Origin of the sequence: Rugosimonospora acidiphila (assembly GCF_039543385.1) — a bacterium.
Classification (GTDB): domain Bacteria; phylum Actinomycetota; class Actinomycetes; order Mycobacteriales; family Micromonosporaceae; genus Rugosimonospora; species Rugosimonospora acidiphila.
The window spans coordinates 1-115,343 of sequence record NZ_BAABJQ010000027.1; the positions used below are offsets into that span (position 1 = coordinate 1).

Consider the following 115,343-nt stretch of genomic DNA (forward strand, 5'->3'; position numbering starts at 1 on the left):
CCTCACCCTCATGGATCAGGCCAAGCAGGATGTGCTCAGTGCCGATGTAGTTGTGGTTGAGCATCCGGGCCTCTTCCTGAGCCAGGACCACAACCCGCCGTGCTCGGTCGGTAAACCGCTCGAACATGATCATCACATCCTTCCGGGGGTCCACGCGTCCCGCCCAACACGGACGCAGAGCGCCACAGGCGGAGGTAATCGCGCTGAAATGGTTGCCGCGCTGAGTCGGAGCCTCTTGGCCCTCTACGGTCAGCGTGGGCGACCGGACAAGGCTCGGGCAGGCGCACTGCCCTACTCAATGCTACCCCGCCCCCGCGTCGCTTTTGATTCGCCAACGCGGCCGACCGGCCCGGGGTGACTGTCACGGGCGCGTCGCCACCCGGCGCGCCGGTCGATCATCACTCGACCAGTCCGGCTCGGCGCGTCTGACGCCGCGCCACGACCCAAACCAGTCGCCGACCATCCCGGCTCGGCGCGTCTGACGCCGCGCCGCGCCGCGACCCAGGCCGGTCGCGTGCCGGAAGACGACCGAGACCAGTCGTGCCGGGCACGGCGCGCAGCCCCGGCGGCGGTTATCATCGCGTCAGGGCAGCGCGCCTGCCCGAGCCCGGACGGCCCGCCCCACGCCGGCCGATACGGGCCAAGAGGCTCCGACTCAGCGCGGCGAGACGCAACGCGGGGATCCGACCGCTCCCGAATCCGAGCACCGGTTCCCGTCGTCGGCACTGTTCGCCTCGAACCGTCGGGAGCGTGGGCCCGTGGAGGACGGGATGGTCGACAACCAGCATCGCAAGCCGGCGCAGGGGCGGGCCCGCAAGCGCGCCATCCGCGCACAGGCCGCCCGCACCGGCGTGTCCTACCTGGTCGCCGCGCGCCAACTCGCCGGGGCGCTGCGCGCCGGCGGCGAGCCCGCCGGCGGGATGCCGGCCAGCCAGGGGCGCACCGTCTACCCGGCCGGCTCGGATAGCCACCGTCGGGGGTTGGTCGAGCACCGGCAGCGACGCAGCCTGGCCCAGCGGGTGCAGGACGCCCGGCTGGCCGCCGACCTGCCCGATGGGCGGGCCCGGCACCTGGCCGACCGGTTCCCGCCCAGCCGCGGCGAGGAGGGCACCGGCGCCGGGCCGCTCTATCACGGCGCCGGACGCTGTGCCGCACTCTCCTGCCTGTACCTGGTCCTCACCCACGAACGCCCCGATCTGGTGCCGTCGACCGGCGAACTGGCCTGGGAGGCCGAGCTGGGCGAGGAGACCGCCATCGACACGGCCTGCGCCGGGCTGGACCGCGCCGCCCGTCGGCTGCTGGACGGCGACCTGGCCGGCCTGTACCCGCGGATCAAGGCGGCCGCCTCGGCGCCGGTCGGCGCCCTCATCGGCCACTGCCCCGTCCGGGTACCGGGGCCGGACGCGTTCCGGGGCGCCCGGCAGATCCTGGACGCGGTGCTGGTCGTCGGCGAGGACGGGCACGCCCCCGGTACCCGGGTCCGGATCGTCGCCGGCCCGCACGCGGACGCGACCGGAACGATCATCGGGGCCCTGTGGGAGCCGACCGGCCCGCCCAGCCGCTACGAGGTCTGGCCGGACGGTTGGCCGTCGGCCGTGATCACGGCCCCGGACGAGCTGTGGGTGCTGTCCCGGGACGAGCCGCCCGCCCTGGCCTGACCGTCCGCCCCGGTTCCGCTGGGCCTCCCTTCGGCTAGGGGGTCAACACGATCTTGCCGATCCCCCGGCGCTCCTCCAGCCGCCGGTGCGCCGCCTCCGCCTCCGCCAGCGGCATCACCGAGTCCACCAGCGGGCGGAGCCGCCCGGCCGCCACCCGGTCGAGCACCTCCGCGTGCAGCGACCGGATCCGCTCCAGCTCGGTGCCCGCCCGCCCGCCGAAGCCGATCAGGCTCAGCCCGCGCGCAAGCAGATCGGTCGGCGCGATCTCCGGCGGCTTGGCGGCGAGCATGCCGTAGAACACGATCCGCCCGGAGGCCGGCGTCATCGCGCCGAGCAACTGGCCGGCCGTCGCGCCGCCGATCGACTCGAACACCACGTCGAGTTCGCCGCCGTCCAGCGCCTCCGGTACGCGGGCGGGCCAGTCCGGCACGCCGTGGTCGATCACCACGTCGGCGCCCAGCCGCCGGGCGTGCTCGCGCTTCTCCGGGGTACCGGCGGTGGCCACGATCCGACCAACGCCGTGCTCCCGGGCGAGCTGGAGCAGGTACCCGCCCACGGCACCAGCGGCCGCCTCGATCAGGATCGACTCCGACCCGTCCAGCCGGGCCGCGCGCAGCACCCCCAACGCCACGGCGGCCTGCAGCCCGACCGCCACCGCGTCGACGCTGCCGACTCCGTCGGGTACCGGCAGCGCGGCGGCGGCCGGCGCGGCCACGTACTCGGCGTAGGTGCCTGCGCCCGCGAGGAGCACCACCGCCCGCCGCCGCCCCAGCAGCGCCGGATCGACCCCGGCGCCGGTCTCGGTGACCACCCCGACCGCCTCGAATCCCACCCCGGCGGGCAACGACTCCGGGCGGGCCGGCAGGTATTTGCCGGCCCGCACCTCGGTGTCCGCGAAGTGGGTACCGATCGCCTCGGTACGCACCACCACCTCCCCCGGCCCCGCGGTCGGCACCGGTATCTCCTCCAGGACCAGGGCTTCCGGCCCACCCACCTCGTGCATGACGATCGCGCGCATGTCGCGCCCCCTCGCTAAGCTGACTGACGGTCCGGTTGACCGTACTATCCGGACCGTCAGTCCGTCTATCCCGATTCCTCGGCGCCTCGCGTGTGCGACGACCGGCGCCCCGCCCCGGGTACGGTGACCACGGTCGCGGCCCCACCGGTCCCGACCGGGAGCCCTCACCGGGAGGGACACCGCCCAGAGAGGGGACCGCCCAGGTGGTCGAGCGCGCCGACGCCGCCCGCAACCGCCGCGCCATCCTGCTCGCCGCCGAGCGACTGCTGGCCGAGCGCGGCGTGGAGCACGTGTCCCTGGACGAGGTGGCCGCCGCCGCGGGGGTGGGCAAGGGCACCGTGTTCCGCCGGTTCGGCAACCGCACGGGCCTCATGCGGGCCCTGGTCGAGCAGCGGACGATGGCGATGATCGAGGCGCTGTCCGACGGGCCGCCCCCGCTCGGGCCGGGCGCGCCCCCGCTCGAGCGGCTGATCGCCTTCCTGGACGCCGTGACGGAGCTGGCCACCGCGAACGTGGCGCTGATCGCCGCGTACGAACACGCGTTGACGAACGAGGAGCACGCCGAGCGCAGCCGGCAGTCCAGCCCCCTCTACCAGGCCTGGCACCGGCACGTCGCCGGCCTGATCGTCCAGGCCCGACCGGACCTGGACGGGGAGTTGCTCGCCCACATCCTGCTCGGCTCCCTGCACAGCGACCTGGTGCGCCACCTGCTCGCGCGCGGGGAGTCGGAGCGCCTGAACCGCACCCTCCGGTACCTGGCCAGCACCCTGCTGGCCGCTCCCGCGACCCGCACCGGCAGCGCCTGACCCTGCCGCTACCGACTCGCCGCCGCGACTCCGCCAGTCGCCCGGCGCGCCAGGTGTCCCGAACGGAAAATCGCGCAGCGTGCGGGCCACTTGGCCGTGCCAAAGTAAAGCGCGCCTTTCACGCGGTAATGTGAAAATCAGTCAGTTCGCTATGATTACGGCTGATTAGCCATTCGCGCCGCCCGGCGATGGGGCCCCCTCCCCCACGACCCGCGGGCTGCGCCGCAATCAGGCGCGAACCGGAGGGGGAGCCGTGCGGCGAGACGAGGCAGCGACCGTCGAGCCGCAGGACCCCGCCGCCAGCGAGACACCCTCCGAACACGGCCGACGCGGTGCGGTTGAGGCGCCGGGCGAACTCGGCCGGCGAGCCGCGGTCGAGGCGCCGGGCGAACTCGGCCGGCGCGGTGCGCTCAAGGCCGTCGCGCTCGTCCTCGCCGCGGTACCAGCCGTCGCCTGCCAGCCGGCCGGCCACGCCGGGGTCACGAACGCGGCCGGCCCGGACACCACGGCCGCCCCGCGCCGGCGCGCCCCGAGGACCACCGCCAGCCCCGCCGGTACGGGCCCGACGCCCCGACCGACCACCACGCCCGAGCCGAGCGGCCGGCCCGCCCCGCCGCCCGGGGGCGCGTCGCCAGGAGCCCTGTCGCCAGGGGCCCTGCCGCCCGAGGTGACCAACGGGCCGCGAGACCGGCCGAACGTCGCGCTGACATTCCACGGGCAGGGCGAGCCGGCACAGGTCACCGCCCTGCTGGACGAGCTGGAGCGGGGCGGTGCCCGGGTCACCGTGCTGGCCGTCGGCAGTTGGCTCGCGGACCAGCCGCAGTTGGCGAAGCGGATCCTCGACGGCGGGCACGAGCTGGGCAACCACACCCAGAATCACGAGGATCTGGCGAGCATGAGCGCCTCCGACGCGTTCGCCGAGATCAACGCCTGCGCCGCCGTGCTGCGGCGGCTGACCGGGTCCATCGGTACCTGGTTCCGCCCCTCGATGACCCAGTACTCCACCGCCACGATCCGAGCGCAGGCCACCCGCGTCGGGTACGCCACCTGCCTCTCCTACGACCTCGACTCCCTGGACAGCACGGACCCTCCGGCCCCGACCATCGTGGGCGCGGTGTCGGATTCGGTGCGCCAGGGCTCCATCGTCAGCATGCACTGCGGCCACGCCGGCACCGTTACCGCGATCCCGGCCATTCTCGACCGGCTCCACGGGCTGGGGCTGCGACCGGTCACCATGACGGAGTTGATGAGCGCATGAACCGCACCTCTCGCTATCTCAAGTTCGGGGCCGTCAGCATCGGCGTGAGCCTCGTCGTCGCGGCCGCCTGCACCAGCCACGACAAGGCCGCTGTTCGCGTGCCGGATCCCATGCCCAACATGCCGGCGATGCACTCCGTCCAGCCGGTGCAGACCGCCAACGCCGAGGCCGCCGGCGGCGCGCCGCTGCCCGGCATGCCGCCGGTACTGGACCCGGACGACCTGTACGCGGCGGATCGGCCGGGCGACCTGTCCGACGCCGTCAAGGGCGACCCGTACCGGATCTACGTACCCAACAACGGCAGCGACACGGTGTCGGTGATCGACCCGACCACGTACAAGGTGATCGACACCGTACCGGTGCCGCACAGCCCCGAACACGTGGTGCCGTCGTGGGACCTGCGCACCCTGTGGGTCAACAGCGACCAGGGCAACGCGGTGACCCCGATCGACCCGGCGACCGGCAGGTTCGCCGACCCGGTACCGGTCAACGACCCCTATAACCTCTATTTCACCCCGGACGGCAGGTACGCGGTGGTGATGGCCGAGGCGGCGCACCAGATCGTGTTCCGCGATCCGCACACCATGCAGACCATCAAGACCATCGACGTCACCTGCGACGGGGTCAACCACGCGGATTTCTCGGCGGACGGGCGCTACATGATCGCGAGCTGCGAGTTCTCCGGCGACCTGCTCAAGATAGACGTCGCGAACCAAAAGATCATCGCTCAGCAGCGGCTGCCCGGGCTCAACCCCATGCCGCAGGACGTGAAGGTCTCCCCCGACGGCAAGACCTGGTACATCGCGGACATGCAGTCCAGCGGGGTGTGGATCCTCGACGGGGACGCCTTCGGCAAGCCGACCTACCTGGCCACCGGGGACGGGGCGCACGGCCTGTACATCAGCCGGGACTCCAGCAGCATGTACGTCACCAATCGGGGCGAGGGCTCCATCTCGGTGCTGGATTTCGCGACCGGCAAGCTGACCGCCAAGTGGAAGATTCCCGGCGGCGGCAGCCCGGACATGGGCGGGCTGTCCCCCGACGGCAAGGTGCTGTGGCTGTCCGGCCGGTACAACTCGGAGGTATACGCGATCGACACCGGCGACGGACACCTCATCGCGAGGATCCCGGTCGGTACGCAACCGCACGGACTGTGCGTCTGGCCGCAGCCGGGCCGGTACTCGCTGGGCCACACCGGCATCCTGCGCTAGGCAGGACGCCGGCGCCGGATCAGCCGCCGAGCGCGGACTTGCCGAACAGCACCGAGTACCCGGACGGAAGCTGGCCGAGGACGTCCTTGACCTCGCCGCCGCTCACCCCGTCCGCCACCGTGGACAGCACGGCGCTGGCGTCCCACTGGGCGGTGCGCTCGGTGGCGCCGGTGACCTCGGCGATCCGGCGCAGGAACTCGTGCACGCTGAACGTCTCCGGGTCGCCCGCGTACGCGGTCAGAGTGTTGGCCGCCTGGTCTGGCAGCTGGGCCGCGAGATCCTCGGCCTCCTGCGCGGTGAGCCGGTCGGCGAGCACGCGCAGCACCACCTGGGTCGTCCACTCCGCCTCGTTCCGGTCGGCGTATTCACCGCGCTCCCGGACCTGGGCGAGAAACTGGTCGTATCGCATGTCTGCCCCCTGGGGTCGCGAGCGCCTAGATCGCGGGCCGCGGGTCGTCGGAGTCCGAATCCGGCTGCCCGCGCTCGCCACGGCTCATGCCGGACGCCGACGACTCCGGGACGAGTCCGCACGCTTCCAACAGCTCTTCCCTGGTCATCGGGTCGGTGTCCTCCATCGCCGCGGCCGCGCGGTTGCGGCTGGCGGTACCGTTCTTGCCCAGGCTCCTGTCCCTGCTCATGATTCCCCCTTGTCGGGATCGGCCGTGCCGCCGAGAACCGAGCGGCATCGCCGCACACCTCGGCCACCGCTCCTTATATCCATGTTCGACGCGGCGGGGTGAGGGCTCATCGCCTGTGCGAGGTGAACCGGAAGGGGCCGCCGGTTTCCGTGCCGGGGGATCAGTGCAGGGGATCAGTGCAGGCAGAACTCATTGCCCTCCGGGTCGGACATCACCACGCCGTACTGGTCCATGCCGGGCGGGGCGTTGACCCGGAGCCGGGTGGCGCCCGCCGCCACCAGGCGGTCCGCCTCAGCCTCCACCCGCGCCCGCCGGGTCGCCAGCGGCACCGACCGCCCGCCGCCGACGGCCAGGTCGAGGTGCAGACGGTTCTTCAGGGTCTTGCCCTCCGGCACCTGCTGGAAGTAGAGGCGCGGCCCGGCGCCGTCCGGGTCGACCACCGAGTCGCCGTCGTTCAGCTCCTCCTCGGGCACGCCGATGCTGCGCAGGAAGGCCGGCCAGTCGTCGAACCCGGCCGGCGGCGCTTCGGAGCGGTAATGCAGCGCCTCGGCCCAGAACCGGGCCAGTCGCGCGGGGTCGGCGCAGTCGAAGGTCACCTGTACCTGGATCGCCATGCGGGGATTCTGCCGGATCGCGGCGCACCCCGGCACCCCCTGCGACCGCCGCCGCGAGCCGGGTCGGCTCGCCGGTCGGAGAATCAGCGCTCGACGAGCAGCGAGGCGCCCTGACCCACGCCCACGCACAGGGTAGCCAGGCCGCGCCGGGCCTCGCCGCGCTCCATCCGGCCGAGCAGCGTGACCACCAGGCGCGCACCGGAGCAGCCCAGCGGGTGCCCGATCGCGATCGCGCCGCCGTCGGCGTTGACCCGGTCCTCGTCCAGCTTCAACCGCCGGATCACGGCCAGGCTCTGCGCGGCGAACGCCTCGTTCAGCTCCACCGCGTCCAGGTCCGCCGCCTGCCAGCCGGCGCGGGCCAGCGCCTTCTCGGTGGCGGGTACCGGGCCCAGGCCCATCAGGTTGGGTGCCACACCGGCGCTGGCCGAGGCGACCACCCGGGCCCGGGCGCGCAGCCCGTACCGTTGCACGGCCCGCTCGCTGGCCACCAGGATGGCGGCGGCGCCGTCGGACAGCGGCGAGGACGAGCCGGCCGTGACCACGCCGCCGGCCCGGAACACCGCCCGCAGCTTGGCCAGCTTCTCCAGGGTCGTGTCGCGCCGGGGCCCCTCGTCCACGGCGACCGCGCCGTCCTTAACCGGTACCGGCACGATCTCGGCCGCGAACCGGCCGGCGTCGATGGCCGCGACGGCCCGCTGGTGGCTGCGCAGCGCGAAGGCGTCCGAGTCGGCCCGGGTGATCCCGTCGAGCGCGGCCACCTCCTCGGCCGTCTCGCCCATGGACAGGGTCAGCTTCGTCGTCTCCGGGCCGGCGCCGGCCGGCACGGCGGCGTCGGCCGCGGCGAAGCGCGGGTTGGTGAAGCGCCAGCCCAACGACGTGTCGTGCACCTCGCCCGGGCGCGCCCACGGGGTACCCGGCTTGGCCATCACCCAGGGCGCCCGGGTCATCGACTCGACCCCGCCGGCGATCACCAGGTCGGCCTCGCCGGAGCGGACCATCTGCGCGGCGGTGGCGACCGCGGTCAACCCGCTGGCGCACAGCCGGTTCACGGTGAAGCCGGGCACGGTCTCGGGCAGCCCGGCCAGCAGCACGGACATCCGGGCCACGTTCCGGTTGTCCTCACCGGCCTGGTTCGCGGCGCCGAGGATCACCTCGTCGACCGCGTCCGCCGGCGCGCCGCTGCGGCGTAGCACCTCGCCGACGACGAGGGCGGCCAGGTCATCCGGCCGTACCGTGGACAGTGCACCGCCGTACCGGCCCTGCGGAGTGCGGACGCCGTCGACCAGGAACGCTTCGGACATGTCGGGACTCCAGGATGTGCGGTCTGCGGCCGGCACCGCCGGCTGTGAGACCGAGGCTACTGGAGGAAATCGCCGGTTTGAATGTGAGAAGTGCGTCGTTGACCAGCCGGAGGCGGGCTCGATAGGGTTGTTCGATATACGGATTAGTGTTCGTCTAGCGAACACTGTGCCGCCGTGCGGTAGCTCGACCGCCGCCACGCGGTAGCTCGACCGGAAGCGGAGGGACCATGGCCCGAATCACCTCGCTCCCCGAGGCGGTCTCCGAGGTTGTTCAGGACGGTGACACCGTCGCGTTCGAGGGCTTCACTCATCTGATCCCGTTCGCCGCCGGGCACGAAGTGATCCGCCAGGGCCGGCGGGGGCTGACCCTGGTGCGGATGACCCCCGACCTGATCTACGACCAGCTGATCGGCGCCGGCTGCGCTAGCCGCCTGGTCTTCTCCTGGGGCGGCAACCCCGGAGTCGGCTCGCTGCACCGCTTCCGCGACGCGGTCTCCCACGACTGGCCCGCCCCGCTCGAGCTGGAGGAGCACAGCCACGCGGGCATGGCCAACCGGTACGTGGCCGGGGCGTCCGGGCTGCCGTTCGCGGTGTTGCGCGGGTACGTCGGCACCGACCTGCCCGGCCAGACCTCCAATATCGCGCCGATCACCTGCCCGTTCACCGGAGAGGTGCTGACCGCCGTGCCGGCCCTGAAGCTCGACTCGGCGGTGATCCACGCTCAGCGCGCCGATCGCCACGGCAACGTGCAGCTCTGGGGGATCACCGGGGTGCAGAAGGAGGCCGTGCTGTGCGCCACGCGGTCGCTGGTGACCGTGGAAGAGATCGTCGACGAGCTGGACCCGCGACCGGGCGCCATGGTGCTGCCGAGCTGGGCGATCGGCTACGTCGCCGAGGCGCCCGGCGGCGCCCACCCGTCGTACGCGCAGGGATACTCGGTGCGGGACAACGACTATTACCGGGCCTGGGACGCGATCGGCCGGGACCGCGAGGAGTTCAACCGATGGCTCGACAGCACGATCTTCAACCGCTCACCGGGCGACCCGGGGCCGAACCCGGAACGGGGCGGGGCGGATCAGCAGAACGGGGCGGATCGGCCGAGCGGGGCAGATCAGCAGAACGGGGCGCGGGCATGACCGGGACGGAGGCCGGGGTGGACGCCCAGCCGTGGACGCCCGACGAGATGATGACCGTCGCGGCGTCCCGGGCGCTGCGCGACGGCGTCGTGTGCTTCGTCGGCATCGGCCTGCCCAGCACCGCGGCCAACCTGGCCCGCCGCACTCACGCCCCCGACCTGGTGCTCGTATACGAGTCGGGAACCCTCGGCGCCAAGCCGGATCGGCTGCCGCTGTCCATCGGGGACGGCATCCTCGCGGACACCGCGGACGCGGTGATCAGCGTTCCGGAGGTGTTCAACTACTGGCTCCAGCCCGGCCGCGTCGACGTCGGCTTCCTCGGCGCCGCGCAGCTGGACAAGTACGGCAACGTGAACACCACGATGATCGGCGACGACTACCGCCGGCCGAAGGTCCGGCTGCCCGGCGCCGGTGGGGCACCGGAGATCGCCGCGTCCTGCCGCGAGGTCATCGTCGTGGTACGGCAGTCCACCCGCGCCTTTGTCGAGCGGGTCGACTTCGTCACGTCGGTCGGCTTCGGGCGCGGCAAGGGCGACCGGGAGCGCCTCGGCCTGCGCGGCGCCGGCCCGCGCACGGTCATCACCGACCTCGGCGTGCTCGAGCCGGACCCCGAGACCTGCGAGCTGACCCTCACCGCCGTGCACCCCGGCGTCGGCCTCGACGAGGTGCGCGCGCGCACCGGCTGGCCGCTGCGGGTCGCCGAATCGTTGCGACAGACCGATCCGCCCACGCCGACCGAGCTGGCCGCGCTGCGCCGGCTGAGGCAGCAGACCGAACAGCAGGAGTAGAACCCGAGCAGCAGGAGTAGACATGCCAGACGTGACCGACCTGCGCCTACCCTTCTACCCGACGGACCACGGCTCCCATCCGGAGCCGGGCTTCGAGGGGTACGGATCGACCCGGCTGCGCACCCCGCACCGGCCGCTGCGGGTGCTGCCCCAGGGACTTACCGAGATCACCGGCCCGGTGTTCGGCCACGACCGGGTCGCCGAGGCCGACGCCGACCTGACCCGCCAGCACGCCGGAGCGCCGCTGGGCGAGCGCATGATCCTGCATGGCCGGATCCTGGACGGCACCGGCCGGCCGGTGCCCGACACGCTGGTGGAGCTGTGGCAGGCCAACGCGTCGGGCCGCTACCGCCACGACGGCGACCAGCACGACGCGCCGCTGGACCCGAACTTCGACGGCGGCGGCCGGTGCGTCACCGACAGCGAGGGCAACTACAAGTTCATCACCATCAAGCCGGGCGCGTACCCGTGGCGCAACCACAGCAACGCCTGGCGCCCGGCCCACATCCACTTCTCGCTGTTCGGCCGGGCGTTCACCCAGCGGCTGGTGACCCAGATGTACTTCCCCGGCGATCCCCTGTTCGGCCAGGACCCGATCTTCAACTCGGTCCGCGACGAGGCCGCCCGGCAGCGCATGATCTGCGACTTCGACCTGGACAGCACGGTACCCGAGTGGGCACTCGGCTACCGGTTCGACATCGTGCTGCGCGGCCCGAGGGCTAGCGTGTTCGAAGACGAGGAGCACTGATGGGTACGCCGCAACCGACCACCCCGTCCCAGACCGTCGGGCCGTTCTTCGCGCTGCCGGGCGCGCTGCCGTGGAGCGACGGCCCACTCGTGGTGCCCGAGGGCACGCCGGGCGCGATCCGGATCAGTGGCAGGGTGTTCGACGGTGCCGGCGAACCGGTGCCGGACGCCCTCATCGAGACCTGGCAGGCCGACCCCGACGGCCGGTTCGCCCACCCCGACGATCCGCGCGGCCAGTCCAGCGCGCCGGCCACCGGGCACAACGGCTCGGCCGCGAACGGCTCGCCCGCCAACGGATCGGCGCCCACCGGCTCGGCGGCCGGTCGCGACGCCGACGCGTCGACCGGCGGGCTGGGCGCGGCGGGCTGGGCGCTGGGGCACGGACTCGGCTTCCGTGGCCTGGGCCGGTGCCCCACCGACCCGCGGGGCCGGTACTCGATCCTGACCCTCAAGCCCGGCCCGGTACCCGCGCCCGGCGGCGGCACGCAGGCGCCACACCTCGACGTGACGGTGCTCGCCCGGGGCATGCTCCAGCGCCTGGTCACCAGGATCTACTTCCCGGACGAGGCGGCGGCCAACGACGCCGACCCGGTGCTGTCCTCGATCGAGGAGCCGGAGGTGCGGGCCGGCCTGGTGGCCGTCGCCGAGGACGGCGGGCTGCGCTTCGACATCCACCTCCAGGGCGCCGATGAGACCGCCTTTTTCGACCTCTGAGCCATCCGAGCCCACCGGGCCTTCCGGTCCCGCGCGTGAGGCCGGGACGGCCGGTCCCGCGCGTGAGGCCGGGACGGCCGGTCCCGCGCGTGAGGCCGGGACGGCCGGGCCCGCACAGCAGGCCGGTGCGCCCGGTCCCGCACAGCAGGCCGGGACGGCCGGACGGGGCGGGCGCCCCGAGCCGCCGACCGGGCGGTTCGAGCGGACCGGCGGCAGCGTGTTCGATCCGCTGTTCGGCACGCCCGAGGTCGACCGCGAGTTGGACGGCCGGGCGTGGGTGCGGGCGATGCTCGACTTCGAACGGGCGCTGGCCCGGGCACAGTCCCGGGCCGGCCTCGTACCGCCCGGTGCCGCCGACGCCATCGCCGAGGCGACCGCGGTGCTGCGCCCGGATCCGGCCGACCTCGGCCGGCGTGCGCGGGCCAGCGGCACCCCGGTCGTACCGCTGCTCGGCGACCTCGGTCGCGTGCTGCCCGCCGAGGCGGCGCCGTACCTGCACCTCGGCGCGACCAGCCAGGACGTGCTGGATACCGCCGCGGTACTGGTCACCAAGCGTTGCCTGGGGCAGATCCTGGCCGACCTGAACGGCGTGGCGGAGCACTGCGCCCGGCTGGCCGCCGAGCACCGGGACACCCTGATGGCCGGGCGCACCCTGGGGCAGCACGCGCTGCCCATCACGTTCGGGCTGACCTGCGCCGGTTGGCTGGTCGCGGTCGGCGAGGGCATCGCCGCGCTGGAGCGGGTGCGGGAGCACCGGCTGGCCGTCCAGTTCGGTGGCGCCGCCGGCACCCTGGCCGCGCTGGGCGCGGACGGGCCCCGGGTACTGGGGCTGCTGGCCGCCGAGCTGGGGCTGGCCGAGCCGGTGCTGCCCTGGCACACCGACCGCACCCGGATCGCCGAGCTGGCCGGCGCCCTCGGTGCCGCGTCCGGCGTGCTGGCCACCATCGCGCTGGACCTCACGCTGCTCGCGCAGACCGAGCTCGGCGAAATCGCCGAGGCCACCGGCGGGGCCTCGTCGGCCATGCCGCACAAGCAGAATCCGGTACGCAGCGTGCTGGTCACCGCCGCCACCCGGCGGGTACCGGGGCTGGTGGCCACGCTGCTGTCCGGGATGGCACAGGAGCACCAGCGCGCCGCCGGCGCTTGGCACGCCGAGTGGCAACCGCTGTCCGAACTGCTCGGCCTGGTCGGCGGCGCCACGGCCGGCACCGCCGACGTGCTGTCCGGGCTGCGGGTGGACGCGCGGCGGATGCGCCAGAACCTCGACGCGACCCGGGGGCTGCCAATGGCCGAGCGCGTGGCCGGGTTGCTGGCCCCGGCGCTGGGCCGCGACGCCGCGCACGAACTGGTGTCGCGGGTGTGCCGCGACGCGGTGGCCACCGACCGGTCGCTGGGCCAGGCGCTGCACGACGATCCTGAGGTGCGGGCGCACCTGAGCCCGGAGCAGATCGACGAGTCGGTGCGGCCCGGCGGGTATCTGGGCTCGACGTCGGCGTTCATCGACCGCGCGCTCGCCGCGCACGCGAATCGGGGAGGCGGACGGTGAGCGTGGCACTGCGCTACCGGTTGACCGGCCGGGCGCACGGTCCGGTGCTGGTACTGGGCAACTCGCTGGGCACCACCGGGATGCTGTGGCAGGCCCAGCTGCCGGCGTTCGAGGAGCACTTCCGGGTGCTGCGCTACGAGCACCGGGGGCACGGTGACTCACCCGCGCCGGCCGGACCGTACAGAATGGACGATCTGGGTGGCGACGTCCCTGCTGGACCGCCTGGGCCTGGACCGGTTCTCGTACTGCGGGGTGTCCCTGGGCGGCATGGTCGGCATGTGGCTGGCCGCCCAGGCACCGTCCAGAGTAGACAGACTGGCGCTGTGTTGCACCTCGGCCCGGTTCGACTCCCCCGACCCGTGGCGGCAGCGCGCCGACCGGGTCCGGCGCGAGGGCTCCGGCGCCATCGCCGCGCAGCTGGTCGCGCGCTGGTTCACCCCACCGTTCGTGGCCGGGAACCCGGACGCGGTGCGCGACTTCGAGGACACCCTCGCCGGCTGTACCGACGAGGGGTACGCGGCCTGCTGCGAGGCGATCGCGGCCATGGACCTGCGGCCGGTGCTGCCCACCGTGACCGCGCCGACCGCGGTCATCGCGGGCGCGATGGACCCGGCCACGCCACCGTCGCACGGAAAGGTCATCGCCGACGCCATCCCCGGCGCGCGGCTGCACGTGGTGCCCGACGCCGCGCACCTGGCCAACGTCGAACGCCCCGGGCCGGTCACCGCCATCCTGATCGAACACCTTGTCGCGAAAGGGATTCCGGACAATGTCCTATGAGGACGGTATGGCGGTGCGCCGCGAGGTGCTCGGCTCGGCGCACGTGGACCGGGCGGTGGCCGGGACCAACGAGTTCAACGCCGACTTCCAGGACTTCATCACCCGGTACGCCTGGGGCGAGATCTGGACTCGGCCGGGCCTGGACCGGCGGGCGCGCAGCTGCGTCACGCTGGCCATGCTGGCCACCCTGCACCACGACGAGGAGCTGGCCATGCACGTGCGGGCGGCGCTGAACAACGGGCTGACCCGCGACGAGATCAAGGAGGTGCTGCTGCAGGTCGCCGTGTACGCCGGAGTGCCGGCGGCGAACCGCGCGTTCGCCGTGGCCACGCGCACCTTCGCCGCCATCGACCAGCCGCTGGACCCGCCGTCCGGACCGACCCGGCCGCCGACGATTGTCGATCCCGGGGTGTAAGCATCGACAGCATTGGGTACCTCCCTGGTCATTGAGGCGGATCGACAGGGGAGGACCAGGTGCGGAACCTACTCGCCCGGCGGCATGACGACACCGAGTCGGCCGCCGAGGACGCCACGACTCGTGAATCAGTGATCAATCCTCGGGCGGCCGACGACCAGACGACCACCCACCGCATACCCACCAGGCACCGGGCGACCGCGACCGTGACCGAGCCCGCCAGCGACACCACCGTCGAGGTGGAACGGCCGCGCTGGGCGCACGTCAGCGCGATGGCCACGCTCAGCCTGATCATCGGCGTGGTGGCGGTGGCCGCCGCGCTCACCGGGCTGATGGCCGCCGAGGCCATCGTGCTCGGCGTGATCGGTGGCGCGATCGCCGCGGGCGGCCTGGTCGGCGCGAGCCGTCGCGGCGTTACGGGACACAGCCTGGCGCTGCTCGGCCTCATCGCGAGCCTCGGCGCCATCCTGCTCGGCGTGCTGGCGATCGGCAGCGACCTGTCCTGGTTGGACAGCAAGACCGACGAGGTCGGCCGGCTGCACAGCTGGCTGCTCACCCAGCTGCCCTGGCTCAAGCACTGGTAGCCCAGCGAGTGGTCCAGATCGGAGGGGTCGGCCCGCGCCGGCCCCTCCGGTCGTTCGCAGGCCCTCCGGTCGTTCGCAGGCCCTCCGGTCGTTCGCAGGCTATGAAACCCCGAAGGTGATCAGCACAGCGCTCGCGTCGTCGTGGCGCTTGACCCGCACGTGCCCGCTCTCGGCCCGCTCGGCCTCCCGCACCCGTTCGATCACGTGTACCGGACCGTGCCCGGCCAGCGCGTCGAGCAGCTCCGGCCAGCCGTACAGGTCGTAGGTGTCCACGGCCCGGGACGCGCCGTCGGTCAACAGGCAGGCCCGGCGCACCGCGTCCCGGCCGGTCAGCGGCAGGACCCCGGTCACCGCGTGCCCCGCCGCGGCCGGGTCGGTGGAGGCGATCCAGTACCCGCCGGGCCGATTGGTGTACCGCAGCTTCGCGGCGGTGCGCTCCCGTACCGCCCGGGCGTACTCCGAGCTGTCCTTCGGCATGTCCTCCGGGATGGGGTCGGGCAGCAGCCGGCCGACCTCCTGCACCCGCTGGTCGTCGACCACCTCGACCCGCCCGGCGTCGCCGTGCACCTGGTAGACCAGCGGGCTGTCGCCCAGCACCAGGTACTCCAGCCGGTCGGCGCCGTACTTGGCCAGGCACACCGTGCTGGCCGGGGTACCCGGATGGGTGAGGTCGCACCGGTCCCCGTGCGCCTGGCGCACCCCGTCGATCGCGGTGGCCAGCAGCCGGTCCAGGGGCGCCGCCGGATCGGCGGCGTGCGCCCGGATCAGCCGGCCGGACAGCATCCGGGCATACCACGCTGGGCCGTGCACGCAGCCGGTCTCCATCCCGTCCAGCACGGTCACTCCGTCGAGCACGCCGACCAGCCCCGGTACGGCGAACGCGCAGTCCTCGTTCGCCGTGGCACCCGGTACCGGCTCGGACGCCAGCCGTACCTCTATCACGAAGCGACCCCTCCCGGGCAGTCGTCGCGGCCCGGATCGGACCGCGTGTGCGTCACCGCGGCGACGATGGCTTGTTTCCTGAAAGCCATTCAATAAGCTGCGGGAATGCAGCGTACCGATTTCCACGCAATGCCCTGCTCCATCGCCCGTACCCTTGCGGTCGTCGGCGAAGCGTGGACCCCCTTGATCCTGCGTGATGTCGTGTTCGGGCTGACCAAGTTCGACGAGATCCAGCGTGACCTTGGGGTCGCCACGAACGTGCTGACCGACCGGCTCACCACCCTGGTCGAGCACGAACTGCTGTCCCGCGAGCCGTACCAGCACCGGCCGTTGCGCTACCGGTACGAGTTGACGCCCAAGGGCGCCGACCTGCTGCCCGTGTTGCTGTCCCTGATGCGGTGGGGTGACCGCTGGACGGCCGAGGCGGACGGCCCACCGGTGACCATCGTGCACCGCCGCTGCGGCCAGCCGACCGAGCCGCTGATGGTGTGCTCGGCCTGCAAGGGCCCGGTGCACGCGGGCGAGGTGGCGGCCCGCGGCGGACCCGGCGGGCGCCGGGGGCCGGGGGCCTACCTGCTGCCGGGCTGGCTGGCCGCGCCGGGCCGGCCGGACGCCCGGGACTCCGCGCCACCGCCCCGGGTGACCTCGGTCGGCCGCTACCCGAGCGAGCAGGGCGCGACCGCCGGCAGCTCCGCCGGCCACTAGTGCCAGCTCCGGGCCGGGTCCGCAGCCGCGGGCCCGGCCCGTCGAGACTGCGGCCGATTGGGACTACGGCCGACCGGACCAGGGCTTGAACTGCGGCCCCGGAGAGAACTACGGCCGCCGGCAGGGCGGGTCGGGGTCGGGCCGGTCGGGTCTCAGACCCAGGCGGCGGGGTCGGCGGCCAGGTCGCGGACCCGGTCGGGCAGGTCGGCGTTGGCCACGTCGGCGATCTTGACCAGGTCCAGGATCTCCCGCTCGCTGGCCCGCAGCGCGATCCAGACCTCCTGCAGGGCCTGGGCCGCACCCTGGTAGCCCAGCGACTCGGGCCGGTGTCCGCGTACGTTGGCCAGCGGCCCGTCGATCACCCGGATCACGTCCGCCAGCGAGATCTCGGTGGCCGGGCGGGCCAGCCAGTATCCGCCCTCGGGGCCGCGCTGGGCATTGACCACGCCACCGCGGCGCAGTTGCAGCAGGATGCTCTCCAGGAACTTGGGCGGAATGGCCTGCGCGTGGGCCAGTTGCTCGGCGGTCACCGGCCGAGCGTCGTCGCCCGACGACGAGGCCAGCTCGACGACGGCACGAAGGGCATAATCCACCCGGGCGGAGAGTCGCACTCGACAATTATGTAACCGGCCTCGCGACGCCCCCCACCCGGCCGCTGGGGGCCCGCCCCGGGAACGGCCAAAACCGGGCAAACCCGGCCGGTTCAGCCGACCCGCCGGAGCAGCCCCTCCTGCACCGCGCTGGCGATGTGCCGGCCGTCCACCGTGAACAGCTGCCCGGTGGCCAGGCCCCGGCCGCCCGACGCCGACGGGCTGGAGCAGTCGTACAGGAACCACTCGTCCGCGCGGAACGAGCGGTGGAACCACAGCGCGTGGTCGAGGCTGGCGCCGACCAGGCCGCCCGGGCCCCAGACCTCGCCGTGCTGGTTGAGTACCGCGTCCAGCAGGGTCAGGTCCGAGGCATAGGTCAGCGCGCAGGCGTGCAGCAGGGGATCGTCCGGCAGCTTGCCATCGATGCGCATCCAGACCTGCTGGCGGGCGGCGACCGGCCGATCCCCCGGCCGTACCCAGCCCGGCTCGCCCACGTACCGGACGTCGATCGGGCGCGGGATCATCGACCAGATGCCGAGCCGCTCCGGGTACCGCGCCAGCCGCTCCGCCATCGTCGGCACCTCGTCCGGCGGCGGCACGTCCGGCGGCGCCGACACGTGGTGATCCAGCCCGGCCTCGGTCACCTGGAACGAGGCGGACATGAAGAAGATCGTCTTGCCGTGCTGCCGGGCGACCGACCGCCGTACCGAGAAGGAACGCCCGTCGCGGATGTTCTCCACTTGAAAGGTGATGGGGACCGCCGGGTCGCCGGGCCGCACGAAGTACCCGTGGAGCGAGTGCACCCGCCGGGTCGGTTCGACCGTACGCCCGGCCGCGACCAGCGCCTGGCCGGCAACCTGACCGCCGAAGACCCGCTGCAGCGCGGAGCCCACCTCGGGGCTGTTGCCGAGGAACTCGTCCTCGCCCAGTTTCTCCAGATCCAGGATCCGCAGCAGCCCGTCGACTGCGACCTGGCCGGTCTGGGCCATCGGGTGTGCCCCGAGGCCCGACCCGGCCAGGTCGCGATCGTCAGTCACCGCGATCGTCCGTCACGAACCGTGCCGGCCGGACGCCTGCGACGGGCCGTCGGTCAGCGAGCCGAGCTGGTGCACCCGCAGCGTGTTGGTGGTGCCCGGGGTGCCGGCCGGAGTACCGGCGACGATCACCACGTAGTCGCCCGGCTGAGCGGTCTTGATCTCCAGCAGGGTCCGGTCGACCTGCCGGAACATGTCGTCGGTGTGGTGCACGTACGGCACGAGCACGCTCTCCACGCCCCACGACATGGCCAGCTGGCTGCGCACCTCCGGCTCCGGAGTCAGCGCCACCAGCGGGAGCTGGCAGTGCAGCCGGGCCAGCCGCCGGACCGTGTCACCGGTCTGCGAGAAGGCCACCAGCGCCTTGGCGCCGATCGAGGTGGCGATGGTCGAGGCGCCGTTGGTCAGCGCGCCGCCCCGGGTACGCGGGTCGTGCTGCAGGCGGGGTACGGCGATGGAGCCGGCCTCGGTGGTCTCGATGATGCGGGCCATGGTGGAGACCGTCAGCACCGGATACCTGCCGACGCTGGTCTCGCCGGAGAGCATCACCGCGTCCGCGCCGTCGAGCACCGCGTTGGCGACGTCGGAGGCCTCGGCGCGGGTCGGGCGGGAGTTTTCGATCATGGAGTCGAGCATCTGCGTCGCCACGATCACCGGCTTGGCCAGCTCGCGCCCGAGCTGGACGCAGCGCTTCTGCACCAGCGGCACCTGGTCCAGCGCCATCTCCACGCCGAGGTCGCCGCGCGCCACCATGATCGCGTCGAACGCGTCGACGATCTGCTCCAGCGCGGAGACCGCCTCCGGCTTTTCGATCTTGGCGATCACCGGCCGGCGAATCCCGACCTCGTCCATGATCTCGTGAACCTGCTTGATGTCGTCGGGCGAGCGCACGAACGACAGCGCGATCAGGTCGGCGCCCAGCCGCAGCGCGAAGCGCAGGTCCTCGGCGTCCTTGTCCGACAGCGCAGGAACGCTGACCGCCACGTTGGGCAGGGAGACGCCCTTGTGGTTGGAGACCATCCCGCCCTCGATCACCAGGCACTGGATGTCCGTGCCGCCGGTGACGGTCTTGACCTCGATCGCCACCTTGCCGTCGTCGATCAGCAGGCGGTCGCCCGGCTTCACCTCGGTGGGCAGCTTGCGGTACGTGCAGGAGACCCGATCCCGGGTGCCGATGATGTCCTCGCTGGTGATCACCACCGTGTCACCGGTGCGCCACTCGACCGGGCCGTCCTCGAACAGCCCGAGGCGAATCTTCGGACCCTGCAGGTCGGCCAGCACGCCCACCGCCCGACCGGTCGCCTCGGCGGCCTCGCGGACTCGCTGGTACACCTGCGCGTGGTCATCGTGTGTGCCGTGGCTGAAGTTCAGCCGGGCCACGTCCATGCCTGCGTCGACCAGGCCACGAATGCGTTCGGGGCTGGTGGTCGCGGGGCCGAGGGTACATACGATCTTCGCGCGGCGTGTCACGCCCATGAGGCTAATGCCTTCCGTTCACGGCCCGGTCCACCGACCCAGTGTTACCGGGAAATCCAAAATGAACAATTGATGGTGCTTACGCAACGGCATCGGTTGCAACGTCAGCGGCGTTGGTGGCGGCATCCTGCATGGTACGACCCGTTCCTGGCCGCCGTCGGCGCACCCGGCCGTGCCAGCGCGCCCCCGGCAACACCCGAGCGCCCGGCACCCCGCTGACGTGGGGGCCGGGCGCTGCGGCTGTCTCGAATGCGGTGCCGGCTAGCTCGCCGCGAGCGCGAGCGCGCCGGGGTCGACCGGTGCGGGCAGGCTGCCCGCCCCGCCCAGGTAGGTGTGGATCGCCGACGCGGCGGCCCGGCCCTCCGCGATCGCCCAGACGATCAGCGAGGCACCCCGATGCATGTCGCCGGCCACGAACACCCCCGGCACGCCGGTCTGCCAGTCATCGGCGCAGTCCAGCCCGCCGCGCCGGTTGCGGGCGAGCCCGAGCTGGTCCAGCAGCGGGCCCTCCTCGGTGCCGTCGAACCCGATCGCGAGCAGCACCAGATCCGCCGGCAGGTCGCGCTCGGTGCCGGGCACGGGCGTGACCACCCGCCGGCCGTCGACCCGCTCCACGGTCACCTCGGCGATTCGTACCGCCTCGACCCGGCCCGCGTCGCCGGCGTCGGGCGAGCCCGCGAACTCCTGGACGGCTACCGCGAACACCCGCTCGCCGCCCTCCTCGTGCGCCGGATACTCGCGCAGGATCCACGGCCAGGTCGGCCACGGGTCGCGCGAGGCGTCCCGGTCGGCGGGCGGCAGCGGGTACAGGTCGAGCTGGGTGATGCTCGCCGCGCCCTGCCGGTGCGCCACGCCCAGGCAGTCGGCCGCCGTGTCGCCGCCACCGATGATGATGACGTGCTTACCGGCCGCATCGATTGAACGCTCACCCGTCGCCGCTTCGACAAGCTGCGCGTCGATTGGGGTCCGCTCGGCCCGGCCGGAGACGACCCGGTTCGACGCCACCAGGTGCTCCATGGCCAGGTGGACGCCCGGCCGCTGCCGGCCCGGCGTGTCCGGCATGTCCCGGCCGGACAGCGCACCGGCCGCCAACAGCACCGCGTCGTACTCGTCGCGCAGCCGTGCCAGCGGGAGGTCCGTACCGATCTCACGCCCGGTCTCGAACCGCACGCCCTCGGCGGTCAGCTGCTCCAGCCGCCGGTCGATGTGCGACTTTTCCAGCTTGAAGTCCGGGATGCCGTAGCGCAGCAGGCCGCCCGGGGCGTCGTCGCGCTCGTACACGGTGACCTCGTGCCCGGCCCGCGCGAGTTGCTGCGCGGCGGCCAGCCCGGCCGGGCCGGAGCCGACCACGGCCACCCGGCGGCCCGACCGCTCCGGCGCCGGTTGGGGCGCGACGTCGCCGTTGTCGAACGCCCGGTTGATGATTTCGACCTCGACCTGCTTGATGGTCACCGACGCGCCGCCGTTGATGGACAGCACGCAGGCCGCCTCGCAGGGCGCGGGGCACAGCCGCCCGGTGAACTCCGGGAAGTTGTTGGTGGCGTGCAGCGACTCGATGGCGAACTGCCACTGCCCGGTGCGGACCAGGTCGTTCCAGTCCGGGATCCGGTTGCCCAGTGGGCAGCCGTGGTGGCAGAACGGGATGCCGCAGTCCATGCACCGGGTCGCCTGCTCGCGTACGAGCGCGTCGTCGGCGGACGGGTACACCTCCCGCCAGTCCTGGATGCGTACCGGCACCGGCCGCCGCGCGGGCAGCTTCCGCTCGTACCGCAGGAACCCCTGTGGATCAGGCATTGACGCCTCCCGATGCCATCACGGCCTCATCGATGTCCAGGCCGGCAGCTTCGGCGGCACGCATGGCTTCCAGTACCCGGCGGTATTCCCGGGGTATGACGGCGGTGAACTCCTCCACGCTGGCCGCCCAGTTGTCCAGCAACCGCCGCGCGACCACCGATCCGGTCTCGGTGAGGTGGCGCTCCACCAGGTCGCGCAGCGCCCGCTTGTCGTCGGCCGCGACTGGCTCCAGCTCGACCAGCTCACGGTTGACCCGGCCCGGGTCCAGCCGCCACACGTACGCGGTGCCGCCGGACATCCCGGCCGCGAAGTTGCGCCCGGTCGGGCCGAGCACCACCACCCTGCCCCCGGTCATGTATTCGCAGCCGTGGTCGCCGACACCCTCGACCACCGCGAGGGCGCCCGAGTTGCGCACCGCGAACCTCTCGCCCACCCGGCCGCGCAGGAACAGTTCGCCGCCGGTCGCGCCGTAGAGGATGGTGTTCCCGGCGATGATCTGCTCCTCGGCGGTGAACGGCGCCGAGGTGTCCGGCCGGATCACCAGCCGGCCGCCGGACAGGCCCTTGCCGACGTAGTCGTTGGCGTCGCCGGAAAGGCGCAGGGTCACCCCGTTCGGGACGAAGGCACCGAAGGACTGCCCCGCGGTACCGCGCAGGTACACCTCGATGGTGTCGTCGGGCAGCCCCTTGCCGCCGAAGCGGCGGGTCACCTCCCCGCCGAGCATCGCGCCGACGCTGCGGTGCTCGTTGCGTACGTCGATCTCGATCCGGGTCGGCGTACCGTCCGACAGCGCCGGGGCGGCGCCCGCCACTATCTGGTTGTCCAGCGCCTTGCCCAGCCCGTGGTCCTGGCTGCTCATCCGGCGCAGCGGCGCGTCGTCAGGCAGGTCCGGCACGTGCAGCACCGGGGTCAGGTCGAGGCCCTGGCCCTTCCAGTGCTCGATCGCCGGCACCAGGTCGAGCACCTCGGCGTGCCCGATCGCCTCGTCCAGACTGCGGAAGCCCAGCGCGGCGAGGTACTCGCGGACCTCCTCGGCGAGGAAGAGGAAGAAGTTCTCCACGAACTCCGGCCTGCCGGTGAACCGGGCGCGCAGCGTCGGGTTCTGCGTGGCGATGCCGACCGGGCAGGTGTCGAGGTGGCAGACCCGCATCATCACGCAGCCCTCGACGATCAGCGGGGCGGTGGCGAAGCCGAACTCCTCGGCGCCGAGCAGCGCCGCGACCACCACGTCCCGGCCGGTCTTGAGCTGGCCGTCCACCTGCACCGTGACCCGGTCGCGCAGGCCGTTGGCCAGCAGCGTCTGCTGCGCCTCGGCCAGCCCCAGCTCCCACGGCGCCCCGGCGTGCTTGAGCGAATTGAGCGGCGACGCGCCCGTACCGCCGTCGTGACCGGAGATCAGGATGACGTCCGCCTTGGTCTTGGCCACCCCGGCCGCGACCGTGCCCACGCCGACCTCAGCCACCAGCTTGACGTGGATGCGCGCCCGCGGGTTGACGTTCTTCAGGTCGTAGACCAGCTGGGCCAGGTCCTCAATCGAGTAGATGTCGTGGTGCGGCGGCGGCGAGATGAGCCCGACGCCCGGCGTGGCGTGCCGGGTCTTGGCGATCCACGGCCACACCTTGTTGCCGGGCAGCTGGCCGCCCTCGCCGGGCTTGGCGCCCTGCGCCATCTTGATCTGCAGGTCGTCCGCGTTGACCAGGTACTCGGAGGTGACCCCGAAGCGGCCGGAGGCGATCTGCTTGACCGACGAGCGACGGGCCGGGTCGTAGAGCCGGTCGATGTCCTCGCCGCCCTCGCCGGTGTTCGACCGGCCGCCGAGCCGGTTCATCGCGATGGCCAGAGTCTCGTGGGCCTCGGCCGAGATCGAGCCGTAGCTCATCGCCCCGGTGGCGAACCGCTTCACGATCTCGCTGGCCGGCTCGACCTCGTCGAGCGGGACCGGATCCCGGTCGCCCTCCCGCAGCTCGAACAGCCCGCGCAGGCTGCCCGCCCGGGCCGCCAGGTCATCCACCGCCGTCGTGTACCTCTTGAACACGTCGTACTGGCCGCTGCGGGTCGAGTGCTGGAGCAGGAACACCGTCTCCGGGTTGAACAGGTGCAGCTCGCCCTCGCGGCGGTACTGGTACTCGCCGCCCACCTCCAGCCGGCGGTGCAGCCGCTCGGCGCGGTTGGGCGGGTACGCGCGGGCGTGCCGGGCCGCGACCTCGGTCGCGATCTCGGTGAGCCCGATGCCCCCGATCCGGCTGCTGGTGCCGGTGAAGTACCGGTCGATCAGCTCGTCGTCCAGCCCGATCGCCTCGAAGACCTGGGCGCCGCAGTACGACGAGACGGTCGAGATGCCCATCTTCGACATGATTTTCAGTACGCCCTTGGCCAGCGCCTTGACGTAGTTCCGAATGGCCTTGGCGGACTCGACGCCGGGCAGCGCACTGGTCAGGATCAGGTCGTCGACGGACTCGAACGCCAGGTACGGGTTGACCGCGGCGGCACCGTACCCGATCAGCAGGGCGGCGTGGTGCACCTCGCGACAGTCGCCCGACTCGACGAGCAGCGCCACCTGGGTACGGGTCTGCTCCCGGATCAGATGCTGGTGCACCGCGGCGGTGAGCAGCAGCGACGGGATCGGCGCGAGGTCGGCCGTGGAGTCCCGGTCGGAGAGCACCAGGATGCGCGCTCCGTCCTCGATGGCCTCGGAGATGTGCCGGCAGATCTCGGTGAGCCGGGCCTTGAGCCCCTGCCCGCCGTCCCGGACCCGGTAGAGCCCGGAGACCCGGATCGCCCGGAAGCCCGGCATGTCGCCGTCCTCGTCGATGGACAGCAGCTTGGCCAGTTCGTCGTTGTCGATGACCGGCCCGGGCAGCCGGATCTGCCGGCAGCTGGCCGGGCTCGGGTCGAGCAGGTTGCCCTCCGGCCCGATGGTGGCGCCGAGGCTGGTCACCAACTCTTCCCGGATCGCGTCCAGCGGCGGGTTGGTGACCTGGGCGAACAGCTGACCGAAGTAGTCGTAGAGCAGCCGCGGGCGCTCGGACAGCACGGCGATCGGCGTGTCCGTGCCCATTGAGCCCAGCGGCTCGGCCCCGGTCCTGGCCATCGGGCCGAGCAGGATCTTCAGCTCCTCCTCGGTGTACCCGAAGGTCTGCTGGCGCCGCTGCACCGAGTCGTGGGTGTAGATGACGTGCTCGCGCTCGGGCAGGTCCTCGAGCCGCATGAGGCCGGCCATCAGCCAGTCGTCGTACGGCTGCTCGGCCGCCAGCCGCGCCTTGATCTCGTCGTCCTCGATGATCTCACCGGCCGCGGTGTCGACCAGGAACATCTTGCCCGGCTGCAGCCGGCCCTTGGCCACCACGGTGGCCGGGTCGAGGTCCAGTACGCCGGCCTCGCTGGCGAGCACCACCAGCCCGTCGGAGGTACGCCACCACCGGCCGGGGCGCAGCCCGTTGCGGTCCAGCACCGCGCCGACGACCGTACCGTCGGTGAACGCCACCGCCGCCGGACCGTCCCACGGCTCCATCAGGCTCGCGTGGAACTCGTAGAACGCCCGGCGCGCCGGGTCCATCGAGGGGTCGTTCTCCCACGCCTCCGGGATCATCATCAGCACCGCGTGCGGCAGGCTGCGCCCGGCCAGGTGGAGCAGTTCGAGGACCTCGTCGAAGTTGGCCGAGTCGGAGGCGCCCGGGGCGCAGATCGGGAACAGCCGCTTGATGTTGCCGGGAATCAGCGGGGAGGCCAGCAGCGCCTCGCGGGCGGCCATCCAGTTCCGGTTGCCCCGTACGGTGTTGATCTCGCCGTTGTGCGCGATGTACCGGTACGGGTGCGCCAGCGGCCAGGACGGGAACGTGTTGGTGGAGAACCGGGAGTGCACCAGCGCGATGGCGCTGTCCACCCGCGGGTCCGACAGTTCGGGGAAGAAGCTGACCAGCTGGTCGGGGGTGAGCATGCCCTTGTAGACCATGGTGCGCCCGGACAGCGACGGGAAGTGTACGGGGATGCCGCGCTCCCGGGTCTCCCGCTCGGCCTGCTTGCGCACGCAGAACGCGACCCGCTCCAGCTCCACACCGGACAGCGCGACCCCGGCCGGCCCGGCGGCCGTGGCGGTCAGCCGCCGCGCGGACAGGAAGACCTGACGGATGTGCGGGCGGGCGGCCAGCGCCGTGGCGCCCAGCCCGGCCGCGTCGACCGGCACCTCCCGCCAGCCCAGCACCTCGACGCCCTCGACCAGCGCGTACTTCTCCACCACCGTCACCGCGCGGGCCGCGTCCGCCGGGGCGACCGGCAGGAACACCAGCCCCGTCACGTACTGGCCGGCCGGCGGCAGCGCGAAGTCGACCTCGGCGCGGTAGAACGCGTCCGGGATCTGCAGCAGGATCCCCGCGCCGTCCCCGGTATTGGGTTCCGCTCCCCGCGCCCCGCGGTGGTCGAGGCGGCACAGCGCGGCCAGCCCCTTCTCCACCACGCCATGGGTGCGATGACCCTCGATATCGGCCACGAAGGCGACGCCGCACGCGTCGTGCTCGTACGCGGGGTCATACAGCCCCCGGGAATGGGTGGCCGAGGCCGGACCGAGGCGCAAAGCAGCGCCCCCCGTGGCGTCCTGAGGGTACGGGTATGCCATCGGGCCTCCTGACGTCATTCGCGAAGCGGGGAACGGGACGACGTCGGCCCTGTAAAGCTTCTCGAGTCTACGGTAACCGGCCCGGCCGGCCCCGTGTACGGCCGGCTGGCACTATATTGATCACATATTGTTAATTGTCGATGCCGACGCTTTGCGGCGATTAACTCCCTTCATGGGGATGGAAACCAGGATGGAGCGGGCAAACAGGTCAGACTGGCGACGCGGCACGCCGGTGGCGGCGCGTCACGCCGGCGGCCGCCACTGCCGGACCGTGTCCGAGGCCCGACCCAGCAACCGGTTCGGGGTGAGCCCGAGGGCGGCGTCGCGGGCGCGCACCGCCAGCGTGCCGTTGGCCGAGTAGACGGCCCCCACCCGGCGGGACTGGCGCAGGATGCGGGCCAGCCGCGGCCGCCGGGCCCGGCTGTACGCGTCCAGGGCACCCTGCAGGGTGCGCCCGGGAATCGCGTCCTTCAGCAGCACCCGGAGCGTCGCCGCGTCCTCCAGCGCGAGGCAGGCGCCCTGGCTGAGGTGAGGGCTCATGGCGTGGGCCGCGTCGCCGAGCAGCACGAAGCCGCCCGGCCCGGCGGGGAAGGAGAACGCGCGGGGCAGCGGGCGCAGCTCCGCGACCGGGTGCTGGATGAGGTCGTCCGGCTCGGTGGCGGCCAGCAGGTCGCCGATGGGCGCGTGCCAGCCGGCGAACCACCGCCGCAGCAGGCTCAGCTGGGTGGCCGGCGGTTCGGGCCGGCTCGCACCCGGGACCGTCGCCGCCCAGTACACCCCGCCCCGGCCGGAGACGCCGGCCGAACCCGGCTCGCCCAGCAGCGCGTACCGGAAACGGTGCCCGGCACCGAGCGTCTCGCCACCGGTACCGGCGCCGTCGGCGGGCAGCTTCGGCGCCCTGTACCACGGGATCACCGCGCGCCACGCCGCACAGCCGGCGGCCACCACACTGGACTCCGGGACCAGCCTGCGGCGCACCACGCTGTCCAGCCCGTCCGCCGCCACGACGAAATCCGCCTGCCAAGTGCTGCGGCCGTCGCTGACCGACGGCTGCTCGCCCGGCTCGCAGCGCACGGCGCGCACCTGCACGCCGGTACGGATGTCGATCTTGTCGCCCAGCCCCGCTACCAGCGTGTCGTGCAGATCCTCGCGGTGCACCACGACCGAGGCGTCCGCGTCGCGCTCGACGGCGTCGTCGGGCTGCACCATCCACTGCCCGCTCGGGCGGCGGATCCCGCGCGACGGCGCCGGGCTGGCTATCGCGTTCAGGCCGCCGGAGAGGTCCATCGCGCGCAGCGCGCGCACCCCGTTGGGCCAGATCAGCAGGGCCGCGCTGTCCCCGCGCAGCCGGTCGCCGCGCTCCAGGAGGGTGACCTCCCAGCCGGTGCGGGCCAGCGCACCGGCGGCGGCCAACCCGCCGATCCCGGCCCCGACCACGACCGCCGAGCGCATCGCTCCTCCTACTTCTCGGTCGTACCGTGGGTCGCGTCGCCGGGCGGCGCGTCATCCCCGGACGGGTCCGCCCGCCACACCGAGTCCTCCGGCTCGCCGCCGACCGCGCCGCCCCCGGCCCCGCCGGTCCCGGCCGCGCCGGTCCCGGCCGCACCGCCACCGACCACACCGGCCTCGCCGACCGAGCCGTCCGCCACTCCGGCGCTCGGGCCGGCCCCGACCACGACCACCTCGCCGGGATCGTCATCATCCGAGCCGGAACCGCCGCCCCCGGACCCGCCGCCCCCGGACCCGCCGCCGGTGGCGTCGACCAGCTCGACGTCGTCGCCCGTGGCGTCGCCGGCCGGGGCAGCGACACCGGCGACTCCGCCGGCCGCGCCGCCGTCGACCACCGGCTCGGCGATCAGCTGGCCGTCCTCGCCGGGGACCAGGCGCAGCTGCGGCCCGCGTACCCGAACGAAGTAGATCAGCGCCGCCAGGAACACCACGATCGAGGTCCAGTCGTTGAGCCGCAGGCCGAGGAAGTGGTGCGCGGTGTCCACCCGCAGCGCCTCGACCCAGGCCCGGCCGGCCGTGTACGCCATCGCGTAGAGCGCGAACGCCCGGCCCCGGCCGAACCGGTACCGCTTGTCCAGCTGCCAGACCAGGATCGCCACGCCGACGTCCCACAGCGACTCGTACAGGAAGGTCGGCTGGTAGAGCCCCTGCTGGACGACCGGCTTGCCGTCCATGACCAGCGCGTGGCCCGGGTTCTGGTCGTCCATGACGTGCACCCGCAGGCCCCAGGGCAGCGACGTCGAGCGGCCGTACAGCTCGTTGTTGAACCAGTTGCCCCACCGGCCCAGCGCCTGCGCCAGCGGCAGCCCCGGCGCCGCCGCGTCGGCGACGAAGAATAGCGGGACGCCGCGCTGCCGGCAGGCGATCCAGGCGCCCAGCACCCCGCCGGCGATGGCACCCCAGATGCCGAGGCCGCCGTGCCAGACCTTGAGGGCGTCCACCGGATGGCCGCCCTCGCCGAAGTATGCGTCCGGCGAGGTGATCACGTGATAGACGCGGGCGCCGACGATGCCCAGCGGCACCGCCCAGACCGCGATGTCCAGGATCAAATACGGTGGGGCGCCCAGCCGGCGCATCCGCACCTCGGCCACCACGCAGGCGGCAACGATGCCGAGCACGATGAACAGCGCGTATGCCCGGATCGGGATCGGTCCCAGGTCCCAGACCGCGGTCGTGGGGCTCGGAATTGCGGCGAGGTTCACGAATGCACACGCTACCGCTGTCGGGAAGCGCGAGGCGCCCCTGGTCTGGAGTTAATGACCGGCCTAGGCTCTCCATTCATGAATTCCGTTGAATCCGCGGTCGCGGCGGTGATCCAGGATCCCGCCGGCCGCGTTCTGCTGTGTCAGCAGAGCCAGGGGCATCGACTCTGGGGCCTGCCGGGCGGCACGATCCGCCTCGGCGAGAGCCCGGTCCACGCGGCCGCGCGGGACATCTGCGAGGAAATTGGCACCGATGTCGAGGTGTCCGACCTCGTCGGGCTGTACCAGTTGACCGGCGACGGGTGCGGCGACGACCTGCCGGACGTCGTGGTCTACGTCTTCCGGGCAAAGATCGAGGGCGAGGTCACCCTCAACGCGCCGGGCCGCATCCGCCGGCTGACCTGGGAGGACGCCGGCGACCTGCCGGAGCCGACGACGGCCACAGCGGCGATCGCGCTGGCCGACGCGGCGGCCGGCCGCTCCGGCGTGTTGCGGGTGGTCCAGCGCAAGTCGGAGCCCGAGGTTTCGGAGGCGGTCGACCCGTCCTCCGAAGAGGTGCTCTCCTCCATCTGAACCCGCCCGCCGCGAGCCGGGCAGTTGATCAGCAGGACTGGACCTAAGCGCTCGGGGCCCGGTCGGCGTCGCGCACGCCCTGTGCCAGGTCGGCGCTCAACGCGCGCAGCGCGTCCAGGCCCGAGTTCAGGTCGGGCGCGTCGAGCAGGCAGCGGATCAGCGCGCTGCCGACGATCACCCCGTCCGCGTACCCGGCCACGGCCGCCGCCTGGGCACCGTCGCGCACCCCCAGCCCCACTCCGATCGGCAGTTCGGTGAACCGGCGCAGCCGCTCGACCAGCGCGGGCGCCGCCATCGAGGTCTGTGCCCTGGCGCCGGTCACCCCCATCACGCTGGTCGCGTAGACAAAGCCCCGGCAGTGTGCGGCCGTCATCTCCAGCCGCTCGTCCGTGGACGCCGGCGCGACCAGGAAGACCCGGTCCAGTCCGTGCCGGTCGGACGCGGCCAGCCACTCCTGCGCCTCGTCCGGGATCAGGTCGGGCGTGATCAACCCTGCCCCGCCGGCCGACGCGAAGTCACGGGCGAACCGGTCGACGCCGTACCGCTCGATCGGGTTCCAGTAGGTCATCATCACCACCGGCGCGCCGGCCTGCGCGACCGCCTCGATCGTGCGCAGCACGTCGGCGGTGCGTACCCGGCCGGCCAGCGCGATCTCGCTGGCCCGCTGGATCACCGGCCCGTCCATCACCGGATCGGAGTACGGCAGCTCGACCTCGATCACGTCCACGCCGGCGGCCACCATGGCGCGCATCGCCTCGATGCCGCCCTCCACCGTCGGGAAGCCCGCCGGCATGCAGCCCACCAGCACGCCGCGCCCCTCGGCGCGCGCCTTGTCAAAAATGGGGGCCAGGCTCACCGGGCCACCGCCGTACGGCGACCCGCGCCGGATGCGTCCACTACTGCTCCCCGAGGATGCCGAAGAACTTTCCTGCCGTCTCCACGTCCTTGTCCCCGCGGCCGGACAGGTTGACCACGATCGTCGCGTCCGGGCCCAGCGACCGCGCGACCCGGCGGGCACCGGCCAGCGCGTGCGCGCTCTCGATGGCCGGGATGATCCCCTCGGTGCGGCACAGCAGCGCGAACGCGTCCATCGCCTCGGCGTCGGTGACCGGCTCGTAGGTCGCCCGGCCGGTGTCGTGCAGCCAGGCGTGCTCCGGACCGACCCCGGGGTAGTCCAACCCGGCCGAGATCGAGTGCGACTCGATCGTCTGGCCGTCCTCGTCCTGCAGGATGTAGGTCCGGGCGCCGTGCAGCACCCCGGGGTCGCCGCCGGTGATGCTGGCGGCGTGCCGACCGGTAGAGATGCCCTCGCCGCCGGCCTCGAAGCCGTACAGCCGCACGGAGGCGTCCGGAACGAACGCGTGGAAGATCCCGATCGCGTTCGAGCCGCCGCCCACGCAGGCACAGACCGCGTCGGGCAGCCGGCCGGTCAGCTCCAGGCACTGGGCCCGGGCCTCGACGCCGATGCCCCGGGCGAAGTCACGCACCATCGCGGGGAACGGGTGCGGCCCGGCCGCGGTACCGATCAGGTAGTGGGTGCTCTCGACGTTGGTCACCCAGTCGCGCAGCGCCTCGTTCATCGCGTCCTTGAGCGTGCGCGAGCCGTTGGTCACCGGCACCACCGTGGCGCCCAGCATCCGCATGCGGGCCACGTTGAGCGCCTGGCGGCGGGTGTCCTCCTCGCCCATGTACACCACGCACTCCAGGCCGAACAGCGTGGCCGCGGTCGCGCTGGCCACCCCGTGCTGTCCGGCACCGGTCTCCGCGATGATCCGCTTCTTGCCCATCCGCTGGGTCAGCAGTGCCTGGCCCAGGACGTTGCGCACCTTGTGCGCGCCGGTGTGGTTGAGGTCTTCGCGCTTGAGCAGGATTCGGGCACCGACCGCCTCGGACAGCCGGGTGGCGTCGTAGAGCATCGACGGCACCCCGGCGTACTCGCGCAGCAGCCTGGCGAACTCGTTCTGGAAGTCCGGGTCCGACTGGATCGCCCGGTACTGGGCCTCCAGTTCGTCCAGGGCCGGGATCAGCGCCTCCGGCATGAACCGGCCGCCGAAGCGCCCGAAGTGCCCGGCCGAGTCCGGCAGCGCCCCGGTGGCCCCGCCGCCCGGCGTGTCCGCGCCCGGCGTGTCCGCGCTCATCGCGTCGGCCTCGGCGTGGCCGGGTGGCTGCCGGCCGTGACCAGTTCCGCCACCGCCTCGCGGGGACTCTTCTGGGTCACCAGGCCCTCCCCCACCAGCACCGCGTCGGCGCCGGCCGAGGCGTACCGGATCAGGTCGTGCGGCCCCCGCACCCCGGATTCGGCGACCTTGACGATGTTGTTCGGCAGCCCGGGGGCGATCCGCTCGAAGACCTCCCGATCCACCTCAAGCGTGCGCAGGTCGCGGGCGTTCACCCCGATCACCCGGGCGCCCGCGGCGATGGCCCGGTCCGCCTCGTCCTCGGTGTGCACCTCGACCAGCGCGGTCATGCCGAGTGACTCGACCCGCTCCAGCAGGCCCATCAACGCGTTCTGCTCGAGCGCCGCCACGATCAGGAGCACCAGGTCGGCGCCGTGCGCGCGGGCCTCGTGCACCTGGTAACTGGAGACGACGAAGTCTTTCCGCAGCAGCGGCACGTCGACCACCGCCCGGACCGCGTCGAAGTCCTCCAGGCTGCCGCCGAACCACCGGTTCTCGGTGAGCACCGAGATGCACCGCGCTCCGCCGGCCGCGTACTCCCCGGCGAGTTCGGCCGGGTCGGGAATCTCGGCGAGCCGGCCCTTGGACGGCGAGGAGCGCTTGACCTCAGCGATCACGCCGACACCCGGCGCGCGTAGCAGGCCAAAGGCGTCCTTGGGTGGCGGAGCCGCAGCGGCTAGCTCGCGGACGAGCTCCAATGGGGTGCGCTGCTGTCGGGCCGCGACATCTTCCCGCACGCCGGCCAGGATCTCGTCGAGCACGCTCGGGCTGCCCGCGGCGGTTGACATCGGACTCCCCTCGTCGGGTGTCATGGGCCCGATGCTAGGGGGCGCCATCCGGCCCCTAGTGGTGGGGGTATGGCATGCCTCACGAGGTGGACTGCTGCATAATGCCCATTCCTCGTGGTTGGGTCCATGATCGGTCATAGCTACCTCGTCGGGTCCTCGCCCCGATCCAGCGCGTCCCACATCGCCACGTCAGAGCGCGATGGGCCGGTGTGTTGAGGCTCGTCCTCCGCGGGGGTGCGCGGGGCCTGCGGGCGCTCGTACCGCCCGCCCATCGCCGGCCAGGAGCGGCTGTGGAAGGTGGCCTCGAAGCCGCCGTACCCGATCCCCAGCGCGCCTATCATCGCCAGTACCGGCCAGACGACGGTGACGTGCGCGACGGTGGCCAGCCCGTAGACTCCGCCGCCCAGCACGCCCGCCCCGGCGAGCAGCAGCAGTACGCCGACCACCGACCTCGACCGGCCGCGGGTGGCCAGCAACGCGCCGGCACCGGCGAGCGCGACCAGGGCCAGCGCGGTCAGCCAGGGCACCAACGCGGAGCCGGTGTGCGGCGTGCGCACCACCGCGGCCGGCGCGGTGTGCCGGGTGATCACGACCGCCCAGGTCCGGGACGCGGCCAGCAGAGCCAGGGCCGCGCCGGCCGCACAGCCGAGTACCGCCTTGGTCAGGCCGCGCCGCTCCCCGCTCATCGCGCCGGGCGTAGCGTCTCGGCGGCCGCGATGGCGGCGAGCACGGCGGCGGCCTTGTTCCGGGTTTCCCGCTCCTCGGCGACCGGGTCCGAGTCGGCGACCACTCCCCCGCCGGCCTGGACGTACGCGACGCCGTCCCGCATCATCGCCGTCCGGATCGCGATGGCGGTGTCCAGGTCGCCACCGAAGCCGAAGTAGCCGACGATCCCGCCGTACACGCCGCGCCGGGTCGGCTCGAGTTCCTCGATGATCTCCATGGCGCGGACCTTCGGAGCCCCGGAGAGGGTACCGGCCGGGAACGTCGCCACCAGCGCGTCGAACGCCGTACGGTCATCGGACAGCTCACCGGTCACGGTAGACACGATGTGCATCACGTGGCTGTACCGCTCGATGGTGGCGAACTCCTGCACCTGCACGCTGCCCGGCCGGCACACCCGGCCCAGGTCGTTGCGGCCGAGATCGACCAGCATCACGTGCTCGGCCCGCTCCTTGGGGTCGTTCAGCAACTCCTCGGCCAGCCGGGCGTCCTCCGCCTGGGTCTGCCCCCGCCAGCGGGTACCGGCGATCGGGTGCAGCATCGCCTGCCGGTCGGTCACCTTGAGGTGCGCCTCCGGCGACGAGCCGACCACGTCGAAGCCGTCAAACCGGACGAGGTACATGTATGGGCTCGGATTGCTCGCGCGCAGCACCCGGTAGACGTCCAGCGGGTCGGCCTCGGTGGGCCGTTCGAACCGTTGAGATACAACGATTTGGAAACACTCGCCGTCGCGGATGGCGTCCTTGGCCATCTCGACCGACTTGGGGTGCTGCCCCTCCGGCGTACGCGAGACCACCCGACCCACCCCAGGAAAGTCCACAGTGGACACGAGTGGCGGGGTCGGCCGGGACAGTGCCGTGGTCATCGCGTCCAGCCGGCCGATCGCGTGATGATAGGCCGCGCTGGCCCGCTCGTCGTCTACCTCGATCGGAAGCACCGCGTTGGCCACCAGCAGCGCGGAGCCGGTGAAATGGTCCAGTACCACCAGATCGGTGGCCAGCAGCATGCCCAGTTCGGGGACGCGCAGGTCGTCGGTGCCCAATTCGGGCAGCCGCTCGAACCGGCGCACGATGTCGTAGGCGAGGTACCCGACCAGCCCACCGGTCAGCGGAGGCAGGTCCTCGCCCGTCTGCGGGGTACCCGACCCGGCCAGCGCCGCCAGCGTGCCGCGCAGCGCCTTGACCGGGTCGCCGTCGACCGGCACGCCCTCGGGCGGGGTGCCGAGCCAGTGCGCCTGGCCGTCGCGCTCGGTCAGCGTGGCGGCGCTACGGACCCCGATGAACGAGTACCGCGACCACGCGGTGCTGCCGGACGAGCCCTGCTCGGCAGACTCCAGCAGGAAGGTGCCGGGCCCGCCGGCCAGCTTCCGGTAGACACCGACCGGGGTCTCCCCGTCGGCGAGCAGCCGGCGGGTAACCGGGATCACCCGGTGCGCCCTGGCCAGCGCTCGAAATGTCCCCTCATCGGGGGTCACGACGCCGGTGGTCACTCGTCCTTCTCCTCATAGATCACATCGGTGAAGCAGGTGCGCGTGCCGGTGTGACAGGCCGCACCGACCTGCTCCACCTTTACCAGCAACGCGTCGCCGTCACAGTCCAGCGCCACCGAGCGCACATACTGATGGTGCCCGGACGTCGAGCCCTTCACCCAGTACTCCCGGCGGCTGCGCGACCAGTACGTGGCGCGGCCCGTCGCCACGGTGCGACGCAACGCCTCCTCGTCCATCCAGGCGAGCATCAACACCTCACCGGTGTCGTGCTGCTGAACGACGGCGGCGACCAGGCCGGCCGGATCACGGCGCAGCCGGGCGGCGACTTCGGGGGCGAGTACGGGGGCCACAGTGCCCGATTGTTCCCTACTCTCCGGTCCCTCTGCCACGCAGTCCCGCATCCGTCGCCCAGCACACGATTTCGGCGGTGAGCTCAGTCGATTTCGGGGGCTGTGCTGCTGGACTTGCGGGGGTACCGTATGCACTGCGCCGCCACTGATTCCCGGCGATCGCACACTCCCCTGCACTTTTCGGTCTTCCTTCACCAGAGCGGACATCTGGGGCGACTCTACCCGTCGTCGTGTGCTCCGCCGCGGCGTGATTCGGCGTACCCAAATGCGCCTTTTCGCGGGAGAGTGCGTGGCCATGCCGCGAGTCCGCGCGGAGCGAGCGGACCAGCGTCTGGCGTTCGTACCGCCAGACAGAGCGGACGGAGAACTGCCAATGCAGGCAAACATCGAACGTGCCGACGACGTGCCGCCAACATCCGGTTCCGAGCCGACGGCGGCGATCCCGGCCCCCCGATCGCCAGCCGACGAGATCGCCGCGGAGCAACCGATGATCGGATTGCCGACCGGCGAACCAGCGGCTGACTCCGCGCAAGACGATCAGGCGGCCCCCGCCGCCGAGACCGAACCGACAGCCGAGACTTTCACGGCCGAGAATTTCCACGCCGAGAGTTCCGGGGCCGAGAGTTCCGGGGCCGAGAATTTCGCGACCGAGGCCGATACCGAGCCACCGGCCGACGCCGAACCACTGGCCGACGCCGAACCACAGCGCGACGCGACCGCCGAGGCCGGGAGTGCCTCCGATACGGCACCCGATGCGGTGGCCGATGCTCCCGTAGAGCCCGAGGCATCCGGCGAACCCGAGGCGCCCGGCGAGGCCGCCGCCGAACCCGCAGCCGAGTCTCCGGAAGAGCCCGAGGCGCCCGCGACCGACGACGAGCCGGCCGCGGAATCGTCCGACGTGTTGGAGGCCGAGGCCAACCCCGACGACATGACGGCTGGGCCCGAGGCGCTCCCTGAAGCGGAAGCGCCCGCCGAGCCTGAGGCGGAAGCGCCCGCCGAGCCTGAGGCCGCCGAAGAGCCCGTCGTAGAGCCGGACGCGGAGCCCGAGGCCGCCGCCGAACCAGCCGAGGCCGCCGAGCCGGACCCCGATCCGGCCGACGACGCGCAGCCCGACGGTCCACAGGCCGAGGGCGACGCCTCCGCCGACGAGCCGCAAACCGACCCGGAGCCGGTCGACGCCGCAGAGCCGGTCGACGCCGCAGAGCCGGTCGACGCCGCAGAGCCGGTCGACGCCGCAGAGCCCACCGACGCCACGGAGCCCTCCGAGCCCCAGGCCGCCGACGCCGCCGAGTCCGCCGACGCCGCCGAGTCCGCCGACGCCGCCGAGCCCGACGCCGAGCAGGAGTCCGCCGCCGAGCAGGACGCCTCCGAGACCGCACCGGCCGCCGAGGTCGATGACGGAGCCTCGGAGCCGGCAACCGACGCCGAACCTGCCGATGCCGAACCGACCGCCGCAACGGCCGACGTGGACGCGGAGATCACCGCCGAGCCGGGGGCCGCCACGGAACCCACCGAGGAACCAGCGGCCGAGGCCGACCCGCAGTCCGAACCCGAAGCGACCGCTGACGTTGACGCCACCGCCGAACCGGACGCCGAGGCCCAGCCCGACGAACCCCAGGCGGACGCCGACCCCGAGCCGGCCGAGGAAGCGGCCGACGATGCGGACGCCGCCACCGAACCGGAGGCCGCCACGGAACCCACCGAGGAACCAGCGGCCGAGGCCGACCCGCGGACGGAACCGGAAGCGACCGCCGAAACCACCGAGGAACCAGAGGCCACCGCAGAGCCATCGGCCGCCGAGGAGCCGGAAGCCGCGGAACCGGAGGCCGCAGAGGAGCCGGAAGCCGAGGCCGAAACCGAGGCCGACGCGACCGACGAGACGCAGCCCGACGAGCCCGAGGCAGAGGCCGCCCCCGCCACGGCCGCCGCGGACGAGAACGAAGGCAGCGACCCAATCGACGAATCGGACGTAGAGTCCAGTCCGGCCGAGGACCCGGCGGCCGAAGAACCGCCCACCGAAGAACCGGCGGCCGAAGCCGAGTCCGCTGAGGTCGAGACCGCCGAAGCCGAGTCCGCTGAGGTCGAGACCGCCGAAGCCGAGTCCGCCGACGAGCAGTCGGCCGGGGTCGGAGTCGAGGTCGCAGGCGAGCCGGAACTCGATGCCGGCGCGGCCACCGAGACCGAGGTTGTCGCCGAGGCCGAAGCGGGATCGAGCGACGACGCGACGGTGGCGGAGCCGGTTGCGGTGGAGCCCGAAGCCGCCGAGGAGACCGAGGGCGACCACGACACCGACGACGAGCCGGAGCCGGTCACCGCTGGTACCGACGAGATCTCGACCGAGGACGACTCGGCCGAGGACCAACTCGCGGGCGTCGACCCGCAGGAGGTGGTCGCCGAGGCCGAAGAGATCATCGCGTCCGCCGCCGAGCCCGCTGAGCCCGCCGAGCCCGCCGAGCCGATCGCGCCCGCCACGCCGCTGCCCGCCGGGGTGGGAACCGTCGGTGACGGCCTCACCGACCAGTCCGACCCGGCGGCCGACGAGGCACCGAGCGAGGCGTTTTCGACCTTCGTGGCGGTGGAGGACGCCGGGTACGGCATCGAGGCCGAGGATGCCTCCCTCCCCGGTACCGTCCGGGAGGCCGTCGTCTACGGCGAGGTGACCCAGTTGCGCCCCGGCGACGTGGGGCAGACGACCATCGCGGTCTGGACGCCCGACGCCGCGGCCGGGTTCCGCGACCACCTCAAGGAGGTCCAGGCCCGGTTCGTCGACGAGCCCGCCGAGGCGGTGGCCGAGGCGCAGGCGCTCGTGACCGAGGCGGTACGGGCACTGGCCGAGGCGCTCCTCGCCGAGCAGTTGGATCTCGACCCTCGCCAGCACTCCGACAACCCGGACACCGAGTCCCTGCGGATCGCGCTGCGCAGGTACCGGGACTTCCTGGAGCGGGTACTGGCGTTGTAAGCGGAGGGTACGAGCGCGGCCGGGGAGTTCACGTCCCCGGCCGCGTTGGTCGTTTCAGCCGTCAGGCCGCCCTGCTGTGGCTGGCCAGCGCCGCCAGTGCCCGCCGGACGTCGGCCAGTGGCACGGTCGCGGTGTCATCCAACTCCGCCAGGCCCGCCTCGATGAAATCCCGCATCAGCGTGGTGATCGGCACGTGGCGGGTCGCCGCCGCCACCTGCAATCGCTCGTACGTCTCCAGCGGCAGGCGGAGCGATCGGCTGACCATTGGCGTGGCGGTGTCCGGTGTGGACAGTGACGCGTCGGCACCATTGGCGAGCACGTCGCTGAGGCTGCCACCGATCGCCTCATTGATTTCTTTGTCTCGCTTCATGACTGACTACCCCCTGCGGCCAACTTCTCGAACATGGCCACCTCGTCCGGCCACATGTGCCGCGCCGCGATGATGTCCCAATCGTTGTCGTCGCGGTCGGACTCCGCGAGGAACACCACCACATACCCGCCGTCGGTCTGCGCGAACACGAGCTTGACGTCGGTCTCGTCCAACTCGTCGCCGAGATGGCGGATGACCCGGCGCAGCGCGGTCAACGCGGACCACGCGTGCGTCGGGCTCACCCCGTAGACCGCGAGGTTGTGCAGGCCGTCGGTCGTGAAGCTGTAGCGCTCCTCCACCTCACCAACGTACCACGCGCGTGGTGCGTTACCGGTCGGCTACTGGTTGACGAACTGCAGGGAGGCGTCGGAGTACCGCGCCCCGGCGACCCCGGTGGCCGCCGATTCGATCGACTCGAACTGCTCCGGGGTGAGCGTGATCTCGGAGGCAGCCGTGTTCTCCTCGAGGTATTTCACCCGCTTGGTGCCCGGGATCGGGATCACCAGTTCGTCCCGGGCCAGCAGCCAGGCGAGCGCCGCCTGAGCCGGCGTGGCGCTCAGCGTCGCGGCCACTCGGCGCACCGCCTCGACGAGCTTGAGGTTTTTGTCCAAATTTTCGCCCTGGAAGCGCGGCACCCCGCCACGGAAGTCACCCTGCCGGCCCACCTGGTCGGCGGTGACGGTACCGGTGAGCAGCCCCCGCCCGACCGGCGAGTACGCCACCACGGCGATCCCCAGCTCGCGGCAGGTGTCCAGCAGCTCGTCCTCGATCTCCCGGCTGAACAGGGAGTACTCGACCTGGAGCGCGGCGATCGGGTGCACCGCGTGAGCGGCGCGCAGGGTCTGCGCGTTCACCTCCGACAAGCCCAGGTGCCGCACCTTGCCGGCCGCCACCAGTCCGGCCATCGCCCCGACGGTGTCCTCGATCGGCACGTCCGGGTTGCGCCGGTGGGCGTAGTACAGGTCGATCGTGTCGAAGCCGAGCCGGCTCAGGGACGCGTCGCAGGCCTCCCGCACGTACTCCGGCGAGGTGTCGATGAAGGTGTCGGGTGCGTCGGAACGCGGCCCACCGGTGGGCGAGCGGAAACCGAACTTGGTGGCCAGGAAGAACTCGTCGCGCCGCCCGCCCAGGGTCCGGCCGATCAGCTGCTCGTTGTGGCCGGCGCCGTACATGTCGGCGGTGTCGAGGAACGTGACGCCGAGGTCGAGGGCCCGGTGCAAGGTCCGGGCGGACTCCTCGTCGTCGCGCTCGCCGTAGGCGAAGCTCATGCCCATGCAGCCGAGACCGATCTCGGATACCTCCGGGCCGCCCCTGCCCAAACGCCGTTGCTTCATAGTTGCTCTTGCTCCATCTGCCGGTAAATCTCGATCTTGACGTTGATCGCTTCCAGGTCGCGTTGCAGGTCGACGATGCGCTCCAGTACGTGCGCCTTGTGCTCCTCGAACAGGCGCAGCCGCTCGCTCACCGTCTGCGGCCCGAGCCGGGCCAACTCCGCGTACCTGCGCATGTCCCGCACGGACATCCCCGTGGTGCGCAGCCTGGTCAGCAACATTAACCAGTCCAGGTCATCGCTCTCGTAGCGGCGCCGGCCGGCCCCGTCCCGGCTCACCGGCTCGACCAGGCCCTCCTGCTCGTACCAGCGCAGGGTGTGCGCGGAGAGTCCCACTTTGGCCGCCGCCTCACCCACCGTCAGCCCGCGATCCATGTCAACCAGCCTCCCCCTTCGAGTGGACTCAAAGTCAAGCCAACCACGATTGCCCCAACCCAAGATTTCATCTAGCGTTGATTTCAACGGCTGATGAAATCTTGGAGGGACCATGGCGCACGCGGTGGAGGTCCGGGACCTCGTCGTGATCCGGGGGAAAAGGACCGTGCTGCACGGCATCAGCACGGCGGTGCGAGAGGGTTGCGTGACGGGCCTGCTCGGCCCCAGCGGCAGCGGCAAGACCACCCTGATGCGCGCGATCGTGGGCGTGCAGCGAGTACGGTCGGGCCGGATCGAGGTGCTGGGACGGCCGGCGGGCAGCCCGACGCTGCGCCGAGAGATCGGTTACGTCACACAGGCGCCCAGCGTCTATCCGGACCTGACCGTGCGGGAGAACGCTCGCTACTTCGCCAGCCTCTACCCGGGCGTCACCGGCCGAGACGCCGATCGGGCCATCCGTGACGTGGGGCTGGAGCGCGCGGCCGGGCAGCTGGTCCGCACGCTGTCCGGCGGGCAGCACAGCCGCGCCTCCCTGGCCTGCGCGCTGCTCGGCGACCCGAGGCTGCTGATCCTGGACGAGCCCACCGTCGGGCAGGACCCGGTGCTGCGCGACGAGCTGTGGCAGCGGTTCCACGCTCTGGCCGCGGCCGGCACCACGCTGGTCGTGTCCAGCCACGTCATGGACGAGGCGGGCCGCTGCGACCGGCTGGTGCTGATCAGGGAGGGCCGGGTGATCGCCGACGACACCCCAGCGGCGGTGAGGGCCGGCGCCGGCACGGACGACCTGGAGACGGCGTTCCTGCGGTTGATCCGGCAGCGCGAGGAGGTGTCGGCGTGATGTCCGCGACGATCATGCTCCGCACCACCGCACGCGTGCTGCGACAACTCGCCCACGACCGGCGGACCATAGTGATGATCATCGGGTTGCCGCTGGTCCTGCTGACGCTGGTCTACTACCTGTTCGAGAACCAGCCGGGCACGTTCGACCGCGTCGGCCTGGTGATGCTGTGTGTGTTCCCGTTCGTGCTGATGTTCCTGATCACCAGCATCGCGATGCTGCGCGAGCGGACCGGCGGCACCCTGGAGCGGCTGCTGACCACCCCGCTGCACAAGCTGGACCTGCTCTTCGGGTACGGGATCGCCTTCGGCCTGCTCGCCGCGATCCAGGCGGCCGCGGGCACCGGCCTGGCCTACTGGGCGTTCGGCCTGCACACGGCCGGCAGTCCCGCGCTGGTGATCGTGATCGCGGTGGCCGACGCGGTCCTGGGCATGGCCCTCGGCCTGTTCTTTAGCGCCTTCGCGTCCAGCGAGTTCCAGGCGGTGCAGTTCATGCCGCTGGTCGCCTTTCCTCAGATCTTCCTGTGCGGGCTGTTCGTGGCACGCGACCGGATGGCGGGCTGGCTGCACGCGCTGTCCACGGCGATGCCGCTGACCTATGCGGTGCAGGGGCTACAGGAGGTCGGCCGGCACGCCGATCCGAGCGGCCTGATATGGCGGGACCTCTGCGTCGTGGTGGGCGCGGCGATCCTGGCGCTCGGCCTGGCCGCCGGTACCCTGCGTCGCCGGACGGGGTGAGCGGACGCCACCGTCAGCGGCGGACGAGGAGAGGCGAGCAATTGGCACGCACCGGCCGAAGGCCCGGTAACCAGGACACCCGGGAGGCCATCCTGCGCTCGGCGCGGGATGCCTTCGCCGACCGCGGATTCGACAATGCCTCGATCCGCCAGATCGCGACCGGCGCCGGAGTCGATCCGGCGCTGGTCCACCACTATTTCGGCACGAAGGAGCAACTGTTCCTGGCCACGGTCGAGGCGCCGTTCGACCCGGTGAGCCTGCTCCCCCAGGTGCTCGACGGCGACCTCGAGGAACTGCCCAACCGGCTGGTGAGCACCTTCGTGCGCATCTGGGACGACCCGGTGACGGGGGCGGCCGCGGTGGCGCTGCTCCGCAGCGGCCTGCAGCACGACTGGTCGGCCCGCATGCTGCGGGAGTTCCTGACCACCCAGATCCTGCGCCGGGTGCTCGGCCAACTCGACCTGGATCCGGCCGAGGCGCCGATGCGCGGCTCGCTGGTCGCCGCGCAGATGATCGGCATGGCGATGATCCGGTACGTGCTGAAGCTGGAGCCGCTTGCCGGCGCCGCCCCGGAGGTGGTGGTCGCGTCGCTGGCCCCGACCATCCGCCGGTACCTGCTGGACCCACTCCCCGTGCCCTGATCCTCACGCCGCGCGAGATTCTGGCGACCCCATGGGCTTCACATTAGTGTGTGCCACACAGTATCGTGTGACACGTGACGACGGAGGACATCGTTCTCGGCCAGGCGCAGGAGTTGCGCCGGGGCACCGTCGTGCTGGCCTGCCTGGCCCTCCTCGAACAGCCGCAGTACGGCTACGCGCTGCTGGAGACGCTCGAGGAAGCCGGAGTCACCGTCGACGGCAACACGCTCTACCCGCTGCTGCGGCGGTTGGAGAAGCAGGGCCTGCTCACGAGCGAGTGGAACACCGACGAGTCCCGACCGCGCAAGTTCTACCGCACGAGTCCGGAGGGCTCCCAAGTGCGCACCGGCCTGATCCGCGAGTGGCAGGGCCTGGTCCTTGCCATCTCACAACTCACCAAGGAGAACGGATGAGCACCCGGTCGCTGACCGAGCGCTACGTGCACGAGGTCGTTCGACGCGTCCCGCCCCAACAGCGCGGAGACATCGCCGACGAGCTGCGCAGCACGATCACCGACACGGTCGAGGCCCGCGCCGTGGCCGATCGGGACACCGCGGAGCGCGAGGTGCTCACCGAGATGGGTGACCCGGTCCGGCTGGCCGCCCGCTACGCGGACCGACCCCTGACGCTGATCGGACCGGAGCTCTACCCGCGGTACGTGCGGCTGCTAGTGATCCTGCTGACGACCGTGCTGCCGGTGATCGTCATCGTGTTCGTGGTTCTCGATGTCGTGGACAACAAGGATCTCGGCTCGGCGGTCGTCACCGCCCTCACCACGGTGTTCACCGTCGCCCCCCAGATGATCGCTTGGCCCACCGTGGTATTCGCCCTGGTCGAAAGGTCCAGGCAGCGCCGCGGCGTGGCCGCCCGCACCGACTCCTGGTCCCCGGACGACCTCCCCGACGACCAGCCGGAGCAGGACAAGCGCGGCGTCGCGGCCTGCGTCTGGGCGCTGGTCGACGCGCTGCTGATCGGCTTTACCGTGTGGCAGCAGGTCGCGAAGCCCTACCGGCTCGATGACGCCGACGGGCACACCAGGCAACTCCAGATACTCAACCCGGAGCTGTGGTCGGGTTGGATCTGGCCGGTCCTCGCCGGCCTCGGCGGCATCGTGGTGCTCAATCTGGTTCGGTTCGCCGCCCGCAGGTGGACGTTCACCCTCGCCGCCGCCAGCGGCATCGCCCAGGCGGTGTTCGCGCTGCCACTGGCCTGGATCCTCGACCAGCACACCCTCTTCGACCAGGTTTTCCTGACGGACTTCAACGGGCCGGACTGGAAGACCCCCGACGAGGCGTACACCGTCGTCGCGTTGGTCGTGCTCGCCATCAGCGCGCGCCGAGTGATCAAGAACTTCCGCGACGCGCGCCCGCCGCTCTCGCCGACGCCCACCAAGGGACAGTGATCCACCGCCGTGCCACTTCCGCCATACCGGCCGGTTGACGACGCTCCACGATCGCATTGTTTGACGTGAATGATCACTGGTGGCGGGCGGTGGTGCGGTTACCCTGAACGCGTGCCCGTACCGTTCGACCGGGTCGCCAGCCGGTACGACGCCACCCGCGGCGGGACGGCCCGCGGCCGGCAGATCGGCATGGACATGCATCGCTGGCTGGGGCCGGGCCCGGTCCTGGAAATCGGCGTCGGCACCGGGCTGATCGCGGCCGAACTGTTCGCCCGGGGGCACCCGGTGGCCGGCGTCGACCTGTCCGCCCCGATGCTGGCCGTGGCCCGGGAACGGCTGCCCGGTCGGGTGGTGCGCGCCGACGCGTTGGCGCTTCCGGTCGCCACCGGCGCGGTGGGCAACGTCGTCATCGCCTCGGTACTGCACCTGCTGGACGACATCCGGCTGGCCGTCAGCGAGGCGGCCCGGGTACTGATGCCGGAGGGCCGGCTGGTCATTGTGCACGGCCGATCGGTACACGACCCGGACGACATCGAGGAGGCGATGCGCCCGCTGGCGCGGCTGCGCGGCCGGCGGCCCGACTCGGAGTTGGCGATCCTCGACGCGGCCAGGACGGCCGGGCTGGGCTCGGTGGCCGACACGATGACCGGCAAGGTGCCCTTCACCGAGTCCCCGGACGATGTCGCCGACCGGCTGGAGGAGCGGGTCTACTCGTACCTGTGGGACGTGGACGACGAGACCTGGCAGCGGCAGGTGGTGCCCGCCGTCGATCTGCTGCGCGACTTGCCCCGGCCGACCACCGACCGGTACCGGGCGGCGAGGTTCGCGCTGAGCGTGTACGCCAAGCCCTGACCACGGGAACCGGCTGGAGGCTCCCGCGGCCAGGGTGCTGGGATCCACGCTCCCCAACGGGGCGTCGGGGTGCCCGCCCGCGCTCCCCCGATGGGATGGTCAGCGTAGCCGCCCCGGGCCCGTCCGTTCCACGGTCGACGGCGCCACCGCGCGGATTGCCGGCGAAGATACGGCGCTGGTATGAGATCCGGACGGCCGGGTACCGCAGGGGTTTCGGCCCGGAGCGACCGGACTCACCCTCCGGAGGCGGCCACCCCGTCGGCCCGGGTCTGCTCCAGCCACGACGCGTAGAGCTTGGCGTACACGGATCCGGGCTCGCGCAGCAGCGTCGCGTGCGGCCCGCGCTGCACGATCCGGCCGGCGTCGACCACTATCACCTCGTCCGCGCCCTCCGCCGTGGACAGCCGGTGCGCGATGGCCACGGTGGTACGGCCCCGGGTCACCGCGTCCAGGGTGCGTTGCAGCCGTACCTCGGTGGCCGGGTCGACCGCGCTGGTCGCCTCGTCGAGTACCAGCAGGTCGGGATCGGCCAGGTACGCGCGGGCCAGCGCCACCAGTTGCCGCTCACCCACCGACAGCGCCTCGCCGCGCTCGCCGACCTGGGTGGCCAGGCCGTCCGGCAGCCCGGCCAGCCAGTCCGCGAGGCCCAGGTCGGTGAAGGCCGCACCGACCTGCTCGTCGGTCAGCTCCGGCCGACCGAACCGCGCGTTGTCGGCGACGGTCGCGTCGAACAGGAAGCCGTCCTGCGGCACCATCACCACCCGCTGGCGAAGACTGTCGAAGCGGACGTCGGTCAACGGCCGGCCGCCCACCAGCACCTCGCCCCGGGTCGGGTCCATGAGCCTGGTCAGCAGCTTGGCCAGCGTCGTCTTGCCGCTGCCGGTCTCGCCGACCACCGCCACCCGGCGCCGGGCCGGGATCCGCAGCTCCACCCGGGACAGCACGTCCGGGCCGCCCGGGTACGCGAACGACACGTCCCGGAAATCCACATCCAATGGGCCGTCGGGCAGAGGTACGCCGTCGCCGCCCGGGTCGGCGACGTCCGGCTCGATGTCCTGGATCTCCAGTACCCGTCGCCAGCCCGCGATCGCGTTCTGCGCCTGGGTGATCACCTCTGTCATCGTCTGAACCGGCTGGATGAACAGCACCACGAGGAACAGGAACGCGGTCAGCATGCCGACCGTGATCCCGTGCCCGCCGATGCCGAGCACCACGCCGACCACCACGGCGGCGGCCGTGGCCACGGCGGCGGACAGCTCACCGAACTGGCTGCCGAGCACGGCCATCCGCTGGGCCCGGTACTCGGCCCGCCGGTTCGCCTCAATGGTCGCGTCCAGCCGCCGCGCGGTGCGGTCACGGATCCCGTACGCCCGGATGACGCTGGCGCCGACCACGCTCTCCGCGATCGCCGCGAGCATCGCGCCGACCGCCACCCGCACGCCCCCGTACAGGGCGGACAGCCGGCGCTGGAACCATCGGGTGGCCAGGATCATCGGGGCGAAGGCCAGGTAGACCACTATCGTCAGCTGCCAGGAGTACACGATCATCACTATCGTGGTGACCACCAACTGGCCCGCCGACAGCAGCAGGTTGACGCCGCTGTACTGGAGGAACTGGCTGATCTGGTCGATGTCGGTGGTCACCCGGGACACCATCGAACCGCGCCGCTCCGACTGCTGGTGCAGCATCGACAGGTCGTGGATGTGCCGGAACGTGCGGGTACGGATGTCGGCCAGGGCGCTCTCGCTGGCAATGTAGAGCCGCACGTTCATCGCGTACCCGCTGAGCGTGGTGATGACCAGGATGGCGAGGGTGACCGCCACGATGAGCACCACACGCCCCAGGTCGGGCCCGCCGGGCGCCTCCAGCCCGCCGTCGATGCCCTGCTGAACGGCGACCGGCACGACGACCTTGCCGATGGTGCCGATCACGCCGAGCAGCACGGTGCCGCCGAGCCGGCGACGGAACTGCGGCGCCAGGGTCAACCCCCGGCGCAGCGCGGACAGCCGCCCGGCGGCCTGACCACTCACGCTGCCACCTGCTCGTATGCGCGGACCAAAGCGGCGTAGCCGGGCACCGTCTCGAGTAGCTCGGGGTGGGTGCCGCGGGCCACCACCCGCCCCCGCTCCAGGTAGATCACTTCGTCGGCCAGCGCGATGGTGGCCCGCCGGTACGCGACGACCAGCACCGAGGCTCCCGCGTCGGCCCCGCGCAGCGCGGCCAGGATCGCGGCCTCGACCCGTGGGTCCACCGCGCTGGTGGCATCGTCCAGGATCAGCAGCCCGGGGCGCCCGGCCAGGGCTCGGGCCAGGGTCAGCCGCTGGCGCTGACCGCCGGACAGCGAGGTGCCGCGCTCGCCGACCGCGGTGGCCATGCTGTCGGGCAGGGCGGCCACGAAGCCGTCCGCCTGGGCGAGCCGCAACGCCTGCCAGACCTGCGCGTCGTCGATGCCTTCCCGGTCCAGGGTCACGTTCCCGCGTACCGAGTCGTCGAACACGAACGGCACCTGCGGTACCAGCGCCACCGCGCCGGCCAGGGCGGCGGCGGACAGCTCGGGCAGCGGCCGGTCGTCCAGCGACACGGTGCCCGATCCCGGATCGACCAGCCGGGCGGCCAGGGACGCGACCGTGGACTTGCCGGAGCCGGTCGGCCCGACCAGCGCGACGGTCCGCCCCGCCGGTACCTCGAAGCTGATGTCGTGCAGCACCAGCGGCCCGCCGCCGTACCCGAAACTGACCCGGTCGAACGTCAGCGTCGCGGGACCGCGCTCGGCTTGCGGCACCTCGCCGTAGACCATGTCGCCGGACGCGACCAGCACCCGTTGCACCCGCTCCCAGCCGACCACGGACCGGGGCAGCTCGGCCAGCAGGTACCCGATCGCCTGCACCGGGAAGCCCAGCACGGTGAACAGGAACGACACGCTCACCACGTCGCCGAGGTCGATCGCGCCGGAGCGCAGCCGCAGCGCGCCGACCAGCAGGACGGCCAGGGTACCCAGGCTGGGCAGCGCGTCGAGTACCGGATCGAACAGCCCGCGCACCCGACCTACCGAGATCATCGCGTCGCGCAGTTCCCCGGCCCGCCCCGCGAACCGAAGCGTCTCGGCCTGCTCGCGGCCCATCGCCTTGACCACCAAGGCGCCGTCGAAGCTCTCGTGCGCGACGGTGCTGACCTCGGCGCGCAGCTGCTGGGCCCGGGTCACCCGGCCGCTGACCGCCCGGGAGTAGAGCACGTTGACGCCGAACAGCAGCGGGAACAGTCCTACCCCGACCAGGGCCAGCACCCAGTCCACCACGAACAGCGACACCACCGCGGCGACCAGCATGACGATGGTGCCGACCGCGAACGGGAACGGCGCGATCGGGTACCAGGCCGCCTCGATGTCCGCGTTGGCGTTGGACAGCAGCTCACCGGTGGCGTGCCGCTGGTGCCACGCGATCGGCAGGTCAAGGTACCGGCGGGTGACCTGTCGCCGGTACCGCGCCTCCAGGTTGAACTGCATCCGCCCGGCGCCCAGCCGGCGGCCGAAGATGCCGACCACCTTCAGCACGGCGACGGCGACGATCACGGCGGCGCCCAGCGTGAGGCCGCCGGTGGCCACCCGGTGCGCCTGGAACGCCGGCACCGCTACCCGTCCGACCACGGCGCCGACCACGTACGCGCTGGCCACCGTCATGAGGGCGAACAGGCTGCTGCCCAGCACCCCGTAGGTGAACATGCCCGGTTCGTCGTGGATTGCCCGCCCCAACAGTCGCAGCCCGCGACCGAGCATGTCAGTACCTCCCCCGCTTCTGCCCGTTACAGTCTTACGGCATGCCCCGACCGTGGCGCAATCGGGTTCGCCGCTGGCTAAGCTCGATGGCGTGGCGCCGCCCAACTATGCCCGGATCGAGCGGGAAAGCCTCTGTGACCTGCTGGCCGACCTCGGTCCGGACCAGCCCACCCTCTGCACCGGCTGGCAGACCAAAGATCTGGCCGCCCATCTGATCGTCCGGGAACGCCGGCCGGACGCCGCCGCCGGGATCATGCTGCGACCGCTGGCCGGGCACCTCGCCCGGGTCCAGGCCGCGGTGGCGGCCCGCCCGTTCGATCAGCTGGTCGACGAGGTGCGGCGCCCGCCGCGCTGGTCGCCGCTGTCCAGCATCGACGCGCTCGACCGGGCCGCCAACACCCTGGAGTTCTTCATCCACCAGGAGGACGTGCGCCGCGCCCAGCCGGACTGGCAGCCCCGTGCCCTGCCCAGGCCGCTGAGCCAGGCGCTGTGGAAGGCGATCCCCGGCCTCGGCCGCCGAGCGGTGCGCGGGTTTCCCGCCTCCGTACTGGTGGTGGCGGCCGGGTACGGGCAGGTCCAGACCGGCGCCGGGCAGCAGCTGTGGCTGACCGGGGACCCGGGCGAGTTGGTGATGTTCCTCAGCGGCCGGCAGGCGGCGTCGCGGGCCGAGGTGACCGGACCGGAGGAGCTCGCCGCCCGGCTGCGTGAGGCCAAACTCGGCATCTGACCCGCTGACCCGCTGACCCGCTCGGCCGGTCAGTGGGCTCAGGGGCGGGGCGGCAGCGCGATGGCCACCCGCAGCCCCGGGCCGGCGTCGCCCAGGATGATCGTGCCGTTGTGCAGCCGGACCAGCTCCCGCACGATGGCCAGGCCCAGACCCGCGCCGCCCGAGTCGCGGGCGCGGGCGTCATCCAGCCGGGTGAACCGGTCGAACACCCGGTCCCGGTCCGCCGCCGGGATGCCCGGCCCGTCGTCAGTGACCGTGACCACCACCCGGTCCGCCGACCGGCCCGCAGCCAGCGTGACCCGGGAGGTCGCGTGGCGTACCGCGTTGGTCACCAGGTTGTCGAACACCTGGCGTAGCGCGCCCGGATCCCCGATCGTCCACTGCGGCTCACCCGGCGTCACGTGCACCGGAACCCGGGCACCGGACGGGGCCACGTCGCGCAGCAGGGCGGTCAGCTCCACCGGTTCCCGCCTGCGCAGCCGGGGGTCGCCCTCCTCCGCCCTGGCCAGCAGCAGCAGGTCGTCGACCAGGCGGCCGAGCCGGTCCACCTCCACCGCCAGATCCGGAATGGAGGCCGGCTCGCCGATGTGGGCGGCGACGTCCAGCTGGGTACGCAGCGACGCGATCGGGCTGCGCAGTTCGTGGGCGGCGTCGGCGACGAAGTCGCGCTGGCGCTGCCGGGCCGCGTCCAGCCGGCCGAGCATCCGGTTGAGGGTCATGCCGAGCCGGTGCACCTCGTCGTCGCCCTCGGGCACGGGCAGCCGGCCTGCCTGCCCCCCGCTGATCTCCTCGGCGCCCTGGCGCAGCGCCTCCACCGGGGCCAGCGCCCAGCCGACCACGTGCCAGGCCAGCCCGGCCAACGCGCCGACCAGCAGCGGGTACGCGATCAACAGAACGTCACGCACAGTGAGCACGCTCTCCTGCACGTCCCGGTCGGGCGCGGCCACCAGCACCGTACGGTCGGTGGACCTGGCGGCCACCACCCGCAGCTGGCCGGTCAGGCCGATCCGGTTCGCCGCGACCACCACCACGTGCCCGGACCGGGCCCTGGCCAGCTCGTCGTCGTGCAGCAACGGGCGCAGCCGGTCGGCGCCGACCGAGGCGGCCCGGATCCGGTCCTGAGCGTCGAGGACCTGGATGTACTGCGTGCCGGCGGTCGGGATCGGGTCGGCCAAGGCGTCGGCCGAGATCAGCGACGCGATGTCGTCCGCGGTGCCACGTGCCCCGTTGTCGACCGCCCTGATCAGCACGTAGTGCAGCACCGCGACCAGCAGCAGGCCGCCGAGCAGCAGGCCCACGGCCAGGCCCACGCTGCCGATGAGGATGAGCCGCCCGCGCAGGGTCAGCCGCCGGAACCAGGTCACCGATCCGCCCCCCGGCGACGCGCAACCGCTGGCGAGAGCGCCGCCCGGTGCGTGCGACGACGGCCCGGCCGCTCCGGCAGCCGGACGCTCACTCGACCCCGGCCAACCGGTACCCGGCGCCCCGGATGGTCTGCAGCGAGCGCTGCCCGTACGGCTGGTCGATCTTGCGACGCAGGTACCCGACGTACACCTCGACCACGTTCGGGTCGGTGTCGGCACCGGCGTCCCACACGTGGTCGAGCAGCTCGGTCTTGGTGACCACCTGATCGCAGCGGCGCATCAGGTACTCCAGCAGCGCGTACTCCCGGGCCGTCAGGTTGATCTCGTCGCCGTCCCGGAGCACCCGCCGGGTGGCAGGGTCGAGGCTCAGCGAGCCGGCGACCAGTACCGATGGCCGCTGCGGTGCACCCCGGCGCAGCAACGCCCGGATCTTGGCCAGCAGCACCACGAACGAGAACGGCTTGGTCAGGTAGTCGTCGGCGCCGGCGTCCAACCCGTCCGCCTGGTCGTACTCCCCGTCCTTGGCGGAGAGCATCAGCACCGGCACCCAGTTGCCCTCGTTCCGGAGGGTCTGGATGACCCGGTACCCGTTGAGCTGGGGCAGCATGATGTCGAGCACCACCACGTCGTACGCCTCGTGACGCGCCGCCTCCAGGCCGGTCACCCCGTCACCGGCGAGGTCGACCACGTACCCCTCGGCGCACAGCCCGCGTTGCAACGCCCGGGCCAGCCGGGGCTCGTCCTCCACTACCAACAGTCGCACGAGAACCAGAATGACACTTTTTTTGTTTGACCGAATTCTGCTGGTCTCAGGACCCGCACAGCAAGCTTCAGACAGGATGGAAGGTGACAACCAGTAACCAAGGTGCCGACCAGCAACAGGGCGCCGACAGGTATCCGAGGAGGTCGAAACCCCATGTCCGTAATGGCGACAAGGCCTTTAGTCCGGTGGGCACTGCCCGCCGGCGTGCTGGTGGCCGTCCTTGGCGGCGGAATGCTCAGCACCCAGCTCCGCGCCGCGGCCAACGTGTCACTGCCCGCGCGCAGTCCGGCCCAGCTCATGGTGGATGTACAGAGCGCCGACGTCACCGGAGTGTCCGGGACCGTGGTCGAGAAGGCCGACCTCGGCCTGCCGGCACTGCCCGACAGCACCGGCGGCGACGGCAGTTCCCAGCTCAACTCCCTGGTCAGCGGCTCGCACACGCTGCGCGTCTGGTACGCCGGACCCGACAAGACCCGCGTCGCGCTGCTCGGCGCCGTGGGCGAGTCGGACATCATCCGCAACGGCGACGACGCCTGGATCTGGTCCAGCTCAGAAGACACCGCCACCCATCTCGACCTGGCCAACGCCGTGCCGAGCGGCCCGGGCGCGAGCGGGGGCGTGCGACCGGGCGCGAGCCGTAACGTGCGGCCGGCCACCGACCTGCCCAGCATGGCCGGCGCGGCCACCACTCCACAGCAGGCCGCCGAGCAGGCACTCCTGCTGATGGGCGCGACCACCACCGTCAGCTCGGCCGGACCCACCCAGGTCGCTGGGCGTCCCGCGTACGTGCTTTCCCTCGCGCCCAAGAACTCCGACTCACTCATCGCCAAGGTGCAGGTCGCGATCGACGCGGTAAGGCACGTGCCGACCCAGGTCGAGGTGTTCGCCAAGGGCCACGCGGCGGCTCCCTCGTTCTCCATCGGGTTCAGTCAGGTCGACTTCAGCCGGCCCGACGACGACCGGTTCGCCTTCACGCCGCCGCCGAACACGAAGGTCGAGGAGGGCACAGACCAGGCGCTGCACCAGGCCGCCAGCCAGCCGGAGACCGCGGTCATCGGCAGCGGCTGGACCTCGATCCTCGCGGCGCGACTGCCGATGGGCGGCGGCTCGATGCTCTCCAGTACCGGCGCGGCGGGCCAGGGGTCCGGCGCCACCGAGCCCGGGCTGATGAGCTTCCTCGGCTCCCTGCCGTCGGTCAGCGGCGACTGGGGCACCGGGCACCTGCTGCAGTCCCGGCTGTTCTCGGTGCTGCTCACCGACGACGGGCGGGTGCTGATCGGCGCGGTCGGCGGCGACCAGTTGCAGAAGGCCGCGGCGGACCCGGCGGCGGCGCTGCGGTGAACTCCACGGCGGTAACCGACCGTCACCCGATCTCCGTGATCGACGACCCGGCCGGGCTGGCTATCAGCTCGGCCGGGTTGACCAAGCGCTTCCATTCCGGTCAGGTCGCGGTGAACGCCGTCGACCTGGCCGTTCCCGCCGGTTCGGTGTACGGGTTCCTCGGCCCGAACGGGTCCGGCAAGACCACGACCATCCGGCTGCTGCTCGGGCTGATCGCGCCGACCTCGGGCCGCCACGAACTGCTCGGCGAGCCGATGCCGGCCCGCGCCGCGAGGGTGCTGCCCCGGGTCGGCGCGCTGGTCGAGGGGCCGGCGTTCCACCCGTACCTGTCCGGCCGCGCCAACCTGCGCCGGCTGGACGCGGCCGATCGCACCGTCGACCCGGCCACCGCCCGGGCTCGGATCGGCGCCGCCCTGGACCGGGTCGGGCTGAGCGCCGCGGCCGACAAGCGGTACCGGCACTACTCGCTGGGCATGCGCCAGCGGCTGGCCATCGCCGGTGCCCTACTGCGCCCGCGCGACCTGCTGATCCTCGACGAACCCACGAACGGGCTGGACCCGCAGGGCACCCGCGAGGTGCGCACGCTGCTCGGCGCGCTGGCCGCCACCGGCACCACCGTCGTGCTCTCCACCCACCTGCTGTCCGAGGTGGAGCAGATCTGCACCCACGTCGGGGTGATGCACCTGGGCAGCCTCGTCGCGCAGGGCACCCTCGCCGAGTTGCGGGCGCGCAGCGCGCCCCGGGCGCAGGTCGTCACCTCCGCGCCCGACCGGGCCGCGACGGTGCTGCGCGAGCTGGGCCTGGCCGGTGTCGAGACCGCGCCCGACGAGGCGTCCGGGCTGCTTGGCGACGTACCACCGGAACGGGTGGTGGCCGCGCTGGTGCACGCGGACGTGCCGGTGAGCGGCTTCGCCGCGCGCCGGGCCGGACTGGAGGAGTTGTTCGTGCAGCTGACGGGGGAAGGTTTCGATGTCAGTGGCTGACCGGCGGCACCCCACGGATCGGGAGAACGCGACCCAACTCGACGAGCCGGCCGGCACCGGCGGCGACCAGCCGGCGAGGCCGGCGCGGGTACCGGTCCAGCTGCCGGCGCCCGGCCCGGCCGCGACCGGGGCGCCGTACCGCCCCCGCGCGCTGTCCGGCCGGTTCTTCCGCTCCGAACTGACGCTGATCTTCGGCCGCCGGCGCAACTGGGTGGGCTTCCTGATCCTGGCCGCCGTACCGGTCATCATCGGCATCGCGGTCAAGGTGTCGCCGCCGTCGGCGGGCGGCGGCGAGTTCCTCAACCAGATCACCGGCAACGGGATCTTCGTGGCGCTGACCGCGCTGATGGTGGAGATGCCGCTGTTCCTGCCGCTGGCCATCGCCGCGATCGCCGGGGACGCCGTGGCCGGCGAGGCGCACCAGGGCACGCTGCGGTACCTGCTGGTGGTACCGGTGGATCGCACCCGGCTGCTGGTCGTGAAGTTCGCCGCGGTGGCGGTGTTCGCGCTGTGCGCGACGCTGCTGGTGGCGGTCGTCGGCGCCGGGCTGGGGCTGGCCCTGTTCGGTGGCGGCCCGGTGGTCACCCTGTCCGGCAGCACCCTGCCGTTCTGGACCGGGGTGGGGCGCCTGCTGCTGGTCATCCTGTACCTCGCGGCGTGCCTCACCGCGCTGGGCGCCATCGGACTGTTCGTCTCCACGCTGACCGAGCAGCCGATCGGTGCCACCATCGCCATCCTGGTGCTCACCCTGGCCAGCGAGATCATGGACGCCATCCCGCAGCTCGCGGTCATCCACCGGTACCTGCCGACGCACTACTGGACCGCCTTCGGCGACCTGATGCGCGACCCGATCGAACTCGCGACGCTGCGGCCGGGGCTGCTCTCGGCGCTGGCCTACACGGCCATCTTCGGGACGGCGGCGTGGGCGCGCTTCGGCGGCCGGGACGTTACCGCCTGACGATGAGGTCGGCCGGGTAGCGGTCGACGGAGAACGCGCGTTCGGGCTCAGCCAGCTCTCGCGACGGAACTGCATCCACCGCACCGGGCGACGGCGCCAGCCGTCGCCCGGTGCGGTGGATCGGCGCGTGCCCGGCGCCTCCCCACCGCCAACCGCCGAGCAGGCCGCCCCGCCTTCGAATTGATACATCCGGGACCCTGGATTACCGGTCTGTTAAGTCCTACTGTGCGGTAACAAAACCGAAGAGCAGCGGAGGGCTCGCGACCATGGCGCTGGATGTCCCGTACCGTTCCATTCCCGACATGCTCCGCAGCCGGGTCACCGCCACCCCCGACCGACGCGCGCTGGGTTATCCGACTCCCGACGAACAGGTGGCGTGGCTGACCTGGGCCGAGGTGGGCAGGCGGGCGAACGCCATCGGCGCCGGGCTCATCGGGCTGGGCGTGCGGCCCGAGGATCGGGTGGCGATCCTCTCCAGCACCCGCCTCGAGTGGGTGCTCGCCGACTTCGGCGTGATGTGTGCGGGCGCGGCGACCACCACCGTGTACCCGACCACCGAGCCCGACGAGGCGACCTACATCGTGCGCGACTCGGGCTCGACCGTGCTGATCGCGGAGGACGCGGCGCAGGCTGCCAAGGTCGCCGACGCCGGGCTGCGCGAGGTGATCGTCATCGACGGCGACGCCCCGGGCGCGATCAGCCTCGCCGAGCTGGAGCGCCGGGGCACCGAGGCGCTCGCCGGGGACCCCGGCCTGGTCGATCGCGTCGTCGACGCCATCCAGCCCGACCAGCTGGCCACGCTGATCTACACCTCCGGCACCACCGGGCGGCCCAAGGGCGTCGAGTTGCTGCACCGCGGCTGGTGCTGGCAGGGCATCGTGCAGGCGGACACCGGCGTGATGCACGACGACGACCTGCAGTACCTGTGGCTGCCGCTGTCCCATTCGTTCGGCAAGGCGCTGATCTGCGGGCTCACGCACGCCGGGCTACCCACCTATGTGGACGGTCGGGTGGACCGGCTGGTCGAGAAGCTGGGCCAGGTGCGCCCGACGCTCATGTGCTCCGCGCCCCGCGTGTACGAGAAGGTCTACAACGCCGCGGTCAGCACCGCGATGAGCGGTGGCGGGGCCAAGGCGAAGATCTTCACCTGGGCGGTACGGGTCGGCCGCGAGGCGCTGCGGCACGAGCAGGCCGGTACGCCGATTCCGGCCGGCCTGGCGCTGCGCCGGCGGATCGCGGACCGGCTGGTCTTCGCCAAGCTGCGCGCCCGGCTGGGCGGCCACATCCGGGTGCTCGTGTCCGGGTCCGCCCCGCTGGCCGATCAGATCGCCGAGTTCTTCGCCATCGCCGGCCTGCCGATCCTGGAGGGGTACGGGCTCACCGAGTCCAGTGCGGCGAACTTCGTCAACCGGCTGGGCCAGGTGCGCATCGGCACGGTCGGCAACGCCGTGGGCGACCTGGAATGCCGGCTGGACTCCGACGGCGAGATCCTGCTGCGCGGTGCGCCGATCATGCGCGGGTACCACAACCTGCCCGAGCAGACGGCGGCCGTGTTCACCGAGGACGGGTTCCTGCGCACCGGCGACATCGGTGAGCTGGACTCCGCCGGGTACCTGCGGGTGACCGACCGCAAGAAGGACCTCATCAAGACCTCCGGCGGCAAGTACGTCGCGCCCTCGCACCTGGAGGGGCTGTTCAAGTCGCTGTGCCCGTACGCGTCGCAGGCGCTGGTCATCGGCCAGTCGCGCAACTTCTGCACGATGCTGGTCACGCTGGACCCGGACGCGATCGCCGGGTGGGCGCGGGGCGGCCCGCTGGCCGGCCGGCCGTACCAGGAGATCGCCGCTTCACCCGCGGCCCGCGAGCTGATCGCCGGCTACGTCGAGCGGCTCAACGGCGAGCTGAACCGCTGGGAGACGGTCAAGAAGTTCGCCATCCTGCCGCGCGACCTGTCGATCGAGGACGGCGAGCTGACCCCGTCGATGAAGGTCAAGCGTCGGGTGGTGGAGCAGGCGTTCGCGGCCGACATCGAGTCGATGTACGCCGGCACCCTCGCCGAGATCTAGAACCGGCTCGGACCGGCCCAGCTCCGCTCAGGCGACCAGCCGGGCTGTGCTCGCCTCACCAAAGACCGGCTCAGGCGACTAGGGCGGGGGATTCGTAGCTGCGCCGGTACGGGCGGTCCAGCTCGCCCCGGGCCCGCACGATGCGGTCCACCGCGGCGAGCAGGTCGGCCTCCGGCAGTGTGAACGGCATGCGCAGGAAGCGCTCCATGGTGCCGTCCATGCCGAAGCGCGGACCGGGCGCCAGCCGCACCCCGTCCTGCTCCACGGTCCGACACAGCGGGCTGGAGATCGGCGCGTCCAGCTCGAGCCAGAGCGTCACGCCGCCGGCCGGCACCCGGAAGCGCCACTCGGGCAGCCGTTCGCGTAGCGCCGCCACCAGCACGTCCCGCTGCCGGCGCAGCCGGGCCCGCCGGGCCTCGACCACGGTCTGCGCGTGCGCCAGCAGCCGGGCCGCGACCAGCTGCTCGATCACCGGCCCGGACATGTCCACGCCGACCCGCACGGCGGCCAGGCGCTGCACGATCGGTGCCGCCGCACGGATCCAGCCGATACGCAGGCCACCCCAGTAGGTCTTGCTCATCCCGCCGATCGACAGCACGCGGGCGTGCCGGTCGAATGCGGCCACCGGCGGCGGCATCTCGTCGATGTCCAGCGCGAGGTCCACAAAGGACTCGTCGACGATCAGGTCGGTACCGGCGGCGTGCGCGGCGGCGGGCAGCCGCTCGCGCAGGTCCACCGGCATCAGGTGGCCGGTCGGGTTCTGGAACTCCGGGATCAGGTACGCCGCCCGGGGCCGGTTCTGGCGCAGGATGTCGAGCAGCAGTTCGCGGTCCCAGCCTGCCTCGCCGATCCCGTACGTGACCATCCGGGACCGCCTCGCCGCGAAGCCGACCAGCGCGTTGGGGTAGGTCGGGGACTCCACCAGCACCGGCTGGCCGACCGGCACCAGGAGCCGGATCGCGAGGTCCAGCGCGTTCTGCACGCCACTAGTGATCATGATCTGATCCGGCCCGGTGGGCAGGCCGCGGTCGGTGTAGCCGCGGGCGATCGCCTCGCGCAGCTCGATCAGCCCGACCGGGTGGTATCCCACGTCGCCGAGGTAGCGCGGCAGGTCGGTCAGCGCCTCGGCGGCCGCCGAGGCCAACTCGGGCGGCGCGTCCAGGGCGGCACGGCCAAGGTCGATCATGTCCGGCGCGGGGCTGGCGGTCCAGATGCCGGCGGCACCGACCCGGGCACCGCCGGGCATCGTGGTCCAGCTTCCGGCGCCACGCCGGCTGGTCACGTGGCCGGTCTCCCGCAGCAGCCGGTACCCGGCGGTGACCGTGGTGCGGCTGATGCCCAGGGCGGCGGCCAGCTGCCGCTCGGCGGGCAGCCGCACCCCGAGCGGCAGCCGACCGTCGCTGAGCAGCCCACGCACCGCCGTGGCGAGCGCCGCGTAATCCGGCACTCCCCGGCCGGCGTCCCATCTGCCCAGCAGGCGGGCCAGTTGGCTGCCGTGCAGCACGCTTGTCACGTCCAAACCCCCGAAATTGGCTCTTTGCCTCACCCCGATTGGCCCTCAGAGTGGCATCCATGACCAAGATTGGCAACTCACGGCACCCGAGGCGGCTGGCCCAGCTCTACACCGGTCTCATCCTGTACGGCGTGAGCACCGGCCTGATGATCCAGAGCCATCTCGGCAGCATGCCCTGGGACGTCCTGCACCAGGGCATCGCGCGCCACACCGGGCTGGCGTTCGGCTGGGTGTCCATCGGCGTCGGCGCGATCGTGTTGCTGTTCTGGATCCCGTTGCGCCAGCGCCCCGGCCTCGGCACGATCAGCAACGTAGTGATCATCGGCCCGGTGGCCAACGCCACCCTGGACCTTCTCCCGGCACCGCACCCGATCGCGGCGCGGGCGGCGCTGCTGGTCTCCGGCATCGTGCTCAACGGAGTGGCCGGCGGCCTCTACATCGGAGCGTCGTACGGGCCCGGACCGCGAGACGGCCTGATGACCGGGGTGGCGGCCCGGACCGGGCGGTCGATCCGCCTGGTCCGGACCGGGATCGAGGTGGTCGTGGTCATCGCCGGCGCCGTGCTGGGCGGCGTGTTCAACGTGGGTACGGTGCTCTACGCGCTGGCCATCGGCCCGCTGGTGCAGCTGTTCCTGCCGCTGTTCACGACGCGCCGGCCGGCGACTGCGACTGACCGGCCGGATCCAGCCGCCGGTACCGCACCCCGAGCACATCCAACCGGCTCAGATGCCCTGACAGCCGACCGGTGAACTCGGCCAGGTCGCGCGGCTCCGGTGCCGCCCAGCCGATCTCGGCGAACGCCGCGAGCCGGGGGAACGCACGGTACTCGACCAGGTCCGGGGTCGGCAGGTATTCGCTCCACACCTGGCCCTGCACGCCGAGGACGTCGCCGGGGCGGTACCCGTACATGGTGGACAGCGGCAGGGTGCCCCGGATCGCCAACGGCTCATCGGGCGAGTTGGACTCCGCCCAGTCCAGGTACGCGTACTCCTGCGGCACCGCGACCACCCGGAAACCGGCCTCCTGGGCGGCGGCCACCCGCGACGCGTCCTGCCAGGCGAAGACGAGCGACCCGGGCGGCGGGTTGCGGTCCAGCAGTTCGTCCCAGACCGCTATCCGCCGTCCGTGGCCGGCCAGGTGCTCGGCGAGCCGGCCCGCCCACCAGCCCACCAAGCCGTCCACTCTGGACAGACCGGCGGCCTCGGCCCGGCGCCGGGCCGACTCCGACGCCAGCCACTCGTCCGGTGGCACCTCGTCGCCGCCCAGGTGGATGTACTCGAACGGGAACACGTCGACAACCTCGTCGAGCACGTCGGTGACGAACCGCACCGTGGCGTCGTCGACGTTGAGGATGTGCTGCGAGATCCCCCACGAGGTGCGCACCTCCAGCTGCCGGCTCGGATAGTTGCCCAGCCACGGGTAGGCGGAGATGGCGGCCTCCATGTGGCCGGGCACGTCGATCTCCGGCATGATCGACACCCCGCGCCGGGCCGCGTACCCGACCAGATCGCGCAGCTCCTGCTGGGAGTACCAGCCGCCGTGCGGGGTGCCGTCGAACCGCCCCTCCCGGGCGTGCCCGGCCGCGGACTCCCGTCGCCAGCCGCCGACCTCGGTCAGCTTCGGGTATTTCCGGACCTCGAAGCGCCAGCCCTGGTCGTCGGTCAGGTGCAGGTGCATCCGGTTGAGCTTGTGCATGGCGAGCAGGTCGACGTACCGGTACAGGAACTTCAGCGGGTGGCACCACCGGGCCACGTCCAGCAGGCCGCCCCGCCACTCGTACCGGGGCACGTCCACGATCTCGACGCACGACACCTCCCAGCGCATGCCGGGCACCAGCTTGTCGGCGTAGACCTCCACCGGCAGCAGCTGGCGCAGCGTCTGCACCGCCCAGCGCAGGCCGGCCTCGGTACCGGCCGCCCTGATCCCGTCCGGCGACACCGCCAGCCGGTACCCCTCGGCGCCGAGCGCGCCGTCATCGACGACCTCCAGCTCGATGCCCCCCGAGCCGGGCGCGAACCGCAGCCCGGTGGCCGGACCGATCAGCTCACGGACCAGGTCGGCGAGCGGTTCGGGGGCGAGCAGCGGGGTGCTGTCGTCGAGAGTGAACACGCCGTCCCGTGCGGACAGCGTGATGGGCTTCGGCACTATCGGTCGGGCATACATTGAGTTAGCGTACGTCACCGTGTGCCACCGACGCACGCTATGGTGGAACGCATGACGGTACGAGTTCCCATCCGCCGGTTGCAGCGTCACGCCAGCGAGGTCATCGCGCAGGTCGAGGCCGGGCAGCGGGTGGAGATCACTCGTAACGGCGTGCTGGTGGCCGTGCTCAGCGCGCCCGATCCCGAGGTGGCCGCCTGGGAGAAGCTGATCGCGTCCGGGGCAGTCGACCCCGACGAGGACCGGATCGGCGGCCTGGCCGGCTGGCGCACCCCGCGCGGCACCTCGTCCAACCGGCTGACCGACGCGCTGCACGAACTGCGCGACGACGAGTCTGAGCGGTGATCTACCTCGACTCCTGCGCCCTGGTGAAGCTCGTCAGCCCCGCGCCGGAGACCGACGCCCTGGAGAACTACCTACGCGCCCACGCCGACCAGCGACACGTGGCCAGCGCGCTGGTGCGCACCGAGGTCCGCCGCGCGCTGCGGCGCATCGACGCCCCGGCCAAGCTGCTGCACACCGGTGACCGGCTGCTCGCGGCGGTCATCACCATCGCGCTGAGCGAACAACTGCTGGACGCGGCCGGCCGGCTGGCCGATCCCGGGCTGCGCAGCCTGGACGCGATCCACCTGGCCACCGCGCAGAGCCTGGGCGCGGCGCTGACCGCGTTCGTCACGTACGACCGGCGGCTGCTCGGCGCCGCCAACCACGCCGGGCTGCCCACGGCCGCCCCGCGCTGACCTCGCCCCGGGAAATAGCGCGGCCGTGCCTCGACCCCGGCTCAGCGGACCGGGTAGCCCCCGCCGCGCAGCTCGTCCTTGACCGCGCCGATGGACACCTCGCCGAAGTGGAACACGCTCGCCGCCAGCACCGCGTCCGCGCCGGCGTCCACCGCCGGCGGGAAGTCGGCCGCCCGCCCCGCGCCACCCGAGGCGATCACCGGGATGGACACCGCCGCCCGCACCGCCCGGATCAGCTCCAGGTCGAAGCCGTCCTTGGTGCCGTCCGCGTCCATCGAGTTGAGCAGGATCTCGCCGGCGCCCAGGTCGGCGCCGCGCGCCGCCCACTCGACCGCGTCCAGTCCGGTACCGCGCCGCCCGCCGTGCGTCGTCACCTCGAACCCGCTCGCCGCCGACGGCGAGCGACGCACGTCCAGCGATAGCACCAGCACCTGCCGCCCGAACCGCTCGGCGATCTCGGACAGCAGCTCGGGCCGGGCGATGGCCGCGGTGTTCACGCCGATCTTGTCCGCGCCGGCGCGCAGCAGTGTGTCCACATCGGACACCGCGCGCACCCCACCGCCGACGGTCAGCGGGATGAACACCGACTCGGCGGTGCGCCGCACCACGTCCAGCATGGTGGAGCGGCCATCGGCCGAGGCGGTGACGTCCAGGAAGGTCAGCTCGTCCGCACCGGCCGCGTCGTACGCGGCGGCCAACTCGACCGGGTCGCCGGCGTCGCGCAGGTTGAGGAAGTTGACGCCCTTGACCACCCGGCCCGCGTCCACGTCCAGGCAGGGGATGACCCGTACAGCAACGCTCATGCCGGATCCTCGCTTCGCTGCGGTCCGACACGAGGCACCAACGCGCTGCAACTCCGATTCACTCGCTGACGCTCGCTCATGCCGGATCCTCGCTTCGCTGCGGTCCGACACGAGGCACCAACGCGCCGCAACCCCGACTCACTCGCTGACGCTCACTCATGCCGGATCCTCGCTTCGCTGCGGTCACGCTCATGAACTCAGCACCGCGAGGGCCTCGGCGACCGTGAACGCTCCGGCGTAGAGCGATTTGCCGGCGATGACGCCCTCCACGCCGTCGGCCTCCAGGCCGGCCAGCGCGCGCAGATCGTCCAATGTGGACACACCGCCGGACGCGATCACCGGTGCGTCCGTGTGCGCACACACCTCGCGCAGCAGGTCCAGGTTCGGGCCGGTCATCGTGCCGTCCCGGCGGATGTCGGTCACCACGTACCGCGCGCAGCCGGCCTTGTTCAGCCGCTCCAGCACCTCGAACAGGTCACCGCCGTCGCGCGTCCAGCCCCGGGCCGCGAGCGTGTGCCCGCGCACGTCCAGCCCGATGGCCACCCGGTCGCCGTACTCCCCCACGACCCGGTCGCACCACTCGGGGTTCTCCAGCGCCGCGGTGCCAATGTTGACCCGTGCGGCGCCGGTGCCCAGCGCCGCGCGCAGGGACTCGTCGTCGCGGATGCCGCCGGACAGCTCCACCTTGACGTCCAGCCGGCGCACCACGTCGGTCAGCAGGGCGGCGTTCGAGCCCCGGCCGAAGGCCGCGTCCAGGTCCACCAGGTGCACCCAGGAGGCACCGTCGCGCTGCCAGGTCAGCGCCGCCTCCAGCGGATCGCCGTAGTTCGTCTCGGTGCCGGCCGCGCCGTTCACCATGCGTACCGCCTGGCCATCGGCGACATCAACGGCGGGGAGCAGGGTCAGCATCGGGTGTTCCTCTCTAGCGGCGATCGAAGGTCAGCACAATGATCGCCGGCAAAGCCACGATCACGAGGGCGGTCAGCGCGATGCGGGCCCCCAGATCCTCGACGTACATCCAGACCAGCGCTATCGCGACCAGGGCGGCGAGCCCGATCGCGGCCCGCTGGGCCCGGGTGCGTCGCGGGTAGAGCCGGCCGGTGCGCCGGTCGGGCAGGCGCGGCGTCACCCGGCGCACCAGCGCGCGCCGCCGCGCCCGACGGGTCGCCGCACGCTCCCGGGCGGCCTGCTCGCGCTGGGCCTCGGCCAGCCGTACCGCCCGACGCGCCGCGCGTTCCTTGCTCATCGCGCCACCTCCTCGCCACCGTCATGGCGGTCACAGGGTAGCGATCCAGTTGCGCAACAGGGTGGCCCCGGCGTCCCCGGACTTCTCCGGGTGGAACTGGGTGGCGCACAGGGCACCCCGCTCGATCGCCGCGACGAAGGGCGTACCGTGCTCGGTCACCGTCACCACTCCCTGCCCCTCGGCCGGGCGGGCCGCGTACGAGTGCACGAAGTAGAACCGGGTACCCGCGGCCACCCCGTCGAACAGCGCGGAGCCGGCCGGTACGGCGACGGTGTTCCAGCCCATGTGCGGCACCCGGGGCGCCTCCAGTCGGGACACCACGCCCGGCACCAGATCGAGGCCCTTGGTCACCAGTCCATGCTCCTCACCGGAGGAGAACAGCACCTGCATACCCACGCAGATGCCCAGCACCGGCGCGCCGGCCGCGACCCGCTCGGCGATCACCGGCCCGGCGCCCAGCGCCTCGATGCCGGCCATGCACGCCGCGTACGCGCCCACGCCCGGCACCACCAGTCCGTCCGCCGCCGCCGCGGCGGCCAGGTCGGCGGTCACCGTCACCTGGGCACCCACCCGAGCCAGAGCCCGCTGCGCCGAGCGCAGGTTGCCCGAGCCGTAGTCCAGGACGACGACCGACGGGCCCGGTCCGGCGCTCACGACGACGCGCCGTGAGGGAACAGCCAGAGCACCCCCGCGGCCAGCGCGATCACCCCGAGCACGGCGACCACCACGATCGCCGGCCGGCGCGCGCCCTGGCTGCGCAGGGACCAGGCACCGCCGAGCAGCACCCCGCCGACCGCGCACAGCACCACCGCGAGCATCTCTACAGCACGCCCTTCGTACTCGGTACCCCGGCCGCCCGTGGATCCGGCGCGACCGCGTCGCGCAACGCCCGCGCGAACGCCTTGAACTGCGCCTCCACCACGTGATGCGCGTCCGGCTGGCTGCCCGGGCGCCCGGCGCGCAGCACCGACACGTGCAGCGTCATCCGCGCGCTGTGCCCCAGCGACTCCCACACATGCCGGGTCAACGAGGTCGGGTAGATGGGCCCGATCCGCGGGGCGATGGCGGCGGGCTCGTCGTGCACGACGTAGGGCCGGCCGGACAGGTCCACCGCCGCCTGCACCAGCACCTCGTCCAGGGGGATCAGGGCGGCACCGTAGCGGCGGATGCCGCGCTTGTCACCCAGCGCCTCGGCCAGCGCGGCGCCCAGCGCGAGCGAGGTGTCCTCCACCGTGTGGTGGGCGTCCACCTCCAGGTCGCCCTCGGTGGCCACCCGCAGGTCGATCGATCCGTGCTTGGCGATCTGGCCGAGCATGTGATCGAAGAAGCCGATGCCGGTGGCGATGTCGGCGACGCCGGTGCCGTCGAGGTCCAGCTCCACCAGCACCTTGGTCTCGGCGGTCGAACGCTCGATCCGGGCGCTGCGGTTGGCGCGGCCACCCCGCCACACGCTCATCGGGCTGTCACGCTCGCTCACACCAGCTCCTTCATCGCGGCCAGGAAGACGTCGGTCTCCGCCGGAGTGCCGGCCGAGACCCGCAGCCAGCCCGGCAGGCCCACGTCGCGGACCAGCACGTCGCGCGTGAGCAGCGCCTGCCACACCGCCTTCTGGTCCCGGAACTGTCCGAACAGCACGAAGTTCGCGTCGCTGTCGGCCACGGTCAGACCGTAGTCGCGCAGCGTCGCGACGATCCGGTCGCGCTGGTGCTTGACCGCCTCGACGGTGTCGAGCAGGACGTCCGCGTGCGCCAGCGCCGCCGAGGCGGCCGCCTGGGTCAGCGCCGACAGGTGGTACGGCAGCCGGACCAGCTGGACCGCCTCCACCACCGCCGGATCCGCCGCCAGGTAGCCGAGCCGGACCCCGGCGAGCGCGAACGCCTTGCTCATCGTGCGGGTCACCACGAGCCGCTGGTGCCCGGGCAGCAGCTCCAGCGCGCTGGGCGTGCCGGGCCGGCGGAACTCCGCGTACGCCTCGTCCACCACCACCATGCCGGGCGCCTCGTCGAGCACCGCGGACACCACGTCCAGCGGCAGCGAGGTGCCGGTCGGGTTGTTCGGGGAGCAGAGGAACACCACGTCCGGCCGGTGCTCCCGGACCTGCGCCACCACGTCGCTCACGGTCAGTCCGAAGTCGGCCGAGCGCCGGCCGTCGATCCAGCCGGTACCGGTGGCCGTGGAGATCAGGGGGTGCATCGAGTACGCCGGGGTGAACCCGAGCGCGGTGCGCCCCGGCCCGCCGAATGCCTGCAGCAACTGCTGCTGGACCTCGTTGGAGCCGTTGGCCGCCCAGACCCGGGAGGCGTCCAGCCCGTGGCCCAGGTACGCGGCCAGCCCGGCGCGCAGCGCCACGGCCTCCCGCTCCGGGTACCGGTTGAGGTCGCGCAGGGTGGCCGCCAGCGCCCGTTCCATGGCGGCGACCACCTCGTCGGGCAGCGAGTACGCGTTCTCGTTGGTGTTGAGCCGCACGCTGACCTGCAACTGCGGCGCCCCGTACGGAGTGTGCCCGCGCAGCTCATCCCGGATCGGCAGCCCGGCCAGGCCCGCGGTCACGCCGCACCGCCCCGGGCGTCGCCGGCCACCCCGTCGGCGTCCGGGAACCGGGCGGTCACCGCCTGGCCGTGTGCCGGAAGATCCTCGGCGTTGGCCAGGGTCACCACGTGACCGGCCACCTCCCGCAGGGCCCGCTCGTCGTACTCGATGAGCTGCACCCCCCGCAGGAACGTCTGCACCGACAGGCCGGAGGAGTGCCGCGCGCAGCCGCCGGTGGGCAGCACGTGGTTGGAGCCGGCGCAGTAGTCGCCCAGTGAGACCGGCGACCACGCGCCCACGAAGATGGCGCCGGCGCTGCGCACCCGCTCGGCCACGGCCCGCGGCTGCCTGGTCTGGATCTCCAGGTGCTCGGCGGCGTACGCGTCCACCACCCGCAGCCCGGCGTCGATGTCCTCGACGAGGACCGCGGCCGACTGCGACCCGGACAGTGCCTGGCCGATCCGCTCGGTGTGCTTGGTCGCCGTCACCTGCGCCGCCAGCTCCCGCTCGACCTCCGCCAGCAGCTCGGGCGACGTGGTCACCAGCACGCTCGCCGCCAGCGGGTCGTGCTCGGCCTGGCTGATCAGGTCGGCCGCGACGTGCCGGGGATCGGCGGTGTCGTCGGCCAGGATCGCGATTTCGGTCGGGCCGGCCTCGGCGTCGATGCCGACCACGCCGCGCACCAGCCGCTTGGCCGCGGTGACCCAGACGTTCCCCGGTCCGGTGATCAGGTCGACCGGCTCGGACTCCTCGGTGCCGTACGCCAGCATCGCGATCGCCTGCGCGCCACCGACCGCGTATACCTCGTCGACGCCCAGCAGGGCGCAGGCGGCCAGGATGTGTGGGTGGGGCAGGCCGGTGTCGCGCTGCGGCGGGCTGGTCACGGCTATCGACTCGACCCCGGCCACCTGGGCCGGCACCACGTTCATCACCACGCTGGACGGGTACACCGCCAGGCCGCCGGGGACGTAGAGGCCCACCCGGCGCACCGGCCGCCAGCGCTGCGTCACCGTGCCGCCGGCCGCCAGTGTCGTGGTGACCTCCTGCCGGCGCTGGTCGGAGTGCACCGTGCGGGCGCGCTCGATGGCGGTGCCCAGCGCCTCGCGCAGTGCCGGATCCAGTGCCTGGGCTGCGGCCTCCAGCTCCCCGGCCGGCACCCGCAGGGCGGCCAGGGTGACCTTGTCGATCCGATGGGTAGCCTCGATCACCGCTCGCGCACCATGCTCGCGAACCGCCTCAACGATCGGGCGCACCTGCTCGGTGGCCACCGTCACGTCCAGTCCGGCACGCGGCAACAGCCGCTGCAGGTCCGCCCCGCTGGGCAGGGCCCCGGGTATGCGCAGGTCGATGCGGTTCAACACGGTGGCAAGTGTAGGCGGCCAGGATCCGGACCAACCGCCCACGCCCACGCGTTGAGACAAGGCGGACACCCCGCGCCTTCGATGTGAACAGCCATCAATAGAAGCAGTAACTTATAGAAATCCTCGGTACCCGACTCGGATACGCTCGGCAGGTGACCGACGAGCTACCCCTCTTCCCCCTGGGAACGGTGCTCTTTCCCGGGCTCGTACTGCCGCTGCACGTGTTCGAGGAGCGCTACCGCGCGCTGGTGCGCCGGCTGACCGACCGGCCCGAGGGTGAGCCCCGCGAATTTGGCGTGGTGGCCATCGAGCGCGGCTGGGAGGTAGACCACCACGCCGGGTCCAGCACCTCGCTGACCCTGCACCAGATCGGCTGCACGGCCCAGATCCGGCAGGTGACCGAGCACCCCGACGGCCAGTTCGACCTGGTGACCGTCGGGCACCGCCGGTTCCGCATCGAACAGGTCGACGCCGACGCCGAGCCGTACCTGGTCGCCAAGGTCACCTGGCTGGACGAGCCGGAGGATTCCGCCAAGGCCGCGGACCGGCTGGTCCCGGGCGTGCTCGAGCTGTTCCAGCGCTATCTGCGGCTGATGCGGCCGGATCGGGAGGGCGAGCAGCTGCCCGAGGACGCCACGGTGCTGTCCCACCTGGTCGCCGCCACCACCGCCCTGCCGCTGGCCGACCGGCAGGCGCTGCTGGCCAGCCCGGACACCACCAGCAGGCTGCGGGCCGAGCGCGCCATGCTGCACCGGGAGGTCGCGCTGCTGCAGCGGGTACGGGCGGTGCCGGTGCCGATGTCCGAGCTCGCGGTGTCCACCAGCCCCAACTGAGCGGACCCGACCGGGCCCGGACGCGACGACCGGGGTTCAGGAGTCCGAGGCCGGCGCGGTCGGGCCGCTGGCGGGTGGCTCGGGGTGATCCGGGCCGGGGCGATTCGGCTCGGCGGGCGGCTGTGCGGCGGGCGGCTGTGCGGCGGGCGGCGCCGCGGCGGGCGGGGCCGGCGGGTAGCCGCCGTTGGGCGGGGTCAGCGGGTAACCACCGGCGGCCGGCGCCGGGTAGTAGTCCCCGGCCGGCAGGTAGGCCGGCGCGCCCGGCTGCTGCGCCTGAGCCGGGTCCGGGCCGCGCAGTGACGGATGGGCGGAGAACCCCGCCAGCAGCAGGTAGAGCGCGCTCGCGGCAATGGCCAGCGCCAACACGTCGCCCCGGGCGTACGGCAGCCAGTGGTGCCACAGCCCGGTCTCCTGCACCCGCAGGTTGACCGGGGCCAGGAACTGCGTCCCGTTCGGCGCGTCGCGCACCAGGTTCACGAAGTGGGCGTACCCGATGTGGTGGCCGAACTTCAGGGTCAGCACCCCGCCGAACACACCGCCGACGGCCAGCCCGAGCAGCATCAACCCGCCCCGGTACCGGCGCAGGAGGACCCAGGCCAGCACGGCCAGCAGCAGCCCGGCCACCACCGTGATCAGCAGGTACCAGCCCTCCTCGGCGATCATCTGCTCCTGCTCGGGCTGGGCGAGCACCGCCGCGCCCGGGATCTTCTCGGCCGGTACCCACGGCGCGGCGGCCGACCAGAGCCAGCCCAGCGGGAAGCCCAGAGCGGTGATCAAGGCGGCGACCCCGACAGCGAGCAGCACCTCACGGATCCGGGACGGCGGCGGCGGCGTGGGCGCGGTCTCCGCGGCGAACGGCCCGGCGGGCGCGGCGAGCCCGGGGGGCCCGAACTCACCCGATGGCGGGTCGCCGAACTCCGAAGCCGGTGACGCCGCGTGCGCCGGGGCTACCTGCGCCGGGTTGACCGGCGACGGGGCTGCCTGCGACGGAGTCACCGGCGCGGGGGAGCCGAACTCAGGAGCACCCGGCTGCGGGACGGTCGGCTGCGGGGTGGTCGGCTGCGCGGCGCCCGGCCGCGGTGCGGCGGCCGGCGGTGTGGTCGGGGCCGTGTCGGACGGCTGCCGTTCTCCCGCCTGGTCCGACCCGTCGCCCGAGGGGCGCGCGCCGTTCCCCGAGGAGTCCGGGGTTGGGGTTGGGGTGCTCACCGAAAAATCCTTGCACGGTAGGTGGGGTTCGTCCGACCATCCCCACGCGGCGCGGCGGATCCCACCGATCGTCGGGTTCGTCGCCGGACGCGCCGAAGCGGATGCCTTACGAGCGGGCCGACAGCGGGTCCTCGGTGTCCGAATCGAGGATGTCCTTGACCGTCTTGGGCGCCTCAACGTCCGGCACCGGCCACGGGTCGCCCAGCAACTCGGCGGCCGCGAGGTCGACCGAGTCGAACTCCTCCGCGTGCCGCGCGTCGATCGGCTGCGCCAGTTGCCGATCGCCGGGCCTCGGCCGGGCGTTGGCGTGCGGGAAGACGAAGCGGCGGAACGCCCAGAACCGGAAGATCATTGCCACCAGCGTGCCGACGATCTGCGCGCTGACAAAGTCGGAAATCTCCTGGGTGAACCGGCTGACGTTCGGGGTGTTCAGGTGCAGGACGTAGCGGCTGAGCCCCAGCGGCATCACGGTGAGCGCCACACCGATAGCGCTGATCAGGAAGAACAGCATCGCCTCGTGATGATTCGCCCGCCCGCCCCTGGTCCGGAACGACCACTGCCGGCTCAGGACGTACGAGACGACGGTGGCGACCGTGGTGCTGACCACCTTGGCGCTGAGGGGCTTCGCTTCCAACAGCGTCGACTTCAGCCCGAGGAAGATGGCCGTGTCGATGAGGAAGGTGGTTCCGCCCACCACCACGAACTTGACCAACTCGTGATGGCGGTGCAGCTGCTCCCGGATGGGCCGCGGCAGCTTGCTCATTATGGCGTCGGTTACCGGCACCATCGCAGTGTAGGAACGCATCCTGGAAATTACCTGGCAAACCTCTCCACGATCACTGCGGCGGCCTGTAGCCAGGCCTGGCGCGTCGACGCTCGCAGCATGGGATATTCGATCGAAGATCCGCTCTCCAACGACGGGTCGTAGGGTACCACCGCGACCGCCCGGGTACGCGTGGCGAAGTGCGCGGCGAGGTCGTTGAGGAGCGGCGACGGGTTGGGCGTTGGGCAGGACAGCAGGGTGACCGCCTGCTCGGCGAGCTGGCCCATCCCCCATTCGTGTAACAGGTCGAGCATCCAGTCCGCGGTGAACGCGGCGTCCTCCCTGGGCACCGATGTGATCACCAACTGGTCGGCCGCCTGTAGAACCGTCTGCCAGTTCGGGCTCTCCACGTTGTTGCCGGTGTCCACGCAGATCACGTCGTGGGTGCGGCGCACGAGCTCGATGACCCGACGCACGGTGTGCGGATCGAGCCGTTGGGCGAATCGTGGGCTCTCCTCGCCGGCCAGCACGTCGTAGGACCCGTCCGAGGCGTGTCGCAGGTAGTCGTCGAGCCGCTCGTTCAGCTCCTGCCCCTGAGACACCTCGATCATCGTCAGGTCGGCGATGAGGTGCCGGATGGTGCGGGCGTGTCGCGCGGAGCCGGCCCGCAGCCCCAGGGTGCCGCGCAGCTCGTTGTCGTCCCAGGCCAGCACCCCGCGACCGCGTACGCTGCCGATCGTCGCCGCGCACAGCACCGTGGCGGTGGTCTTGTGCACGCCGCCCTTGGGGTTGGCGAAGGCGACCACGCGCGAGCCGCCCAGATCCCGACGCAGGGTGGCGATCAGCTGGTCGGAGACGCTCTGCCGGGCGGGCTGCCACTCGATCTGACCGCCGAACCCGCTCGGCGCGCTCTCCACCTGTGGGGGCCGGCGCTGCTCGACGACCTGACCGGGAAGCGGGACAGACGGGACGGACCGGTACGCCTCGACCTGATCCTCCTCTGGACGGTTTCCCAGCAGCGCCCGGTCGAGTATCGAGCGCCACCGCGGAGTCGGCGTCGATGCGCTCCAACCGGTCTCCGCGCGATCCACGCTGGCCCTCCTTACCGCCGGCTCGTTCGCCTCACCGCAGCGCGCCCGCCGGAGGTCAGTCCACGCGAGCGCGCTACGTCTACTCTCCCATGTTCCCGGCCGCCGCGCGCCGGTGCATCCGGCTAGGTCCGGCCGGGGCTCTCACCGTCCAGAGAATCGGACAGCGGGCACCTTACAGCGCGACAACGGTCAATCGCCTCCGGGCGTCACCGACGGCGGTGGTGCGTCATCGGCCGGCGGGGCCGCGATGTCCTTCTGCTCGGGCAGCGGTGGCAGGAAGACGGCGTCGTCGAGCTGGGTCACCGCCGGTGCCGGGTCGACCACCCGCACCGACTCCCGGGAGGCCAGTTGCCGCAGCGTGCCGGCCGGCGCGCGGACCACGGCGGCGTACACGCAGGCGCAGTGCTGCCGGTAGCTGGCCGCCTCGGCCGCGGCCACCCGGTCACCGGTACGGGCGGCCTGCGCGGCACGCTCGCCGGCCACGGTGTTCATGCCGGCTATGACGTCGTCGGGGATCCGGTCCACCGGGATCTTCTCGATCGCGGTCTGCGTGTTCGGCAGCGGTACCCGGGCATACACCTGGAACGACTCGACCCCGGCCAGCACCGGCACCAGCTGCCCGGGTGCCAGGTAGCCGGTGAGCGACACCAGCGCGTACCCGGACTGCCCGGCCGGCATGGCGGACAGCCGGGACTGGCTCGACCGCACGTAGGCGGGGATCGACGCACCCTGTGCCACGCCTACCCGAACCACGTCGCCGGTGTCCGGATCGGCGGTGGCGCCGTGCCTATGGACCAGCACCACCGCGACGGCGATCAGCGCGGCCACCACGGCGACGAGTTGGAACCCGGCCCGCCGGGCACCGCGCGCCAACCGGGACAGCCCCGGGCTCACCAACCCTCGCCGAGCACGGCCAGCGCGTGGCGCAGGTCGTCCGGGTACTCGCTGACGAACCTCACCCGCTCGCCCGTGCTCGGGTGCTCGAACGACAGCTCCCGAGCATGCAGCCACTGCCGCGTCAGGTCCAGCCGGGCGGCCAGGGTCGGGTCGGCACCGTAGGTCAGGTCACCCACGCACGGATGGCGCAGCGCCGAGAAGTGCACCCGGATCTGGTGGGTACGGCCGGTCTCCAGGCGCACGTCGACCAGGCTGGCCGACGCGAACGCCTCGACCGTGTCGTAGTGGGTCACGCTGGGCTTGCCGCCCGACACCACCGCGAACTTGTAGTCATGGCTCGGGTGCCGGTCGATCGGCGCGTCGATGGTGCCGCGCAACGGGTCGAGGTGGCCCTGGACCAGTGCGTGGTACCGCTTGTCCACCTCACGCACCTTGAACGCGCGCTTCAGGACGCTGTAGGCCACCTCACTCTTGGCCACCACCATCAACCCGGTGGTGCCAACGTCCAGGCGGTGCACCACGCCCTGCCGCTCGGCCGCGCCGCTCGTGGCGACCCGCTGACCCATCGCCGCGAGGCCGGCCACGACGGTCGGCCCGGTCCAGCCTGGGCTGGGATGGGCAGCCACGCCGACCGGCTTGTCCACCACGACGATGTCGTCGTCGGCGTACACGATGCGCAGCCCGTCCACCGGCTCCGGCACGACGGCCACCGCCGCGCCCGGCGCCGGCGGCAGGGTTATCTCCAGCCAGGAACCGGCGCTCACCTTGTCCGACTTGGGGCGCGACTGCCCGTCGAGAACGGCGTCGCCTGCCTCGACCAGCGCCGCGGCGGCGGTACGGGACAGCCCGAACATGCGGGACACCGCCTGGTCGAGCCGCATCCCGTCCAGCCCGTCCGGCACCGGCATCAGCCGGCGATCTCCGTCAGTGTTCGCCACGCTGCTCCGTACCGCGTACGCGGCCGCCGTCCCGGCGCCGTCCGAACAACTCCAGCAGCACGGCGAGCACCACGCCGCAGCACAGCGAGGCGTCGGCCAGGTTGAAGATCGGCCAGTGTGCACCGTTGGGGCCGAAGAGGCTGACGAAGTCGACCACGTGCCCCTCGAGGAAGCCCGGCGCCCGGAACACCCGGTCACCGAGGTTGCCCAGCGCGCCACCGAGCACCAGGCCGAGCCCGATCCCCCAGGGGATCGACCGCAGCCGCCGGGCGAGCCAGCCGATCCAGCACACCACGACGACCGTGACCAGCGGGAACACCCAGGTATGACTGGTGCCCATGCTGAACGCCGCGCCGCTGTTGCGGATTTCGTCGAGATAGAAGAAGCCGCCCAACACCTTGACCGGCGGGTGGCCGGTCAGGTTCGCCGTGACCAGATACTTGGTCAGCAGGTCGATGGCCACGACGAACACCATCGTCGCGCCGAGGACGCCTATCGCTGCTACGCGCAGGCGCGACGGCGCCACGGCGGCCGGTGCCGCCTCGTCCGCCACCGGTGCCCCCTCGCCCGGCACGGAGGCACCGTCGATCACGCCGTCGGTACTCAGCGCCGCTCCTCCAGCTGCTTGCAGGTCACGCAGAGGGTAGCCGACGGGAATGCGGCCAGCCGCTCGACCGGGATCGGATTGCCGCACCGCTCACACCAGCCGTAATTGCCCTCACCGAGCCGGTCCAGCGCCCGCTCGACCTGGGTGACCCGCTCCCGGAAGGTGTTGGCGAGAGAGATCTCCTGCTCACGCTCGAACGTCTTGGTGCCGGTGTCCGCCTGGTCGTCGCCGGCCGAGTCGGTCAGCCGGTCGCGCTGGAGCTCGGTGATCTCCGAGACCGTGGAGTCGTACTCCTCCTTCAGCTCGTCCAGGCGGGCGAGCAGTGCGACGCGAATGCTCTCGGTCTCGGCCGCGCTCCGCGCGGTCCTCGGCGCGGCCTTGCCGGCCTTGGCCTCGGTGGCCGCGGCGGTCGATTTGGTAGCGGTGGTCTTGGTGTCCGCTGGCTTGCCCATCGTCGCTCCCTCGGCCGCGTTCTCCGCAGCGATCGGCGGTGCCGGATCGGTTGTCGTAACCGCCTCGCCGGTCGGCGAGGCGATGTGCGTTCGGGGCTGCGCCGCGGTCGGCGGCTGCGCCGGGAGAAGACGGGCACGATCCCCGGCCGTCGACTTTCCGACAGTTGAGGGCTCCCCCACCCTCGCTGAACCTTCTGCGCCAATTGTCCCTGCCGCTGCCGCTGTCGCGACCGCGCCCGATACGGCCTTCCGCGCGGCAGATGCCCGCTCGGCCATGGCATTCCCCCACATGCAAAAACGGGCGCGCAGCGGGGCGCCGCGCACTCCAGAGGTTGGCAAGGATACGGAACGTACGCGCCACCGACAAACATGCCACACGATTTACAGGGATCGACCCGACATATGGGCTTTCCTAACTCGACTCCTCGCGCCCGTCCTCGTGGAACCAGCGCGCCAGCCGTCCCCGCCGGCTCACCGCGCGCAGCCTGCGCTCGGCGGCGTCCCGTACCTCGGCGGTGGCCACGATCAGCAGGCTGTCCCCGGTACGCAGCCGGGTGCGCCGCTCCGGGACGAAGCCCGCGCCGGCGCGCAGCACCAGCGTCACCACCGCACCGACCGGCAGCCGCAGCTCGTCCAGGTACACCCCGGCCAGCCGGGAACCCTCCGGCACGTCCAGTTGCAGCAGGTCGGCCCGCATCCGCTCCAGGGGGGCCGTCTCCACCAGGAGCTCGGTCGCCTCGCTCGGAGCGCCGACGCGCAGCCACCGCGACACCGCCGGCAGCGTGCTGCCCTGCACCAGGGTGAAGACCACCACCAGGACGAACACCACGTCGAAGAGCGCCCGGGCGCCCGGTACCCGCTCCGACAGCGGGATCGTGGCCAGCACGATGGGCACCGCGCCGCGCAGCCCGGCCCAGGACAGGAATGCCTGTTCACGCCAGCCGATCCGGAACGGCGTGACGCTGGCCAGCACCGACAGCGGCCGGGCCACCAGGACCAGCACCGCCCCCACGATCAGGGCCGGTATCACGGCGTGGCCCAGCCGGCCGGGCGAGGCCAGCAGCCCGAGCAGCACGAACAGCCCGATCTGCGCCAGCCAGGCCAGCCCCTCGGCGAAGCCGAGGATCGCCGGCCGGTGCGGCAGCCGGGCGTTGCCCATCGCCACCCCGGCCGCGTACACGGCGAGGAAGCCGGACGCGTGCGCGATCGTGCCGGTACCGTACGCGAGCACGGCCAGCCCGATCGCCGCCAGCGGGTACAGGCCGGCGGCGGGCAGGGCGGCGCGGTGCAGCGCCCACCGCCCCAGCAGCCCGACCGCCAGGCCGATCGCGGCGCCGACCACCAGCTCGTAGCCGACCAGCAGCGCCTGCTGCCACCACGGGTGCGCGCCCAGCGCCCCGGTGGACAGCAGGGTCACCAGCAGCACGACGGGGGCATCGTTGATGCCCGACTCGGCCTCCAGGACCGCGACCGGGCGGCGACGCAGGCGCAGCCGGCGCAGGGTGGAGAAGACGGCCGCCGCGTCGGTCGACGAGAGCACCGCGCCGTAGAGCAGCGCCACGTGCCAACCGACGCCCAGCACCAGCCGGGCCACCACGCCGACGGCGGCGATGCTGACCGCCACGCCCAGTGTCGAGAGCACCACGGAGGGCCCCAGCACCGGGCGCAGCGACGACCACCGGGCGGTCAGGCCGCCCTCGGCGATGATGACGATCAGGGCGCAGGTGCCGAGGGTACGGGTCAGCTGCGCGTCATCGAACCGGATGCCCAGGCCGGCCTCGCCGATCGCGATACCGAGGGCGAGGTACACGAGCAGGCTGGGCAGCCCGAGCCGGGTGGAGACCCGGACGGCGCCGACGGCCACCAGCAACACGGCGGAGGCCAGCAGCAGCGCACTGGTCAGGTCGTGGCCCACTTCGACACCCCCCACCCGGCCCTGGGGGAGGGCCCGGCCGGAGCCGGGCCCCGGCGCAGGCGAGCGCTCCTCACGCGATTGCGGGGAGCGCGGCCGGAGGTCAGGCCCTGCGCGCCTCGGCGAGCATCACCATGTCCGGCTCGCACAGGCCGCACGGGGTGAAGCCGAGTTCGACGGCCTCGCTGACCGGCAGCGGCTCGTTCTCCCGGCCCAGCAGATGGACGCAGGTCGGGTGGTGGTAGCGGGGACGCCCGTCGATGACCAGCACCTCGGTGCTCAGCTGCGCCACCCGGGCCGCGTCCTGCGGCGAGACCAGCTCGGCCGCCGGCTCGTCGGCCGGGTCCTCGTCGGCGAACTCCTCGCCGTCCGGCGCCTCGGGCTCATCGTCTGGTGCGGCACCCGCCCGGGACTGGGTGGGGATGAACACCTGCGTGGGAGCCTCGTCCACCATGGTCGCACCGGCGCCGGTGGGGCTACCCAGTGCTCCGTCCCGCTCACCGGCCGGGCCACCCGGCCGGGAACTCCTGGGTGCCGCCTGGCTGCGCGGTTCGCGCGTCTCCGGGCTCGTCCGGGGGGTGCTCACCGCGGACTGGCTGGTGATGGTGTCGGCCGAGCCGGGGTCACCGCTGCCGCCCGGCGAACCGGTGGCGACGGCGGAACGGTTCGCGGCGGAGCGGCGCGCCCCGACGATCAGCAGGATCGCCGCGAGCAGGCTCGCGGCGATCGAGCCGATCAGGAACGCGTTGGTTCCGCGCACCAACCCGAGGCCAAGCAGACCTACAGCCACGAGAATGAGCAGGAGGCTTCCGACGATCACTACTCATCCTCCCGGACGCGTGGTGATTACCGACTGTTAGCGCTGTCGATTCCTTGACGTCCACCATATGCTGCCCCGGCGGCGGCCAGTCCACCGCCCGTCACCCTGGCAGCCTCAACCTGGTTGAGCTCGGCGTCCAGGCCCTTGCCGTGGTCGCCAAGGTCGCGCAGCTGGCTCTCGAGGTACGCCCGCAGCCGGGTGCGGTACTCCCGCTCGAACTGCTTGAGCTCCTCGATGTGCTTCTGCAGCGCGGAGCGCTTGGCGTCCAGGCCGCCCATGGCCTCCTGGTGGCGCTGGCGGGCGTCGCGCTCCAGCGCGTCGGCCTTCGCCCGCGCCTCGCGGGTGACCTCTTCGGACTTGGAGCGCGCGTCGGACAGCAGCTTGTCCGCCTCCCGGCGGGCGTCGGCGACGTGGTCGTCGGCGGTGCGCTGGGCCATCATCAGCACGCGCAGTGCCTGCTGCTCACCGTCGCCGCCGCCGGCGACCACCGAGGCACCGCCCTGGCTGCGCACCTGCTCCAGCTCGGCCTGCATCGAGCGGGCGGCCTGCTCGGCCGCGGCCTTGTCCCGGTTGATCCGGTCAAGCTGGGCCTTCAGCTCGGCGTTTTCCTGGGCGAGTCGGGGGTCACCGCCGGGGCCGGCGGGGGCGCTCGGGCGTCCACCACCGCGCTCGGCCTGCGCGCGAAGCTCGTTGTTCTCTTCGATCAGACGGGCAAGTTCGCGCTCGACCTCATCCAGGAAGGCGTCGACCTCCTCCTCGTCATACCCCCGCTTACCAATAGGGGGCTTTTTGAAGGCGACGTTGTGCACGTCGGCCGGGGTCAGCGGCATCGAAACTCCTCGGGTCAGTTGCGGCCGCAGGTGGCTGTCAGTCAAGGCAGGGTTCGCCTAGGAGATCAACAGCCGTCTCACGACGTTCATCAGCACGTACAGAATAAGCAGCAGCACAAGGGCCGATAGGTCAACGCTCACGGTACCAACTCGAAGCGGAGGGATCACACGCCTCAACGGTTTGAGGGCCGGATCAGTGACGCTCCACACCGCCTCAAGTGCTGCTGCGGCACCCCGCCGAGGGTGCCAACGCCGTCCGTAGGCGAGGACGGCACTCATCACGAACCTGCCGAGCAAGGTCAAAAGGAAGAAATACAGCACCAGATACACGATCTGGCCAATGATCGATTTCACGTCTCCGCGGGGTCCCTTGGCTCAGCTCTGGTTGAAGAACCCGCCCTCAGCGATCCTGGCCTTGTCCGCCTCTGTGACCTGGACGTTGGCCGGTGAGAGCAGGAACACCCGATTGGTCACGCGCTCCATCGTACCGCGCAGCCCGAACGCCAGACCTGCCGCGAAATCAACCAGACGTTTGGCGTCTGCCTCCGCCATTTCGGTGAGGTTCATGATCACCGGCACGCCGTCCCTGAAGTGCTCGCCTATTGTGCGTGCCTCGTTGTACGTGGTCGGATGCAGCGTGGTGATCTGGTACCGGCGCTCCTCCTCATCGTTCACCACCGCACGCTCCCGCAACTGAACCTGTGGCGCAAGTGCCAGATTGTCCCGGGTCGGGTAGGCCGACATGGTCTGCGACCCGGGTCGCCCGAGTGGGCGCACGGCGGTCCGCTCGGCGCGGCCGGCCTCGCGGGCCTCCGCCAGCCGATCGACGGCCGCCCGGGGACGGACGGGAGCCGGCGCCTCTTCGACCTCGTCCTCGAAGTCGTCGTCGTCGTAGCCGCGGTCCTCATCGTCCTCGATGAGGCCGAGCCATACGCCCGCCTTGCGCATCGCGCCCATCGTCGTCCCTCTCCGCCCTTCAGCACCGCCCCCGGTCGGTGCCGCGCGTGGCCCCGCCTGGACACCAACCCGCTATCGGCCCGTCGCCCGCGTATCGCACGCCATGTGCGGCGACCGATCCCTCGCTCTAGCGGCGAAATCACAACCGTGTAGTTTGGTGTCCGAGCTTGAGGTTACCGCAGCGACGCCCGGTTTCCGAGCAATGCGCTTCCGATGCGTACATGTGTCGCGCCGTATTCGACCGCGGACTCCACGTCAGCGCTCATACCGGCTGAGACGACGGTGGCTGTCGGGTAGTTGACCCTCATCCGATCGGCTATCCCGGCCAGTCGCTCGAACGCCGCGCCCGGATCCCAGTCCACCGGAGCCACGGTCATCACCCCACGCAGCCGCAGCGATTGCGTCACCGCGATCGCCTCGGCCACCTGGTCCAGGTCGGTGTCCGGCGGCCCGCCCAGCCGGGCTCCCCCGCGCGCCGGGTCGCCGTCGATGCTGACCTGCACCAGCACGTCGAGCGGGGACTCGCGGTGCCTGGCCGCCGCCTCGGCCAGGGCGCCGGCCAGGCGCACACTGTCCACGGAGTGAACCAGGTCGGCATACGTGGCCACCGAGCGGGCCTTGTTGCGCTGCAACTGACCGACGAAGTGCCAACGCACTTCCGTCCCGGCGGCCCTGACCTGCGCCGCCTTCGGCGCCGCCTCCTGGTCGCGGTTCTCCCCGACGTCGCCGACGCCCAGGCCGGCCAGGTGCAGCACGTCGGTCGCCGGGTACGTCTTGGTCACCGCCACCAGGGTGACCTCGTCGCGAGGCCGCCCCACGGCGGCGCAGGCGTCGGCGATCCGGCGGCGGACCCGAGCCAGGCTCGCGGCCAGCTCGGCTCGCCGCTCGTCCTGGTCAGGCACCGTTCTTGAGGAAGTCCGGGACGTCGACGTCGTCGAACAGCACGCGCCGTGGCGTCGGGGGCGGCGTCGACGGGGGACGCGTGGGCGCGGAGTTGGTGGTCTCCGGCGTCGGCTGCTTGCGTACCGGCTCGACCGGCTTGTACGCCGGGGTGCCGCCGTCGAAGCCGGCCGCGATCACGGTGACCCGTACCTCGTCGCCGAGCGCGTCGTCGATCACCGCACCGAAGATGATGTTGGCGTCCGGGTGGGCCGCGTCGGTGACCAGCTGGGCGGCGTCATTGATCTCGAACAGGCCGAGGTCGGAGCCGCCGGCGATGGACAGCAGCACGCCACGCGCGCCGTCCATGCTCTGCTCCAGCAGCGGGCTGGAGATCGCGTGCTGCGCGGCGTCGACCGCCCGGTTGTCACCACGGGCGCTGCCGATACCCATCAGCGCGCTGCCGGCCCCGCTCATCACGCTCTTCACGTCGGCGAAGTCCAGGTTGATCAGGCCGGGAGTGGTGATCAGATCGGTGATGCCCTGCACACCGGAGAGCAGCACCTGGTCGGCCTGCCGGAAGGCGTCCATCATGCTGATCCCGCGGTCGCCGAGCGCGAGCAGCCGGTCATTCGGGATGACGATCAGCGTGTCGCACTGGTTGCGCAGTTCCTCGATGCCCGCCTCGGCCTGCACCTGGCGCCGCTTGCCCTCGAACGAGAACGGCCGGGTGACCACGCCAATCGTCAGCGCGCCCAGCTTGCGGGCGATCTGCGCGACGACCGGGGCACCACCGGTGCCGGTGCCGCCGCCCTCGCCACACGTCACGAAGACCATGTCGGCGCCCTTGAGCACCTCCTCGATCTCGTCCCGGTGATCCTCGGCGGCGTTCTTGCCGACGTCGGGATTGGCGCCGGCGCCCAGCCCGCGGGTCAGCTCCCGGCCGACGTCGAGCTTGACATCGGCGTCGCTCATCAGCAGCGCCTGCGCGTCGGTGTTGATCGCGATGAACTCAACGCCCTTGAGGCCAACCTCGATCATTCGGTTGACCGCGTTGACCCCACCGCCGCCAATGCCGACGACCTTGATGACCGCGAGATAGTTCGTCGGTGGAGTCATCGGTACCTTCCCTTTCGACCGAGGCCGGTCTGCAACCTGCGGCGGGCTTGAGCATGAGCGGGGCCAGTTGACACTCCTCGTTACGGCAAAGGTGGCGGCTCCACCCCGACCCCGGAGCAAACCCTCACCCTTTACTAGAGGCTTAGTCTTATGTCAACTGCTTCCTTCGGCAAGGTATGCGCCACCTCCCCGCCATCCAAGGACCGGGCTCGGCGTGTCGCATCCGCGTGCTAATTGACTGTCGCGGTGTTCGGTGCGCTCACGTCGATAACGTCCCCGTTGTGCTGGCGCAGCAGCACGGTGGCCACCGCCGCCTTGACCTCGTCGGAGTTCGCGTCACCCCACACCACCTGCCGGCCGTCGGTCAGCCGCAGCCGGATGGCGTCGGGCGACGGGGCCTCCAGCGTGCCGAGCAGGCTACGCAGGTCACCGGTGAGAGAGGCGAGCACCCGCAGCGCCGCCCGGGTACTCGGATCGGACGGCCCCGGCGCGGACAGCGCCACGAGCGGGAGCCGGTCCGGCCGGCTGGGCACGGTACGGAACACCACGCCGGACGCGTCGAGCTCCTGATACCGCTTGTCGGGCGCGGCGACGACCGCCACCGCGCTGCGTTCGGTGACCGTGACGACCACGGTGGACGGCCAGTGCCGGGTGACCCGGGCCCGCGCCACGGCGGGCAGCGCCTGCACCCGGCGCTGCACCGCGCGCAGGTCGAGCGAGGCGAGCGGCGCCCCGTGCGGCACCGCGGCAGCGGCGCGCACCTGGTCGACGCCCACTATGGCGTTGCCCCGCACCGCGACGTCGCGCACGCCCAGCAGCGAGGTCTGATAGACCACGAGGGCCACCAGGGCGAGCAGCACGATCGCGGCGAGCCCGGCCAGCCACGGTGCGGCGGCCTGCAGCCGGCGGTCCCGGGCGCGTTGGTTGAACCGGCGGACCGATGCCGGTACCGCCTGGGCCGGCGCCCGGACCAGTGTCCAGCGCCGGGCCCCGCGTTCGTCCCCGCGTCCGCTACGCCCGCTCACCCGCCGCCTCCGGGCCCCCGGCGTGCCGCGGTGCATACCCCGGCGCCGCTTCGGCACGGTCGGCCAGTGCCGACAGCAGTTCGTCACCCATCAGCGAGATGGGCGGCGCGCCCATGGTCACCACCACGTCGCCGGCGGTGGCCCGGCGGACCACCTCGGCGGGCACCTCGTCCCACTCCGGCACGAACACCTTGGCCTCGGCCGGCAGGTCGATCGCGGCGGTCAGCGCGGCGCCGCCCTCACCCGGCTCGCGCGCCTCGCCTGGGCCGAAGACCTCCAGCACCACGACCTCGTCGGCGAGGGCGAGCGCGGCGGCGATCTCCGTCTGCATCTCCCGGGTGCGGTACATCCGGTACGGCTGGAAGACCACGACCAGCCGGCCGTCGCCGGCCACGTCCCGCAGCGTGTTGATGGCCGCCGTCATCGACGTCGGGTGGTACGCGTACTCGTCGTAGACCCGGACCCCGTCGACCGTGCCCTTGAGCTCGAAGCGCCGCCGGACGCCGGGAGACGAGGCCAGCGCCTCCACGATGGACTCCAGCGGCACGCCCAGCTTGACCGCGGTCAGCACCGCGGCCGAGGAGTTGAGCCCCATGTGCCGGCCCGGTACCCGCAGCGAGATCTCGCCGAGCGACCGCCCGTCCATGGTGGCCAGGTAGCGCACCCCGCTGGCGGACGTCACGATGTCGGACAGGCGCAGGTCGGCGCCCTCCGACTCGCCGTACGTGTAGACGGTCTGCCCCGCCTCGCGGGCCCGTACGGCCAGCCGCTGGGCACCGGGGTCGTCGGCGCAGGTGACCACGAAGCCACCCGGCTCCACCAGCTTGGTGAAGTCCAGGAACGCCTCCTCCAGCCCGGCCAGGTCGCCGTACGTGTTGAGGTGGTCGGCCTCGATGTTCGTGATGATCGCGACGTACGGGTGGTAGCGCAGGAACGAGCGGTCGCTCTCGTCCGCCTCGACCACGAAGTGCTCGCCGCTGCCGTGGTGCGCGTTGGACCCGACCTCGGAGATCTCGCCGCCGATCACGAACGACGGGTCGAGCCCGGCGTGCTGGAAGATCAGAGTCGTCATCGAGGTGGTGGTGGTCTTGCCATGGGTGCCGGCGATGGCGATGCTGCGCCGGCCGGTCATGGCGGCGGCCAGCGCCTCGGATCGGTGCAGGATCCGCAGCCCCCGGCGGCGTGCCTCGACCATCTCCAGGTGATCGTCGGGGATGGCGGTGGAGTACACGACCGTGTCCACGCCGTCCAGGTTGGACGCCTCGTGGGTCATGTAGATCGTGCCGCCCAGCGCCCGCAGCCCGGCCAGCGTCGGCCACTCGCGCAGCTCGCTGCCCGAGACCGAAATGTGCCGGGTGAGCAGGAGCCGGGCCAGGCCGCTCATGCCCACGCCGCCCACCCCGATCAGGTGCACGTGCCCCAGGTCCTCGGCGGTCAGCTCCCGCTCGATCTGGTTGGTCTTGGTGCTCACGCTCCGACCACCTCGTAGACGTACGAGCGCAGGGCCTCGTCTCCGTCGCGCCGCCCGTAGCTCGCCGCGGCGCGGGACATCGCCGCCAGCCGTCCGGGATCGCGCATCAACGGAATCACCGTCCTTTCGATCCACGCAGGGCTGAGTTCGGAGTCGTCCACCAGGACCCCGCCGCCCGCCTGCACCACGGGCAGCGCGTTCCGGCGCTGCTCCCCGTTGCCGTAGGGTAGCGGAACGTAAATGGCCGGCATGCCGACGGCCGCCGTCTCCGCGCACGTCATGGCACCGCCCCGGCACAGGGCCAGGTCCGCCGCGGCGTACCCCAGCTCCATCTCGGACAGGAAGGTCATGGTCCGGTACGGCACCGGCAGGTCCGACGGGATCTCGACCGGCTCGTTGCGGGCACCCATGATGTGGATGACCTGGATGCCGGAGGAGGACAGCGCCTTCGCGGCCCCGGCCATGGCCAGGTTGATCGACCGGGCGCCCTGCGAGGCGCCGAAGACGAACAGCACCGGCAGGTTCGGGTCGAGCCCGAAGTAGGCCCGGGCCCGGGCCCGCAGCGCGAACCGGTCGAGCCGGGAGATCTGCTCGCGCAGCGGCACCCCGGTCACCCGCGCGTTGGCCAGCGCCGGTATCTGCTGGAGCTGGTGCGGGAACCCGGCCGCCACGTGCTCGGTGAAGCGCATGCCCATCTTGTTGGCCACGCCCACCGGCACGTTCACCTCGTGGATCACGATCGGCGTGTGCCGGCGCCAGGCCGCCAGGTAGGCCGGCACCGAGACGTACCCGCCGAACCCGACCACCACGTCGGCGTCGACCTCGTCGAGCACCGCCCGGGTGGCCTTGGACGCCCGCCACATCCGGTCGGGCGTGCGGACCAGGTTCATGTTGATCGACCGGGGGAGCTGGTACGCCGGTACCAGTCGCAGGTCATAGCCGCGCGGCGGAATGATGTCGTTCTCCAGCCCGCGCGGCGTGCCGAGGCAGGTGATCCGCACCCCGGGGTCGTGACGACGCAGGCAGTCGGCGAAGGCGAGCAGCGGGTAGATGTGCCCTCCGGTACCGCCGCCGGCCAGCACCACCGACCTCACCTGGGGCTTCTGCTGGCTCGGGTTCTGGTAGCCCGGCTCCGGATAACCCGGGTTCTGGTAACCCTGGTTCGGATAGCCCTGGTTCGGATAGCCCTGGTTCGGATAGCCCTGGTCCTGGTAACCCGGGTTCGGGTAGCCCTGAGCCGGCGGGGCCGGGTTCGGGTAGCCCTGAGTCGGGGGAGCCGGGTTCTGGTAGCCGGGGTTCGAGTAGCCCGGGTTCTGGTAACCCGGGTTCTGGTAGCCCGGGTTCGAGTAGCCCGGATCCGGGGAGTTCGGATTCGGGTAGCTCGCCTGGCCGGACCCGACCGGCCTATCCCACGCCATTCTTGGCTCCTCTTCTCACCGCGTTCTTCACCGTGCGCTTCCGGGCAGCCCGCCGAGATCTTGGCAGCGGCGGCAACGGCGCCCAGAGTAGTCGTACCCACCGGTCCGACGGACGTGCATGCAGGGCACGGGCGGCGTCCGGCTCGGCGCGGGCGAACGAGGCGAGCAGCCCTACCGCCGCGAGCGTGACGATCAGGGCGGTACCGCCGGCCGAGATGAACGGCAGCGGAAGGCCGGTGATGGGCAGCAGTCCTACCACCCCACCGATATTGATCGTGGCCTGGCCGACCAGCCACACGGTGATCGCCGCGGCCACCATTCGACGGAACGGGTCGCTGGAGCGCCGGGCGATCCGCAGCCCGGTGTACGCGAGCACCGCCAGCAGGCCGAGCACCACGAAGCAGCCGACCACGCCCAACTCCTCGGCGATGATCGCGAAGATGAAGTCGTTGTGCGCGTTGGGCAGCCAGCCCCACTTGAGCCGGCTCTCGCCCAGCCCCACCCCGAACCAGCCGCCGTCGGCGATCGCGTACAGGCCGTGCAGCCCCTGGTACCCGGTGGAGTCCTGGGCGCTGGCGCTGCCGTGGCCGGCGAACGTGGTGATCCGGGCCACCCGGTAGGACACGGTCAGGATGAGGACGGTGACCGCGGCCAGCCCGAGCGCGCCGAGCCCGGCGAACACCCGCCACCGGACCCCGGCCGCCCAGAGCAGCCCGAGGAACAGGATCATCAGGCACAGCGTGGTGCCGAGATCGTTGATGCCGACCATCAGCACGATCACCGCCGCCACCGGGAACAGCGGGCGGGCCAGCTGCCGCCAGTGCGCGACGGCGGCTCCCTTGGCCTCCAGCACCCCGGCGCCCCACAGGGTCAGCGCCAGCTTGGCCAGCTCGGACGGCTGCATCTGCAGCGGCCCGATGTACAGCCAGTTGCTGTTCAGCTCGTCCGCGTGCAGCAGCGGGCCGATCCCGGGGCTGGACAGCACGCCGATCCGGGAGGCGAGGCTGAGCAGGTCCAGCAGGGCCAGCAACGCGATCGAGACGATCAGCAGGGGCTTACCCAACGAGCGGTAGGTGTCCACCGGCAGCCGCTGGAAGATCCAGAAGGCGACCAGCCCGATCAGCGCGTACAGGGTCTGCCGGGTGACCTGCTGGTACGCGTTGCCACCGTCGGCGTACGACTGCACGCTGGTCGCCGAGAACACCATGACCAGGCCGATCACCAGCAGCAGGCCGGAACTGGACAGCAGCAGGTAGTACGAGGCCAGCGGCCGGGCAAGCACCCCGCGCAGCGCGGCCAGCGGGCCGGAACGCATCCGGGCCCGGTTCCAGTCGCGGGAACGCGCACCCGCCTCGACCTCGGCGGTCATGTGGCCTGCCTACCTCCCCCGTGCCGTTCCAGCTCCCGGTCCTCGATCGGCTCCCCGGTCTGGGTCACCAGGTCCCGCACCGCCGCGGCGAACGCGTCCCCGCGCCGGGCATAGCTGGCGTACATGTCCAGCGAGGCGGCGGCGGGGGCCAACAGCACCGTGTCGCCGGGGCGCGCCAGCTCGGTCGCCGCGCGCACCGCCTCCGCCATCGCACCATCATCGACGCTGGCCACATCCACCACCGGTACCCGCGGGGCGTGTCGCGCCAATGCCTGTGCCACCTCGGCCCGGTCGACGCCCAGCAGCACCGCGCCGGTGAGCCGATCGGCCACGCTGGCCACCAGGTCGGACACGTCCACACCCTTGAGCTGACCGCCGGCCACCCAGACGATGCGCGGGTACGCGGTCAGCGAGGCGTACGCCGCGTGCGGGTTGGTCGCCTTGCTGTCGTCCACGTAGTCCACCCCGGAGACGGTGTCCACGTAGGCGTTGCGGTGCGGCTCCGGCCGGTACCCGGCCAGCCCGTCGCGTACCGCCGCGGAATCCACCCCATAGGACAGCGCCAGCGCGGCCGCGGCCAGGGCGTTGCTCACGTTGTGCGCGCCCGGCGGCCGGATCGCTCGGGTCTCGATCAGGCGCCCGGCGCCGAATGCCTCGTCGTACAGCCAGCCGTCGCGCACGCCGAGTTGGCCGGCGGCCGGATCGCCGAGGGTGAAGCCGATGGTGCGCCCGGTGACCCTGGCCAGTGCCTTGGCCACCCGTACGTCGTCGAGGTTACCCACGGCCACGCCGCCGCGCTCCGGCGTCGCGGCCCGCCAGACCGCCTCCTTGGCCCGGGCGTACGCCTCGAACGAGCCGTGCCAGTCCAGGTGGTCGTCGGCCAGGTTGAGCAGCGCGCCCGCCTGCGGAGCGAGGTCGCGCGACCAGTGCAGCTGGGCGCTGGACAGCTCGACGGCCAGCACCTCGTACCGGCCGTCGGGGTCGCTGGTGTACACCAGCGGCTCGCCGATGTTCCCGAGGGCCGCGGTGGACCTGCCGGCCGCGGTCAGGATGGCCGCGAGCATCGTGGTGGTGGTGGTCTTGCCGTTGGTACCGGTGATGCCCAGCCAGGCCGGGGCGCCCGGGCCCCGCAGCCGCCAGGCCAGCTCGGGTTCGCTGTAGACCTCCAGGCCCCGGTCGGCCGCCGCGGTGACCAGCGGATGGTGCGGCGCGAAGCCGGGGGAAACCACCAGTTCGTCCGCCTCGTCCAGCAGCTCGAGCGGTGCCGGATCGGCGATCACCACGCGCACGCCCGAGGCGGCCAGCTCATCTGCGCCGGGCGACGGCGCGGCCGCCACCACGGTGACGGTCGCGCCCCTGGCCAGCAGGGCGCGCGCCGCGGCCACGCCGGCCACCCCGGCGCCACCGACCAGTACTCGGCTCAATAGAGGTTCCTTAGGAAGTCGCCGTAGAACAGGCCGAGCGCCACCGTCACCCCGATGCCCGCGATGATCCAGAACCGGATCACGATATTGACCTCACTCCAGCCAGCGAGCTCGAAGTGATGGTGCAGCGGCGACATCCGGAACACCCGTTTGCCGGTCGTCCGGAACGAGATGATCTGGATGATCAGCGACATCGTGATGATGACGAACAGCAGGCCCATGACCAGCAGCAGCAGCTCGGTACGGGTGGCGATGGCCAGGCCGCCGATCAGCCCGCCCAGCGCCATGGACCCAGTGTCTCCCATGAAGATCCGGGCCGGGGACGCATTCCACCACAGGAATCCCAACAGGGCCCCGGCCGCGGCCCCGGCGATCAGCCCGATCTCCAGCGGATCTCGGACCTGATAGCAGTACGAGGGAGTGAAGCCGGGCGCGGTGGGGTCGGCGCACCAGTGCCGGTACTGCCAGAACGCGATCAGCATGTACCCGCCGATCACCATCACCGAGGCGCCGGTGGCCAGGCCGTCCAGGCCGTCGGTGAGGTTCACGCCGTTGGTGGTGGACATGATCACCGCCACGAACAGCACGACAGCGGCGACCTTGCCGATGTTGGCCGCGTGGATGTCCCGCACGAACGAGATGTCGGTACTGGCCACCGTCTGCCCGTTGGTCGCCGGGAAGTACAGCGCGACGATGCCGAACACGGCGCCGACGATCACCTGCAGGATCAGCTTGCCGCGCTTGTTCAGCCCGAGGCTGTTGCGCTTGCGCACCTTCAGGAAGTCGTCGATGAAGCCGATGCCGCCGCAGAACACCATCAGGCCGAGCAGCACCAGACCGGTAACGGTCGGCCTGGGCGGCACGATCTGCTTGTCCGGCAGCGTCTTGAGCACCAGATGGCCGGCGAAGTACGCGACCACCGTGGCGATGATGAACACCACGCCGCCCATGGTCGGCGTGCCGCGCTTGCCCGAGTGGGACACATTGATGTCCCGGATCGGTTGAGCCGCTTTGAGTTTGGTGAATCCCCTGATGGCGAACGGCGTCCCGAACAGGGACAGCACGAAGGCCACGCAGGCCGCCACGATGACGGACCTCACGAGAGGCTCTCCGCGTGGTCCGGCTCCTCCGGGGCACGCAGCGCGTCCGCGACCGCCCAGGTGCGGTACCGCGAGCCCTTCACGAGTACGACGTCGCCAGCGCGCAGCTCGTCGCGCAGCAGCGCGACGGCGGCGTCCTGATCGGTCACCTGCACCGACTTCCCTCCCCAATTCGCCACCGCGACCGCTCCGTCGTGGATCGGCGCGGCCTGCTGGTCGACCACGATCAGTAGATCGACGCCCAGCTCGGCGGCCAGGCGCCCGACCTCCTCGTGGCCGGACCGCTCGTACTCGCCCATCTCGGCCATGTAGCCCAGCACCGCGATGCCCCGCGCGGCGGCCCCGTCCGCCCGCTCGGCGTCGCCGCGCCTGCCACGCACCATGTCGATCAGCGCCCGGAGCGCCGCCGAGGTCGAGGCCGGATTGGCGTTGTACGAATCGTCAATGACCGTGACATCGTCGGCACGATCGAAAACATCCATCCTTCGGGTGGACACCAGCCGCAGTTCGCCGAGCCACTCGGCGACATCGGCCGTCGACGCACCCAGCTCGCGGGCGACCGCCGCCGCCGCCAGCGTGTTCGCGACCTGATGGCGGCCGGTGACCCCGAGCCGCACGGGCGCGCCGCCCTCCGGCGTGACCAGGGTGTACGAGGCGCGCCCCCGGTCGTCGAGGCGGACGTCCTCGGCCCGCAGCCGCGCCTGCTCCGACTCGCCGACGAGCACCACCCGGGCCGAGGTACGGGCCGCCATGGCCGCCACCCGGGGATCGTCCGCGTTGAGCACCGCGAGCCCGTCCGGCTCCAGCGCCTCGACCAGTTCGCCCTTGGCGACCGCTATCTGGTCCTGGGAACCGAACTCGCCGATGTGCGCCACGCCGACGTTGAGTACCACGCCGACGTTCGGCGGTGCCGCCTGCGTCAGGTACCGGATGTGCCCGATCCCGCGGGCGCCCATCTCCAGCACCAGGTACCGGGTGCCCGCATCCGCCTTGAGCACCGTGTACGGGTGGCCCAGCTCGTTGTTGAACGAGCCGGCCGGCGCCACGGTCGGGCCCAGCCGCGCGGTCAGCTGCGCGATCAGGTCCTTGGTGGTGGTCTTGCCGGACGAGCCGGTCAGGCCCACGATCGTCAGCTCGGGCAGCCGGTCCACCACCGCCCGGGCCAGGGCGGCCATCGCGGCCAGCGGATCGGACACGATCACCATCGGCACGCCGGGCAACTCGCGGGTGCCGAGCACCGCGGTGGCGCCCGCGGCCATCGCGGTGGGGGCGAAGTCGTGCCCGTCCGCCTTCTCCCCGAGGAACGCCACGAACAGTCCGCCGGCGCCGATCTCACGGGAGTCGAACTCCACCGTGCCGGTCACCGTCGCCGCCGGGTCGGCCCCGGCCAGCCGGCCGGAGACCGCGGCCGCGATCTCGTCGAGCCTCATCGGGATCATCGTGCCTCCTGACTCCGGCCGCCGTCGCGTGCCGCCTCTCCCCCGGGCCCGGAACCGTCCTGGCCGGGCTGCCCGGATTCGTCGCCGAACCGTTCGGTCAGCGCCCGCGCGAGCTCGATCCGGTCGTCGAACGGGTGTACCTCGCCGTCGACCTCCTGACCCCGCTCGTGGCCCTTACCCAGCAGCGCCACGACATCACCGGGCTCGGCGCGAGCGACCGCCTCGGCGATGGCCTGGCGCCGGCCGGGCACCTCGATCACCCGCGCGCCGGGCACCGCCTCGGCGCCCCGCAGCACCTCGGCGCGGATCAGGGCCGGGTCCTCCGTACGCGGGTTGTCGTCGGTGACCAGTACGAGATCGGCGCCCTCGGCCGCGGCCCGACCCATGATCGGCCGCTTGCCCCGGTCCCGGTCTCCCCCGGCACCGATCACGCAGATGAGCCGTCCGGCGTCCGGGTGCCGGAGAGCGGCCAGGGCGGCCACTATCGCGTCCGGCTTGTGCGCGTAGTCGACCACCCCGACCACCGGGCCGGGCGCGGCGACCCGCTCGAGCCGCCCCGGTACGCCCGGGCAGGCCGCGATGCCGATCGCGGCGACCTCGGCCGCCACCCCGGCGGCGACCAGGCTGCCCAGCGCCAGCAGCGCGTTGGCCACGTTGTGCCGGCCGGGCAGGGACACCGCGCCGTCGACCTCCGTGCCGCCCGGCCCGTGTGCCCGAAACCGCTGCCCGAAGCCCGAGGACTCGATCCCGGTGGCCCGCCAGGTCGCGGCCGGGTCGCCGGCCGCCGAATAGGTGATCGTGGACGGGCGCAGCAGGGGCCGCAGCGCCTCCTCGTCCAGGTTGATCACCTCGTACTGGCAGCGCCCGTCGAACAGCATCGCCTTGGCCTGGAAGTACTCCTCGATCGTGGCGTGGAAGTCGAGGTGATCGGTGCCGAAGTTGGTGTACCCGCCCACCGTGAACGCGGTGCCCTCCACCCGGCCCAGGGCCAGCGCGTGGCTGGACACCTCCATCACCACAGCGGCGATCCCCCGCTCCACCGCGACGGCGAACAGCGCCTGCAGGTCACCGGCCTCCGGAGTGGTCCGCTCGGAGTCGATCACGAAGTCGCCCAGCCGGGTCTCCACCGTGCCGATCAGGCCGGTGGACAGGCCGGCGGCCCGCAGCCCGGACTCGATCAGGTACGCGGTGGAGGTCTTGCCCGCGGTACCTGTGATCCCGATCACGGTCAGCTTCTCGGTCGGCCGGTCATAGATCTCGGCGGCGACCCGGCCGAGCAGCGCCCGGGGCTCCGGCACGATCAGCGCCGGCAGGCCCGCCCGCTCGGCGGCCTCGACACCGGCCGGATCGGTGAACACCGCCACCGCGCCGGCCTCGGCCGCCGCCGGCACGAACCGGGCGCCGTGCACCTTCGTGCCCGGCAGCGCGGCGAACAGGTCACCGGGCCGCACCGCGTCGCTGGCGTGGGTGACTCCGCTGACCAGGGTGCCGGGGTCGGCCGCCCCGCCGATCTCCGCGGCGAGCAGGTCGGCGAGGTCGGTGAGCGGGCGCGGGGGCACCGTGCGGGGACGCGGATAGCCGGGCACGGCGTCAGACCCTACCCGCCCCGGGTGAGCGGTGAGCGCAGGGCGGTACACGTCGCGTCATTGGGTCAAAGTGAACGTCGGCACCGCGGTACCGGTCGGCGCCACCCCGTAATGCTGGAGCGTGAACGACATCAGCTGCTGGAACGTCGGCGCGGACACGTCTTCGCTGCCCACGCCGTTGGTGGGGCTGTGCGCGAACACCGCGATCACGTACTGGGGCGCGTCCGCGGGTGCCATGCCGATGAACGAGGCCACCTCGCCGGGCGCGTACGACCCGTCCTTCACCAGGCCACCGGTGCCGGTCTTGCCGGCCACCCGGTACTGCGGTATCGCCGCCTTGCGCCCGGTCGCACCCTTCGCGGTCACCACCGCCTCCAGATCATGACGTAGTGTCGCGGCGACCTGCGGAGTCAGCACCTGGTGAGTCTGCGGCGCCGCGGCCGGGTGGCTCTTGCCGTCGGGGGTAATCGTGCCCTTGACGAGGTGCGGCTGGATATATACCCCATTATTGGCAATTGTCGCGTACACGGCTGCCATCTGCAGCGGAGTGGTCGAAACGCCACGACCAATCGGGATCGAGCCGTAGCTGGAGCCGCTCCAGTTGGACGGCGGCTGGACCAGGCCCGCTGACTCGCCCGGCATGCCCTCTCCGGTCGGCTTACCCAGCCCGAACTTGAGCTGGTAGTTATACAGCGTCTGCGGGGACATCTTGTCCGCCACGCTGATCGCGCCCACGTTCGACGAGTAGGCCAGGATGCCCGGCAGAGTGATCTTGGTGCCGCGGGACAGCGGGGTGGTGTCCGTGTAGGTCACGCCGCCCTTGACGATCGAACTACCCGGGAGCGTGATCGTCGTGTTCGGCTGGATCGCGCCGCTCTGCAGAGCGGCACCCAGCGTGATCACCTTGTGGATCGAGCCCGGGTCCACCGCGATTTGGGTGTTCGCGTCCAGCCGCTGCGCGGCCGTGGAGTCGCCGGGGTTGTCGGCGTCGTAGCTGGGGTAGCTGGCCTGCGCCAGCACCTCGCCGGTGTGGACGTCGATGGCCACCGCCGAGCCGAAGTCGGCGTGGTTGGCGTCCATCTCCTTGGTGAGCACCTGCTGGAACTCGTACTGCAGGTCGCGATCGACGGTCAGCTCCAGGGAACTGCCCGGCTTCGCGAGCGTGGTCTCGTCGTACCCGCCCGGGATGGCCGCGTCCAGGGAGCCCTGCCCCACCTCGAACGTGCGCTTCCCATCGGTACCGGAGAGCAGGTTGTTGTAGCTCTCCTCCAGCCCGACCCGGCCGGTCAGGCTGTCCCCGGGCGCGCCGTCGCTGCTGGCGAAGCCGACCAGGTTCGCGGCCAGGTCGTGCCCGGGCACCTCGAACTTCTCGTCGTGCGCCGCGCCAATTCCCGGCAGGTTGCGGGCCATCACCGCATTGGCGACCGAGACGTCCACGCCCCGGGCCAGGTACTCGAACTCGTCCTTGCTGCCGTCCGCCCGGGTCTTGCGGCTCAGCTTCGGGATCAGCTCCGAGTTCGGCACGCCGAGCAGGTCGCGCAGCGTGTTCGCGATCGACTGCACGTCCTTGGCCGGGATCTGCGACGGGTCGGCGAAGACATACTTGGCGTCCACGCCCTGCGCCAGAACCTGGTGGTCGCGGTCGAAGATCGTCCCACGCTGGGCGAACAGCGGCTGGCTGATCAACCGGTCGTGCAGCCCGGTGAGCGCGTACGAGCGGGCGTCGGTGAGTTGGAGCATGACCAGGCGGCCCGCGATGATCGCGAACAGCACCAGCACGACCGCGGTACCGGCGCGCAGCCGGCGGCCCGGCTCGGCCAGGCGCGGCGGGCGCTTCGGCTTGCGCACCGGCCGGCGCGGCGTGGGGCCGCGCTTGGTGGCGATCCGGCGCGTGGTCGGCGGCAGGCTGGCCCGCCGGCGCTGTGCGCCACCCCCCTGCCGAACGGCGCTGCCCTGCCGGACGGTGGTCCCCGTGCCCTGCCGGCCGGTGGTGCCGGTGCTCTGCCGGCCGGTGGTGCCCTGCCGGCCAGTGGTGCCCTGCCGGCCACGCGTGCTCGCCTGGCGCGTGGTGCTCGCCTGCCGCCCGGCACCGGCCTGCCGGCCCCCACCGGTGGACCGTCCGTCGGCGGCGCGCTTCGCCGGCCGGGGGCGGGCCGGGCCGTCGTCCACCGGGTCGTTGCGCAGCAGTTCGAGGGCGGGCCGGAACGGGTCCCGGCCGGCCCCCTCACGTACCGTCCGGCCCCGGGGGGAGTACCTGCGGGCCTCGGAGATGCCACCGCGGCCACCGGCCGAGCGAGGGGTACCACCGGTGGAGCGGGCGGTACCCGCGCCCGGGGTGTCGCCGGACGACCGGTCGCGCAGCGGCAGCACGTTCGGCTCCGGCGGCTGCCGGCTCGACTGTCGACGGCCGGACGACTGGCCATGGGGTGGGTCGGTGCGGCGGGACGGCACGGCTCAGTGCCCCGCCCCGCTGGTGGACAGCGCCTGGCCGGTGCCGGCCTGCTGGGCGGTGGGGTTCGGCATCCCGTTGGCCGGCTGCGGCATGCCGATCACGGTGCCGTTGGGCAGGGTGATGTACGCCGGCTGGCCGGCGCTGACCATGCCCTGAGCGTGGGCCAGGGCGGCCAGGTTGGTCGGCGACGAGTCGTCCGCCAGCTGCTCGTTGAGCTGCTGCTCCTGCTCGTCCAAGGTGTTCTGCTGGTCCTGCAGGTGAGAGAGCCGGAAGGCGTTCTCGTTGATCTTCGTGTTGAGCACCAGGATGCCCAGCACCCCGGCCACCACCACGACGAGCACGAGCGCCACGAACGGCGCCCGGGGCGCGCTCACCGGCACCGGCGGCGCCACCCTCAGCCGGCCGCGCTCCCCGGCGCGCTTGGTCGACGCCGGTGCCGGCGCGTTCACCGGCGCCAGGGCGGTGGCCCCCTGGGTCGCGTACTGCCTGCTCTGTGTGCCGGCCCGCCGGTCGCCCGGTGGACCCCCTCGATCCGTCTTACGTGCTGGGCTGCGACGGGTGGTCGTCGCGGTCGACTCCCTCATGGCCCCTCCCCCTGCTCGGTTTCCCTCTGGTTGGCCTGGTTGGCCGGCCGCGCGAGACCCCCACGCACGGCCGGTTGGTGCAGTGCCTTGACCGGTGTTCTCTTACGTTCGTCAATACGCTCGGCCGCCCGCAGCCGCACCGAGGCCGAGCGCGGGTTGGCTGCCACCTCCTCGGTGCTGGGCAGCTCCGCCCCCCGGGTCAGCAGCCGCAGCCGCGGGCCGGTGCCGGGCAGTTCGACCGGCAGATCCACCGGGCCGGTGGACCGCGCCCGCTCCGCCATCGACTGCTTGGTGATCCGGTCCTCCAGCGAGTGGTAGGACATCACCGCCATCCGGCCGCCGATCGCCAGGCGGTCCAGCGCGGCGGGCAGCGCCCTGCGCAGCACGTCCAGCTCCCCGTTGACCTCGATGCGCAGCGCCTGGAAGGTGCGCTTGGCCGGGTGCCCGCCGGTGCGCCGGGCCGGCGCCGGAATCGAGTCCCGGACCAGCTCGGCGAGGCGGGCGCTGGACGTGATCCGGCCCCGCCCCCGCTCCCTGACGATCGCCGAGGCGATCCGGGGTGCGAACTTCTCCTCGCCGTACACCCGCAGGACGCGGGCGAGGTCACCGGCCTCGTAGGTGTTGATCACCTCTTCGGCGGTGATCCCGGTGGTCGGATCCATCCGCATGTCCAGGGGTGCGTCCTGGGCGTAGGCGAAGCCCCGCTCGGCCTCGTCCAGTTGCATGGACGAGACTCCGAGATCGAACAGCGCCCCGTCGAGCTCGGGCAGCCCCAGGTCGTCGAGCACCTCGGGCAACTCGTCATACACGGCGTGCACCAGGTGCGTCCGCCCGGCATACCGGGTCAGCCGCCCGCCTGAGATCCGCAGCGCCGCCGAATCCCGGTCCAGCCCGACCAGTACCAGATGGGGATGCCTCTCGAGCACCGCCTCGGCGTGCCCACCCAGCCCGAGGGTGGCGTCGAGGTGCACCGCGTCCCGGCCGGAGCGGCCGGGCGCGTCGAGGGCCGGGGCGAGCAGCTCGAGACAGCGTTCGAGGAGCACGGGAACGTGCTTGCTCGGCTCCTCGCGGGCCGGCCCGCCCAGGCGCCCATCCGGGCGCAGTCCCCCCATTGCCGACCCCCTGTCGAGCTTTTCGTGGCCACCGTGTAGGTTCGCCACGCCCCCGGGCCGTACGGCGTGATTCGCGGTCACTCCGCACGACGTTTCCGCAGCGCCGTACCGTCAGATCCCCATCCGCTCTACCCACCTGGCGCCGGGGAAGTGACGTCAGGAAGGCGAGCGGCTGGAGATCTCGCGGTACGGCGGCGGAACATCGCTACAGCCCGCCGGGTAGCACCCCCTCCTCGATGCCAGCGAAGTCCTCTTCACTCTCGGCGAGGTAGCTTTCCCACGACTGTTTGTCCCAGATCTCGACCCGGCTGCTCGCTCCGATCACCACGAGCTCGCGGCTCAGCCCGGCGTACTCCCGCAGGTGACCGGGGATGGTGACCCGGCCCTGCTTGTCGGGCACTTCGTCGTGTGCGCTGGCGAAGAACACCCGGCTGTAGGCCCGGGCGGCCTTGTGAGTCATCGGCTGGTCCCGCAACTGGCCCGCGATCCGCTGGAACTCCGGCATCGGGAACACATACAGACAGCGCTCCTGCCCCTTAGTGATCACGACACCTCCCGCCAGCTCGTCCCGAAACTTGGCGGGGAGGATCAACCGGCCCTTTTCATCCAGGCGCGGAGTATGGGTGCCTAAAAACACGGCCCACCCCCTGACGCCCGACCCCCCGGGACCGGCCGAACCTCCCAGCCCTGCCAGTGCGCCCCACTGTACTCCACTTCCCTCCACCGTCAACGAAAAAATCGCCGTGTCGGCGCGGCGCGAGCGCCCAAATGAGCAGCTCAGAGCCGGTGGATTCCGGTGGAGGGCGGGAGCCCTCGGCATTCTTGATCAGCTATCCGACACGCTCAGACCCAGCCCCGGAATGCCTACAAAACGTTCACTCGGGCATGACCCTCCGCTATCGGAGGGGCGGCCGGGGAGGGAGGTGGAGGGCGCCGGAAGCCGCCGGTGGAGGAGGGATGCGGGAGAGCGGGTGAACCGGTGCGGACGGCTCACCGCCCTCGGCCACCGTGGCCCGACGGCAACGCGCCGTAGGGCAACCAGCGTTCGGGGTTGGACTGGCATTATCGGGCAGGCGGTTCCGATACGCTTGCCCGCGTGACGACGCGGAAACCCCTCCGAGCCAAGCTCGCCACCTCTGTATCCAAGGGGGCGGCGGCGCTGTCGCGCGCCACCGGACGGGGCGACGGATCCGTCATCGGTGGCCGGCTGGGCCTCATGATTGATCCCAACCTGCTCGCCCATCTGGCCAACGGCCGGCAGATCGCGCTCATCTCGGGCACCAATGGCAAGACCACCACCACCCGGCTGGCCACCGCCGCCATGGGCGTACTGGGTTCGGTCGCCACCAACTCCTACGGCGCCAACATGCCCACCGGCCACACGTCCGCGCTGGCCAAGGCGGGCGATACGCCGTACGCGGTGCTCGAGACCGATGAGCACTACCTGCCGCAGGTGCTGGACGCCACTCAACCCCGGGTCGTCGCGCTGCTCAACCTGAGCCGGGACCAGTTGGACCGGGCCAAGGAAGTGGCGATGATGGCCCAGCTGTGGCGGGACACCCTGCGCGGCCGGCACGTCCGCCTGGTGGCCAACGCCGACGACCCGATGGTGGTCTGGGCGGCGGCCGAATCCAACCAGGTCACCTGGGTGGCGGCCGGACAGCGCTGGCACGACGACTCGTGGGTCTGCCCGGAGTGCGGCGGCGCCATCGCGCGAGCGGGCGTGACCATGGCCGCCCCGGCGAGCGCGCCCACCCCGGAGTCCGTTCCCGGCCGTTCCGGTCAGGGCCCCCAGGCCGGGCCGCCGGCGGGGCCGCCGGCCGGATACCCGGGCGCACCGGGCATGCCGCCCGGCGGGCAGGCGTGGCCGGAGGCGCCGGCCCAGGCGCCCGGTGCTCCGTCCGCGTGGCCGCCGCCGCCCGGCGGGTCGCCCTGGGCACCCCAGGGCGCGGCCGGCGCCGCGCCGAACTCGGCGCAGCCGGGCTACGGCGCACAACCGGGCTACGGCGCACAGCCGGACCACGGCACCCAGCCGGGCCAGCCCGGCTACGACCAGCACGCCGGCTACAACCAGCAGCCCGGATACGCCGGACAGCCCGGTTATCCAGCGCAGCCCGGTTACCCAGCGCAGGGCGACTACCCGGGGCAGGGCGGTTATCCGGGACAGGGCTACCCGGATCAGGGCTACCAGGGTCAGGGTCAGGCGCATCCCGGCAACCCCTCGCCCGGCGCAGGACAGGCGCCCGGCGCCACCCCGCCCGGCGGGGTGCCGCCCCACGGTGGCACGACCCCACCGGCCCGGCCCAGCGCGCTGACCGGGAGCACGCTGATCATGCCCGCGATCGAGCCCCATGCCGCAGGGGAGCCGACCCTCGGCACGACCGGGCAGACGCCGGTGGACGTGGGCCCGCAGCCGCTGGCCGACTCCGGCCCGAACGCGCCCGACGCCGACTGGTACTGCACCAACTGCTCGCTGCGCCGGCCGACCCCGCAGTGGAGCGTCGACAACGACGCGGTGGTCGATCCGCGTGGCTACCGGCACCGGGTCAGGCTGCAACTGCCCGGCCGGGTCAACCGGGCGAACGCGGCCACCGCGCTGGCCGTGGCCGCCGAGTTCGGGGTGCCGCCGGCCGAGGCCGCACCCCGGCTCGCCGAGGTCGCCTCGATCGCCGGCCGGTACGCGCAGGTGGAGCGGGACGGCAGGGTGGTCCGGCTGCTGCTGGCCAAGAACCCGGCCGGCTGGCTGGAGGCCTTCGACATGGCCGACCCGGCGCCCACGCTGCTGTCCATCAACGCGCGCGATCCCGACGGGCTGGACACCTCCTGGCTGTTCGACGTGGACTTCTCCCCGCTGGCCGGGCGCCACGTACTGATCAGCGGGGACCGCGCCTTCGACCTGGCGGTACGGCTTGAGGTCAACGGGTTGTCGTTCACGCACGTCCGGTCCTTCGCCCAGGCGCTGGCCTCGGTCCCGCCCGGGCGGCTCGAGGTGATCGCCAACTACAGCGCGTTCCAGGACATCAGAGCGGAGCTGAACCGTGTCAACTGACCGCATGCCCCAGGGACAGCGGGCCCTGCGCATCGTCTGGCTCTACCCCGACCTGCTGTCCACCTATGGCGACCGGGGCAACCTGCTGATCCTGTCCCGCCGCGCCAGCATGCGCGGGATACCGGTGGAGTGCTTCGAGGTGCGCTCGGACCAGCCGATCCCGGTGGACGGCGACATCTACCTGCTCGGCGGCGGCGAGGACGGCCCACAGGCGCTGGCCGCGCAGCGGTTGATGACCGACGGCGGGCTGTACCGGGCCGTCGAGCGCGGGGCGGTCGTGCTGGCCATCTGCGCCGGGTACCAGCTGCTGGGTCACTCGTTCTTCGCCAAGGGGCAGCAGTACCGCGGGCTCGGCCTGCTGGACCTGCACTCGGATCGCGGCCCGTCCCGGGCGGTCGGCGAGTTGGCCGGCGCGGTCGACCCCGCGCTGGGGTTGCCCATGCTCAGCGGCTTCGAGAACCACGGCGGGCGCACCCATTTGGGCCAGGGTGTCCGGCCGCTGGCCCAGGTCTCGGTCGGGGTCGGCAACGACGGCGCTACCGAGGGTGCCTGGCTGGGCAGGATCGTGGGCACCTATTCGCACGGGCCGGCCCTGTCCCGCAACCCTGCCCTGGCCGACCTGCTGCTGCGCTGGGCGATCGGGGCGGACGCGCTCCCGCCGCTGGACGACTCCTGGCCGGAGCTGCTGCGCGGCGAGCGGCTGGCGGCCGTCGGGGCGGCGTGACCCGCGAGGTCTCCTCCGCGCCGGCGCGGGCCGGTGCGCTCGGTTCGAGGTTCCGCCGTTCGCCGTGGTGGAGGGTCGGCCTGCTGGCCGTCGTGATCGCCGCGCTGGCCGCGGTCGCGTACACCCTGCCGCTGCAGGAGCTGTCCCGGTCCGCCGCGCGCTTCGGGCCGGTGCCGGCCGTGGCGCTGGCGGCGGGGCTGCTGCTGGCCCTGGTTCCGCGCACCGCGGTCTCGTTGGCCTGCGGCGCGCTGTTCGGCGCCGTGGCCGGATTCGCCTACGCCCTGACCGCCGCGCTGATCGCGGCGGGCCTCGCGTTCGCGGCCTCGCGGTGGCTGGCCCGGGGTGCGGTGGCCGACCGGCTGCGCGGCCGGGCCGCGCGGTTCGACGCCTGGCTGTCCCGCCGGGGCCTGCTCGCCGTGGTGGTGGTCCGGCTCATCCCGATCGCGCCGTACGGGCTGGTCAGCTACTTGTACGGCAGCACCGGGGTGCGTACCCGCCACTACCTGCTCGGTACCCTGGCCGGCGCCGCCCCGTCGGCGGCCACCTGGGCCGGCATCGGGGCGGCCGTGATCAGCCAGGGCCACCTGGGCGTGCTCGAGATCATCCCGGCCGGTGCCGGGCTGATCGTCTCCGGATGCGCGGCGGCCTGGTGGCGCTCGTCCATGCGCCGGGACCAGGCCGCCGGCCGGATCAGACCACCACGCTGATCATCCGCCCCGGTACCACGATCACCTTGCGCGGGTCGCGGCCGGCCAGTACCTCGGCCACCGCCTCCAGGGCGGCCTGCCGCACCGCCTCCTCCTCCGCGCCCGCGTCCACCTCGACCCGGCCGCGCACCTTCCCGTTCACCTGCACGGGGTAGGTCACCGATTCGACCCGCAGCAACGCCGGGTCGGCCTCCGGGAAGTCCACGTACGCGATGGTGCCGTCGTGGCCCAGCCGCTGCCACAACTCCTCGGCGACGTGCGGCGCGATCGGCGCCACCATCCGGACCAGGGGGTCGGCGACCTCCAGCGGGGTGCCGTCGGCGTTGATCGAGGTGATCCGGTTGGTCAGCTCGATCAGCTTGGCGACGGCCGTGTTGAAGCGCAGCCCCTCCATGTCCGAGCGCACTCCGTCGATGATCCGGTGCAGCAGGCGCCGGGTCTCCTCGTCGGCCGGCCGGTCGACGACCCGGGTCTCGCCGGTCTGCTCGTCGACCAGCGCGCGCCAGACCCGCTGCAGGAACCGCTGGGCGCCGACCACGGCCCGGGTCTCCCACGGCCGGGAGACCTCCAGCGGCCCCATGGACATCTCGTACACCCGGAAGGTGTCCGCTCCGTACCGTTCGCACATGTCGTCCGGGGTTACCACGTTACGCAGCGACTTGCCCATCTTGCCGTACTCGCGGCGGACCGGCGCGTCGTTCCAGTAGTACTCGCCGTCGCGCTCGACGACCTCCTCGGCCGGGACGTACCGGCCGCGCTCGTCGGTGTACGCGTACGCCTGGATGTAGCCCTGGTTGATCAGGCGGTGGAACGGCTCGGACGAGGCGACGTGCCCCAGGTCGAACAGCACCTTGTGCCAGAACCGGGCGTACAGCAGGTGCAGCACCGCGTGCTCGGCGCCGCCCACGTACAGGTCGACGCCGCCGCTGCCGCCCTCGGCCGGCCCCATCCAGTACCGCTCGTTCGCCGGGTCCACGAACGCCTGGTCGTTGTTCGGGTCCAGGTAGCGCAGCTCGTACCAGCAGGAGCCGGCCCACTGCGGCATCACGTTGGTCTCGCGGGTGTACCGCTTCGGCCCGTCGCCCAGGTCCAGCTCGACCTCGACCCAGCCCCGCTCGCGCGACAGCGGCGTCTCGGGCTCGGTGTTGGGGTCGTCGGGGTCGTAGGTCTTCGGCGAGAAGTCGGCCACCTCGGGCAGCGCGATCGGCAGCATCTCCTCCGGCACCGCGATGGGCAGGCCGGTCTCGTCGTACACGATCGGGAACGGCTCGCCCCAGTACCGCTGCCGGCTGAACAGCCAGTCACGCAGCCGGTACGTGATCGCACCCGCCCCGTGCCCGTTGGCCTCCAGCCACTCGATGATGGCCTTCTTGCCGTCGACGACTCCCAGGCCGTCCAAGCTGAAACCCTGAGGTGAGGTTGAATTGATCGCCGGCCCGTCGCCCGTGTACGCCTTGCCGTCGAAGCCCTCGGACGGCTGCACCGTGCGCACGATCGGCAGGTCGAAGACCTCGGCGAACTCCCAGTCGCGCTCGTCCTGGCCGGGCACCGCCATGATCGCCCCGGTGCCGTAGCCGCCCAGCACGTAGTCCGCGATGAACACCGGGATCTGCGCGCCGTTGACCGGGTTGGTCGCGTACGCGCCGGTGAAGACGCCGGTCTTCTCCCGCGCGTCGGCGATCCGCTCCGCGTCGGTCTTGGCCGCCGAGTATCCCCGGTACGCGGAGATCGCCTGGCCCGGCGTGTCGCGGCCACCGGTCCAGGCCGGCTTGGTGTCGGCCGGCCAGTCGTTGGGGGCCAACTCCTCGACCAGCTGGTGCTCGGGCGCCAGCACCAGGTAGGTCGCGCCGAACACGGTGTCCGGCCGGGTCGTGAACACGCGGACCGGCCCGGCCGAGGTCGGGAACTCGATGTGCGCACCGGTCGAGCGGCCGATCCAGTTGCGCTGCATCAGCTTGATCGGCTCCGGCCAGTCCAGCGAGTCCAGGTCGGCCAGCAGCCGGTCACCGTACGCGGTGATCCGCATCATCCACTGCTTCAGGTTGCGCTTGAAGACCGGGAAGTTGCCCCGGTCCGAGCGGCCGTCGGCGGTGACCTCCTCGTTGGCCAGCACCGTGCCCAGCCCGGGGCACCAGTTGACCGGCGCCTCGGACACGTAGGCCAGCCGGTGGCCGTCGATGATGGCGCGGCGCTCGACGTCGGTCAGCGCCGACCAGTCCCGGCCGTCCGGCGTGGGCCGCTGCCCGGACTCGAAGGCGGCGATCAGCTCGGCGATCGGGCGCGCCTTCCCGGCACCGCCGCCCGCCTCGGGGTCGTACCAGGAGTTGAAGATCTGCAGGAAGATCCACTGAGTCCACCGGTAGAACGAGACGTCGGTGGTGGCGACGCTGCGCCGGTCGTCGTAGCCCAGGCCCAGCTGGCGCAGCTGGCTGCGGTACCGCTCGACGTTCGCCTCGGTCGTCGTGCGCGGGTGGGTACCGGTCTGCACCGCGTACTGCTCGGCGGGCAGCCCGAAGGCGTCGAAGCCCATGGGGTGCAGCACATTGCGGCCGATCATGCGCTGGTACCGGCAGTAGCAGTCGGTGCTGATATAGCCCAGCGGGTGGCCCACGTGCAGCCCGGACCCGGACGGGTAGGGGAACATGTCGGCTATATACAGCTTGGGGGCGCCGGCCCTGGGGTGCTGGGCGTCGGCCAGCGGCCCAACCGGGTTCGGTGCGTGGAAGGTGCCGTGCTCCTCCCAGTAGTCCTGCCAGCGGGCCTCGATCCGCCCGGCCAGCGCGGCCGTGTACCGGAACGGCGGGATCTCCGTCGCGGCCGCGGTCGCCTCAGTCGCTACCTCTGTCATGATCGCCACCTGTGTTTGAGTAGGGCCAGGGTCGCCTTCGGGCACGAAAAAACCCCTCGCGCAGGAGGGGTCGCCGTGCCGCGCCTATCGCGTCAGCACGGCCGCCTAAGAAGTCGATAGGCCCGAATCATGTGCGCAGTGTACCCCGTTTCGATCGGCCGGTGCTCACCCCTAACCGCCCCCGAGCCGGGGTCGACGTGCGCCACCGCCGACCCTGAACCCGGCCGGCGGCGGACGCGTACGCAAGGGTGGGGACTCGCGGGCGCGACAATAGGTTCCACTAAATCACCAGGTGCAACGATCTTGTTACCTCGGCTAACCCGAACGGTGGTTCCGCTGCTGTACTATTCGGCCCACTCGGCGTATCCCACAAAAGTGGCTAGCCTGAGAAGATGCGGGTGGTCCTAGCGGGGAGGCGGGGACTGGTCTCCCGCGACCCTACTGGCATGCCCGTGACGCGCACCGGCAGCCGTGTGGATACCAGGAGGAGGCCAGTTGACCATCCAAAGTACCGCTGACGAGCTCGGTGGACCGATGTCGGCACCCGATTTCGCTGCTGCGGCCGACGCGATCGTCCGCAACATCGACCAGGTCATCGAGGGTAAGACCGCCACCGTACGGCTTGCTCTCGCGGTGCTGCTCGCCGAAGGCCACCTCCTGATCGAGGACGTACCCGGCGTCGGCAAGACCAAACTGGCCAAGGCCCTGGCCCGCTCCATCGACTGCAGCGTGCGGCGCATCCAGTTCACCCCGGACCTGCTGCCCAGCGACGTCACCGGGGTCAGCGTCTACAACCAGGAGACCCGCGACTTCGAGTTCAAGCCGGGCGCGGTGTTCGCCAACATCGTGGTCGGCGACGAAATCAACCGCGCCTCGCCCAAGACTCAGTCCGCCCTGCTGGAGTGCATGGAGGAGCGGCAGGTCACCGTCGACGGGGTCACCTATCCTCTGCAGCGCCCGTTCATGGTCGTGGCCACCCAGAACCCGATCGAGATGGAGGGCACCTACCCGCTGCCCGAGGCGCAGCGCGACCGGTTCACCGCCCGGATCGCGATGGGCTACCCCGACGCCGGCGCCGAGCTCGCCATGCTCGACGTGCACGGCGCCGAAGACCCGCTGCTGGCGCTCAGCCCGGTGACCGACGCGGAGACCGTCCGGGGGCTGATCGCCACCGTCCGGGACGTGCACGTCGCGGACGCGGTCAAGCAGTACGCGGTCAACCTGGTCAACGCCACCCGCGAGGCACCCGAGCTGAGACTGGGCGCGTCGCCCCGAGCCACCCTCCAGTTGCTGCGCACCGCGCGGGCCGTCGCCGCCCTGGAGGGGCGTGACTACGTGCTGCCCGACGACCTTCAGGCGCTGGCCGTGCCGGTCCTGGCCCACCGGCTCATCCCGACCGCCGAGGCGCAGCTGTCCCGGCGGACGACCGACGCCGTGGTCGCGGAACTGATCCACCGGCTGCCGCTGCCCACCGACCGGCAGCGCTCGCCCCACAACACCCGCCCGGCCACCCCGCCACGCGATCCGCGAGACCCCTCTTCGCGGGGGCGATGACCGTGCGCGAGGGGCTGCGCGGGCTGACCACGCGTGGCAAGTCGTTCCTGGCGTGTGCGGTGGCGATGGCGGTGCTGTCCTTCGTCTTCGCCGAGAAGGACCTACTCCGGGTCGCGATACTGATCGCCGCGCTGCCGCTGCTCGGCGCCTGGTACGTCGGGCGGACCCGGTACAAGCTGGCCTGCACCCGGACGCTCGAGCCGCACCGCACCCCGGTGGGCGCGACCGCCCGGGTGGTGCTGCGCCTGCAGAACCTCTCCGGCCTGCCCACCGGCACCCTGCTGCTGGAGGACCGGCTGCCGTACGCGCTGGGCAGCCGGCCCCGACTGGTGCTGGAGCGGCTCGGCCGGCGCCAGGCCAGCTCGGTGGCGTACACCGTCCGCGCGGACGTGCGGGGCCGGTACGAGGTGGGCCCGCTGGTGGTCCGGCTGACCGACCCGTTCGGCCTGTGCGAGCTGACCCGCTCGTTCCCGTCGGTCGACCGGCTCACCGTGATCCCACAGGTGATCGCGCTGCCGTCGGTGCGGCTGGCCGGCGAGTACGCGGGTACGGGCGAGTCGCGGGCCCGCTCGGTGGCGGTACACGGCGAGGACGACGCGGCCACCCGCGAATACCGGTACGGCGACGACCTGCGCCGGGTGCACTGGCGCTCGACGGCGCGGGTCGGCGAGCTCATGGTGCGCCGGGAGGAGCAGCCCTGGGAGAGCCGGGCCACCCTGATCCTGGACGGCCGGGCGCTGGCACACCGGGGCGAGGGGCCGACGGCCAGCTTCGAGTGGGCGGTGTCGGCCATCGCCAGCATCGCCATGCACCTGCGCCACAGCGGGTACCGGCTGCGCCTGGTCACCAACGCCGGAGTGGACATCGACGCCACCGAGGCGGACGGCGACGGCGCGATCCTCGACCACCTGGCCGAGGTGAAGCTGTCCGAGCGAGGCGACGTCGCCGGGCTGATCGACCTGGTCCGGCACCGGTCGGACGGCGGCATGATCATCTCGGTGCTCGGCCTGCTCACCCCGGCCGAGGCCGAGCTGCTGGGCGCGCTGCGCGCCAGCAACACCACCTGCGTCGGGTTCCTCATCGACAGCACCACCTGGCTCAACCTGCCGACCGCGGAGCGGGAGGAGGCGGACCAGGCGCACGGGGCCGCCGCGCTCTCCCTGCTGCGCGGCGGCTGGCGGACGGTTGGCGTGCGGCACGGCGACAAGCTGCCCGGACTGTGGCCGCAGGCGGCCCGGGGCTCGCAGGGCTTCGCCTGGCGAGCGGCCATGGCCGAGACCGTGACCACCACCGCCGCCGGCGCCGGCCGGCCGGGTACGTGACCGGGCCCGACCGGCTCGGGGAGAGACGGGGCGCACGATGAATCAACGCCGTCAGGTCACCCTCGTCGCCGCGGCCGCGACCCTGCTCGGCACCGCGCCGCTGGCCACCATCTTCGACACCTGGACCTGGAGCATCGACTGCCTCTTCACGGTGGGCGCGGTCTGCCTCGCCGCGCTGGGCACCCGGGCGCTGCGGGCGCCGATGTGGGCGCAGCTGCTGGGCATGCTCGCCGCGCTGACCGTGATGGTCACCTGGCTGTTCGGGGCGAGCACGGCCATCGCCGAAACCATCCCGACCGGCGCCACCCTGCACCACTTCGGTGACCTGCTCACCAGCGCCAACCGGGACATCAACGACCTCGGCATCCCGGTGCCGGACCGGCAGGGCCTGCTGTTCCTGACCGCGGCGTCGATCGGGCTGGTCGCCATCGTGGTCGACCTGGTCGCGGTCGGCCTGCGCCGTCCCGCGCTGGCCGGCTTCCCGATGCTGGCCATGTACTGGATCCCGGTCCTGATCCACTCGGACAGCGTCAACTTCGTCGCCTTCGCGGTCGGCGCGGTCGGCTTCCTGTGGCTGCTGGTCACCGACAACGTGGACCGGGTACGCCGCTTCGGCCGCCGGTTCACCGGCGAGGGGCGCGACGTCGACGTGTGGGAGCCGTCCCCGCTGGCCGCCGCCGGGCGCCGCCTGGCCGTGGTCGGCGTGGTGGTCGCCATCGTCCTGCCGCTCGCCATCCCGGGCATGACCAGTGGGTTGCTCAACCGGTTCGGCACCGGCAGCGGCCAGGGCATCGGGCCGGGCGGCAACGGCCGGGGCACCAGCGTCAACCTGTTCTCGGCGCTGGCCGGCGAGCTGAACAAGAAGAGCACGCAGACCCTGGTGAAGGTGACCACCACCGACCCCGAGCCGTACTACCTGCGCATCGGGGAGGCCGACCGGCTGGTCGAGGCGGGCTTCAGCTCGCAGCCGGCCCGGGGCGGCAGGTCGGTCATCGCCAACCCGCCCAACGCCGCCATCGTCGGGGCCGGCGTGACCCAGAAGCAGTACCAAGCCAACATCTCGGTCACCAACAACCTGAACATGGCGCTGCTGCCGGTCTACTCGGTGCCTACCAAGTTCCAGAAGCTGGACGCGAGCTGGCTCTACGATCCGGGCAGCGGGCTGGTCTACTCCAACCGGTCCACCTCGGCCGGCCGGCAGTACTCCTTTCAGTACCTGCACGCCGACTTCAAGCCGGAGGCGCTGCGCGCCGCCAAGCCGCTCGGCCCGAACAACGACATCCAGCGGGAGGACACCCAGGTCCCGTCCGAGCCGACCGTCGACGATCTGGTCGCCAGGCTGGTCGCCGGCAAGACCACGCCGTACGACAAGGTGCTGGCGCTGTACAACTACTTCTCGGCGACCAACGGCTTCCAGTACTCGCTGAGCACGAAGTCGGGCACCAGCGGCAGCGACATCGTCGACTTCCTCAACAACAAGCGGGGGTACTGCGAGCAGTACGCGTCGGCGCTGGCCTGGATGGTACGGGTGGCCGGCATCCCCGCCCGGGTCGCGTTCGGCTTCACCCGCGGCAGCCAGCAGCAGGGCGACACGTACGTCCTGACCAACGACAACCTGCACGCCTGGACCGAGGTCTACTTCGCCGGGTACGGCTGGGTGCCGTTCGACGCCACTCCCACCGCGGGCGTCGCCGGTTCGGTGAGCCCGTCCTGGGCACCCGACGTCAACCACAAGGACGCCCCTGGCGTCCCCGGCTCGGTGAGCGCGCCCAGCTCGGCCGGCCCCACCAGCTCGGCCGCACCGGGTCATCGTGCGCTGCCCGACGACACCAACCCGGGCGCCGGCGCCGGCGCCCTGCGAGCGAACGGGTCGACGTGGCCGTGGTACCTGATCGGCGCGATCGTGCTGCTCCTGATGCTGCTCGCGGTCCCGGCCCTGCGCCGGTCGGCGATCCGCCGTGGCCGCCGGCCCCGGCTGGCGTCGGGCGCGCGCACCGGCCGATCGCTGCGCGCGGCCACCCCGGTTCCCGGGTCCACCCAGCCCGCACCCGGTGAGATGAGGGTGGTCGAGGACGCCGGCTGGGCCGAGCTGGCCCGGCTCGACGCGCACGCGACCTGGGACGAACTGCTGGACACCCTGGTGGATCACCGGATCCTGGTGGACGAGGCCGAGACGCCGCGGGTCACGGTGGAGCGACTGGCCGGCTCGCTGTACCTGAATGCCGACGGCGTGGAGGGCGTACGGGTGATCGGCCGGGCCGAGGAGCGGGCCCGGTACGCGAAGGAGCCGCTGCCCACCGCCGGCCTCTCCGAATCGCTGCGCGCGGTCCGCTCGTCGATCGCCGGCCGGGTGTCCCGGCGCACCCGCCTGCGGGCGCTCGTGCTACCGCCGTCGGTCCTTGATCGCTGGCGAACCGGCCTGGTGAGCTCCACCAACTCGGCGACGTCGGCGGTGACCCGCTCGTGGGAGCGGACCGTGCGGGTGCTCAGCCCGCGTCGGCTGTTGCCGGGCCGGGCCGGCCGCTAGACCCGCACCGGGCCGGAGCCGAGCGTTCCGGCCCGCCACGAACCCAAGCCCGGCCACGAACCCCAGCCGCCACGAACCCCAGCCGCCACGAACCCCAGCCGCCACGAACTCCAGCCCCGCCGCCAATCCAGCCCGGCCACCCAATCCGGGCCCGGCCGGCCGGCGCTGACCGGGCGGGGTGAGCCCGAGGGTGAACGCGGATGAGATCGCCGGGTGAGGCCGGGATGATCCCGGGGGTGAGGCGTGGTGAAGGGCGGCCCGGTGGGCCGCCCTTCACCACATGCCGCCGGCCGTCCTCCAGGGACGGCCGGATCGCTATCTACGGTCCTCAGGGCGCTGACGCCAGCGCTCTTCCAGCCGGTCGATCAAGGAACTGCGCCGTTGTCGAGTGGGTCGGCGGGCTGCCCCACCGACCGCTCGAAGCTCGGTGCCGTGCGCGCGGCGTAAGGAAGTCAAGCCGAACGCGGCGGCGATCAACATGACCACGAAGCCCGCCACACCTAGCAGGGCACTCTTACTGGCGACCCCATAGACGACCAGCGCCAGACCAGCCACGACGAGAGCACCGGCAACCAGCAGCCGGCGTCGGGCGTGGAAACGCGGGTCGGTGGCGCGCACGGCCGAGGCGAATTTCGGGTCCTCGGCAAGCGACCGCTCGATCTGCTCGAACAGCCGCTGCTCGTGTTCCGAGAGCGGCACGGCACTCCTCCCCGGTCATCGATGTCGCTCCAGTATGGATCGACGGACCGTAACAGCCGGGTGGCTGCTTACCGGCAAGTCTACGAGGGGCTACCCGGGTCGGAAAGCCGGTCGACGCTCAGGTGTCGGGATTTTCCTCCGCGGCCTCCCCCTTGCCCCCATTCCACGGGCCCGGCGCCCCCGACCACTTCGACTCGCCCACCCCATCGGGGTTACGCGTCAGCAGGCTCGCCGGGCGCACCGCGCCCGCCCCGAACCTGGCCACGGCCGCGTCGGCCGCCCGCTCCGCCTCCGGCCAGCCGTGCTCCCGACCGTCGAGCGCGAGCTGGCGCGGTGCGCGCCCGGCCTCGATCAGACCCTCGACCCGCACCCCGAGGAGCCGGATCCGGTCGCCGGGCCGCAATATGTCATAGAGCGCCCAAGCCGTCTCAAAGACTTCATTGGTCACGTCGGTCGGCGCTGGCAGGGTGCGCGAGCGGCTGAGGGTGCGGAAGTCGGCGAGCCTCACCTTGATCGACACCGTCCGACCGGCCTGGCCCGCCTGGCGCAGCCGGGCGGCCGCCTTACCGGCCAGCGCCAGCAAGGTGCGCCGCACCACGGCCGGGTCGTCCACATCGACGTCGAACGTGGTCTCCGCGCCGATCGACTTCTCCACATGCTCCGGCACCACCGCGCGTGGATCGCGGCCCCAGGCCAGCTCGTGGAGGTGGGTGGCCGCCGCCTCGCCGAGCGCCGACCGGATCATGGCAACCGGCGCGTGCGCGAGGTCGCGAACGGTGGCCAGGCCGAGCCGGCGCAACGCCTCGGCGCTGCGCTCCCCCACCCCCCACAGCGCCGCCACCGGCAGCGGGTGCAGGTAGTCGAGGACCCGGTCGACGGGCACCACCACCATGCCGTCGGGCTTCGCCCGGGTCGAGGCCAGCTTGGCCACGAACTTGCTGGGGGCCACCCCGACCGAACAGGTCAACGCCTGCTCGGCGGCGACCCGCTGGCGGACGGCCGCGGCGATCGACGCCGGCCGGCCGAGCAGCCGCTGGGCGCCGGCTACGTCGAGGAACGCCTCGTCCATGGAGAGGGGCTCGACCAGCGGCGTGACCGCCCGGAAGATCCGCATTACGGCGCGCGAGGCACGCGAATACTCCGCGAAGTCGGGCGGCAGGAAAATCGCGTCGGGGCACAGCCGCCGCGCCCGGACGCTGGGCATCGCGCTGCGCACCCCGAACGTGCGCGCCTCATAGCTGGCCGAGCTGACCACGCCGCGCGGACCGATCCCGCCAACCACGACCGGACGGCCCCGCAGCTCCGGGCGGCGGCGCACCTCGACCGAGGCGAAGAAGGCGTCCATGTCGACGTGCAGGATGGTGCAGCCGGTGTCGTCGGCGTCCGGCCCGAAGCCGGCCGCCGGCCCCCGTGGTACCTCCTGGCTACGCCCCACGCCGCGAGGGTAGCCGGCGCCCCCGACATTTCCCGGCGCACCCGTGCGGGTCGCGCGGCGAACCGCCGGTGGGAGCCAGGCCAGGTCAGGGCCGAGCCGCGCCAGGGCCAAGGGGCGCGAGAGCACGAGCCGCGCCAGGGCCAAGGGGCGCGCGAGCACGAGCCGCGCCAGGACCAAGCCGCGTCGGGGGCGGAGAGGCGTCGGGATGGGGGCGGCAAGGAGCCGGGGGCGTTATGTCCGGTTCGCCCCCGGCTCCTCGGTCAAGAACTCAGCCGCTTACGGGACCTGCGGCTTGTTGCCCTTCTGCTGGGTGGGCAGGCTCTGCTCGGTGGCGGGAGCCGTCGGCTTGGGCAGGTGGGCCACCTCATACTGGGCCGCGGCCAGGCCGGCTGCCGTACCGGGCAGGGTCGGCGCCGTCTTGATCGCGTCCCGGAACCGGAACGCCGAGGTCAGGTCCCCGAAGGTCTCCCGGCGCCAGTCGGTGATGTTCGGCTCGCGCACCCCGGTGAACTTCTCCAGGAACTGCAGCACCGAGGTGTGGTCGAACTGCTCGGTGGCGACCCAGCCACCGGCGGTCCACGGCGAGACGATGATCAGCGGCACCCGGAAGCCGCCACCGATCGGCAAGCCGTTGATGAACTCACCCGGGGTACCGGGCTTCGGCACCGGCGGGGCGACGTGGTCGAACAGGCCGTCGTTCTCGTCGTAGTTGAGGATGAAGGCGGTCTTCGCCCAGACCTTCGGGTTCGACGCGATGGCCTCGATCTTGCTGGCCACGTAGTCGGCGCCGACGGCGGGCAGGTAGCTCGGGTGCTCGGACTGGGTGCTCGTCGGCAGGATCCAGGACACCGTGGGCAGGTTGTCATTCGCCGCGTCGTACTCGAACTGGCCGTGCGGGTCGGTCACCATGCCACGGTCGTGCAGCGGGTCACCCGGCTGGGCGGCCTGGAACTGCGCGAACTCCGACAGCATGTTGGTGCCGTAGTTGTCGGACTCCTGATAGACCTTCCAGCTGATGCCGGCCGCCTGCAGGCGCTCGGCGTAGGTGGTCCACCGGTACGGGCCGTTCGGCGTGTTGTTGGCGGTGATCGGGCCGCCGAACTTGCCATCGGCGTCGACCATGCCGGTCATCCAGTAGAGCCGGTTCGGCCAGGTCGGGCCCATCATCGAGCAGAAGTAGTTGTCGCCCAGCGTGAACGCCTCGGCGAGCGCGAACTGGAACGGGATGTCGTCGCGCGTGTAGTAGCCCATCACGTACGGGCCGTTGGCCTTGTCCGCGGCGCGGTGCGCCGGCAGCCAGTTGTCCATCTTGCCGTTGTTCCACGCCGAGTGCTGCACGTCGTACGCGTGGCTGGTCGACGGAATGGCCTGGGCGCTGCTGGCCCGGGTGTTCAGGTGGAACGGCAGCGTGTAGCCGTCGGGGTTCTGCGGGTCGGGCTGGTAGAACACCGAGCGCCCGGTGGACAGCTTCAAGGCGTGCTTGTCGCCGAAGCCGCGGACCCCGGCCATGGTGCCGAAGTAGTGGTCGAAGGAACGGTTCTCCTGCATGAGCAGCACGACGTGCTCGATGTCCTTGAGCGACGAGCGACGCGGCGCGTCCTTCGCCAGCGCCTTCTGGACGCTGACCGGGAGCAGGGAGGATGCCACGCCAGCGCCGGCAGCGGCGGCCGAGCCGGCGAGCAGCCGACGCCTGGTGAGTTCAGGCATGTGAAAATACACCCCAATCAATGGGCGATCTTGACAAGCCAGTACTCTTCCGAACCCGCGCGGCGAAGCGACGAGCCTCAATCGAACCTTTGTTTAACCACAGATGGCCGTTCGAACGACCCGGCTAAGCCGATCGGCCGACCGCGACAATGAGCGGCACGGCCCGCTCCACGTCGCTGTCGGACCCGTGGTACGCCACCAGCCGCCCCACCGACTTCCGGTCCCGCCGCCCGTCCAGCACCGCGTACCGGTCCTGGCAGATCACCACCACGTCCCCGATGCGCGCCAGATGGGCCTCGGACACCGGGCCGAACCAGCCGCCGGTGACCGCCTCGTCGCGGGCCAGCACCCGGGCGGCCGGCCCGAGCACGCCGCGCCAGGCGGCCAGCACGTCGGACTCCGCGCCCGGCCGGGTGTGCACGTACCGCACCCGGGGCTCGCCGGCCAGCACCGTGACACCGTCCCGCAGTCGCGAGTGGTCGACCAGGTCGTACCGGTGGTCGGCCGGCACGTCCAGCATTCCGTGGTCGGCGGTCACCAGCAGCGCCGCGTCGGCGGGCAGCCCGTCGATCAGCCGGGTGAGCAGCCGGTCCACATCGGACGCCGCCGCTGACCACTGCCGGGAGGAGAGGCCGCACACGTGCGCGGTCGTGTCCAGGGCCGAGTGGTAGCCGTACACGAGCCGGTGATCCGCCAGCGCCGCGAGGATCCGGTCGGTCAGCTCCTCGTCGGTGGCGGGGAGGTACCGGGCACCCCGGTACACGGCGGCGCTCAGCCCGCTGCCCTCGTACTCCGGCCGGGCCACCACGCACGCCGGCATGCCGGACCGCGCGGCGAGGGCGAACTGGGTGGGTACCGGCTGCCACCGCTCCGGGTCGGGATCGTCGCCCCACGTGACGTGGTTGAGCACCCGGCGGCTGCCGGGGACGTTGACCGTGAAGCCGAGGATGCCGTGCGCACCGGGCCCGGTACCGGTGCTCAGGGTGGCCAGGCTGACCGGTGTGGTGGACGGGAACGGCGCGGTCAGCTCGGCCAGGGTGCCCAGCCGGCCGGCGAGCACCTCGGCCAGTACCGGCGAGGTGCGGGCGGCCATCGGGAGCAGGTGGTACCCGAGCCCGTCGACGAGCAGCACGACGACGCGGCGTACCCCGTCCAGCCGCTCGCGCAGCCCCAGCCGGTCGGGGCTGCCCGGCACGCCCAGCACGGCGAGCGCGCTGGGCAGCACGTCGGCCAGGCCAGCGGCCGGGCCCGGTCCGCTCACGGCTTGCGCGCGAACAGATGCAACTGGGTGGCGATGTCCCGGTAGGGCGGCAGCTCGGCCGCGATCAGCTCCAGCGCCAGCAGCGTGTCCGGGTCGGCGTCGGCGACCGCACCGGGTACCAGGTCGGCCACCACCCGTACCCCCTGGATCCGCTCCACCACCAGGCCGGCGGTGCCCAGCAGGGCGGTGGCCCCGGCCGGGTCGAAGCGCCGGCGCAGCTTGTCGCCCGCCCCGGCGCGCCCGGCCGGGTCGCTCAGCAGCGCGGCGGCCACCCCCAGATGACCGCTCATCGCGCGGGACAGTACGGCGGCGGCCCGGTTGGCGACCACCACCGAGACGGCGCCCCCTGGCCGCAGCGTGGACGCCAGCGCGCCGACCACCCCGGCCGGGTCGTCGACGACCTCGAGCAGGCTGTGGCACAGGATCAAGTCGGCTGAACCGGCCGGTACCAGCTCGGCGAGGCGGTCGCCGTCGCCCTGCACCGCGGCCACCCGCCCGGCCACCCCGGCCTCGGCCGCCCGGCGGGTCAGCGCGGCCAGCGCGTCCGGGCTGGCATCGACGACGGTGACCCGATGCCCGGCCTCGGCCAGCGGCACGGCGAAACCGCCGGTGCCACCCCCGACATCGATCACTACCAGGTTGGTGCCGCGGCGGTCGGTCTCTTCACGCAGCGCGGCCCAGACCACGGCGGTTCGTGGCTCGGCGGGCCGGGTGTGTGTTCGCTCCACCCCCGGCAGCCTACGCGGGCGGCGGTCCTCCGTGCGGGCGCGCCGCCCCACGGCGCCCGTGGCCGTCGCTGTGGGCGCTGACCAGCGGCTCGCCGCCGGATGCTCGGGCGCCTCGACCTGCCGGGAACCGGACTCCGGTGACGACACCGACACCGGAGTCGGACGCCGGCCCCCGCGACCGCTGGCCGGCCGCGCTCACTGCCAGTCCCGCGAGGGGGAGCTGACCGGAACGGAGAGCGGGGCGAACTGGTCGGCGACGAGGGTGATCACCCCGTCGGTCTTCTCCAGGACGCCGCGCACCAGCAGGGCCGGGCCGGCGCGGACGATCCTCCTGCTCCGGAGGAAGAGGCCGGGCGAGCACACCACGTTGAGCAGGCCGGTCTCGTCCTCGAGATTGAGGAACGTGATGCCGCCCGCGGTCGCGGGACGCTGCCGGTGGGTGACGATGCCGCCCACGTACACCCGGCGGCCGGCCGCCGTCCGGGCGAGCGCCTCGATCGGAAGCGCACCGATCTCGGTCAGGTGCTCGCGGACGAACTGGGCCGGGTGCGCCCGGGGCGACAGTCCGGTGGCCCACACGTCGGCCACCAGCCGCTCGACCTCATCCATGCCGGGCAGCGCGGGGGCGACGGCGCCGATGGAGGTGCCGGGCAGCCGGCCCTCCCGCTCCCGCGCCGCCGCGCCGGCCACCCACAGCGCCTCCCGGCGGGACAGGCCGAGGCTGGCGAACGCGTCCGCGGTGGCCAGGGCCTCCAGCTGCGCGGTGGTCAGCGCCGCGCGGCGGGCCAGGTCGGCCGGGTCCCGGTACGGGCCGTGGGCGCGACGTTCGTCCTCGATGCGGCGGGCCACGTCCTCGGCGAGGGTACGCACGCTGGACAGGCCCAGCCGCACCGCCGGGCCGCCCCTACCCCACTCGGCCGGCGGTTCGCCCCCGCCGCCGGCCCGGGTCCGCCGGGCCCCGTCGCGCTCGAGACTCGCCCTGGCGGCGCTGGCGTTGACGTCCGGCCGGCGCACCTCCACCCCGTGCCGGCGGGCGTCGTCCACCAGGGTCTGCGGTGAGTAGAAGCCCATCGGCTGGGCGCCCAGCAGCGCCGCGCAGAAGGCCGCCGGGTGGTAGCGCTTGAGCCAGGCGCTGGCGAACACCAGGTAGGCGAAGCTCATCGCGTGGCTCTCCGGGAAGCCGAAGTTGGCGAACGAGGACAGCTTCAGGTAGATGTCGTCGGCGACCGCGCCGGTGATCCCGTTGGCGGCCATGCCCCGGTAGAGCCGGTCACGCAGTTCGGCCATCCGCCGCATCGACCGCTTGGCGCTCATCGCCCGGCGCAGCAGGTCGGCCTCTGCGGCGCTGAACCCGGCCACGTCGATGGCCAGCTGCATCAGCTGCTCCTGGAACAGCGGTACGCCCTTGGTCTTGGCCAACGCCTTGGCCATCAACGGGTGCGGAACGGTCGGCTCCTCCCGGCCATTGGCCCGCCGGATGTACGGATGCA

104 protein-coding genes and 4 pseudogenes (1 of these 108 running past the window's edge) are annotated in these 115,343 nt (G+C 72.3%); 37 read left to right on the forward strand and 71 right to left on the reverse strand.

What is annotated here, in order from left to right; all coding sequences use genetic code 11:
* A partial coding sequence (locus ABEA87_RS32805; RefSeq protein WP_146605600.1) for a Clp protease N-terminal domain-containing protein occupies window positions 1-127 on the reverse strand: 127 nt, incomplete at its 3' end.
* Between the two features lie 631 nt (window positions 128-758).
* Between ABEA87_RS32805 and ABEA87_RS32810 the strand changes: the two genes are divergently transcribed.
* On the forward strand, window positions 759-1,658 hold the full coding sequence (locus tag ABEA87_RS32810; protein ID WP_345636269.1) for a hypothetical protein: 900 nt from the start codon (window positions 759-761) through the stop codon (window positions 1,656-1,658).
* A 34-nt stretch (window positions 1,659-1,692) separates the two neighbouring features.
* Here ABEA87_RS32810 and ABEA87_RS32815 read toward each other — a convergent pair whose 3' ends face one another.
* Entirely contained in the window at window positions 1,693-2,676 is a 984-nt protein-coding gene (locus tag ABEA87_RS32815) for a quinone oxidoreductase family protein (protein WP_345636271.1), read from the reverse strand.
* A gap of 203 nt (window positions 2,677-2,879) precedes the next feature.
* Here ABEA87_RS32815 and ABEA87_RS32820 point away from each other — a divergent pair, with 203 nt between their 5' ends.
* The 3 genes from ABEA87_RS32820 to ABEA87_RS32830 all read left to right on the forward strand — a co-directional run bounded on the left by ABEA87_RS32820 (window position 2,880) and on the right by ABEA87_RS32830 (window position 5,951).
* Window positions 2,880-3,482 (forward strand): TetR/AcrR family transcriptional regulator, encoded by a 603-nt coding sequence (locus tag ABEA87_RS32820; RefSeq protein WP_345636273.1) that lies wholly within the window; start codon window positions 2,880-2,882, stop codon window positions 3,480-3,482.
* Window positions 3,483-3,735: 253 nt separating this feature from the next.
* Window positions 3,736-4,740, forward strand: coding sequence for a polysaccharide deacetylase family protein (locus tag ABEA87_RS32825; RefSeq protein ID WP_345636275.1), 1,005 nt, complete (start codon window positions 3,736-3,738; stop codon window positions 4,738-4,740).
* Window positions 4,737-5,951: a YVTN family beta-propeller repeat protein gene (locus tag ABEA87_RS32830; RefSeq protein WP_345636277.1), complete on the forward strand. Its 1,215-nt coding sequence runs from the start codon at window positions 4,737-4,739 to the stop codon at window positions 5,949-5,951. The genes ABEA87_RS32825 and ABEA87_RS32830 overlap by 4 nt, the downstream gene beginning before the upstream one ends.
* A gap of 19 nt (window positions 5,952-5,970) precedes the next feature.
* Here the strand turns inward: ABEA87_RS32830 and ABEA87_RS32835 are convergent, their stop codons facing one another.
* From ABEA87_RS32835 to ABEA87_RS32850, 4 genes are all read right to left on the reverse strand, one after another.
* Entirely contained in the window at window positions 5,971-6,360 is a 390-nt protein-coding gene (locus ABEA87_RS32835; protein ID WP_345636279.1) for a DUF2267 domain-containing protein, read from the reverse strand.
* 25 nt (window positions 6,361-6,385) lie between these two features.
* Window positions 6,386-6,589: a hypothetical protein gene (locus ABEA87_RS32840; protein ID WP_345636280.1), complete on the reverse strand. Its 204-nt coding sequence runs from the start codon at window positions 6,587-6,589 to the stop codon at window positions 6,386-6,388.
* Window positions 6,590-6,762: 173 nt separating this feature from the next.
* The gene (locus tag ABEA87_RS32845) at window positions 6,763-7,203 is read right to left on the reverse strand and encodes a VOC family protein (protein WP_345636281.1); all 441 of its coding nucleotides are present in this window, start codon (window positions 7,201-7,203) and stop codon (window positions 6,763-6,765) included.
* 83 nt (window positions 7,204-7,286) lie between these two features.
* The gene (locus tag ABEA87_RS32850; RefSeq protein ID WP_345636283.1) at window positions 7,287-8,504 is read right to left on the reverse strand and encodes a thiolase family protein; all 1,218 of its coding nucleotides are present in this window, start codon (window positions 8,502-8,504) and stop codon (window positions 7,287-7,289) included.
* Between the two features lie 227 nt (window positions 8,505-8,731).
* Between ABEA87_RS32850 and ABEA87_RS32855 the strand changes: the two genes are divergently transcribed.
* The 8 genes from ABEA87_RS32855 (at window position 8,732) to ABEA87_RS32890 (ending at window position 15,214) form a co-directional block, all read left to right on the forward strand.
* Window positions 8,732-9,640 (forward strand): CoA transferase subunit A, encoded by a 909-nt coding sequence (locus ABEA87_RS32855; protein WP_345636284.1) that lies wholly within the window; start codon window positions 8,732-8,734, stop codon window positions 9,638-9,640.
* Window positions 9,637-10,428 carry a CoA-transferase subunit beta gene (locus ABEA87_RS32860; RefSeq protein ID WP_345636285.1) on the forward strand — a complete coding sequence of 264 codons (792 nt, stop codon included), beginning with the start codon at window positions 9,637-9,639 and terminating at the stop codon, window positions 10,426-10,428. Before ABEA87_RS32855 ends, ABEA87_RS32860 begins: the two co-directional genes overlap by 4 nt.
* A gap of 22 nt (window positions 10,429-10,450) precedes the next feature.
* The gene (pcaH, locus tag ABEA87_RS32865; RefSeq protein ID WP_345636286.1) at window positions 10,451-11,176 is read left to right on the forward strand and encodes a protocatechuate 3,4-dioxygenase subunit beta; all 726 of its coding nucleotides are present in this window, start codon (window positions 10,451-10,453) and stop codon (window positions 11,174-11,176) included.
* Window positions 11,176-11,889, forward strand: coding sequence for a dioxygenase family protein (locus ABEA87_RS32870; protein ID WP_345636287.1), 714 nt, complete (start codon window positions 11,176-11,178; stop codon window positions 11,887-11,889). Before pcaH ends, ABEA87_RS32870 begins: the two co-directional genes overlap by 1 nt.
* 217 nt (window positions 11,890-12,106) lie before the next feature.
* Window positions 12,107-13,435 carry a 3-carboxy-cis,cis-muconate cycloisomerase gene (pcaB, locus tag ABEA87_RS32875; RefSeq protein ID WP_345636289.1) on the forward strand — a complete coding sequence of 443 codons (1,329 nt, stop codon included), beginning with the start codon at window positions 12,107-12,109 and terminating at the stop codon, window positions 13,433-13,435.
* Window positions 13,436-13,633: 198 nt separating this feature from the next.
* Window positions 13,634-14,215 carry an alpha/beta fold hydrolase gene (locus ABEA87_RS32880; RefSeq protein ID WP_345636291.1) on the forward strand — a complete coding sequence of 194 codons (582 nt, stop codon included), beginning with the start codon at window positions 13,634-13,636 and terminating at the stop codon, window positions 14,213-14,215.
* Window positions 14,205-14,630 (forward strand): 4-carboxymuconolactone decarboxylase, encoded by a 426-nt coding sequence (pcaC, locus tag ABEA87_RS32885; protein ID WP_345636293.1) that lies wholly within the window; start codon window positions 14,205-14,207, stop codon window positions 14,628-14,630. Before ABEA87_RS32880 ends, pcaC begins: the two co-directional genes overlap by 11 nt.
* A 59-nt stretch (window positions 14,631-14,689) precedes the next feature.
* On the forward strand, window positions 14,690-15,214 hold the full coding sequence (locus ABEA87_RS32890) for a hypothetical protein (RefSeq protein WP_345636295.1): 525 nt from the start codon (window positions 14,690-14,692) through the stop codon (window positions 15,212-15,214).
* A 99-nt stretch (window positions 15,215-15,313) separates the two neighbouring features.
* Here ABEA87_RS32890 and ABEA87_RS32895 read toward each other — a convergent pair whose 3' ends face one another.
* Complete coding sequence (locus ABEA87_RS32895; protein ID WP_345636297.1) at window positions 15,314-16,156, reverse strand: hypothetical protein; 843 nt, start codon at window positions 16,154-16,156, stop codon at window positions 15,314-15,316.
* Between the two features lie 105 nt (window positions 16,157-16,261).
* Here ABEA87_RS32895 and ABEA87_RS32900 point away from each other — a divergent pair, with 105 nt between their 5' ends.
* Window positions 16,262-16,861, forward strand: coding sequence for a winged helix-turn-helix transcriptional regulator (locus ABEA87_RS32900; protein WP_345636299.1), 600 nt, complete (start codon window positions 16,262-16,264; stop codon window positions 16,859-16,861).
* Window positions 16,862-17,013: 152 nt separating this feature from the next.
* On the opposite strand, the gene ABEA87_RS32905 is transcribed toward ABEA87_RS32900, so the two are convergent.
* The 7 genes from ABEA87_RS32905 to lgt all read right to left on the reverse strand — a co-directional run bounded on the left by ABEA87_RS32905 (window position 17,014) and on the right by lgt (window position 29,078).
* Window positions 17,014-17,472, reverse strand: a complete 459-nt coding sequence (locus ABEA87_RS32905; protein WP_345636301.1) for an RrF2 family transcriptional regulator — start codon at window positions 17,470-17,472, stop codon at window positions 17,014-17,016.
* A gap of 92 nt (window positions 17,473-17,564) precedes the next feature.
* The gene (locus ABEA87_RS32910; protein WP_345636440.1) at window positions 17,565-18,440 is read right to left on the reverse strand and encodes an acyl-CoA thioesterase; all 876 of its coding nucleotides are present in this window, start codon (window positions 18,438-18,440) and stop codon (window positions 17,565-17,567) included.
* A 60-nt stretch (window positions 18,441-18,500) separates the two neighbouring features.
* Window positions 18,501-19,961, reverse strand: coding sequence for a pyruvate kinase (gene pyk, locus ABEA87_RS32915; protein WP_345636303.1), 1,461 nt, complete (start codon window positions 19,959-19,961; stop codon window positions 18,501-18,503).
* A 261-nt stretch (window positions 19,962-20,222) separates the two neighbouring features.
* Window positions 20,223-21,755 (reverse strand): glutamate synthase subunit beta, encoded by a 1,533-nt coding sequence (locus tag ABEA87_RS32920; protein WP_345636305.1) that lies wholly within the window; start codon window positions 21,753-21,755, stop codon window positions 20,223-20,225.
* A complete protein-coding gene (gene gltB, locus ABEA87_RS32925; protein WP_345636307.1) occupies window positions 21,748-26,367 on the reverse strand; it encodes a glutamate synthase large subunit in 4,620 nt (1,539 codons plus the stop codon). Before gltB ends, ABEA87_RS32920 begins: the two co-directional genes overlap by 8 nt.
* Window positions 26,368-26,610: 243 nt before the next feature.
* Window positions 26,611-27,819 carry an FAD-dependent oxidoreductase gene (locus ABEA87_RS32930; protein WP_345636309.1) on the reverse strand — a complete coding sequence of 403 codons (1,209 nt, stop codon included), beginning with the start codon at window positions 27,817-27,819 and terminating at the stop codon, window positions 26,611-26,613.
* A gap of 8 nt (window positions 27,820-27,827) precedes the next feature.
* The gene (lgt, locus tag ABEA87_RS32935) at window positions 27,828-29,078 is read right to left on the reverse strand and encodes a prolipoprotein diacylglyceryl transferase (protein ID WP_345636311.1); all 1,251 of its coding nucleotides are present in this window, start codon (window positions 29,076-29,078) and stop codon (window positions 27,828-27,830) included.
* A 78-nt stretch (window positions 29,079-29,156) separates the two neighbouring features.
* Here lgt and ABEA87_RS32940 point away from each other — a divergent pair, with 78 nt between their 5' ends.
* Complete coding sequence (locus ABEA87_RS32940; protein ID WP_345636313.1) at window positions 29,157-29,651, forward strand: NUDIX hydrolase; 495 nt, start codon at window positions 29,157-29,159, stop codon at window positions 29,649-29,651.
* Window positions 29,652-29,694: 43 nt separating this feature from the next.
* Here ABEA87_RS32940 and trpA read toward each other — a convergent pair whose 3' ends face one another.
* The 6 genes from trpA to hisI form a co-directional block, all read right to left on the reverse strand.
* Window positions 29,695-30,507: a tryptophan synthase subunit alpha gene (gene trpA / locus ABEA87_RS32945; protein ID WP_345636315.1), complete on the reverse strand. Its 813-nt coding sequence runs from the start codon at window positions 30,505-30,507 to the stop codon at window positions 29,695-29,697.
* A 40-nt stretch (window positions 30,508-30,547) separates the two neighbouring features.
* Entirely contained in the window at window positions 30,548-31,789 is a 1,242-nt protein-coding gene (gene trpB / locus ABEA87_RS32950) for a tryptophan synthase subunit beta (protein WP_345636317.1), read from the reverse strand.
* Complete coding sequence (gene trpC / locus ABEA87_RS32955) at window positions 31,786-32,589, reverse strand: indole-3-glycerol phosphate synthase TrpC (RefSeq protein WP_345636442.1); 804 nt, start codon at window positions 32,587-32,589, stop codon at window positions 31,786-31,788. Before trpC ends, trpB begins: the two co-directional genes overlap by 4 nt.
* Before the next feature lie 167 nt (window positions 32,590-32,756).
* Window positions 32,757-33,302, reverse strand: a complete 546-nt coding sequence (locus tag ABEA87_RS32960; protein ID WP_345636319.1) for a Trp biosynthesis-associated membrane protein — start codon at window positions 33,300-33,302, stop codon at window positions 32,757-32,759.
* Window positions 33,299-34,828: an anthranilate synthase component I gene (locus ABEA87_RS32965; protein WP_345636321.1), complete on the reverse strand. Its 1,530-nt coding sequence runs from the start codon at window positions 34,826-34,828 to the stop codon at window positions 33,299-33,301. The genes ABEA87_RS32960 and ABEA87_RS32965 overlap by 4 nt, the downstream gene beginning before the upstream one ends.
* The gene (hisI, locus tag ABEA87_RS32970) at window positions 34,825-35,178 is read right to left on the reverse strand and encodes a phosphoribosyl-AMP cyclohydrolase (protein WP_345636323.1); all 354 of its coding nucleotides are present in this window, start codon (window positions 35,176-35,178) and stop codon (window positions 34,825-34,827) included. The genes ABEA87_RS32965 and hisI overlap by 4 nt, the downstream gene beginning before the upstream one ends.
* Before the next feature lie 487 nt (window positions 35,179-35,665).
* Here hisI and ABEA87_RS32975 point away from each other — a divergent pair, with 487 nt between their 5' ends.
* The gene (locus ABEA87_RS32975; RefSeq protein WP_345636325.1) at window positions 35,666-38,137 is read left to right on the forward strand and encodes a midas domain-containing protein; all 2,472 of its coding nucleotides are present in this window, start codon (window positions 35,666-35,668) and stop codon (window positions 38,135-38,137) included.
* A 61-nt stretch (window positions 38,138-38,198) separates the two neighbouring features.
* Here the strand turns inward: ABEA87_RS32975 and ABEA87_RS32980 are convergent, their stop codons facing one another.
* The 4 genes from ABEA87_RS32980 to ABEA87_RS32995 are packed head-to-tail and all read right to left on the reverse strand — an operon-like array spanning window position 38,199 to window position 40,212.
* The gene (locus ABEA87_RS32980; RefSeq protein ID WP_345636327.1) at window positions 38,199-38,507 is read right to left on the reverse strand and encodes a hypothetical protein; all 309 of its coding nucleotides are present in this window, start codon (window positions 38,505-38,507) and stop codon (window positions 38,199-38,201) included.
* A complete protein-coding gene (locus ABEA87_RS32985) occupies window positions 38,504-38,806 on the reverse strand; it encodes a hypothetical protein (protein ID WP_345636329.1) in 303 nt (100 codons plus the stop codon). Before ABEA87_RS32985 ends, ABEA87_RS32980 begins: the two co-directional genes overlap by 4 nt.
* Before the next feature lie 39 nt (window positions 38,807-38,845).
* Window positions 38,846-39,841: an aldo/keto reductase gene (locus ABEA87_RS32990; RefSeq protein WP_345636331.1), complete on the reverse strand. Its 996-nt coding sequence runs from the start codon at window positions 39,839-39,841 to the stop codon at window positions 38,846-38,848.
* The gene (locus ABEA87_RS32995) at window positions 39,838-40,212 is read right to left on the reverse strand and encodes a MerR family transcriptional regulator (protein WP_345636333.1); all 375 of its coding nucleotides are present in this window, start codon (window positions 40,210-40,212) and stop codon (window positions 39,838-39,840) included. Before ABEA87_RS32995 ends, ABEA87_RS32990 begins: the two co-directional genes overlap by 4 nt.
* 112 nt (window positions 40,213-40,324) lie before the next feature.
* Here ABEA87_RS32995 and ABEA87_RS33000 point away from each other — a divergent pair, with 112 nt between their 5' ends.
* From ABEA87_RS33000 to ABEA87_RS33025, 6 genes are all read left to right on the forward strand, one after another.
* Window positions 40,325-41,050, forward strand: a complete 726-nt coding sequence (locus ABEA87_RS33000; RefSeq protein ID WP_345636335.1) for an ABC transporter ATP-binding protein — start codon at window positions 40,325-40,327, stop codon at window positions 41,048-41,050.
* On the forward strand, window positions 41,050-41,787 hold the full coding sequence (locus tag ABEA87_RS33005) for an ABC transporter permease (protein WP_345636337.1): 738 nt from the start codon (window positions 41,050-41,052) through the stop codon (window positions 41,785-41,787). The genes ABEA87_RS33000 and ABEA87_RS33005 overlap by 1 nt, the downstream gene beginning before the upstream one ends.
* A gap of 41 nt (window positions 41,788-41,828) precedes the next feature.
* Window positions 41,829-42,428 (forward strand): TetR/AcrR family transcriptional regulator, encoded by a 600-nt coding sequence (locus tag ABEA87_RS33010; RefSeq protein ID WP_345636339.1) that lies wholly within the window; start codon window positions 41,829-41,831, stop codon window positions 42,426-42,428.
* A gap of 74 nt (window positions 42,429-42,502) precedes the next feature.
* Window positions 42,503-42,841 carry a PadR family transcriptional regulator gene (locus tag ABEA87_RS33015; protein ID WP_345636341.1) on the forward strand — a complete coding sequence of 113 codons (339 nt, stop codon included), beginning with the start codon at window positions 42,503-42,505 and terminating at the stop codon, window positions 42,839-42,841.
* Window positions 42,838-43,830 carry a permease prefix domain 1-containing protein gene (locus ABEA87_RS33020; protein ID WP_345636343.1) on the forward strand — a complete coding sequence of 331 codons (993 nt, stop codon included), beginning with the start codon at window positions 42,838-42,840 and terminating at the stop codon, window positions 43,828-43,830. The genes ABEA87_RS33015 and ABEA87_RS33020 overlap by 4 nt, the downstream gene beginning before the upstream one ends.
* A 111-nt stretch (window positions 43,831-43,941) precedes the next feature.
* Complete coding sequence (locus ABEA87_RS33025; protein WP_345636345.1) at window positions 43,942-44,682, forward strand: class I SAM-dependent methyltransferase; 741 nt, start codon at window positions 43,942-43,944, stop codon at window positions 44,680-44,682.
* A 233-nt stretch (window positions 44,683-44,915) separates the two neighbouring features.
* Here the strand turns inward: ABEA87_RS33025 and ABEA87_RS33030 are convergent, their stop codons facing one another.
* Window positions 44,916-46,712, reverse strand: coding sequence for an ABC transporter ATP-binding protein (locus ABEA87_RS33030; RefSeq protein WP_345636347.1), 1,797 nt, complete (start codon window positions 46,710-46,712; stop codon window positions 44,916-44,918).
* Entirely contained in the window at window positions 46,709-48,454 is a 1,746-nt protein-coding gene (locus ABEA87_RS33035; protein WP_345636348.1) for an ABC transporter ATP-binding protein, read from the reverse strand. The genes ABEA87_RS33030 and ABEA87_RS33035 overlap by 4 nt, the downstream gene beginning before the upstream one ends.
* A gap of 91 nt (window positions 48,455-48,545) precedes the next feature.
* On the opposite strand from ABEA87_RS33035, the gene ABEA87_RS33040 reads away from it, so the two are divergent.
* Window positions 48,546-49,181: a TIGR03085 family metal-binding protein gene (locus ABEA87_RS33040; protein WP_345636349.1), complete on the forward strand. Its 636-nt coding sequence runs from the start codon at window positions 48,546-48,548 to the stop codon at window positions 49,179-49,181.
* 38 nt (window positions 49,182-49,219) lie between these two features.
* Here the strand turns inward: ABEA87_RS33040 and ABEA87_RS33045 are convergent, their stop codons facing one another.
* Both ABEA87_RS33045 and ABEA87_RS33050 read right to left on the reverse strand, forming a co-directional pair.
* A complete protein-coding gene (locus ABEA87_RS33045) occupies window positions 49,220-50,506 on the reverse strand; it encodes a sensor histidine kinase (RefSeq protein ID WP_425570997.1) in 1,287 nt (428 codons plus the stop codon).
* Window positions 50,507-50,633: 127 nt separating this feature from the next.
* Window positions 50,634-51,308, reverse strand: coding sequence for a response regulator transcription factor (locus ABEA87_RS33050; RefSeq protein ID WP_345636353.1), 675 nt, complete (start codon window positions 51,306-51,308; stop codon window positions 50,634-50,636).
* A 153-nt stretch (window positions 51,309-51,461) separates the two neighbouring features.
* Here ABEA87_RS33050 and ABEA87_RS33055 point away from each other — a divergent pair, with 153 nt between their 5' ends.
* From ABEA87_RS33055 to ABEA87_RS33070, 4 genes are all read left to right on the forward strand, one after another.
* On the forward strand, window positions 51,462-52,649 hold the full coding sequence (locus tag ABEA87_RS33055) for a LolA family protein (protein ID WP_345636354.1): 1,188 nt from the start codon (window positions 51,462-51,464) through the stop codon (window positions 52,647-52,649).
* A gap of 35 nt (window positions 52,650-52,684) precedes the next feature.
* Window positions 52,685-53,632 carry an ABC transporter ATP-binding protein gene (locus ABEA87_RS33060; protein WP_345636356.1) on the forward strand — a complete coding sequence of 316 codons (948 nt, stop codon included), beginning with the start codon at window positions 52,685-52,687 and terminating at the stop codon, window positions 53,630-53,632.
* Entirely contained in the window at window positions 53,619-54,590 is a 972-nt protein-coding gene (locus ABEA87_RS33065; RefSeq protein WP_345636358.1) for an ABC transporter permease, read from the forward strand. The genes ABEA87_RS33060 and ABEA87_RS33065 overlap by 14 nt, the downstream gene beginning before the upstream one ends.
* Before the next feature lie 266 nt (window positions 54,591-54,856).
* Window positions 54,857-56,656, forward strand: coding sequence for an AMP-dependent synthetase/ligase (locus ABEA87_RS33070; protein ID WP_345636360.1), 1,800 nt, complete (start codon window positions 54,857-54,859; stop codon window positions 56,654-56,656).
* A gap of 70 nt (window positions 56,657-56,726) precedes the next feature.
* Here the strand turns inward: ABEA87_RS33070 and yczR are convergent, their stop codons facing one another.
* Window positions 56,727-58,169 (reverse strand): MocR-like transcription factor YczR, encoded by a 1,443-nt coding sequence (gene yczR, locus ABEA87_RS33075; protein WP_345636362.1) that lies wholly within the window; start codon window positions 58,167-58,169, stop codon window positions 56,727-56,729.
* A gap of 59 nt (window positions 58,170-58,228) precedes the next feature.
* Between yczR and yczE the strand changes: the two genes are divergently transcribed.
* Window positions 58,229-58,918, forward strand: a complete 690-nt coding sequence (gene yczE / locus ABEA87_RS33080; protein WP_345636364.1) for a membrane protein YczE — start codon at window positions 58,229-58,231, stop codon at window positions 58,916-58,918.
* On the opposite strand, the gene ABEA87_RS33085 is transcribed toward yczE, so the two are convergent.
* Window positions 58,812-60,332 carry a beta-N-acetylhexosaminidase gene (locus tag ABEA87_RS33085; RefSeq protein ID WP_345636366.1) on the reverse strand — a complete coding sequence of 507 codons (1,521 nt, stop codon included), beginning with the start codon at window positions 60,330-60,332 and terminating at the stop codon, window positions 58,812-58,814. The two genes, yczE and ABEA87_RS33085, sit on opposite strands and share 107 nt — an antisense overlap.
* 51 nt (window positions 60,333-60,383) lie before the next feature.
* Here ABEA87_RS33085 and ABEA87_RS33090 point away from each other — a divergent pair, with 51 nt between their 5' ends.
* Both ABEA87_RS33090 and ABEA87_RS33095 read left to right on the forward strand, forming a co-directional pair.
* Window positions 60,384-60,674 carry a type II toxin-antitoxin system Phd/YefM family antitoxin gene (locus tag ABEA87_RS33090; RefSeq protein WP_345636368.1) on the forward strand — a complete coding sequence of 97 codons (291 nt, stop codon included), beginning with the start codon at window positions 60,384-60,386 and terminating at the stop codon, window positions 60,672-60,674.
* Complete coding sequence (locus tag ABEA87_RS33095; protein ID WP_345636370.1) at window positions 60,671-61,069, forward strand: type II toxin-antitoxin system VapC family toxin; 399 nt, start codon at window positions 60,671-60,673, stop codon at window positions 61,067-61,069. Before ABEA87_RS33090 ends, ABEA87_RS33095 begins: the two co-directional genes overlap by 4 nt.
* Before the next feature lie 41 nt (window positions 61,070-61,110).
* Here the strand turns inward: ABEA87_RS33095 and hisF are convergent, their stop codons facing one another.
* The 8 genes from hisF to hisD form a co-directional block, all read right to left on the reverse strand.
* Window positions 61,111-61,872, reverse strand: a complete 762-nt coding sequence (gene hisF, locus ABEA87_RS33100; protein ID WP_345636372.1) for an imidazole glycerol phosphate synthase subunit HisF — start codon at window positions 61,870-61,872, stop codon at window positions 61,111-61,113.
* A 189-nt stretch (window positions 61,873-62,061) separates the two neighbouring features.
* Window positions 62,062-62,781: a bifunctional 1-(5-phosphoribosyl)-5-((5-phosphoribosylamino)methylideneamino)imidazole-4-carboxamide isomerase/phosphoribosylanthranilate isomerase PriA gene (gene priA, locus ABEA87_RS33105; RefSeq protein ID WP_345636374.1), complete on the reverse strand. Its 720-nt coding sequence runs from the start codon at window positions 62,779-62,781 to the stop codon at window positions 62,062-62,064.
* Between the two features lie 13 nt (window positions 62,782-62,794).
* Window positions 62,795-63,118, reverse strand: a complete 324-nt coding sequence (locus tag ABEA87_RS33110) for a hypothetical protein (RefSeq protein WP_345636376.1) — start codon at window positions 63,116-63,118, stop codon at window positions 62,795-62,797.
* A 30-nt stretch (window positions 63,119-63,148) separates the two neighbouring features.
* Window positions 63,149-63,772, reverse strand: coding sequence for an imidazole glycerol phosphate synthase subunit HisH (gene hisH / locus ABEA87_RS33115; RefSeq protein WP_345636378.1), 624 nt, complete (start codon window positions 63,770-63,772; stop codon window positions 63,149-63,151).
* A complete protein-coding gene (locus ABEA87_RS33120; RefSeq protein ID WP_345636380.1) occupies window positions 63,769-63,936 on the reverse strand; it encodes a hypothetical protein in 168 nt (55 codons plus the stop codon). The genes hisH and ABEA87_RS33120 overlap by 4 nt, the downstream gene beginning before the upstream one ends.
* Window positions 63,937-63,938: 2 nt before the next feature.
* Entirely contained in the window at window positions 63,939-64,574 is a 636-nt protein-coding gene (gene hisB / locus ABEA87_RS33125) for an imidazoleglycerol-phosphate dehydratase HisB (protein ID WP_345636444.1), read from the reverse strand.
* Between the two features lie 17 nt (window positions 64,575-64,591).
* Window positions 64,592-65,668 (reverse strand): histidinol-phosphate transaminase, encoded by a 1,077-nt coding sequence (locus ABEA87_RS33130; protein WP_345636381.1) that lies wholly within the window; start codon window positions 65,666-65,668, stop codon window positions 64,592-64,594.
* Window positions 65,665-67,008 (reverse strand): histidinol dehydrogenase, encoded by a 1,344-nt coding sequence (gene hisD / locus ABEA87_RS33135; protein ID WP_345636382.1) that lies wholly within the window; start codon window positions 67,006-67,008, stop codon window positions 65,665-65,667. The genes ABEA87_RS33130 and hisD overlap by 4 nt, the downstream gene beginning before the upstream one ends.
* Before the next feature lie 152 nt (window positions 67,009-67,160).
* Between hisD and ABEA87_RS33140 the strand changes: the two genes are divergently transcribed.
* Window positions 67,161-67,841: an LON peptidase substrate-binding domain-containing protein gene (locus ABEA87_RS33140; RefSeq protein WP_345636383.1), complete on the forward strand. Its 681-nt coding sequence runs from the start codon at window positions 67,161-67,163 to the stop codon at window positions 67,839-67,841.
* A 36-nt stretch (window positions 67,842-67,877) separates the two neighbouring features.
* On the opposite strand, the gene ABEA87_RS33145 is transcribed toward ABEA87_RS33140, so the two are convergent.
* From ABEA87_RS33145 to mraZ, 26 genes and pseudogenes are all read right to left on the reverse strand, one after another.
* A complete protein-coding gene (locus ABEA87_RS33145) occupies window positions 67,878-69,047 on the reverse strand; it encodes a hypothetical protein (protein ID WP_345636384.1) in 1,170 nt (389 codons plus the stop codon).
* Between the two features lie 106 nt (window positions 69,048-69,153).
* A complete protein-coding gene (locus ABEA87_RS33150; protein WP_345636385.1) occupies window positions 69,154-69,810 on the reverse strand; it encodes a GtrA family protein in 657 nt (218 codons plus the stop codon).
* A gap of 50 nt (window positions 69,811-69,860) precedes the next feature.
* Window positions 69,861-70,691 (reverse strand): annotated as a pseudogene (locus tag ABEA87_RS33155) (MinD/ParA family ATP-binding protein); the annotation flags it as partial.
* Window positions 70,692-71,090: 399 nt separating this feature from the next.
* Window positions 71,091-71,795, reverse strand: coding sequence for a hypothetical protein (locus tag ABEA87_RS33160; protein WP_345636386.1), 705 nt, complete (start codon window positions 71,793-71,795; stop codon window positions 71,091-71,093).
* Entirely contained in the window at window positions 71,792-72,706 is a 915-nt protein-coding gene (locus ABEA87_RS33165; protein WP_345636447.1) for an RluA family pseudouridine synthase, read from the reverse strand. The genes ABEA87_RS33160 and ABEA87_RS33165 overlap by 4 nt, the downstream gene beginning before the upstream one ends.
* 16 nt (window positions 72,707-72,722) lie before the next feature.
* Entirely contained in the window at window positions 72,723-73,328 is a 606-nt protein-coding gene (gene lspA / locus ABEA87_RS33170) for a signal peptidase II (RefSeq protein ID WP_345636387.1), read from the reverse strand.
* An 11-nt stretch (window positions 73,329-73,339) separates the two neighbouring features.
* On the reverse strand, window positions 73,340-73,795 hold the full coding sequence (locus ABEA87_RS33175; protein WP_345636388.1) for a TraR/DksA family transcriptional regulator: 456 nt from the start codon (window positions 73,793-73,795) through the stop codon (window positions 73,340-73,342).
* A gap of 412 nt (window positions 73,796-74,207) precedes the next feature.
* The gene (locus tag ABEA87_RS33180) at window positions 74,208-75,710 is read right to left on the reverse strand and encodes a potassium/proton antiporter (protein WP_345636389.1); all 1,503 of its coding nucleotides are present in this window, start codon (window positions 75,708-75,710) and stop codon (window positions 74,208-74,210) included.
* Between the two features lie 100 nt (window positions 75,711-75,810).
* Window positions 75,811-76,527 carry a hypothetical protein gene (locus tag ABEA87_RS33185; RefSeq protein ID WP_345636390.1) on the reverse strand — a complete coding sequence of 239 codons (717 nt, stop codon included), beginning with the start codon at window positions 76,525-76,527 and terminating at the stop codon, window positions 75,811-75,813.
* A gap of 26 nt (window positions 76,528-76,553) precedes the next feature.
* Complete coding sequence (locus ABEA87_RS33190) at window positions 76,554-77,357, reverse strand: DivIVA domain-containing protein (protein WP_345636392.1); 804 nt, start codon at window positions 77,355-77,357, stop codon at window positions 76,554-76,556.
* 57 nt (window positions 77,358-77,414) lie between these two features.
* Window positions 77,415-77,711: a YggT family protein gene (locus tag ABEA87_RS33195; protein WP_345636394.1), complete on the reverse strand. Its 297-nt coding sequence runs from the start codon at window positions 77,709-77,711 to the stop codon at window positions 77,415-77,417.
* A gap of 21 nt (window positions 77,712-77,732) precedes the next feature.
* On the reverse strand, window positions 77,733-78,314 hold the full coding sequence (locus ABEA87_RS33200) for a cell division protein SepF (RefSeq protein WP_345636396.1): 582 nt from the start codon (window positions 78,312-78,314) through the stop codon (window positions 77,733-77,735).
* 173 nt (window positions 78,315-78,487) lie between these two features.
* Window positions 78,488-79,216 carry a YggS family pyridoxal phosphate-dependent enzyme gene (locus tag ABEA87_RS33205; protein WP_345636398.1) on the reverse strand — a complete coding sequence of 243 codons (729 nt, stop codon included), beginning with the start codon at window positions 79,214-79,216 and terminating at the stop codon, window positions 78,488-78,490.
* Window positions 79,209-80,312, reverse strand: a complete 1,104-nt coding sequence (gene ftsZ, locus ABEA87_RS33210; RefSeq protein WP_345636400.1) for a cell division protein FtsZ — start codon at window positions 80,310-80,312, stop codon at window positions 79,209-79,211. The genes ABEA87_RS33205 and ftsZ overlap by 8 nt, the downstream gene beginning before the upstream one ends.
* Before the next feature lie 230 nt (window positions 80,313-80,542).
* Entirely contained in the window at window positions 80,543-81,337 is a 795-nt protein-coding gene (locus tag ABEA87_RS33215) for a cell division protein FtsQ/DivIB (protein WP_345636402.1), read from the reverse strand.
* On the reverse strand, window positions 81,324-82,808 hold the full coding sequence (gene murC, locus ABEA87_RS33220) for a UDP-N-acetylmuramate--L-alanine ligase (RefSeq protein WP_345636404.1): 1,485 nt from the start codon (window positions 82,806-82,808) through the stop codon (window positions 81,324-81,326). The genes ABEA87_RS33215 and murC overlap by 14 nt, the downstream gene beginning before the upstream one ends.
* Window positions 82,805-83,902, reverse strand: coding sequence for an undecaprenyldiphospho-muramoylpentapeptide beta-N-acetylglucosaminyltransferase (gene murG, locus ABEA87_RS33225; RefSeq protein ID WP_345636449.1), 1,098 nt, complete (start codon window positions 83,900-83,902; stop codon window positions 82,805-82,807). The genes murC and murG overlap by 4 nt, the downstream gene beginning before the upstream one ends.
* A 310-nt stretch (window positions 83,903-84,212) precedes the next feature.
* On the reverse strand, window positions 84,213-85,541 hold the full coding sequence (locus tag ABEA87_RS33230; protein WP_345636451.1) for an FtsW/RodA/SpoVE family cell cycle protein: 1,329 nt from the start codon (window positions 85,539-85,541) through the stop codon (window positions 84,213-84,215).
* Between the two features lie 50 nt (window positions 85,542-85,591).
* On the reverse strand, window positions 85,592-87,019 hold the full coding sequence (gene murD / locus ABEA87_RS33235) for a UDP-N-acetylmuramoyl-L-alanine--D-glutamate ligase (RefSeq protein WP_345636406.1): 1,428 nt from the start codon (window positions 87,017-87,019) through the stop codon (window positions 85,592-85,594).
* Window positions 87,016-88,119 (reverse strand): phospho-N-acetylmuramoyl-pentapeptide-transferase, encoded by a 1,104-nt coding sequence (gene mraY, locus ABEA87_RS33240; RefSeq protein WP_345636409.1) that lies wholly within the window; start codon window positions 88,117-88,119, stop codon window positions 87,016-87,018. Before mraY ends, murD begins: the two co-directional genes overlap by 4 nt.
* Window positions 88,116-89,558: a UDP-N-acetylmuramoyl-tripeptide--D-alanyl-D-alanine ligase gene (locus ABEA87_RS33245; protein WP_345636410.1), complete on the reverse strand. Its 1,443-nt coding sequence runs from the start codon at window positions 89,556-89,558 to the stop codon at window positions 88,116-88,118. Before ABEA87_RS33245 ends, mraY begins: the two co-directional genes overlap by 4 nt.
* 68 nt (window positions 89,559-89,626) lie before the next feature.
* Window positions 89,627-91,144, reverse strand: a pseudogene (locus ABEA87_RS33250) (UDP-N-acetylmuramoyl-L-alanyl-D-glutamate--2,6-diaminopimelate ligase); the annotation flags it as partial.
* Between the two features lie 57 nt (window positions 91,145-91,201).
* Entirely contained in the window at window positions 91,202-93,415 is a 2,214-nt protein-coding gene (locus ABEA87_RS33255; protein ID WP_425570998.1) for a peptidoglycan D,D-transpeptidase FtsI family protein, read from the reverse strand.
* Between the two features lie 183 nt (window positions 93,416-93,598).
* Entirely contained in the window at window positions 93,599-94,180 is a 582-nt protein-coding gene (locus ABEA87_RS33260; RefSeq protein WP_345636414.1) for a hypothetical protein, read from the reverse strand.
* Complete coding sequence (gene rsmH, locus ABEA87_RS33265; RefSeq protein WP_345636415.1) at window positions 94,177-95,292, reverse strand: 16S rRNA (cytosine(1402)-N(4))-methyltransferase RsmH; 1,116 nt, start codon at window positions 95,290-95,292, stop codon at window positions 94,177-94,179. The genes ABEA87_RS33260 and rsmH overlap by 4 nt, the downstream gene beginning before the upstream one ends.
* A gap of 205 nt (window positions 95,293-95,497) precedes the next feature.
* Window positions 95,498-95,929 (reverse strand): division/cell wall cluster transcriptional repressor MraZ, encoded by a 432-nt coding sequence (mraZ, locus tag ABEA87_RS33270; protein WP_345636417.1) that lies wholly within the window; start codon window positions 95,927-95,929, stop codon window positions 95,498-95,500.
* Window positions 95,930-96,388: 459 nt separating this feature from the next.
* On the opposite strand from mraZ, the pseudogene ABEA87_RS33275 reads away from it, so the two are divergent.
* From ABEA87_RS33275 to ABEA87_RS33290, 4 genes and pseudogenes are all read left to right on the forward strand, one after another.
* Window positions 96,389-97,009, forward strand: a pseudogene (locus ABEA87_RS33275) (Mur ligase family protein); the annotation flags it as partial.
* A 735-nt stretch (window positions 97,010-97,744) separates the two neighbouring features.
* Window positions 97,745-98,341, forward strand: a pseudogene (locus tag ABEA87_RS33280) (DUF1727 domain-containing protein); the annotation flags it as partial.
* A 4-nt stretch (window positions 98,342-98,345) separates the two neighbouring features.
* Window positions 98,346-99,065 (forward strand): type 1 glutamine amidotransferase, encoded by a 720-nt coding sequence (locus tag ABEA87_RS33285; RefSeq protein WP_345636419.1) that lies wholly within the window; start codon window positions 98,346-98,348, stop codon window positions 99,063-99,065.
* Window positions 99,062-99,772 (forward strand): TVP38/TMEM64 family protein, encoded by a 711-nt coding sequence (locus tag ABEA87_RS33290; RefSeq protein WP_345636421.1) that lies wholly within the window; start codon window positions 99,062-99,064, stop codon window positions 99,770-99,772. The genes ABEA87_RS33285 and ABEA87_RS33290 overlap by 4 nt, the downstream gene beginning before the upstream one ends.
* Here ABEA87_RS33290 and leuS read toward each other — a convergent pair.
* Window positions 99,756-102,620 carry a leucine--tRNA ligase gene (gene leuS, locus ABEA87_RS33295; protein WP_345636422.1) on the reverse strand — a complete coding sequence of 955 codons (2,865 nt, stop codon included), beginning with the start codon at window positions 102,618-102,620 and terminating at the stop codon, window positions 99,756-99,758. The two genes, ABEA87_RS33290 and leuS, sit on opposite strands and share 17 nt — an antisense overlap.
* Before the next feature lie 534 nt (window positions 102,621-103,154).
* Here leuS and ABEA87_RS33300 point away from each other — a divergent pair.
* From ABEA87_RS33300 to ABEA87_RS33310, 3 genes are read left to right on the forward strand one after another with little or no spacing between them, the layout of a single operon-like run.
* Window positions 103,155-104,174: an AAA family ATPase gene (locus ABEA87_RS33300; protein WP_345636453.1), complete on the forward strand. Its 1,020-nt coding sequence runs from the start codon at window positions 103,155-103,157 to the stop codon at window positions 104,172-104,174.
* Window positions 104,175-104,176: 2 nt separating this feature from the next.
* Window positions 104,177-105,496, forward strand: a complete 1,320-nt coding sequence (locus tag ABEA87_RS33305; RefSeq protein WP_345636455.1) for a DUF58 domain-containing protein — start codon at window positions 104,177-104,179, stop codon at window positions 105,494-105,496.
* A 37-nt stretch (window positions 105,497-105,533) separates the two neighbouring features.
* Entirely contained in the window at window positions 105,534-108,023 is a 2,490-nt protein-coding gene (locus ABEA87_RS33310) for a transglutaminase TgpA family protein (protein ID WP_345636424.1), read from the forward strand.
* A 315-nt stretch (window positions 108,024-108,338) separates the two neighbouring features.
* Here the strand turns inward: ABEA87_RS33310 and ABEA87_RS33315 are convergent, their stop codons facing one another.
* From ABEA87_RS33315 to ABEA87_RS33340, 6 genes are all read right to left on the reverse strand, one after another.
* Complete coding sequence (locus ABEA87_RS33315; RefSeq protein ID WP_345636426.1) at window positions 108,339-108,722, reverse strand: DUF3040 domain-containing protein; 384 nt, start codon at window positions 108,720-108,722, stop codon at window positions 108,339-108,341.
* A gap of 118 nt (window positions 108,723-108,840) precedes the next feature.
* Window positions 108,841-110,157 (reverse strand): DNA polymerase IV, encoded by a 1,317-nt coding sequence (locus tag ABEA87_RS33320; RefSeq protein WP_345636428.1) that lies wholly within the window; start codon window positions 110,155-110,157, stop codon window positions 108,841-108,843.
* A 276-nt stretch (window positions 110,158-110,433) separates the two neighbouring features.
* Window positions 110,434-111,864 (reverse strand): alkaline phosphatase family protein, encoded by a 1,431-nt coding sequence (locus ABEA87_RS33325; protein WP_345636430.1) that lies wholly within the window; start codon window positions 111,862-111,864, stop codon window positions 110,434-110,436.
* Between the two features lie 124 nt (window positions 111,865-111,988).
* Window positions 111,989-113,125 (reverse strand): alkaline phosphatase family protein, encoded by a 1,137-nt coding sequence (locus tag ABEA87_RS33330; protein WP_345636432.1) that lies wholly within the window; start codon window positions 113,123-113,125, stop codon window positions 111,989-111,991.
* Window positions 113,122-113,853: a methyltransferase domain-containing protein gene (locus ABEA87_RS33335; RefSeq protein ID WP_345636434.1), complete on the reverse strand. Its 732-nt coding sequence runs from the start codon at window positions 113,851-113,853 to the stop codon at window positions 113,122-113,124. The genes ABEA87_RS33330 and ABEA87_RS33335 overlap by 4 nt, the downstream gene beginning before the upstream one ends.
* A gap of 195 nt (window positions 113,854-114,048) precedes the next feature.
* Window positions 114,049-115,343 carry part of the coding region annotated (locus tag ABEA87_RS33340) for a helix-hairpin-helix domain-containing protein (RefSeq protein ID WP_345636436.1) on the reverse strand (this coding region is incomplete at its 5' end). The annotated region continues 93 nt past the right edge of the window, so 1,295 of the 1,388 annotated nt are shown.

Bases quoted from the DNA above. Each gene is read 5' to 3' on its own strand.
- ABEA87_RS32815 (WP_345636271.1), bottom strand. From the start codon at position 2,676: ATGCGCGCGATCGTCATGCACGAGGTGGGTGGGCCGGAAGCCCTGGTC.
- ABEA87_RS32830 (WP_345636277.1), top strand. From the start codon at position 4,737: ATGAACCGCACCTCTCGCTATCTCAAGTTCGGGGCCGTCAGCATCGGC.
- ABEA87_RS32835 (WP_345636279.1), bottom strand. From the start codon at position 6,360: ATGCGATACGACCAGTTTCTCGCCCAGGTCCGGGAGCGCGGTGAATAC.
- ABEA87_RS32840 (WP_345636280.1), bottom strand. From the start codon at position 6,589: ATGAGCAGGGACAGGAGCCTGGGCAAGAACGGTACCGCCAGCCGCAAC.
- ABEA87_RS32845 (WP_345636281.1), bottom strand. From the start codon at position 7,203: ATGGCGATCCAGGTACAGGTGACCTTCGACTGCGCCGACCCCGCGCGA.
- ABEA87_RS32850 (WP_345636283.1), bottom strand. From the start codon at position 8,504: ATGTCCGAAGCGTTCCTGGTCGACGGCGTCCGCACTCCGCAGGGCCGG.
- ABEA87_RS32855 (WP_345636284.1), top strand. From the start codon at position 8,732: ATGGCCCGAATCACCTCGCTCCCCGAGGCGGTCTCCGAGGTTGTTCAG.
- ABEA87_RS32860 (WP_345636285.1), top strand. From the start codon at position 9,637: ATGACCGGGACGGAGGCCGGGGTGGACGCCCAGCCGTGGACGCCCGAC.
- pcaH (WP_345636286.1), top strand. From the start codon at position 10,451: ATGCCAGACGTGACCGACCTGCGCCTACCCTTCTACCCGACGGACCAC.
- ABEA87_RS32870 (WP_345636287.1), top strand. From the start codon at position 11,176: ATGGGTACGCCGCAACCGACCACCCCGTCCCAGACCGTCGGGCCGTTC.
- pcaC (WP_345636293.1), top strand. From the start codon at position 14,205: ATGTCCTATGAGGACGGTATGGCGGTGCGCCGCGAGGTGCTCGGCTCG.
- ABEA87_RS32900 (WP_345636299.1), top strand. From the start codon at position 16,262: ATGCAGCGTACCGATTTCCACGCAATGCCCTGCTCCATCGCCCGTACC.
- ABEA87_RS32910 (WP_345636440.1), bottom strand. From the start codon at position 18,440: ATGGCCCAGACCGGCCAGGTCGCAGTCGACGGGCTGCTGCGGATCCTG.
- pyk (WP_345636303.1), bottom strand. From the start codon at position 19,961: ATGGGCGTGACACGCCGCGCGAAGATCGTATGTACCCTCGGCCCCGCG.
- ABEA87_RS32920 (WP_345636305.1), bottom strand. From the start codon at position 21,755: ATGCCTGATCCACAGGGGTTCCTGCGGTACGAGCGGAAGCTGCCCGCG.
- gltB (WP_345636307.1), bottom strand. From the start codon at position 26,367: ATGGCATACCCGTACCCTCAGGACGCCACGGGGGGCGCTGCTTTGCGC.
- ABEA87_RS32930 (WP_345636309.1), bottom strand. From the start codon at position 27,819: ATGCGCTCGGCGGTCGTGGTCGGGGCCGGGATCGGCGGGTTGGCCGCC.
- ABEA87_RS32940 (WP_345636313.1), top strand. From the start codon at position 29,157: ATGAATTCCGTTGAATCCGCGGTCGCGGCGGTGATCCAGGATCCCGCC.
- trpB (WP_345636317.1), bottom strand. From the start codon at position 31,789: ATGAGCGCGGACACGCCGGGCGCGGACACGCCGGGCGGCGGGGCCACC.
- ABEA87_RS32960 (WP_345636319.1), bottom strand. From the start codon at position 33,302: ATGAGCGGGGAGCGGCGCGGCCTGACCAAGGCGGTACTCGGCTGTGCG.
- ABEA87_RS32975 (WP_345636325.1), top strand. From the start codon at position 35,666: ATGATCGGATTGCCGACCGGCGAACCAGCGGCTGACTCCGCGCAAGAC.
- ABEA87_RS32980 (WP_345636327.1), bottom strand. From the start codon at position 38,507: ATGAAGCGAGACAAAGAAATCAATGAGGCGATCGGTGGCAGCCTCAGC.
- ABEA87_RS32990 (WP_345636331.1), bottom strand. From the start codon at position 39,841: ATGAAGCAACGGCGTTTGGGCAGGGGCGGCCCGGAGGTATCCGAGATC.
- ABEA87_RS32995 (WP_345636333.1), bottom strand. From the start codon at position 40,212: ATGGATCGCGGGCTGACGGTGGGTGAGGCGGCGGCCAAAGTGGGACTC.
- ABEA87_RS33000 (WP_345636335.1), top strand. From the start codon at position 40,325: ATGGCGCACGCGGTGGAGGTCCGGGACCTCGTCGTGATCCGGGGGAAA.
- ABEA87_RS33005 (WP_345636337.1), top strand. From the start codon at position 41,050: ATGTCCGCGACGATCATGCTCCGCACCACCGCACGCGTGCTGCGACAA.
- ABEA87_RS33020 (WP_345636343.1), top strand. From the start codon at position 42,838: ATGAGCACCCGGTCGCTGACCGAGCGCTACGTGCACGAGGTCGTTCGA.
- ABEA87_RS33035 (WP_345636348.1), bottom strand. From the start codon at position 48,454: ATGCTCGGTCGCGGGCTGCGACTGTTGGGGCGGGCAATCCACGACGAA.
- ABEA87_RS33055 (WP_345636354.1), top strand. From the start codon at position 51,462: ATGTCCGTAATGGCGACAAGGCCTTTAGTCCGGTGGGCACTGCCCGCC.
- ABEA87_RS33065 (WP_345636358.1), top strand. From the start codon at position 53,619: ATGTCAGTGGCTGACCGGCGGCACCCCACGGATCGGGAGAACGCGACC.
- ABEA87_RS33070 (WP_345636360.1), top strand. From the start codon at position 54,857: ATGGCGCTGGATGTCCCGTACCGTTCCATTCCCGACATGCTCCGCAGC.
- yczE (WP_345636364.1), top strand. From the start codon at position 58,229: ATGACCAAGATTGGCAACTCACGGCACCCGAGGCGGCTGGCCCAGCTC.
- ABEA87_RS33085 (WP_345636366.1), bottom strand. From the start codon at position 60,332: ATGTATGCCCGACCGATAGTGCCGAAGCCCATCACGCTGTCCGCACGG.
- ABEA87_RS33090 (WP_345636368.1), top strand. From the start codon at position 60,384: ATGACGGTACGAGTTCCCATCCGCCGGTTGCAGCGTCACGCCAGCGAG.
- hisF (WP_345636372.1), bottom strand. From the start codon at position 61,872: ATGAGCGTTGCTGTACGGGTCATCCCCTGCCTGGACGTGGACGCGGGC.
- priA (WP_345636374.1), bottom strand. From the start codon at position 62,781: ATGCTGACCCTGCTCCCCGCCGTTGATGTCGCCGATGGCCAGGCGGTA.
- ABEA87_RS33110 (WP_345636376.1), bottom strand. From the start codon at position 63,118: ATGAGCAAGGAACGCGCGGCGCGTCGGGCGGTACGGCTGGCCGAGGCC.
- ABEA87_RS33120 (WP_345636380.1), bottom strand. From the start codon at position 63,936: ATGCTCGCGGTGGTGCTGTGCGCGGTCGGCGGGGTGCTGCTCGGCGGT.
- hisB (WP_345636444.1), bottom strand. From the start codon at position 64,574: ATGAGCGTGTGGCGGGGTGGCCGCGCCAACCGCAGCGCCCGGATCGAG.
- ABEA87_RS33150 (WP_345636385.1), bottom strand. From the start codon at position 69,810: ATGAGCAAGCTGCCGCGGCCCATCCGGGAGCAGCTGCACCGCCATCAC.
- ABEA87_RS33165 (WP_345636447.1), bottom strand. From the start codon at position 72,706: ATGCCGGTGCCGGACGGGCTGGACGGGATGCGGCTCGACCAGGCGGTG.
- ABEA87_RS33175 (WP_345636388.1), bottom strand. From the start codon at position 73,795: ATGGGCAAGCCAGCGGACACCAAGACCACCGCTACCAAATCGACCGCC.
- ABEA87_RS33190 (WP_345636392.1), bottom strand. From the start codon at position 77,357: ATGCCGCTGACCCCGGCCGACGTGCACAACGTCGCCTTCAAAAAGCCC.
- ABEA87_RS33200 (WP_345636396.1), bottom strand. From the start codon at position 78,314: ATGGGCGCGATGCGCAAGGCGGGCGTATGGCTCGGCCTCATCGAGGAC.
- ftsZ (WP_345636400.1), bottom strand. From the start codon at position 80,312: ATGACTCCACCGACGAACTATCTCGCGGTCATCAAGGTCGTCGGCATT.
- ABEA87_RS33230 (WP_345636451.1), bottom strand. From the start codon at position 85,541: ATGCGTTCCGGCCCGCTGGCCGCGCTGCGCGGGGTGCTTGCCCGGCCG.
- ABEA87_RS33245 (WP_345636410.1), bottom strand. From the start codon at position 89,558: ATGATCCCGATGAGGCTCGACGAGATCGCGGCCGCGGTCTCCGGCCGG.
- ABEA87_RS33260 (WP_345636414.1), bottom strand. From the start codon at position 94,180: ATGAGGGAGTCGACCGCGACGACCACCCGTCGCAGCCCAGCACGTAAG.
- rsmH (WP_345636415.1), bottom strand. From the start codon at position 95,292: ATGGGGGGACTGCGCCCGGATGGGCGCCTGGGCGGGCCGGCCCGCGAG.
- ABEA87_RS33285 (WP_345636419.1), top strand. From the start codon at position 98,346: ATGCCCCAGGGACAGCGGGCCCTGCGCATCGTCTGGCTCTACCCCGAC.
- leuS (WP_345636422.1), bottom strand. From the start codon at position 102,620: ATGACAGAGGTAGCGACTGAGGCGACCGCGGCCGCGACGGAGATCCCG.
- ABEA87_RS33300 (WP_345636453.1), top strand. From the start codon at position 103,155: ATGTCGGCACCCGATTTCGCTGCTGCGGCCGACGCGATCGTCCGCAAC.
- ABEA87_RS33310 (WP_345636424.1), top strand. From the start codon at position 105,534: ATGAATCAACGCCGTCAGGTCACCCTCGTCGCCGCGGCCGCGACCCTG.
- ABEA87_RS33325 (WP_345636430.1), bottom strand. From the start codon at position 111,864: ATGCCTGAACTCACCAGGCGTCGGCTGCTCGCCGGCTCGGCCGCCGCT.